This is a genomic window from Mangrovimonas sp. sgz306409 (assembly GCF_059735265.1).
The window spans coordinates 1-115,343 of sequence record NZ_JCAPEU010000007.1 but is presented as its reverse complement, the minus strand read 5'-3'; the positions used below and the strand labels follow the sequence as shown (position 1 = coordinate 115,343).

Annotated in this window: 84 protein-coding genes and 2 pseudogenes (1 of these 86 running past the window's edge); 27 read left to right on the top strand and 59 right to left on the bottom strand. The window is 39.4% G+C overall.

Annotated elements, in window-relative coordinates:
* On the bottom strand, positions 1 to 149 hold the beginning of the coding sequence (locus AC6I5C_RS12715) for a hypothetical protein (protein WP_497905476.1). It extends 295 nt beyond the left edge of the window; the window shows 149 of its 444 coding nt (coding positions 1-149); the start codon lies at positions 147 to 149; the stop codon falls past the left edge of the window.
* Positions 150 to 353: 204 nt separating this feature from the next.
* Here AC6I5C_RS12715 and AC6I5C_RS12710 point away from each other — a divergent pair, with 204 nt between their 5' ends.
* On the top strand, positions 354 to 974 hold the full coding sequence (locus AC6I5C_RS12710) for an L-threonylcarbamoyladenylate synthase (RefSeq protein ID WP_497905475.1): 621 nt from the start codon (positions 354 to 356) through the stop codon (positions 972 to 974).
* 102 nt (positions 975 to 1,076) lie between these two features.
* Here the strand turns inward: AC6I5C_RS12710 and AC6I5C_RS12705 are convergent, their stop codons facing one another.
* From AC6I5C_RS12705 to AC6I5C_RS12685, 5 genes are all read right to left on the bottom strand, one after another.
* Positions 1,077 to 1,250: a hypothetical protein gene (locus tag AC6I5C_RS12705; protein ID WP_171971880.1), complete on the bottom strand. Its 174-nt coding sequence runs from the start codon at positions 1,248 to 1,250 to the stop codon at positions 1,077 to 1,079.
* Between the two features lie 307 nt (positions 1,251 to 1,557).
* On the bottom strand, positions 1,558 to 2,415 hold the full coding sequence (locus tag AC6I5C_RS12700) for an OmpA/MotB family protein (protein WP_497905474.1): 858 nt from the start codon (positions 2,413 to 2,415) through the stop codon (positions 1,558 to 1,560).
* Between the two features lie 509 nt (positions 2,416 to 2,924).
* Positions 2,925 to 3,641 (bottom strand): T9SS type A sorting domain-containing protein, encoded by a 717-nt coding sequence (locus AC6I5C_RS12695; protein ID WP_497905473.1) that lies wholly within the window; start codon positions 3,639 to 3,641, stop codon positions 2,925 to 2,927.
* Positions 3,642 to 3,721: 80 nt separating this feature from the next.
* Entirely contained in the window at positions 3,722 to 4,711 is a 990-nt protein-coding gene (locus AC6I5C_RS12690; protein ID WP_497905472.1) for a glycosyltransferase family 2 protein, read from the bottom strand.
* Positions 4,712 to 4,721: 10 nt separating this feature from the next.
* The gene (locus AC6I5C_RS12685; protein WP_497905471.1) at positions 4,722 to 5,183 is read right to left on the bottom strand and encodes a type I restriction enzyme HsdR N-terminal domain-containing protein; all 462 of its coding nucleotides are present in this window, start codon (positions 5,181 to 5,183) and stop codon (positions 4,722 to 4,724) included.
* A 102-nt stretch (positions 5,184 to 5,285) separates the two neighbouring features.
* On the opposite strand from AC6I5C_RS12685, the gene holA reads away from it, so the two are divergent.
* The 8 genes from holA to AC6I5C_RS12645 all read left to right on the top strand — a co-directional run bounded on the left by holA (position 5,286) and on the right by AC6I5C_RS12645 (position 17,425).
* Positions 5,286 to 6,290 carry a DNA polymerase III subunit delta gene (holA, locus tag AC6I5C_RS12680; protein WP_497905470.1) on the top strand — a complete coding sequence of 335 codons (1,005 nt, stop codon included), beginning with the start codon at positions 5,286 to 5,288 and terminating at the stop codon, positions 6,288 to 6,290.
* 451 nt (positions 6,291 to 6,741) lie between these two features.
* Entirely contained in the window at positions 6,742 to 7,947 is a 1,206-nt protein-coding gene (locus AC6I5C_RS12675; RefSeq protein ID WP_497905469.1) for a T9SS type A sorting domain-containing protein, read from the top strand.
* A gap of 169 nt (positions 7,948 to 8,116) precedes the next feature.
* On the top strand, positions 8,117 to 9,367 hold the full coding sequence (locus tag AC6I5C_RS12670; protein ID WP_497905468.1) for a T9SS type A sorting domain-containing protein: 1,251 nt from the start codon (positions 8,117 to 8,119) through the stop codon (positions 9,365 to 9,367).
* 184 nt (positions 9,368 to 9,551) lie between these two features.
* Complete coding sequence (locus tag AC6I5C_RS12665; RefSeq protein ID WP_497905467.1) at positions 9,552 to 10,793, top strand: LamG-like jellyroll fold domain-containing protein; 1,242 nt, start codon at positions 9,552 to 9,554, stop codon at positions 10,791 to 10,793.
* Positions 10,794 to 10,966: 173 nt separating this feature from the next.
* Positions 10,967 to 12,208 (top strand): T9SS type A sorting domain-containing protein, encoded by a 1,242-nt coding sequence (locus tag AC6I5C_RS12660; protein WP_497905466.1) that lies wholly within the window; start codon positions 10,967 to 10,969, stop codon positions 12,206 to 12,208.
* Between the two features lie 172 nt (positions 12,209 to 12,380).
* On the top strand, positions 12,381 to 14,540 hold the full coding sequence (locus tag AC6I5C_RS12655) for a T9SS type A sorting domain-containing protein (protein ID WP_497905465.1): 2,160 nt from the start codon (positions 12,381 to 12,383) through the stop codon (positions 14,538 to 14,540).
* A gap of 176 nt (positions 14,541 to 14,716) precedes the next feature.
* Positions 14,717 to 15,964: a T9SS type A sorting domain-containing protein gene (locus tag AC6I5C_RS12650; RefSeq protein WP_497905464.1), complete on the top strand. Its 1,248-nt coding sequence runs from the start codon at positions 14,717 to 14,719 to the stop codon at positions 15,962 to 15,964.
* Positions 15,965 to 16,171: 207 nt separating this feature from the next.
* Positions 16,172 to 17,425, top strand: coding sequence for a T9SS type A sorting domain-containing protein (locus AC6I5C_RS12645; RefSeq protein ID WP_497905463.1), 1,254 nt, complete (start codon positions 16,172 to 16,174; stop codon positions 17,423 to 17,425).
* 78 nt (positions 17,426 to 17,503) lie between these two features.
* On the opposite strand, the gene AC6I5C_RS12640 is transcribed toward AC6I5C_RS12645, so the two are convergent.
* The gene (locus AC6I5C_RS12640; protein ID WP_497905462.1) at positions 17,504 to 18,223 is read right to left on the bottom strand and encodes a septal ring lytic transglycosylase RlpA family protein; all 720 of its coding nucleotides are present in this window, start codon (positions 18,221 to 18,223) and stop codon (positions 17,504 to 17,506) included.
* Positions 18,224 to 18,468: 245 nt separating this feature from the next.
* On the opposite strand from AC6I5C_RS12640, the gene AC6I5C_RS12635 reads away from it, so the two are divergent.
* On the top strand, positions 18,469 to 19,716 hold the full coding sequence (locus tag AC6I5C_RS12635) for a T9SS type A sorting domain-containing protein (protein ID WP_497905461.1): 1,248 nt from the start codon (positions 18,469 to 18,471) through the stop codon (positions 19,714 to 19,716).
* A gap of 94 nt (positions 19,717 to 19,810) precedes the next feature.
* Here AC6I5C_RS12635 and AC6I5C_RS12630 read toward each other — a convergent pair whose 3' ends face one another.
* From AC6I5C_RS12630 to uvrA, 9 genes are all read right to left on the bottom strand, one after another.
* Positions 19,811 to 20,287: a hypothetical protein gene (locus tag AC6I5C_RS12630; RefSeq protein WP_497905460.1), complete on the bottom strand. Its 477-nt coding sequence runs from the start codon at positions 20,285 to 20,287 to the stop codon at positions 19,811 to 19,813.
* 13 nt (positions 20,288 to 20,300) lie between these two features.
* Complete coding sequence (locus tag AC6I5C_RS12625; protein ID WP_497905459.1) at positions 20,301 to 20,573, bottom strand: DUF202 domain-containing protein; 273 nt, start codon at positions 20,571 to 20,573, stop codon at positions 20,301 to 20,303.
* Entirely contained in the window at positions 20,570 to 20,953 is a 384-nt protein-coding gene (locus tag AC6I5C_RS12620; protein ID WP_497905458.1) for a DoxX family protein, read from the bottom strand. Before AC6I5C_RS12620 ends, AC6I5C_RS12625 begins: the two co-directional genes overlap by 4 nt.
* Before the next feature lie 8 nt (positions 20,954 to 20,961).
* Complete coding sequence (locus AC6I5C_RS12615; RefSeq protein WP_497905457.1) at positions 20,962 to 22,572, bottom strand: class I SAM-dependent methyltransferase; 1,611 nt, start codon at positions 22,570 to 22,572, stop codon at positions 20,962 to 20,964.
* An 86-nt stretch (positions 22,573 to 22,658) separates the two neighbouring features.
* Positions 22,659 to 25,070 (bottom strand): alpha-ketoacid dehydrogenase subunit alpha/beta, encoded by a 2,412-nt coding sequence (locus tag AC6I5C_RS12610; protein ID WP_497905456.1) that lies wholly within the window; start codon positions 25,068 to 25,070, stop codon positions 22,659 to 22,661.
* 155 nt (positions 25,071 to 25,225) lie between these two features.
* Positions 25,226 to 27,985 carry a gluzincin family metallopeptidase gene (locus AC6I5C_RS12605; protein WP_497905455.1) on the bottom strand — a complete coding sequence of 920 codons (2,760 nt, stop codon included), beginning with the start codon at positions 27,983 to 27,985 and terminating at the stop codon, positions 25,226 to 25,228.
* 313 nt (positions 27,986 to 28,298) lie between these two features.
* Positions 28,299 to 28,985, bottom strand: coding sequence for an LOG family protein (locus tag AC6I5C_RS12600; protein ID WP_053977164.1), 687 nt, complete (start codon positions 28,983 to 28,985; stop codon positions 28,299 to 28,301).
* Positions 28,986 to 29,172: 187 nt separating this feature from the next.
* A complete protein-coding gene (locus tag AC6I5C_RS12595; RefSeq protein WP_123812133.1) occupies positions 29,173 to 29,340 on the bottom strand; it encodes a lmo0937 family membrane protein in 168 nt (55 codons plus the stop codon).
* Between the two features lie 117 nt (positions 29,341 to 29,457).
* Complete coding sequence (uvrA, locus tag AC6I5C_RS12590) at positions 29,458 to 32,289, bottom strand: excinuclease ABC subunit UvrA (protein ID WP_497905454.1); 2,832 nt, start codon at positions 32,287 to 32,289, stop codon at positions 29,458 to 29,460.
* 265 nt (positions 32,290 to 32,554) lie between these two features.
* Here uvrA and AC6I5C_RS12585 point away from each other — a divergent pair, with 265 nt between their 5' ends.
* Positions 32,555 to 33,082 (top strand): DUF8685 domain-containing protein, encoded by a 528-nt coding sequence (locus tag AC6I5C_RS12585; RefSeq protein WP_497905453.1) that lies wholly within the window; start codon positions 32,555 to 32,557, stop codon positions 33,080 to 33,082.
* Between the two features lie 2 nt (positions 33,083 to 33,084).
* Here AC6I5C_RS12585 and AC6I5C_RS12580 read toward each other — a convergent pair whose 3' ends face one another.
* The 3 genes from AC6I5C_RS12580 to AC6I5C_RS12570 all read right to left on the bottom strand — a co-directional run bounded on the left by AC6I5C_RS12580 (position 33,085) and on the right by AC6I5C_RS12570 (position 36,236).
* The gene (locus AC6I5C_RS12580) at positions 33,085 to 33,786 is read right to left on the bottom strand and encodes a hypothetical protein (RefSeq protein ID WP_497905452.1); all 702 of its coding nucleotides are present in this window, start codon (positions 33,784 to 33,786) and stop codon (positions 33,085 to 33,087) included.
* A gap of 156 nt (positions 33,787 to 33,942) precedes the next feature.
* Complete coding sequence (ggt, locus tag AC6I5C_RS12575; protein WP_497905451.1) at positions 33,943 to 35,631, bottom strand: gamma-glutamyltransferase; 1,689 nt, start codon at positions 35,629 to 35,631, stop codon at positions 33,943 to 33,945.
* Positions 35,628 to 36,236: an acyl carrier protein phosphodiesterase gene (locus tag AC6I5C_RS12570; protein ID WP_497905450.1), complete on the bottom strand. Its 609-nt coding sequence runs from the start codon at positions 36,234 to 36,236 to the stop codon at positions 35,628 to 35,630. The genes ggt and AC6I5C_RS12570 overlap by 4 nt, the downstream gene beginning before the upstream one ends.
* Before the next feature lie 89 nt (positions 36,237 to 36,325).
* Here AC6I5C_RS12570 and glmM point away from each other — a divergent pair, with 89 nt between their 5' ends.
* Complete coding sequence (gene glmM, locus AC6I5C_RS12565) at positions 36,326 to 37,714, top strand: phosphoglucosamine mutase (RefSeq protein ID WP_497905449.1); 1,389 nt, start codon at positions 36,326 to 36,328, stop codon at positions 37,712 to 37,714.
* 54 nt (positions 37,715 to 37,768) lie between these two features.
* On the opposite strand, the gene AC6I5C_RS12560 is transcribed toward glmM, so the two are convergent.
* Positions 37,769 to 38,662 carry a lysophospholipid acyltransferase family protein gene (locus AC6I5C_RS12560; RefSeq protein ID WP_497905448.1) on the bottom strand — a complete coding sequence of 298 codons (894 nt, stop codon included), beginning with the start codon at positions 38,660 to 38,662 and terminating at the stop codon, positions 37,769 to 37,771.
* 62 nt (positions 38,663 to 38,724) lie between these two features.
* Here AC6I5C_RS12560 and AC6I5C_RS12555 point away from each other — a divergent pair, with 62 nt between their 5' ends.
* Positions 38,725 to 39,372 (top strand): rhomboid family intramembrane serine protease, encoded by a 648-nt coding sequence (locus tag AC6I5C_RS12555; protein WP_497905447.1) that lies wholly within the window; start codon positions 38,725 to 38,727, stop codon positions 39,370 to 39,372.
* A gap of 58 nt (positions 39,373 to 39,430) precedes the next feature.
* Here AC6I5C_RS12555 and AC6I5C_RS12550 read toward each other — a convergent pair whose 3' ends face one another.
* Entirely contained in the window at positions 39,431 to 40,570 is a 1,140-nt protein-coding gene (locus tag AC6I5C_RS12550) for a redoxin domain-containing protein (RefSeq protein ID WP_497905446.1), read from the bottom strand.
* 143 nt (positions 40,571 to 40,713) lie between these two features.
* Here AC6I5C_RS12550 and mnmE point away from each other — a divergent pair, with 143 nt between their 5' ends.
* From mnmE to AC6I5C_RS12530, 4 genes are all read left to right on the top strand, one after another.
* A complete protein-coding gene (gene mnmE / locus AC6I5C_RS12545; protein WP_497905445.1) occupies positions 40,714 to 42,102 on the top strand; it encodes a tRNA uridine-5-carboxymethylaminomethyl(34) synthesis GTPase MnmE in 1,389 nt (462 codons plus the stop codon).
* Between the two features lie 140 nt (positions 42,103 to 42,242).
* Positions 42,243 to 42,554, top strand: a complete 312-nt coding sequence (locus AC6I5C_RS12540) for a hypothetical protein (protein ID WP_497905444.1) — start codon at positions 42,243 to 42,245, stop codon at positions 42,552 to 42,554.
* A 209-nt stretch (positions 42,555 to 42,763) separates the two neighbouring features.
* Positions 42,764 to 43,801 (top strand): helix-turn-helix domain-containing protein, encoded by a 1,038-nt coding sequence (locus AC6I5C_RS12535; protein ID WP_497905443.1) that lies wholly within the window; start codon positions 42,764 to 42,766, stop codon positions 43,799 to 43,801.
* Between the two features lie 196 nt (positions 43,802 to 43,997).
* Positions 43,998 to 45,674, top strand: a complete 1,677-nt coding sequence (locus AC6I5C_RS12530; RefSeq protein ID WP_497905442.1) for an ArnT family glycosyltransferase — start codon at positions 43,998 to 44,000, stop codon at positions 45,672 to 45,674.
* A 67-nt stretch (positions 45,675 to 45,741) separates the two neighbouring features.
* Here the strand turns inward: AC6I5C_RS12530 and AC6I5C_RS12525 are convergent, their stop codons facing one another.
* From AC6I5C_RS12525 to AC6I5C_RS12385, 29 genes and pseudogenes are all read right to left on the bottom strand, one after another.
* On the bottom strand, positions 45,742 to 47,247 hold the full coding sequence (locus AC6I5C_RS12525; protein ID WP_497905441.1) for an efflux transporter outer membrane subunit: 1,506 nt from the start codon (positions 47,245 to 47,247) through the stop codon (positions 45,742 to 45,744).
* Positions 47,244 to 50,408, bottom strand: coding sequence for an efflux RND transporter permease subunit (locus AC6I5C_RS12520; RefSeq protein WP_497905440.1), 3,165 nt, complete (start codon positions 50,406 to 50,408; stop codon positions 47,244 to 47,246). The genes AC6I5C_RS12525 and AC6I5C_RS12520 overlap by 4 nt, the downstream gene beginning before the upstream one ends.
* Positions 50,409 to 50,419: 11 nt before the next feature.
* On the bottom strand, positions 50,420 to 51,574 hold the full coding sequence (locus AC6I5C_RS12515; protein ID WP_497905439.1) for an efflux RND transporter periplasmic adaptor subunit: 1,155 nt from the start codon (positions 51,572 to 51,574) through the stop codon (positions 50,420 to 50,422).
* A 176-nt stretch (positions 51,575 to 51,750) separates the two neighbouring features.
* The gene (locus AC6I5C_RS12510) at positions 51,751 to 52,368 is read right to left on the bottom strand and encodes a CatB-related O-acetyltransferase (RefSeq protein WP_497905598.1); all 618 of its coding nucleotides are present in this window, start codon (positions 52,366 to 52,368) and stop codon (positions 51,751 to 51,753) included.
* 128 nt (positions 52,369 to 52,496) lie between these two features.
* Complete coding sequence (locus AC6I5C_RS12505; protein WP_497905438.1) at positions 52,497 to 52,838, bottom strand: hypothetical protein; 342 nt, start codon at positions 52,836 to 52,838, stop codon at positions 52,497 to 52,499.
* 18 nt (positions 52,839 to 52,856) lie between these two features.
* Positions 52,857 to 53,345: a hypothetical protein gene (locus tag AC6I5C_RS12500; RefSeq protein WP_497905437.1), complete on the bottom strand. Its 489-nt coding sequence runs from the start codon at positions 53,343 to 53,345 to the stop codon at positions 52,857 to 52,859.
* Between the two features lie 614 nt (positions 53,346 to 53,959).
* Positions 53,960 to 55,360, bottom strand: a complete 1,401-nt coding sequence (locus tag AC6I5C_RS12495; protein ID WP_497905436.1) for an alpha-amylase family glycosyl hydrolase — start codon at positions 55,358 to 55,360, stop codon at positions 53,960 to 53,962.
* 27 nt (positions 55,361 to 55,387) lie between these two features.
* On the bottom strand, positions 55,388 to 57,100 hold the full coding sequence (locus AC6I5C_RS12490) for an amidohydrolase (protein WP_497905435.1): 1,713 nt from the start codon (positions 57,098 to 57,100) through the stop codon (positions 55,388 to 55,390).
* Between the two features lie 86 nt (positions 57,101 to 57,186).
* Complete coding sequence (locus AC6I5C_RS12485) at positions 57,187 to 57,666, bottom strand: hypothetical protein (protein WP_497905434.1); 480 nt, start codon at positions 57,664 to 57,666, stop codon at positions 57,187 to 57,189.
* 62 nt (positions 57,667 to 57,728) lie between these two features.
* Positions 57,729 to 59,012 (bottom strand): APC family permease, encoded by a 1,284-nt coding sequence (locus AC6I5C_RS12480; RefSeq protein ID WP_497905433.1) that lies wholly within the window; start codon positions 59,010 to 59,012, stop codon positions 57,729 to 57,731.
* Positions 59,013 to 59,027: 15 nt separating this feature from the next.
* Entirely contained in the window at positions 59,028 to 59,981 is a 954-nt protein-coding gene (locus tag AC6I5C_RS12475) for a hypothetical protein (RefSeq protein WP_497905432.1), read from the bottom strand.
* Between the two features lie 218 nt (positions 59,982 to 60,199).
* Entirely contained in the window at positions 60,200 to 62,518 is a 2,319-nt protein-coding gene (gene eutB / locus AC6I5C_RS12470; RefSeq protein WP_497905431.1) for an ethanolamine ammonia-lyase subunit EutB, read from the bottom strand.
* Between the two features lie 103 nt (positions 62,519 to 62,621).
* Entirely contained in the window at positions 62,622 to 62,906 is a 285-nt protein-coding gene (locus tag AC6I5C_RS12465; protein ID WP_497905597.1) for a GNAT family N-acetyltransferase, read from the bottom strand.
* 24 nt (positions 62,907 to 62,930) lie between these two features.
* Positions 62,931 to 63,806 (bottom strand): annotated as a pseudogene (locus tag AC6I5C_RS12460) (pirin family protein); the annotation flags it as partial.
* A gap of 28 nt (positions 63,807 to 63,834) precedes the next feature.
* The gene (locus AC6I5C_RS12455; RefSeq protein WP_497905430.1) at positions 63,835 to 64,410 is read right to left on the bottom strand and encodes a TMEM175 family protein; all 576 of its coding nucleotides are present in this window, start codon (positions 64,408 to 64,410) and stop codon (positions 63,835 to 63,837) included.
* A gap of 81 nt (positions 64,411 to 64,491) precedes the next feature.
* Positions 64,492 to 65,067, bottom strand: a complete 576-nt coding sequence (locus AC6I5C_RS12450; RefSeq protein ID WP_497905429.1) for a hypothetical protein — start codon at positions 65,065 to 65,067, stop codon at positions 64,492 to 64,494.
* A gap of 26 nt (positions 65,068 to 65,093) precedes the next feature.
* Positions 65,094 to 65,567: a hypothetical protein gene (locus AC6I5C_RS12445; RefSeq protein WP_497905428.1), complete on the bottom strand. Its 474-nt coding sequence runs from the start codon at positions 65,565 to 65,567 to the stop codon at positions 65,094 to 65,096.
* A gap of 123 nt (positions 65,568 to 65,690) precedes the next feature.
* Complete coding sequence (locus AC6I5C_RS12440) at positions 65,691 to 66,233, bottom strand: hypothetical protein (RefSeq protein WP_497905427.1); 543 nt, start codon at positions 66,231 to 66,233, stop codon at positions 65,691 to 65,693.
* Between the two features lie 33 nt (positions 66,234 to 66,266).
* Positions 66,267 to 68,324 (bottom strand): DUF3857 domain-containing protein, encoded by a 2,058-nt coding sequence (locus AC6I5C_RS12435; RefSeq protein ID WP_497905426.1) that lies wholly within the window; start codon positions 68,322 to 68,324, stop codon positions 66,267 to 66,269.
* On the bottom strand, positions 68,290 to 70,122 hold the full coding sequence (locus AC6I5C_RS12430; protein ID WP_497905425.1) for a transglutaminase-like domain-containing protein: 1,833 nt from the start codon (positions 70,120 to 70,122) through the stop codon (positions 68,290 to 68,292). The genes AC6I5C_RS12435 and AC6I5C_RS12430 overlap by 35 nt, the downstream gene beginning before the upstream one ends.
* Positions 70,123 to 70,337: 215 nt before the next feature.
* Complete coding sequence (locus AC6I5C_RS12425; RefSeq protein ID WP_497905424.1) at positions 70,338 to 71,492, bottom strand: efflux RND transporter periplasmic adaptor subunit; 1,155 nt, start codon at positions 71,490 to 71,492, stop codon at positions 70,338 to 70,340.
* Between the two features lie 13 nt (positions 71,493 to 71,505).
* Positions 71,506 to 75,840 (bottom strand): CusA/CzcA family heavy metal efflux RND transporter, encoded by a 4,335-nt coding sequence (locus tag AC6I5C_RS12420; protein WP_497905423.1) that lies wholly within the window; start codon positions 75,838 to 75,840, stop codon positions 71,506 to 71,508.
* Between the two features lie 284 nt (positions 75,841 to 76,124).
* The gene (locus tag AC6I5C_RS12415) at positions 76,125 to 77,300 is read right to left on the bottom strand and encodes a TlpA family protein disulfide reductase (RefSeq protein WP_497905422.1); all 1,176 of its coding nucleotides are present in this window, start codon (positions 77,298 to 77,300) and stop codon (positions 76,125 to 76,127) included.
* Between the two features lie 130 nt (positions 77,301 to 77,430).
* Positions 77,431 to 78,450, bottom strand: a complete 1,020-nt coding sequence (locus AC6I5C_RS12410) for a TQO small subunit DoxD (protein ID WP_497905596.1) — start codon at positions 78,448 to 78,450, stop codon at positions 77,431 to 77,433.
* 10 nt (positions 78,451 to 78,460) lie between these two features.
* Complete coding sequence (locus tag AC6I5C_RS12405) at positions 78,461 to 78,883, bottom strand: DsrE family protein (RefSeq protein ID WP_497905421.1); 423 nt, start codon at positions 78,881 to 78,883, stop codon at positions 78,461 to 78,463.
* Positions 78,884 to 79,029: 146 nt separating this feature from the next.
* Positions 79,030 to 79,416, bottom strand: coding sequence for a hypothetical protein (locus tag AC6I5C_RS12400; RefSeq protein WP_497905420.1), 387 nt, complete (start codon positions 79,414 to 79,416; stop codon positions 79,030 to 79,032).
* Between the two features lie 163 nt (positions 79,417 to 79,579).
* Complete coding sequence (locus tag AC6I5C_RS12395; protein ID WP_497905419.1) at positions 79,580 to 81,736, bottom strand: S46 family peptidase; 2,157 nt, start codon at positions 81,734 to 81,736, stop codon at positions 79,580 to 79,582.
* A gap of 254 nt (positions 81,737 to 81,990) precedes the next feature.
* The gene (locus AC6I5C_RS12390; RefSeq protein ID WP_497905418.1) at positions 81,991 to 83,037 is read right to left on the bottom strand and encodes a PepSY-associated TM helix domain-containing protein; all 1,047 of its coding nucleotides are present in this window, start codon (positions 83,035 to 83,037) and stop codon (positions 81,991 to 81,993) included.
* A gap of 97 nt (positions 83,038 to 83,134) precedes the next feature.
* On the bottom strand, positions 83,135 to 85,486 hold the full coding sequence (locus AC6I5C_RS12385; RefSeq protein ID WP_497905417.1) for a TonB-dependent receptor: 2,352 nt from the start codon (positions 85,484 to 85,486) through the stop codon (positions 83,135 to 83,137).
* Between the two features lie 370 nt (positions 85,487 to 85,856).
* Here AC6I5C_RS12385 and AC6I5C_RS12380 point away from each other — a divergent pair, with 370 nt between their 5' ends.
* Together AC6I5C_RS12380 and AC6I5C_RS12375 are read left to right on the top strand one after the other, a co-directional pair.
* On the top strand, positions 85,857 to 86,069 hold the full coding sequence (locus AC6I5C_RS12380) for a hypothetical protein (protein ID WP_497905416.1): 213 nt from the start codon (positions 85,857 to 85,859) through the stop codon (positions 86,067 to 86,069).
* Positions 86,070 to 86,089: 20 nt separating this feature from the next.
* A complete protein-coding gene (locus AC6I5C_RS12375; protein WP_497905415.1) occupies positions 86,090 to 87,139 on the top strand; it encodes an amidohydrolase family protein in 1,050 nt (349 codons plus the stop codon).
* Between the two features lie 55 nt (positions 87,140 to 87,194).
* On the opposite strand, the gene AC6I5C_RS12370 is transcribed toward AC6I5C_RS12375, so the two are convergent.
* Complete coding sequence (locus AC6I5C_RS12370; RefSeq protein ID WP_497905595.1) at positions 87,195 to 88,976, bottom strand: ABC transporter ATP-binding protein; 1,782 nt, start codon at positions 88,974 to 88,976, stop codon at positions 87,195 to 87,197.
* A 351-nt stretch (positions 88,977 to 89,327) separates the two neighbouring features.
* Here AC6I5C_RS12370 and meaB point away from each other — a divergent pair, with 351 nt between their 5' ends.
* Both meaB and AC6I5C_RS12360 read left to right on the top strand, forming a co-directional pair.
* On the top strand, positions 89,328 to 90,347 hold the full coding sequence (gene meaB, locus AC6I5C_RS12365) for a methylmalonyl Co-A mutase-associated GTPase MeaB (protein ID WP_497905414.1): 1,020 nt from the start codon (positions 89,328 to 89,330) through the stop codon (positions 90,345 to 90,347).
* A gap of 156 nt (positions 90,348 to 90,503) precedes the next feature.
* On the top strand, positions 90,504 to 92,093 hold the full coding sequence (locus AC6I5C_RS12360; protein WP_076664512.1) for an aspartate:alanine exchanger family transporter: 1,590 nt from the start codon (positions 90,504 to 90,506) through the stop codon (positions 92,091 to 92,093).
* 108 nt (positions 92,094 to 92,201) lie between these two features.
* Here AC6I5C_RS12360 and scpA read toward each other — a convergent pair whose 3' ends face one another.
* The 8 genes from scpA to mce all read right to left on the bottom strand — a co-directional run bounded on the left by scpA (position 92,202) and on the right by mce (position 101,791).
* Positions 92,202 to 94,331: a methylmalonyl-CoA mutase gene (gene scpA, locus AC6I5C_RS12355; RefSeq protein ID WP_497905413.1), complete on the bottom strand. Its 2,130-nt coding sequence runs from the start codon at positions 94,329 to 94,331 to the stop codon at positions 92,202 to 92,204.
* 37 nt (positions 94,332 to 94,368) lie between these two features.
* Positions 94,369 to 96,177 carry a methylmalonyl-CoA mutase family protein gene (locus AC6I5C_RS12350; protein ID WP_497905412.1) on the bottom strand — a complete coding sequence of 603 codons (1,809 nt, stop codon included), beginning with the start codon at positions 96,175 to 96,177 and terminating at the stop codon, positions 94,369 to 94,371.
* A 33-nt stretch (positions 96,178 to 96,210) separates the two neighbouring features.
* The gene (locus AC6I5C_RS12345; protein WP_240472230.1) at positions 96,211 to 97,521 is read right to left on the bottom strand and encodes an acetyl-CoA hydrolase/transferase family protein; all 1,311 of its coding nucleotides are present in this window, start codon (positions 97,519 to 97,521) and stop codon (positions 96,211 to 96,213) included.
* Between the two features lie 47 nt (positions 97,522 to 97,568).
* Positions 97,569 to 98,900 carry a sodium ion-translocating decarboxylase subunit beta gene (locus tag AC6I5C_RS12340; RefSeq protein ID WP_497905411.1) on the bottom strand — a complete coding sequence of 444 codons (1,332 nt, stop codon included), beginning with the start codon at positions 98,898 to 98,900 and terminating at the stop codon, positions 97,569 to 97,571.
* Between the two features lie 69 nt (positions 98,901 to 98,969).
* Entirely contained in the window at positions 98,970 to 99,395 is a 426-nt protein-coding gene (locus AC6I5C_RS12335) for a biotin/lipoyl-containing protein (RefSeq protein WP_076664505.1), read from the bottom strand.
* A gap of 22 nt (positions 99,396 to 99,417) precedes the next feature.
* Positions 99,418 to 99,780 (bottom strand): OadG family protein, encoded by a 363-nt coding sequence (locus AC6I5C_RS12330; protein ID WP_497905410.1) that lies wholly within the window; start codon positions 99,778 to 99,780, stop codon positions 99,418 to 99,420.
* 2 nt (positions 99,781 to 99,782) lie between these two features.
* Positions 99,783 to 101,342 carry an acyl-CoA carboxylase subunit beta gene (locus tag AC6I5C_RS12325; protein ID WP_053977118.1) on the bottom strand — a complete coding sequence of 520 codons (1,560 nt, stop codon included), beginning with the start codon at positions 101,340 to 101,342 and terminating at the stop codon, positions 99,783 to 99,785.
* A 41-nt stretch (positions 101,343 to 101,383) separates the two neighbouring features.
* The gene (mce, locus tag AC6I5C_RS12320) at positions 101,384 to 101,791 is read right to left on the bottom strand and encodes a methylmalonyl-CoA epimerase (protein WP_053977117.1); all 408 of its coding nucleotides are present in this window, start codon (positions 101,789 to 101,791) and stop codon (positions 101,384 to 101,386) included.
* A 495-nt stretch (positions 101,792 to 102,286) separates the two neighbouring features.
* Between mce and AC6I5C_RS12315 the strand changes: the two genes are divergently transcribed.
* The 6 genes and pseudogenes from AC6I5C_RS12315 to AC6I5C_RS12290 form a co-directional block, all read left to right on the top strand.
* Complete coding sequence (locus AC6I5C_RS12315; RefSeq protein ID WP_497905409.1) at positions 102,287 to 104,788, top strand: heavy metal translocating P-type ATPase; 2,502 nt, start codon at positions 102,287 to 102,289, stop codon at positions 104,786 to 104,788.
* A gap of 172 nt (positions 104,789 to 104,960) precedes the next feature.
* Positions 104,961 to 105,407, top strand: coding sequence for a hypothetical protein (locus tag AC6I5C_RS12310; RefSeq protein ID WP_053977115.1), 447 nt, complete (start codon positions 104,961 to 104,963; stop codon positions 105,405 to 105,407).
* Between the two features lie 396 nt (positions 105,408 to 105,803).
* Positions 105,804 to 107,102, top strand: a complete 1,299-nt coding sequence (locus tag AC6I5C_RS12305; RefSeq protein WP_497905408.1) for a beta-helix domain-containing protein — start codon at positions 105,804 to 105,806, stop codon at positions 107,100 to 107,102.
* Between the two features lie 190 nt (positions 107,103 to 107,292).
* On the top strand, positions 107,293 to 108,756 hold the full coding sequence (locus AC6I5C_RS12300; protein ID WP_497905407.1) for a T9SS type B sorting domain-containing protein: 1,464 nt from the start codon (positions 107,293 to 107,295) through the stop codon (positions 108,754 to 108,756).
* Between the two features lies 1 nt (position 108,757).
* On the top strand, positions 108,758 to 111,412 hold the full coding sequence (locus AC6I5C_RS12295; protein ID WP_497905406.1) for a PorP/SprF family type IX secretion system membrane protein: 2,655 nt from the start codon (positions 108,758 to 108,760) through the stop codon (positions 111,410 to 111,412).
* 97 nt (positions 111,413 to 111,509) lie between these two features.
* A pseudogene (locus AC6I5C_RS12290) lies at positions 111,510 to 115,343 on the top strand (T9SS type B sorting domain-containing protein); the annotation flags it as partial.

Below are 115,343 nucleotides of genomic sequence, written 5' to 3'. Positions count from 1 at the left end.
GTGAATGCACTGGGGTCTCCAAGAGGATAGGGGCCGTCCCCTCTGTCATCAGAAAATACAGCAGTAAAGTTTACATTGCCAGTGGTTATGTTACTAGTATCTACTGTAAGATAAATTTTAGTGTCCTTTTTGTCATTATCGGAATTCATATTTCAATTATTTAATGGTTACTTTCATTTTAAGTGCTATTAAATAATGAAATGAGGCAATTATCTGTCTAAAGGAGAGCGATATACATTTAAAGATAGTGATTTTTTTTAAATCACTGATTTTTAATGTTTTAATTGTGTTTTGTGGGAGGGGTCTATTGGGAATATTTAACTACTTTTATAGTGACGTAAGAAACTTGAAAAATGGCCCAGTTTATTAGAATATATGAGGAAAATCCTAACCCAAGAGAGATAGATAAAGTAGTCAAAGTTCTTAAAAATGGCGGGTTGATAATTTATCCTACCGATACAGTTTATGGTTTGGGATGTGATATTATGAATACGAAGGCACTGGAGCGTGTGGCCAAAATAAAAAATGTGAAGCTAGAAAAGGCCAACTTTTCATTTATATGTGAAGATTTGAGCAATTTAAGCGATTATGTGAAGCAAATAGATACCAGTACCTTTAAAATTTTGAAAAGGGCCTTGCCTGGGCCTTATACCTTTATTCTTCCTGGCGCTAAAACACTTCCGTCGGTCTTTAAGAAAAAGAAAACCGTAGGGATTAGGGTGCCTGCCAATAATATTGCTTTGGAAATTGTGAGGCAGTTGGGTAATCCCATCATTTCAACCTCTATTCGTGATGATGATGAGATTTTGGAGTATACCACAGATCCAGAATTGATTCATGAAAAGTGGAATAATTTAGTGGATCTTGTTATAGATGGTGGTTATGGGGATAATGAGGCCTCTACGGTTATAGATTTTTCAGAAGAAGAACCTCTTATTGTTAGAGAGGGAAAAGGGTCTCTTGAAATATTTTAGAATTCTATTGTTGGAGTATGGGCGTGACAAATTGGTTGTACGGTTAATAATTTATCGGACAACTAAGGGCTTTGTTATGTAGAAGAAATACACTGAAAAAGTTCAAAAAACACTGTTCTTATTGAAGCTTTGTGCAGAACCGGACATTTTGTTATAGGTATGTTCTACAATGATAGATTCGGCTTCATGGTACTTTTCAGATTTGATAACATTTAATAACCAATCGAAATGGTTTTTTGAACGTCTTTTAAAACGATATGGTAATGCTTGTTCCATGGGTTAAATAAATTAGAAGCAGGCATTTACAGTTTTAGTTCTTAGAAAAAACAGAGGTAGCTTTGGGTCTTATAAATATAAGTGATGCGAAATTATAAAGTGCTGTTTTTCTTTTAATTACCGATTTTAATCGTTTAATGGATAAAATTTAAATTCCTCGTAAGACAAACTTCACAAAAAGAATGTGTGGAAGGTAATTGTCTGTTTTTGTGAGGTTTAAATTAGTCGTTTTTTCGACTTTATAAAAGAAGATTAACAAAAAAAGCCCACCATGAGGTGGGCTTGTAATTTATAATGTTTTGAAGAATTAACCTTCGTTACTAAGGTTTTTCATTTCTTCCTCGATCATGTCGTAGAACTGATCAATTTTTGGAAGTACAACAATTCTTGTACGTCTGTTTTTAGCTCTGTCTTCAGAAGTATCGTTAGAAGCTAAAGGCACGAATTCGGCACGTCCAGCAGCAATAAGCTGTTGTGGGTTTACGTCTAAGCTTTCCAATACTCTTACCACAGAAGTTGCACGCTTCACACTTAAATCCCAGTTATCCAACAATACCCCTCTTTGGTAAGGTACATTATCTGTATGGGCTTCTACCATAGCTTCAAAGTTTGGCTTGCTGTTGATAACTTTAGCTACTTTAGCCAAAACTTCTTTAGCTCTTGAAGTTACATTGTAGCTTCCACTTTGGAATAACAATTTGTCTGCAATAGAAATAAATACAACTCCTTTTTCAACATTAATTTCAATGTCTGGATCGTTAATACCTACTTCTTTTTTCAAGCTAGATACAATGGCAAGAGTGACACTGTCCTTTTTGGTTAACGCTTCTTGAAGACGCGTGATTTTTAAATCCTTTTCTTTTAGACTTTCCAATGATTTCTCAAGGTTTTCGGCACCTTTTTGGGTTAAGGTTGTCAAATTTCCTTTAGTATCAATCAAGTCTTGGTTGGTTCTGCGCAAGTCGGCAAGTTGTTCTTGCATCCCTTCTAAACGAGCAGTGGCTGCAGCTTTGTCTGAAAGACAGCTGTTTAGTTTTACGGTGGCGCTATTTAATAAGTCCTGAGTTTCTTTGTGTTTGGCTTCAAGAGCTGCATATTCTTTTTTAGATACACAAGATCCAAAAAGCAACATGGCCGAAGCACTCAATAGCATTAGTTTTTTCATAATTGTCCGCGATTATTCGTTGTTAATTTAACGTTCCAAAATTATAGAAAAGAATTTTCGTTTGGGAATAAGTTAACAAAAAGTTTAACAAAATTTATAAACAAAAAATGAAAGCGAAAAAAAAGCCAAACCAGCTTCAAAATATGAAGTGGTCTGGCTAAAAGCAAGGTTGGTTGAGTTGTTACTGCTAAGATTAAACTTTTGTAAAAAATCCCTGCTTCTGTTAAAGGTAAAGGTAACTACATTTAGCTCTATTTTAGTTCAAAATACTACCTGAACCGAAAACCTTTATAACGTTAAATTAATGAGCAAAAAGCACTTATAAATGTGTAACTCACACTTAAAATTGAGACCCGAAACTAAAAATTAAAAAAGGGTTGAAAGTTAAATTAATGTTAATGGGTTAAAAAAGATTGAGTTCGTCCAACTTTTTTAATTATAAGTTCGACTCAAGTCTTTTAGTATCTTTTTTTGAGCTCATTTGTCTTCATCTTTTTAAGAAATTGGTATTACTCTTTTACAAATTGTTTAGTGAAGTTGCCTTTGTCGGTGGTTACTTTTAAAATATAAACACCAGTCGTAAGGTCTTCAATATTAATTTCTGTGTCAGTATTGCTTAATACTAATTGCCCTAAACTATTATAGATTTGTGTAGAAGTTATGCCAGTTACACCTTTGATGTATAAAATAGAAGCAGTAGGATTAGGGTAAATAGATATTTCTTCCATTGATATTTCAGAAGTGCTTAAAGCTTCAGTTGTAACCACTAAGTTGTCAAAAATAATTGGAGTAGTTTGACTTGCAGTTACTGTAAATGAGGTTATGCCAGTCCAGTTCAATTCTACTTCGAGAGCATTGCTTGTAAATTCAACAACAACTGGTGTATTTGTGCCTCCTGTAGGAGTAAATGTATAGATCTCGGGTGGATTACCATTCATTGCTAAAATTGAAATGACATTAACGGCTGTGTCAAAAGTAAATACAACACTATCTGAACTGCTGCTGAAAATACAATTGCCGGATCCTCCATATGTAAGGCCAGACATGGAAATCACGTCTTTTGATGGGTCAGAGTCAAAAAATGTAACTGTTATACCATCTTTGGTTTCACTTAGGGATGTACCTCCTGTTGGAGAAGGGAGCGTTTCCCAATCAAAAGTGGTTTGTCCAATGGCATTCATAGTTCCCAAAGCTGCAACGCAGCCTAAAAGTAAAAGTTTTTTCATGGTTGTTTATTAAAAAATTTAGGACCGTGAAACTAAAAAGTACTTTTGTTTTGGGAGTTAAATGAAGGTTAATGTAGGAATTATCTATATGTTTTTTGCCCCTGAATATAGTATTTCAAAAGTATAGAAGTGCATTTATAGTAGTTCTTTTGCTGGGTAATCTGTTTACGCTGTTTAATTAATTGGGGTAAGTGAGCATAGTAGCTAAAATGCGCTTTTAGGATAGAAAAAATATGTTTGAATTTTAATTCAAACAAAAATTTAAGCGCTGCAATGCCGTCCAAAATCAATCGTGTTAATATTAAAAAGAAAATTGGCCCACTGGCATTTTTGGTAAGTGTATAGAGGCTGTTCCTAAAATTAAGATAGGTTTTTCTTGGGTTGCTGGATTGAAGTGTGGCCCCACCAACATGATAAACAGTGGAAGCACCTATATATTTAGCGGTGTAGCCCAAATTGAAGGCCCTCCAACAAAGATCAATTTCTTCCATATGGGCAAAGAAGGATTCGTCAAAACCGTTTAAAGTGAGGAAGACTTCTTTACGTATAAAGAAACAGGCGCCGGAAGCCCAAAAAATGTCGGTGTTGTCACTGTATTGACCTGTATCGGCTTCAACCGTTTCAAAAATTCGACCACGGCAAAAGGGGTATCCGAATTTATCAATAAAACCTCCTGCAGCCCCTGCGTATTCAAAGTGATCCTTTCGCTTGTAATCTAGAAGTTTTGGCTGTACAATGGCCGTGTTGGGGTTGTTGTCAAACTCATTGATGATTGGAGAAAGCCAATTTGGACTCACTTCAATATCACTATTCAGCAAGCAAAAAATATCAGCGTCTACCTGTTTAAGAGCATCATTATAACCTTTAGCATAGCCACCATTTTCCTGATTTTGAATGATGGTGATTTCTGGATACTTAGCTCTTACAAATGCTACGGAATCATCCGTAGACGCATTATCGGCTACATAGATGTCGGCGCTTTGGGAGTGTGATACCACAGAGGGCAGAAATTGCTCCAAAAGTTGTTTTCCGTTCCAGTTTAAAATGACAATAGCTATACGTGTGTTCACAGAAATGGTTTCAAGGGGTTGAGGGATTGGAATCATAGGAGGGGAGCTCTCTTAAAAAAGTGTAACGCTCCGCTTCAAAATCCATTTGACAATAATAATGATTAATTCCGTTGGTTACCATCAAAAATGAGGCATCCAAGGTTAAATTGTATCTCGCAATTTGGTCGAAGGTAGCTTGGCTTATAGGCACAGAAGGTGCTTTGCACTCCACAATAAGGTGAATGCTTCCGTCTGTATTGAATACCACAATATCGTAGCGTTTCTTCAAGTTGTTTACGGTCAGCTCCTTTTCAACATTAATAAGTGATTTGGGATAGTTTTTCACTTGCATCAGGTAATGCACGCAATGCTGGCGCACCCATTCTTCGGGTTGTAGAATGATGAATTTTTTACGAATCTCATCGAAAATAGAAATTTTATTTTCGCTACTTTTGAAACGGAATGAAAACTTTGGAAAGTTTAGGTTTTGCATGCGCGCTACTTGAATTTTTTCAAAAATACACTACATATAATAAATACCAAATGCCGGCTTTAGTTTTTCAATGGGCATTTGGATACATGAAATTTTACGCTTTTGGACGAGGTTAAACAGATAGTAACAGATATTAGGAACGGAAATTTAAAACCTATCTATTTTTTAATGGGCGAAGAACCTTATTATATAGATAAGATATCCGATTATATTGAAGACAATGTGCTTGCGGAAGAGGAGAAGGGCTTTAACCAAATGGTGTTGTACGGACGTGATATTTCTGTAGATGACATTGTGAGCAATGCCAAGCGTTTCCCAATGATGGCAGAACGCCAGGTGGTGATTGTTAAAGAGGCCCAAGACTTGGCACGGCAAATTGAAAAGTTGGCAGCCTATGCCGAAAATCCTCAGCCTTCAACCGTTTTGGTGCTCAATTATAAGTACAAGAAAATCGATAAGCGTAAAGCACTTTATAAAAGCATTAAAAAGACGGGTGTAGTCTATGAAAGCAAAAAACTTTACGATAACCAAGTAGCTGATTGGATCAGGCGTGTACTTTCTGGGCAGAACTACAGTATTACACCAAAAGCCGCCCAAATGTTGGTGGAGTTTTTAGGAACCGATTTGAGCAAAATCAGTAACGAACTGGATAAACTAAAAATTATTCTTCCCAAGGGTACTGAGATTTCTGCAGAACAGATTGAGGAAAATATTGGAATAAGTAAGGACTACAACAATTTTGAGCTCAGAAAGGCAATAGGGGAACGTAACACTTTAAAGGCTTTTCAGATTGTCAACTATTTTGCCGATAACCCAAAGGACAACCCTATGGTGATGACTGTATCGCTACTGTTCAGTTTCTTTTCCCAGTTATTGCAATTTCACGGATTGAGTGATAAAAATCCAAGAAATGTGGCTTCAGCCTTAAAAATCAACCCTTATTTTGTAAATGAATACACTGTAGCCGCACGCAATTTTCCAATGCGAAAAGTGAGTGCCATTGTAGAAACCTTGCGAGACTTTGACGTAAAGAGCAAAGGGGTTGGGGCTAATTCTATTCCTCAAGGAGATTTGTTAAAAGAGCTGTTGGTGAAAATCTTCAATTAACAACAATTTCACAAAGGTTAATCAAGTGTTAACGGTACACTTATTTTAAAGGTCAGGAAAGGCCTTTTGGTTATCTTTGCAGCGTAGTTTTATAAAATAAATTGAAGATTTTTGAAAGCTGCCATTTGGTTAATGTCAGTTATTTAGAATCATTAGGTTTTTTTATTAAGTTAAGTTTTTAGTTGATTAAACGAATTCAAGTTTTAAGGAAGTAGTTAGCCTTAAAATTTGGCCGCAAAAAGGTGTAACAGCCTTATGCAAATTGTGTTATGTTATGAAAAAAGTCAATCCTTTAGGGTTGGCTTTTTTTTTGTTTTATACCTTGTTGTTATTCTGTTGATGTTTAAGTGTTTATCGTTTTTAAAGGTTAAATTAATGTTAATGCAATGGTTAGATTTAGCGGAGCCTATAGTGTGTGATATTTTTAAGAAACAACTAAAATTTAACAATTATGATGAGAAAACTACACAAAAAAATGTTTTTTACTGTATGTTTCATGGTTTCTGTGTCGACTTTTAATGCGCAAAACGCATTGAACTTTGATAAGGTTAATGATTATATCCAAACACCTTATGCCGGTGTGCTTGGATCAGCTAACAGAACCTTTGAAGCTTGGATTTACGTCCCTTCTTCTTCTCCAGAATCCAATTTGGCAATTTTGGATTATGGATTGAGTCAAACCGGAGGTAGAAATACGTTTGCGGTTGGCGGTGATAGAAGTTTAAAATTTATCGCTGGAGCAGCCAATGTATCTACCGAGGCAGATACAGTACCGTTGGATACTTGGGTTCATGTGGCTTTTGTCAAAAATGGCAATATAGGTTATTTGTATATAAATGGTGATGAAATGGGGTCTGCTTCTGTAACTGCACTGAGTACGCCTTCTAATGGAGATAATCTGAAAATTGGAGAGCGCGTTACAGGTGGCTCTATTTTGTTTCAAGGTAATATTGATGAGGTTAGGATATGGGATATTGCAAGAACCGAAGCGGAAATCCAAGCTACTATGAATACTGAAGTATGTGAAGATGCTGCAGGATTGCAAGCATATTTTAAGTTGGATGAAGGAATTGCCGAAGGAGATAATTCAGGGGTTACCACGGCTGTAGATGCAGCCAATGGGAATAATGGTACCTTAATGGGATTCGATTTGTCCGCAGGAACTGTTTCTAATTATGTCGAAGGTCATGGTTTGGTAACTCAAGAAGATGTTACCCTTACAGCAGCTCAATCAGGAGCGACTTACCAATGGGTGGACTGTGACAATGCCAATACAGCAATTGTTGGTGCTACAGAGCAGGCCTATACACCAGCAGAGGTGGGGAGCTATGCGGTAGAAGTTACTGTAGATGGGTGTACCACGACTTCGGAATGTATTGAGGTGTCTTCATTGGGAGTGGAAGATGTGTTGTTTGCTAACAGTCTTAAATTATACCCTAATCCAACTTCTGGAGATTTAAATGTGAGTTTAAATGGCGTGTACCAAACTGTGGATGCGCAATTGGTATCAATCACAGGAAAAGTGGTAGCAACATACCAATTTAGTAATATCAATGAATTTTCATTAGATCTAAACAATTTCAATACCGGGCTTTATTTCTTAAATCTTAAGGCAGACAATTTAGATGCTGCCACAGTTAAAGTGGTAAAAATGTAATCTTTAGATATATCAATAAAAAAAGCCAGCCTTTCAGGTTGGCTTTTTTGTTTTACTTAGGCTTCAAAGTTAACATAAGTCTTGCCGGTTAATTTAAGGTTAAATGAACTGAATATTTTATGGCTTTTGAAGTACAGTCATAATTTAGTGGCCGTATAAATTAACAATTATGATGAAAAAACTACACAAAAAAATACTTTTGCCTGCATGTTTTGCGGCATCTATGTTAACGGTCAATGCGCAAAATGCTTTGGATTTTAACCCTATTGGTCCAGATGGTACCAACGACTACATAACCACTACAGCGCCTTCCATAGAGGGTGATGCTTCGAGAACGGTTGAAGCATGGATTAATGCTAGTTATTATATCAATCAAAGGTTTATTGTGGGAATGGGGACCATGGATGGAGGAGGTACCCGTTTCTCATTTAAAATAAATCCTGGAGATAATAACATAAGGATTGAAATAGGAGGAGGTGGAGTAACGGGGACCACTGATATAACAGACTCTCAATGGCATCATGTAGCAGTGGTGTATGATAATTCTCTGACTTCCAATAAATATAAATTATATGTGGATGGTGTATTGGATGTTGAAGGAGATTTAGGTACGGCCTTAAATATAGGGAGTAATAATATTGTAATCGGGGCTAGAAATGATCAGACTAATTCGTTTGATGGCAAAATAGCCGATGTACGTATTTGGGATGTTGCTAGAACGGCTTCGGAGATTGCCGATAATAAAGATATGACCCTTTGTGGAGATGAAGAAGGTTTGGTGGCTTATTACCAATTTAACGAAGGAACTGCTGGAGCCGATAATGCAGATATTACTACGGTAACCGATCTTAAAAATGGCTATAATGGGACCTTGCATAATTTTGCTTTAAATAATTCAATTTCCAATTTTGTTGCGGGGCCTACGTTAACAAGTGCTGTTGATAATACAGTGACATTGGATGCCTCTACACTTATGGCTACTGAGACAGGAGCTACCTACCAATGGTTTAACTGTACAGATGGTAATGTTGCTGTAGATGGCGCCACAGAACAATCATTTACTCCAGAAGTATCGGGAACCTATGCGGTTGAGATTACAGATAGTGAAGGATGTACGGTAACATCAACTTGTATGGCAGTAGAGGTTGAGTCATTAGGAATGGAAGATACTTTGTTTGCGAACAGTTTGAAATTGTATCCTAATCCAACTTCAGGAAATGTAAATGTGACGTTGAATGGCGTGTACCAAACTGTGGATGCGCAATTGGTGTCTATTACAGGAAAAGTAGTAGCAACCTACCAATTCAGCAACACCAATGAATTTTCATTAGATCTAAACAAGTTCAATTCGGGGCTTTATTTCTTAAACCTTAAGGCAGACAATTTAGATGCTGCTACTGTTAAAGTGGTAAAGATGTAATTGTGTAATGTGTTTATTTTGAAAAGCCAACCTGAAAAGGTTGGCTTTTTATTTTATTTTTTGTTAGGTTTTTGAAAGTCAATCTGTTATGTTTTTAAAGGTTAAATTAAGGTTAATGGGTGTGTTTGGAGGGAAATTTCTACAGGTCTTAAATAATTTTAAAGACAACTAAAATTTAACAATTATGATGAAAAAACTACACAAAAAAATGCTTTTGCCTGCATGTTTTGCGGCTTCTATGTTAACTGCCAATGCACAGAATGCTTTGGAGTTTGATGGTTCCAATGATTATATAACCACTACGGCACCTTCTATAGAGGGCAATGCTTCGAGAACGGTTGAAGCATGGATTAATGCCTCTTCGGATTCTGGGCAACGATTTATAGTAGGAATGGGGACCATGGATGCAGGGACCCGATTCTCATTTAAAATTAATCCAGGGTCTTCCTATATCAGGGTTGAAATAGGCGGAGGGGGATTAACCGGAAGCGACTACATAACAAACTCTCAATGGCACCATGTAGCCGTAGTATATGACAATTCCTTGACTTCCAATAAATACAAATTATATGTGGATGGTGTGTTGGATACTCAGGGCAATATTGGTAGTAATGATTTAGCCATAGGTAGTAATAATATAGCGATAGGGGCGAGAAATGATTTGGATCCAGCAACATATTTTGATGGGAAAATTGCAGAGGTACGTGTTTGGAATGTTGCGAGAACTGCTACAGAGATTTCCGATAATAAGGATGTGACCCTTTGTGGAAATGAAGATGGTTTGGTGGCCTATTACCAATTCAATGAAGGAACTGCAGGAACCAATAACTCAGACATTACTACAGTGTCCGATCTTAAAAATGGCTACAATGGAACACTGCATAACTTTGCTTTAAGTGGTTCATCATCCAATTATGTTGCAGGACCTACACTTACAGGTTCTGTTGATGATACGGTGACATTGGACGAATCTACGCTAATGGCTACTGCAACAGGAGCTACTTACCAATGGTTTAACTGTGCAGATGGTAATACAGCTGTAGATGGTGCCACAGGACAGTCGTTTACACCAGAAGCCTCAGGAACCTATGCGGTTGAGATTACAGATAGTGAGGGCTGTACTGTAACGTCAACATGTATGGCGGTAGAGGTTGAAGGATTAGGAATTGAAGATGCCTTGTTTGCCAATAGTTTAAAATTGTATCCTAATCCAACTTCAGGAAATGTAAATATGACCTTAAATGGCGTGTACCAAACCGTGGATGCACAATTGGTGTCTATCACAGGAAAAGTGGTAGCACAATATCAATTCAGCAATATCAATGAATTTTCATTAGATCTAAACGATTTCAATTCGGGGCTTTATTTCTTAAACCTTAAGGCAGATCAATTAGATACTGCGACTGTTAAAGTGGTGAAGATGTAATTGTGTAATGTGTTTATTTGGAAAAGCCAACCTGAAAAGGTTGGCTTTTTTTGTTGAAGCTTGAATTATAGTTGGTTGTTGTTTTATGGGGTTAAATTAAGGTTAAAGAGCTGTTTTTACAGGGTATTTCTTAAGGTCTGAAATATTTTTGAGTTCAATTAAATTTAACATTTATGATTAAAAATCTACACAAGAGAATGATTTTGCCTGCATGTTTTGCAGCGACTCTGTTAACAGCTAATGCGCAAACAGGACTGAACTTTGATGGTACAGATGATTATATCCAAACGTCTTATGCAGGTATAATTGGTACGGCTGATAGAACCTTTGAGGCATGGATTTATGTGCCTTCAACTGCGCCGGAATCTAACTTGGCAATTCTGGATTATGGTAATCAAACTCAAAGAAATACATTTGTGGTTGGTGGTGATAGAAATTTGAGATTTATAGGAGGTGGGCTACCGAATACCAATATTGCCTCTGCTGCAGAAACAATTCCTTTGGACACTTGGACGCATGTAGCATTTGTAAAGGATGGTGTGACAGGGTATCTTTATATCAATGGTGTGGAGTCAGGCTCTGGTTCTTTGACAGGTGTAAATACGCCACAGTATGGAGGGGGAATGGTCACTATTGGGCAACGAGTTTTAGGGGGGAGCATTCCATTTAACGGCACTATCGATGATGTTAGAATTTGGAGTGTAGCCAGAAGTGAGGCTGATATTGCTGCCAATATGAATGCTGAGTTTTGCGAATTGCCTACAGGATTGGAAGCCTATTATAAATTAAACGAGGGTATGGCAGGAGCTGATAATACTGATGTGGAAGTTAATGACGTTGTTAATGAAGTAAATCCTTCGGCTTTTAATACATTGCATAATTTTGCTTTAACGGGAGAAGCTTCTAATTATGTGGCTGGACATATAGATAGCGGATTAGATCTTACCGTGGCTACAGATAACAATGTCTTAAGTGCTAACCAAGCTGGTGCCACTTACCAATGGGTAGATGTAGATAATGCAAGTATTGCTATAGAGGGGGCTACTAGTCAAACGTTTTCACCTTCTGAAGATGGTAATTATGCCGTACAAATGACATTGGGAAGTTGTGTTGCACTATCGGAAACAGTTAATTATGTTGGGGGAACTTTAGGATTGGATGATACCTTATTTGCCAATAACCTAAAAGTGTATCCAAACCCAACTATAGGAAATGTAAATGTGACTTTAAATGGCGTGTACCAAACCGTGGATGCACAATTGGTGTCTATCACAGGAAAAGTGGTAGCACAATATCAATTCAGCAATACCAATGAATTTTCATTAGATCTAAACGATTTCAATTCGGGGCTTTATTTCTTAAACCTTAAGGCAGATAATTTAGATGCTGCCACAGTTAAAGTGGTGAAGATGTAATTGTGTAATGTGTTTATTTGGAAAGCCAACCTTTTTAGGTTGGCTTTTTTGTTTCTTTTTAAAAATCAAACTGTTGTGTTTTTTGTAGGTTAAATTAAGGTTAAAGCATGTGTTTGGTCGGTAAATTCTATAGGTCTAAGATAATTTTAAGGACAACTAAAATTTAACAGTTATGATTAAAAAACTACACGGAAAAATGCTTTTACCTGCATTTTTCGCAGCTTCTATGTTAACATCACATGCGCAGACTGGATTGCATTTTGATGGGACTGATGATTATGTTCAAACGTCGTTTGCTGGCGTACTTGGTTCGGCAGACAGAACTTTTGAAGCATGGATCTATGTGCCTTCAACCTCGCCGGAGTCTAATTTAGCAATTTTTGACTATGGTAATGGTACTGTAGGGGCCAGAAATACCTTTGTGGTAGGTGGTGATAAAAGCCTAAAATATCTTGGGGGTGGTTCAAATACTAATATTACTACAGCAGCAGAGACTATTCCTTTGGATATATGGACTCATGTAGCTATTGTTAAGGATGGGGGAACAGGTTATCTCTATATCAATGGTGTGGAGTCAGGCTCAGGTCCTTTGACAGGTATAAATACGCCAACATCTGGAGGGCAAATGGCTACTATTGGACAACGTGTTTTGGGGGGGAGTATCCCGTTTCATGGCTCTATCGATGAGGTCAGAATTTGGAGTGTGGCCAGAAGCGAGGCTGAAATTTCAGAAAATATGAATGCAGAGTTTTGCGAATTGCCTACAGGGCTGGAAGCTTATTATAAGCTGAACGAAGGTGTGGCTGGGGCTGATAATACTGAGATGGAAGTTAATGACGTTATTAATGAAGTAAATCCTTCAGCTTTTAATACATTGCATAATTTTGCTTTAACTGGAGAAGCTTCTAATTATGTGGCTGGAAATATAGATAGCGGTTTGGATCTTACCGTGGCTACAGAAAACAATATCTTAAACGCTAACCAAGCTGGAGCTACTTACCAATGGGTAGATGTAGATAATGATAATACCCCGGTTGATGGAGCTATAGACCAAACCTTCTCACCTTCGGTAGCGGGTAACTATGCGGTAGAAATTACGCTTGGTTCTTGTGTGGAAATGTCTGAAACTGCTAGTTTCGTTGAACCAGGGCCGTCAATAAATACAAAAACAGGGCTTAACTTTGATGGAGTTGATGATTATGTGCAGAGTCCGAGTATTCCCGTTTCAGGTAACAACCCCTGTACGGTAGAGGCTTGGGTACGTACTACTAAAAATTCCTTGCCTACGGGAGATGGAGGAAATGGGCAAAGTGTTATTTGTGATTGGGGAAATCCATCTCCTGCTCAGCGTTTTACTTTAAATCTTTTTTTTAACAACAGTGTGCGACTTGAAGTTGGACAAGGTGGAGTCTCTGGCGTTACTCCTGTAAATGATGGGGAGTGGCATCATGTGGCTGGAGTCTATAACCCGAATGCTTCAGGTGATAAAGTTAAGGTTTATGTAGATGGGGAAGAGGATGCCTCTGGGAATTTTGGTGCTTCTACTCTTTATATTCCAGTATATGGTACTGGGGTTAGATTGGGAAAAAGAGTATTGAATGATAATTTATTTGAAGGTGATATAGATGAGGTTCGTGTTTGGGATTATGCATTAACTGAAGCTGAGCTTCAAAGTAGAATGAACAGAGAGCTTTGTGGCGATGAAGATGGGCTTGCAGCGTATTTTCCACTTGGGGAAGGCGTGGCAGGAACTGACAACGCAGGCATGATAACTACGAATGATATGAGTCCTTCAGGAAATGATGGCGTGTTAAACAATTTTACCTTATCTGGCGATACTTCCAACTGGGGAGGAGGCCGTGATTTGGTATCATTAACAGATGCTACATTAACAGCTAATCATGCTGGGGCAGTTTATCAATGGGTAGACTGTGATAATGACAGTGCCGCAATAGATGGAGCGACTTCTCAAACCTTTATGCCTGATGCCTCAGGTAATTATGCTGTGGAAATTACAGTTGATGGCTGTGTAACCACTTCAGAATGTATGGCTGTGGAAGTAGAAGCCTTGGGAGTTGAGGAGGCTTTTATGAACAATATGAAAGTGTATCCTAATCCAACTTCAGGGAATCTTAATGTGAACTTGAATGGAGTTTATGACACTGTAGAGGCACAATTGGTATCCATCACTGGAAAAGTGGTTGGGCAATATCAGTTCAGTAATACCAATGGGTTTGCTATCGAGTTGAACAACGTCAATTCTGGATTGTATTTCTTAAACCTAAAAGCAGATAACTTGGATGCTGTGATTATTAAGGTTGTAAAAATGTAATTTTTAGTAATGTGTTTAAGTGGAAAAGCCAACCTCTTTAGGTTGGCTTTTTGCTTGTGTATTGAAAATCAATTCGTTATGAATTATAGAGGTTAAATTAAGGTTAAACACATTTATTTTTAAGGTATTTTGTTTTGGTTTTAAATAGTTTGAGGGCAACTAAAACTTTTACGAATATGATTAAAAAACTACACAAAAAAGTGCTTTTATCTGCGTGTTTCGCAGCTTCAATGGTAATTTCTAATGCGCAAACCGGACTCCATTTTGATGGAGTTGATGATTATGTTCAGGGAACAGTTGCTCCTGTTACAGGAACTAACAACAGAACCATTGAAGCGTGGATACGAACTACAAAAAATTCAAATCCATATAATGCATCTACCCAGCCAGATGGGGAGGGGCAAAGTGTGATTTGCGACTGGGGGTATGGCTCACCAAATCATAGCAGATTTACGTTTAATATTTTATGGGGTAATACTTTGCGATTAGAGGTTGCTGGTGGAGGTCTGAATGGCAATACAGCGGTTAATGATGGTGAATGGCATCATGTGGCGGTAACCTATGATCATTCAGCTTCCGAAAAGGTGAAATTGTATGTGGACGGAGTTTTGGATGCTTCGGGCAATATGAATAATAGTGCATATGCCAATACCACTTCTACGGTAAAGTTGAGATTGGGAATGAGAGTTGATGGGGTGAATTTATTTAGAGGAGATATGGATGAAGTACGTGTTTGGGATTATGCCTTGACGGAAGGCGAACTTCAAAGTAGGATGAATATAGAGTTGTGTGGTGATGAAGCCGGTTTGGTGGCTTATTATCCTTTTGGAGAAGGCTCTCCAGGGGAAGACAATACGGGAGTGACTTCTACAAGTGATATGAGTCCAACAGCCGATACAGGAACCTTGAATAACTTTACGCTTACAGGGGAGACTTCCAATTGGGTGGAAGGTCATGGATTGGTATCCTTATCTGAAAGTACCCTTACTGCGGCTCAAACTGGCGCAACATACCAGTGGGTAGATTGTGACAATGATAATACTGCCATTGAAGGTGAAACGTCCCAAACGTTTACGCCTGAAGGCTCAGGAAACTTTGCAGTTGAAATTACGGTTGATGGTTGTACCACTACTTCGGAATGTGTGGAAGTATCTTCCCTAGGAGTGGAAGATGTCTTGTTTGCCAGTAGTTTAAAATTACATCCAAATCCAACCTCAGGAAATGTGAACGTGACTTTGAATGGCGTGTACCAAACTGTGGATGCTCAATTGGTGTCTATCACAGGAAAAGTGGTGGCAACATATCAATTCAGTAACACAAATGAATTTTCCTTAGATCTTAATAATTTCAATTCCGGACTTTATTTCTTAAACCTTAAGGCAGATCATTTAGATGCTGCGACTGTTAAAGTGGTAAAGATGTAATTTTTGTAATGTGTTTATTTCGAAAAGCCAACCTGAAAAGGTTGGCTTTTTTTGTAGGGCCAAGCAGGTTTGTTTATCACATTGAGACTGAAAGGGTCTATGGTTTTTAGAGGGTTAATAGAGGGTTAATAGAGGGTTAATGGGGGATCAATACCCTAGGGGTTTATAATTAGTTTAAGTTATTTTATAGATAAATTAACTCAAATTATGATTAAAAAAAAACACAAAAAATGGTTGTTATCTGCGGGATTTGCAACTGCCATGTTTACAGCTAATGCGCAAACAGCGTTAAATTTCGATGGATTTGGCGATTATATCATCACAGATTTATATGGACCCCAAGGCAATTCTGCCAGAACGGTTGAAGCTTGGGTGGATCATTCTAGTGGTGGTCAGGATATTATTGTAGAATGGGGTGGTGGTGATGTAACTCCTGAGGGAGGACCTCGGTTCACTTTTAAATTTCAAGACAGAAAGTTACAGATAGAAACAGGGGGAGGGGCAAGCAATAGGCTTACAGGTGCCACTTACAACCCTTTGGGATGGCATCATGTTGCGGTAACTTACGATCCTTCTTTAGAGAGCAATCAGTATAAACTTTACTTGGATGGTGAGATAGAAGCTCAAGGGAATTTTACAGGTACAGGAACCAATACCTCCAATGTGGCTCCTATTCAAATTGGGGCTAGGGCCGGAAACCCAGCTGATACAGGCTATAATGGAACTATTGATGATGTGCGAATCTGGAATGTAGCAAGAACCCAAGCAGAAATTCAGGCTAATATGAATAATGAGCTTTGTGAGTACCCAGAATCCTTAATAGCTTACTACAAATTGAACGAAGGCGTACCTGGAGCTGATAACTCAGCTGTTACAACGGTTATAAATGAAGTGTCTCCTTCTGATGTGAATGAACTACACAATTTTGGAATGAGTACTTCTTGGGTATCAAATTATGTGGAAGGAAATATTACACATGATATCGATATAACGATTACTCAAGGGGAAACCTCATTTACAGCTAACCAAGAAGATGCTACATATCAATGGGTAGATGTAGATAATGGTCATGCGCCAATTGAAGGTGCCACCGAGCAAACATTTTTTCCTTCAGAAGAAGGGAATTATGCCGTTGAAATTACTGTTGGAGGATGTGTGGAAATGTCAGTGACCGTTTATTATGAAAATAACTCATTAGGGATAGAGGATGATGTTTTTGTACAAGGTCTGCAATTGTATCCTAACCCAACTTCAGGGGACTTAAATGTTACTTTAAATGGTGTTTACCAAACTGTAGAAGCACAATTGGTGTCTATTACAGGAAAGGTAGTTGGACAATACCAATTCAGCAATACCAATGGCTTCTCACTAGATCTTAATAGTTTCAATTCTGGGGTTTATTTCTTGAATTTAAAAGCGGACCAATTGGAAGGGGTAACCTTAAAAGTTGTTAAAATGTAATTGAGAGAATGTACATTTAACAAAGAAGCCAATGCATAATGCATTGGCTTTATTTTTTAATTGGAATTCCTTTATGATTTAGGAAGTTGTGAGATCTACGATAAAACAATCAGGATACTTTTTTTCAACTTGATCTCTAAAATTTTCCGCTTTACTACGGGTGTTGAATTTTCCCAAAATAAGGGAATAGATTTTTACACCATTAATGGTTTTTACCTGAACGGTAACTTCCTTTTGATAGCTTACTTTTAGGTTGTCGGCCAAACGAATAAGGTTGGCCAGTTCTTGGAAGCTTCCTATCTGAACTCCTATCCAATCTGGTTTTACTCTATCAATGGCTAGTTCGTAAAACTCCGATTCTATGGGGGCTGCTGTTACGGGATTAGGACTTTCTGAAGGGGCTTCAGGAGTAACTGCGATGGTTTCTTCTGTAGTTTGAGTAGACAAATCTCCAGCGTCCAATACTTCAATTACAACATCGGCTACTCCAGCGGCTACAAAATCCAATTTTTCCGCGATAGACTTAGACAGATCAATGATGCGGCCACTTACAAAGGGACCTCTATCGTTTACTTTTACATAGGCCGTTTTGTTGTTGGCAAGGTTGGTTACTTTTAGCATGGTGCCAAAAGGCAAACTTCTGTGGGCAGCTGTAGCATTTTTGTGCGAATAGGGTTCTCCACTTGCAGTTAAGCGTCCTTCAAACTTATCGCCGTAAAACGAGGCTTTACCAGTCTGTACTTGAGCGGAAAGGACAGTAGTGAACATAGCAAGTGCTAACAAAATAATAGGTTTCATGGGGTATTGGGGCATTGATTAGTTAAATAAACTGGCAATATACAGAAAGTTGATAAGAAAATTCAAGCAGAAATTATAAGATTCTCTAAAAGAAACACAATGTATTCAATGGGCGGATATCTTTAAAAGACTACAGTAGCTCTGGCATTGGCAAGCTTCAAGGTTAAATATGGGTTAATCAATTTACGGGAAGTTGGCACTTTTTGGGAATTGGATTTTTTTTGCAAAAAAACACATTACAAATTATGATGAAACAATTACACAAGAAATTTGCGATGTCTGCTTTGGTTGCAGGCTCATTTTTAATATCCAATGCCCAAACCGGAATTCATTTTGATGGTGTGGATGATTATATTCAGGGAACGGTAACTCCTGTTGGAGGGAGTAATCCTAGAACTATTGAGACATGGATTAGAACTACTAAAAATTCAACTGCTTATAATGCTGATACCAATCCAACTGGAGAGGGACAGAGTGTTATTTGCGATTGGGGAAGTACTGCCAATGGAACGCGATTTACATTTAATATTTTACCCAATAATGCTTTAAGACTTGAAAGAGCAGGGGGAGGTGTAAATGCGGTAACTCCTGTAAATGATGGTGAATGGCACCATGTAGCTGTGACCTATCAAAATATTGGAACCAATTTGGGAGCCGTAAAGTTTTATGTTGACGGAAACTTGGATAATGAACTTAATATTGAGGGCTACCTTTATACTTACGAAAATCTGAAACTTAAAATTGGCGAGCGCATAGACGGGGTTAATCGTTTTAGAGGTGATATGGATGAGTTCAGAATATGGAACAGAGTATTGACCCAAGAAGAACTTCAAAGTAGAATGTATACAGAGCTTTGTGGAACCGAGGAAGGCCTGGTAGTGTATTATCCATTTAGTGAAGGAACACCTAACCAAGACAATGCTGGAGTTAGTGAAGCTATTGACGAAAGCCCTACGGCAGATATTGGTACCTTAACCAATTTTGCTTTAACTGGGGACACTTCAAATTGGGTAACTGGTCGTCCTTTAATCGTGTTTGAAGAGGATGTTTTGTACGCTAATCAAGAGGAGGCAACCTATCAGTGGGTGGACTGTGCGAATGGCAATACAGCGATTGAAGGTGCCACTGAGCAAGGTTATGTTGTTGAAGAGTCTGGATCCTATGCTGTAGAAATAACTGTGGCAGGGTGTGTTACGACTTCAGAATGTGTGGAGATAGATTTAGATGCATTAAGCATTGAAGAGAATTTGATGGATGCTTTAAAAGTATTTCCTAATCCAACTTCAGGAAACTTAAATGTTGCTTTAAAGGGTGTTTATCAAACAGTAGAGGCACAATTGGTATCTATTACTGGAAAAGTGGTAGGGCAATATCAATTTAACAATACTAACGAGTTTCAAATTGAATTGAGCCAGTTTAATTCTGGAGTATATTTCTTGAACTTAAAGGCAGACCAATTGGATGCCGTAACAATAAAAGTTGTTAAGATGTAATCGAACGATTACGCCTTTAGTGATGAAGCCAATGCACTTGCATTGGCTTTTTTTGTTTGTGGAATTAAGAATAAAAGAATAATTGGGGTTTGAATCATTCAGATAACGCTTCCAATTCTAAAGTATAGTCGTATTGCAAATCTTCGTGCAACACAGAAATTTTCTTTTTGAGGCTATTGATTTGTCTTTCGAATAGATTGTTTAGAGTAACATTTTCAAATATAGAAGGGCTAAAGTCCTTAAGTTTTTGACAGAAATAGAGAAGTAATTCTACTTCGGTTTCATTTTTAAGGGAATAACGAATATACTTCTGCACGCTTCTTAAAATTTTACGCACACTTTTTTTGATGTAGAAATAGCTGTTGGTATTGATCTGTTCAAATTGGGAGTCCATATCCATTTTTACAGCATCAATGTAGCCTTGTTCGTCATGCGATTCAAATAGCAGGTAGGTAAGTAGCTCCTTGTTCTCCTTTTTAAAACGAGCCAAGCGAAGGCATAGGTTGGTGAGCTCTTCATGGCTTCGGTGCTGCAATTCTTTTTTGATATTGGAAACGGTTTCTGTGTGCATAAATGATGTTTAATCAGGCATTGTAGTGTTTTCTAATCAATCGTCTCACGTAAATTAAACGAACAATGCCAATGGAAAGAATAATGGGGGCAACGGTAATAAGAATGACTCCAAAGGGTTTCATACTGTTGAAAATTTCGATTTTTAAAATGGTGATACCTGTTCCCAAAAACACGATTGCAGTCCTAAAATACGCCAAAAAGGTGCGCTCATTGGCCAGTTTAGTACGCTCAATAGCTAGCCAATCGCGAGTGATTAATTTAGGTTTGGTTTCCGCAGTGTTCATTTTTTTAAACGATTATCCAAAGAGTAACTTCCAGGTCCCATTAAAAATATAGCGATATAAGCAGCAAGATACAACAAGGCTTTTTCTTTATTCCCAATAGGGTCTTGTAAATGGACTACAAAGGCGGCAACTGCCATGGTGATGATTATTGGAATGCTACTCAGTTTGGTTTTTATACCTAAAATTACGGCAATTGGGGCCAAAACTTCGGCTATTAAAGTCAATATTAAGGATGTGGTTGCACCCAAACCTATGGGGTCTGCAAATTCAATGGGTGATGCAAATAGTCTTGGAATTTTAGGAATGCCATGGGTGAGCATTAATCCTGAAAACATAACTCTTAAAATTAATAAGGCAAAATCTGAATGTGGTTTTTTCATATAATGGGCTAGGATGAAACTCCTTTAAATAAATTAATACTTACGGTTGCTAGGTCGCTGTTGGGAAATTTGGAGGCATACTGTGCTACCGGGGCCAATCCTGCCTCTTTCGCCAAGGCTATAAAGATATCAATTTCCAAAATATATTGGTCACTATAGCCATGGGTGGCGTCATAAGCAGTAGCTGGAGTTTTGCCTAGGTTTTTGCTTATCATTTCTGGAGCAATAGTGTGCAATTCTATAATGAGCAGGCCAAACCGCTCCACATAGGGTTTCCAGCGCTGAAAATGTTCTAGGAGCGAATCTTCCACCAAGCTATTTTGAAGACGTTCACCTCTATAGGCGAAAGCACCAGAAGAGATGCTGGTTCTTTGGGTAGGATTTTGTGGCGCTGTCCAAATCCTGTTGTGGTCTAAAAAGGTTCTTACATTCAATAAATCTCCTAAATCGATACCATAATCTTCTTTTAGGTCTTGAGCCAATAAATCAGGTCTGCCCACATCGCCCCAAATCACTTTGGCCCAAATATCGGCAGAAATTAAATTGGCTCTGGTGACTTTCAATGCGGCTTGGTTCAAGTCGGCACCAACCAATAGTAAAGGATGTTCCTCTAGCATTTTTCCCCTTAGGGTTTGGTGTTCGATGACATCGAAAATATGTTGAAGAAAAGCTCCGTTACCACAGCCCATGTCTAAAATTCCTTTTGGTTGCGCATCGATTGGTTTGTTGAACAATTCAATAATCACTTCATCTATGACTTTGAAATAGGTGGAATGGGCGCCACCGCTGCCCCAAACATTCATTTCTCTGTCTACATGCTTTTCCGTTTCGTTTATATTATCGGTTTTTAAGATGAGGGGATTTCCAAAAATAAGCGCTTCTAGATTTATAAAGGTAGGGAGGTAGGACACGGTAACGCCATAAGCAGTGGCTCGCTTGGCAAAAAACAGACCTGTATCAGTAAATTGATAAGTGTTCTTTTTTTTGGTAAACCATCCCAAATAGGCAAAAAAGTCTAGGATCTTTTTAAAACTTTCAGGGTTTCTATGGTATTCTTCTGCAGTAAAGGAGGCTTCCATAAAGTATTTGTGGAACAGCCCGCGAACTCCCATCAATACAATAATAGGGGCTACTATCAAGCCTTCAATATGTTTCAGAATTTGGAATTCTAGACTATCTTCTGGCGGTTGTTTCAATCCAAAATGATTTTCAGAGTTCTTGAAAATATGTTCCAATGCTAAAAAGGCATCCGGACCAATGCGTTCCTCTGGAAATTTCACGGAATAGGATAGGAGTTGAACAGCTTCTTTGTACAATGGGATGAGTTGAAAAGCCTTTTCACTTTGGTCATTAATAGCGTAGTGAATGGTATTGTTCTTTGTGGTTAGTTCTTGGTTTAGCCATCCTTGAGCGCAGAGAATTCGTAGAGCTACATTTAAATAGCCCTCATTGGCCTTGAATTTTATTGTAAGTTGTTCTAGATCTACTTGTTGCTGTTCTAGAATGTAATTGAGTACACCCTTTTCATGCAATACATGGGCTGTGGTAGCTGTAGCAATACCGTCAAGATGCCTAAAAATAGTACTTCTTAACTGCTGTTTGTCATGTTGAGTAAGCATACAAGGAATGTGAGTTCCTTATAAATATAAAAAAACCTTTTAGGAAGTCCTAAAAGGTTTTGTATATAAAGTTGATAATAAATTGCTTATCTCAAACTCGGGAAGTTTGTAGGGTTTGTTTCATGCATCATGTTGTAAACCGCTTCAAAAATGTCTTCGGCAGAAGGTTTTGAGAAATAGTCACCATCTGTACCGTAGGCAGGTCTGTGCTGTTTCGCAGTCAATGTTTGTGGCTGACTGTCTAAATATTGGAATGCATTTTGGGTATTTAAAATTTCATCCAAAATATAAGACGAAGCACCTCCAGGAACATCCTCGTCAATTACCATCAAACGATTGGTTTTTTGAACACTTTTCAGGATGTCGTGGTTCAAATCGAATGGTAACAAAGATTGTACATCAATAACTTCAGCATCGATACCAACTTCCAATAGATCCTTAGCTGTTTGCGCTACGATATTTAAAGTCGATCCGTAAGACACCAAAGTAATATCTGCACCTTCCTTAACGGTTTCCACGACACCAATAGGTGTTTTGAACTCCCCAAGGTTTTCTGGCATTTTTTCTTTAAGTCTGTATCCGTTTAGGCATTCCACAATCAAAGCAGGCTCGTCACTTTCCAACAATGTGTTGTAGAAACCAGCAGCTTTGGTCATGTTGCGAGGTACTAAAACATGCATACCGCGAACCAAATTGATGATACCTCCCATTTGGGAACCAGAGTGCCAAATACCTTCCAGTCTGTGGCCACGGGTTCTAACAATTAATGGCGCTTTTTGTCTACCTGCTGTACGATAGTGTAGCGTAGCCAAATCGTCACTCATAATTTGAAGTGCGTACATTAGGTAGTCCAAATATTGGATTTCGGCAATGGGCCTTAAACCTCTCATGGCCATTCCAATTCCTTGGCCTAAAATGGTAGCTTCTCTAATTCCTGCGTCAGAAATACGAAGGTCACCATATTTTTCCTGTAAGCCTTCCAATCCTTGGTTAACATCTCCAATATTTCCAGAATCTTCACCAAAAATCAAAGTGTTTGGATATTTGTTGAAGATAGCATCGAAGTTATCACGGATCACTACACGACCATCCACTTCAGTTGCATTATCACCATAACTAGGAACAACTTCTTTTACATTTAAAGCCGACTTTTCAGTTTCTGAGTATAGATGTGAACTGTATTTAGGCTGTACCTCTTCAAAGAAGGTGTTGATCCAATTTTGAAGTGCTGTTTTTTCAGCAGTATTTTCTGAAATTACGTAACGCAACGCCTTTCTAGCTACAGAAATAACATCTTTTCGTATAGGTTCTTTTATTTCTGAAAGCTCATTGGCCAATTTATTAATAAATGCCTTGTTGTGGCTAGAATTTGCCAATTGGTTAAGCAAGGTGATAGCTTGCTGCTGTTCTTCTTTTATAGGCTTTAGATAAGCATCCCAAGCCAGATTTTTGATATTTCTAACATCTTTCTTTATGGTCTTTTCTATCTCGCGCAATTCCTCTTCGGTTGCCATATTGTTGGCAAGCATCCATTCGCGCATTTTTGAGATACAATCGTGCTCTGTTTCCCATTCCAAACGGTCTTTACTCTTATAACGCTCATGCGATCCTGAAGTAGAGTGCCCTTGTGGTTGGGTCAATTCCAACACGTGAATCAATACAGGAACGTGCTCTTCTCTGGCGATGCGAGCCGCTTCTTGATACGTTTCAATCAAGGCTACATAATCCCAACCGTTTACTTTTAGGATTTCATAACCATTACCGTTTTCATCTCTTTGGAATCCTTTTAATATCTCGGAAATACTTTCTTTGGTAGTTTGATATTTGGCGTGAACAGAAATACCATATTCGTCATCCCAAACACTAATTACCATAGGCACTTGTAATACACCGGCAGCATTGATGGTTTCAAAAAACAAGCCTTCACTGGTACTGGCATTTCCAATGGTTCCCCAAGCTACTTCATTTCCCTTTACAGAAAAGTTAGTAGTATCAATCCCTTTTACATTTCGGTAGATTTTAGAGGCTTGTGCCAATCCCAGCAATCGTGGCATTTGGCCAGCGGTAGGAGAGATGTCGGCACTGGAGTTCTTTTGTTTGGTCAAGTCTTTCCAATTTCCATTGGCGTCTAAGCTATGGGTGCCAAAGTGACCTCCCATTTGACGTCCGGCGGACATTGGATCGGCTTCAAGGCTAGGATGCGCATATAAACCAGCAAAAAACTGTTGCACGGTCAATTCGCCAATGGCCATCATAAAAGTTTGGTCTCTGTAATAGCCAGATCTAAAGTCTCCATTTTTGAAAGCTTTGGCCCAGGCTAATTGAGGTACTTCCTTTCCGTCTCCAAAAATTCCAAACTTAGCTTTCCCAGTAAGTACTTCTCTTCTTCCTAGCAAACTACACTCTCTACTGGTGACAGCAGTTTTATAATCGTTGATAACTTCTTGTTTAAAATCATCAAAGGTTATGTCTTGTATAGTGGTTGTTTCAGTTTGCATAGTGTCGATTTTATAGTTGTTGCAAATTTAGGTAATCTTTCGAAGCTTTACAACGATGGAATGTGTTATAATTTTGATGATTTGATAAGAAAAATACTCTTTTTTTGTAAAATAATTATAATAATGCAAAAAATAGCATTTTCGCTGAGAAATCGCTAAAACCACCTTCTGCGGAACAGTCCTAGAAGCGCTTTAGGGTCTACCGTAAACTTGAAGCGAATTTTTTGGTCGTATTTCGGTTGGCCGACTTCCCATCCTAAATTGGAATAGATGGGGAAGTAGATTTCAAAATAATCGGTGACCAAATCGAGTTTGATACCCGAATCGTAGACAAATTCGGCATTGTTGTATTTGTTTTTTACCACTCCCATGTCTCCATAGGCCTCAATATAGCGCCAAATGGTGGTACTCAGATTCATGGTTGCCATCCATTGGTTGGCAAATGCCGGATCCAATTTCGATTTAAAACCTCCTTCCGCAATGATAATTTGCTGACTGAAAATCCCCGATTGCTCCGAACGTCCCAAATAATCATAATCAAAAAGGTAGTCCGTCGGTCTATCTAATGCAAAACTAAAATAATCGGAATCATCTGCGTTGTTATTGTAGATAAAAGTTCCGGCAAAGAATCTTAGATTTAATTGGCGGTTGTTTTGGTAAAGCTTTCTGTACTCATAATTCACGGCCAACTTTCCAAATTTATCAGCCAATTGAAAATCGGTATACCATTTGGAATAGTTCACCAAACCTGGGTTAGCGTAGATGTAGCGTATATTGAAAACACCATAATCCGGCGTTTCGGAGGGTACTACTAAAGGATCGTTATAGGTTCTTGAAATATCTACATAGCGCATGTTGACATATTGCGATTGGTTGGATCTAAAGTTCTTGTCATCCCTAAAACTAAAGGTTAGAGAGGGAGTGAAAATAGACACAAAGGCATCTTTAGCAAAGGACGAATAGCTAGAATATAAGCCGTATGTAATGTTGTATAAATCCTGATTTTCCAAATTATGAGTATAGGATACGGATGCGGATCCCGTTAAAATATTGGAATGGGTAGCGTATTTAGGTGAAAACTTATAGTTAAGACGCTTTCGCAATAAGGTTTTGTTGTAGAGTTTGGTACCAAGGGTTAACCCATCGTAAATGTTGCGGTATTCAATAATTGGCATCACGAATACTTGGTTGTAATTAGGATCTTCAATATCCTTGAATAGGCGAATTTGCAAAGGTTTGTTATTAAAAAACCAGCCTTTGGAAGATTTCCAATTGTCTCTTAGGTTGATTTCAGGGATAACTTTATCATAGTTAAGTACCAATTTGTCAATACTGTCTTCTGGAATTTTAATGGTCCTGCTGCCATGAATATTCTCAATCCAAGTTTTGGAAAGCACACTGTCCTCTGCCATAGTAAAAAAGGATACCGGCATCGAGTTATGCCGTTTGTTTTTTATGGTCAGGCTTATCGAATCATTTTCGCGTTTTACATTTTTGATTTTAAAATCAATTTTCTTCCTTGTATTGATGTAGTCTTCAAAGAACCAATCAATGTCTTTGGAGGTGTTTTGTTTCAATAGGGCTTCAAAATCTTTGGAATAAGAAAGCTGTTCATGATGTGCTTCAAAATATTGGCTAATGGTTTGGTCCAAAATTTCAGGTTGGATAAAATCTCCCAAATACTTTAGACCAACTCCTGCTTTATATTTACCTGCAATATTCGCATTGAATTTTAATAGGGAATCTTTGGGCATGGTAAGTGGTTGATCTCTATTGGTACGTGCCATTTGCATGAAAAACAGGTTGTACTGATCGTTGTACTTAAGGTCTGAAGCGTGAAAAGCCCGGATTCCCCAAATGTCTGCCAACATCCCGAGAAATTTCATGTCTGGGTAATACTCTTCAATATATTTCATCAAGAAGTACACTTGCAATCCATCCTTAAACCAATAATCATCCCTTGGATTAAGCAATAAGGTGTTTTCAAGATAATTGTTCAGGGCTGTTTTTAATAATTTCAATTCGTACTGAAATCCATCGGGGAAAGGTCGAATAAAGTTTGGCAACTGGTTGAGTCCGTAAAGCGGATTCTTTTTATACTCGATTTCTGTAAGTAAAAGGCGCTCATGTGGATATGGAATCATGTTCTCACTCATAAAGTTGACAATTTTGTCCACAACCAAGGCTCTTTCATGAGGTTTTAGCCCGCCATCATCAATGTTGGTAACCACCGTGACATTATTGGCTTTTACATATTTGTAATTGGGGAATTTCGTCAGAACAAAATTGGTGTTTACCCTGTTTTTACCATTCAAAATTACGGTTTGTGTAGAGTCTGTTTGTTTTAAAGAAATGGTATTAAGTTCAGAAATCAAGGCATAGTTTCTAGGGTGCACTACTTCCAAGGTTATTTCGGCAGGTGGCGTATAGAAATCATCCAAGTTTTTATTGCTGTAATAATGCCATTCGCCATCATATACGGCTGGTGCCAAATACCAATACTTCAGATTGAAATCCATACCGTCGGAGACCCCATAACCTGTAAAAGTGTTATTAGGAACCAGTAGGTTGTAATGTAATATAATAGTGTAGTTTTCGCCGGGAGGCAAAGGCGTATTCAAGTCTATTTTTAAAACATCCAGATGGTCTTTTATTCTATCGTAAGGCAACTCAACACCCAAGGTGTCCTTTACCGAAGTTACAATGGTATAACCACGTTGGTCGCTTTTGGCAAAGTGGAACTTGTTATTGAATTCTTCCGTAAAACGAGTGGCCAAAGCTGTGTTTTTGGTAGAATAACTATTGTTCCAGTCGTTTAGGTAGATGGTTTTTAAGGTGTCCTTTGAGGTATTCTTCCAAGCAATGTACTGCTTAATTTGAATGGTTTTGTTGGGAACATCGAAAATGGCTTGCATCTCAATTTTGTTTTGAGAAAAAGCGGAGGTGCTAATCAAGAGCACGAGAATGAGTTTGAAATGTATTTTCAATGTGCTAGAACAATCATTAATCGGCTTGCCAAAGGCACAAAACATGACAAAAGGCAAGTTACTTTACTAACGTATTTTTTTTAATTATAGTTTTTTGGAGAGTTACAAAGCGCCCTGCATCCTTCCATATAAAACATAATATTACAAAGTTTTATGTGAAAAGAAAACCTTTAATATCATAGATTTAATGTTGAAACCTGTGGTTTTTGTTATGTTGTTTTGATACAGGGAGTTAAGTGTGTTAGAAATTTGGACTCAAGTTGAATTCTTGGTAGAATTCATCTAGAATATCAATAACTTCTTCCGGGGTGTCCACAATATGAAAAAGGTCTAAATCTTCAGGGCTGATGTTGCCAGCTTCCAAAAGGGTAGATTTGATCCAATCCATGAGGCCGTTCCAAAATTCGCTCACCACCAAAATAATGGGGAAACGCTCAATTTTATGGGTTTGGATAAGGGTGATGGATTCAAACAATTCATCCAAAGTCCCGAAACCTCCGGGCATCACTACAAAGCCCTGCGAGTATTTTACAAACATGACCTTTCGCACGAAGAAATAGTCAAAATCCAAACTCTTATCAGAATCAATATAAGGGTTGTCATGTTGTTCGAACGGTAATTCTATGTTGAGTCCTACCGAAGTGCCTCCGGCAATATGGGCACCTTTGTTCCCGGCTTCCATAATACCAGGGCCACCACCTGTAATGATACCGTAGCCTTGGTTGACAATTTTCTCGGCAATGTTTTCGGCTAGTTTATAGTATTTATGGTCTGGTTTTGTTCGGGCCGATCCAAAGATGGATACACAGGGACCTATAAGGCTTAACTTTTCGTAGCCATTAACAAATTCCCCCATGATTTTAAAAATGGCCCATGAATCATTGGTTTTTATCTCGTTCCATCGTCTGTGATGTTGTTCTCTGGTCATATTTGAAATTTTAAAAAGGTATCAGGGCGTTGTACTCAAAATTCTTAAAACTGCCCTTTTTTAAGGATTTCAAGATACAAATTAAAATTTGGTAAGCATGTTAAATGGGAGTGACTTTACGGTAAAAAAAGAGGCGGAATGAATTCCGCCTTTTCTTAATTTGAAAGTTATTTATATAAAGATGTTTCTATAATGGTTTCCTGCCCGAGATGATGTTGTAAAGAATTGCGATAACGGCAATAACGAGCAAAATATGGATTAAGCTACTGGTTCCAATTCCTTCCACGATCCCGAAAAATCCCAGAATCCAAACAAGGATACAAATAACGGCAACAAGCCAAAGTATACTTCTCATAATAGTTGTGGTTTTGATGTTATGATACTAATATACTAAAGAAATTTCCTAAATAATAGTAAAATGTTGATTTTTACTAGTTTAAATTGTTAAAAACTAATTTTTTATCAAAAAATATTACTCCAATTCTTTCTTAAGAAACCTGGCTGTATGGCTTTTTTTGTTTTTGATAATCTCTTCAGGAGTACCTTCCGCAATAATTTGTCCGCCACCTTTTCCGCCTTCATAACCCACATCGATAATATGGTCCACGGTTTTAATGACATCCAAGTTATGTTCTATAATCAGTACGGTGTTGCCTTTGTCAACCAATTTGTTAAGTACCAGCATCAACACACGGATATCTTCAAAATGCAATCCTGTAGTAGGTTCATCCAAAATGTAGAAGGTGTTACCGGTGTCCCGTTTGCTTAATTCTGTAGCCAGTTTGATGCGTTGGGCTTCCCCTCCAGAAAGCGTGGTACTCTGTTGTCCCAATGTGATGTAGCCCAATCCAACATCCTGAATGGTTTTCAGTTTTTTATGGATTTTAGGAATATGCTCAAAGAAGTCTACAGCTTCATTAATGGTCATGTTCAAGACATCACTAATCGATTTGCCTTTGTAACGAATTTCTAGAGTTTCCCTGTTGAAACGCTTGCCTTGACAGGTTTCACATTCAACGTAAACATCAGGTAAAAAGTTCATTTCAATCACACGAAGTCCACCACCTTGGCAGGTTTCGCATCGGCCACCTTTCACATTAAAGCTAAAACGCCCAGGTTTGTAGCCGCGAATCATGGCTTCCGGCACTTTGGCAAATAAACTACGTATTTCGCTAAAGGTTCCAGTGTAAGTCGCAGGATTACTTCTCGGGGTACGCCCAATAGGGGATTGGTTGATATCGATAACTTTGTCAATATGCTCCAATCCTTTGATGCTTTTGTAAGGCATCGGTTTTTTAACCCCGTTAAAATAATGGGCATTCATAATGGGGTAGAGGGTTTCGTTGATCAAGGTGGATTTTCCACTTCCTGACACCCCCGTAACACCTATCATTTTTCCTAGAGGAAAGGTTACCGATACATTTTTGAGGTTGTTTCCTGTGCAGCCTTTTAATTCGATGGATTTTCCGTTGCCTTTACGGCGCTTTTTAGGAATTTCAATCTGTTTGCAGCCGTTTAGATAATCGGCGGTAAGGGTGTGATGGGTTTTGAGTTCTTCGGGAGTTCCAATACTAATGATTTCCCCTCCGTGTTTTCCTGCTTTCGGACCAATATCGATTACATAATCGGCGCGTTCTATCATGTCCTTATCATGTTCTACCACAATAACAGAATTACCTATATCTCTTAGTGACACCAAGGAATTGATCAATTTTTCGTTGTCACGTTGGTGCAATCCTATACTAGGTTCATCCAAGATATAAAGCACCCCTACCAATTGAGAACCTATTTGTGTGGCCAAGCGAATACGCTGTGCCTCGCCTCCAGAAAGCGATTTTGAGCTGCGGTTTAGGGAAAGGTAATCCAGTCCCACATCCAATAAAAACTGAAGTCGGGCCTTGATTTCCTTGATAATTTCTTCTGAAATTTTAAGCTGCTTGTCACTAAGGTGATTATGTAAATCGGCAAACCATTGGGACAGATCTACAATGTCCTTATGTGCCAAATCGGCAATGCTCAATCCGTTGACCTTGAAGTATAGGGATTCTTTTCTCAGTCGAGACCCTTCACATTCGTCACAAACCACCTTGTCCATGTATTCCTTGGCCCATCTTTTCAAGGAAGTCGAATCGGAATTATGGTACTGACTTTCTATAAATTTAGCAACCCCTTCAAAATCGATTTTGTAATCGCGGGTCACGCCTAATGTTTTACTTTGAATGGAGAATTTTTCATTGCCTCCATAAAGAATCATTTGTTTGGCTTCGTCAGGGATGTCCTTGTAAGGTGTGTTAAGGTCGAAATTGAAGCGTTGTCCAATAACTTCCAATTGTTTGAAAATCCAACTGTTTTTTTGAGGTCCATGAGGAGCTAAAGCGCCATTTTTAATGGAGAGTGTATCGTCTGGAACAATTTTCCTTTCATTGACTTGATACAGTCTGCCAATCCCATTGCACTTTGGACAGGCACCTTTAGGTGAGTTGAATGAAAAGTTGTTGGGTTCTGGATTGGGGTAAGAAATACCAGAAGAAGGACACATTAAATTTCTACTGAAATAACGCGCTTCCTGAGTGTCTTGGTCCAAAATCATCAAGACATCATCACCATGGTACATGGCCGTATTGATAGTTTCTGTTAAGCGTTTATCGTTATCGGCTGAAGCATCAATTTTCAATCGGTCAATGACAATCTCAATATCGTGCGTTTTGTATCGGTCAAGTTTCATGCCTTTTACAAGGTCCTTGATTTCACCATCGGTGCGTACTTTTACAAAGCCTTGTTTGGCAATCTGTTCAAACAACTCGCGGTAGTGTCCTTTTCGCGATCTGATGACAGGCGCCAAAATATTGATGCGTTTGCCTTCGTAACTTTCTGTGATAAGTGCTTTGATTTGCTCATCACTATAGCTCACCATTTTTTCACCAGTGTTGTAGCTATAGGCATCACTAGCCCTGGCAAAAAGCAATCTCAAGAAATCATAGATTTCGGTAATAGTTCCCACGGTGGATCTTGGCGATTTACTGGTGGTTTTTTGCTCTATGGCAATCACAGGGGAAAGGCCGTCGATCTTATCTACATCCGGACGTTCCAAACCTCCCAAGAACTGGCGGGCATAGGCCGAAAAGGTCTCAATATAGCGACGCTGTCCTTCGGCATAAATGGTGTCGAAAGCCAAAGACGACTTTCCACTTCCAGAAAGTCCCGTTATGACTACCAACTGTTCCCTGGGGATGGTAACATCGATGTTTTTTAAATTGTGCACTCGGGCACCCTTAACTTCAATATGTTCTTCAAATGCGCTCATAAAATTGGCAAAGTTGCAAAGGTACAGATTATGAACTGAAAAAGGAAGTATCCCTTATTTTGTATACTGTTAATTATTGTAAAACTGAGGTAGATAAGTTATGTTTTTAAAGCCAATTAAAACAGTGAAAAACTACTGTGTTTAGGTTTAAAACTCTTAGAAAATGCTTCAAAAATTGTTATACTTGTGCTGGTGCATTGTTAATGTGTCAACTGTATTTAAAAATTAATCAAAACCTGTAAAACCAGGTCAAAAAATAAAGCATATGAAATTATTGGGAATAGGGTCTAGGATAGACCATCCAGAATTGGGAAAAGGGGTCGTGACCAACGTAACTTCCAAGCACTATTGGGTGACTTTTATTGAAAATGGATTGGAAACGATTGATTTGGATAGTGAGTTTGAAATCATCGAAGCTATGGAAGATGATGTGGACACCATTAGTTTTGCTGAAGTAGAGAGTAGCTTGGTGCAAATTTTAAAACGTTGGAGCGATGTGACCGAAGTGGTGCCTATTGGTGATAAATGGAAAGGAGGGACCATGATTTTGAAACCAGAAGATAGTTCGTTACAAAGTAAGGAAATCCCTATTGATAGTTTTTTTCATAAAATCACCATGGTGCGTGATCGCTTGCGAGTAATGGAACAAAAGATTAACAGTAGTAATTTGGATGAGGGCGAAAAGATAGATTTACAGCAATACATTACCCGTATTTATGGCAGCTTAACGACCTTTAATGTGTTGTTTAAGTTGAAGAATCATCAGTTCGTTGGTCAGAAATCTGCCAAGTAGGGTTATTTGGTAGCCGTAATATGGTTAAGTTGGATTCCAAATACCAAGAATTTGTGAAAGGTAGGCAATTGGGCCCCACTTTCGGTGGTGGTCCAATCTTTCCATGACATTTCAATGCCTCCAAAAGGAAGTTTGTTGGTCCACATTTTTAAGCTTTTTGGGACGTTGTTGGCCTCTAGCTTCCAAACATAGGATTCTTTGGGGGAATAGGTGGCCATGAGCCCTTTACTGCCATCTTCCAAAGTTACAATACTTCTGGTAACGCCTTCATCAAAAATGGTGTAGGGAGCAACCAACCAAAACGAATCATTTTCAAAATATGAAATAGCGTCTTCCAAAAGGTCATTGCCTGTGTCTCCGTCAACCTGGAAATTATGGACATAGCATTTGCTTTTGCTATAATCGGAAAGATTGAGGTCTACTTTGTAGTCTTTCCAGTAAACCGTACAGCTACCTTCCTTTTTTTTCCATTTGTAATGTCGACGTTTCTTGTGGGTCCACTCAATAAAGTTTGTTTCTTCGTATGCTTCATGATTAAGTGCGTCCAACATATTTTTTGCCATAATATCGGCAGCTTCACTTTGGGACGCTACAGGCAAAGGTTCGCCATATTTAAAGTAGGCGAAACCAAAGAGCAAGAGGCTAGGCAAAGTAAAAAAGATGATGACACCTAAGATTATTTTTAAGGGCTTGCTCAATCGCATACACGTTGGTTTTAATCTTTACTAGAGATTTTAAGGTTTTGAGGCATATCTCGGAATTCCCTACTTAGAAGACTATTTCTGAAGCAGTTTTCTTTTAAATGTAATAGTTTTTTTTGATTGTTTTAAATTAATACGCTCAGCATCCAAATGCATCGATTAATAACCGGCCGCTGTATCGTCTCCTCTATGGTCGGCTCCGCCTTCCAAATTACCGTTGTCAAGGACTAAAATTGCATCAACCCTAGCGGAGATTGGTGGCGCCGTTTCATTGATAGGATAGCCTTGTGCTTCGAGTTGGTTTTTAAGTGTTTCAGGAAATAAATTCACCTCCATTCTAATTTCATCTGGCAACCATTGGTGGTGAAAACGCGGGGCATCTACAGCCTGTTGCATACCCATGCCAAATTCCTCAACGTTTAAAATAGTCTGTAACACCGAAGTAATGATGGTGGAGCCTCCTGGTGTTCCCAACACCATAAACAGTTTTCCATTTTTTTCTATAATGGTTGGAGTCATGGCACTTAACATCCGTTTTTGAGGTGCAATGCTGTTGGCTTCGGCCCCCAAGAGGCCATAGCTGTTGGGAACTCCTGGCTTGCTGCTAAAATCATCCATTTCGTTGTTTAGGAAAAAACCAAGTTCATCCACATAGAGTTTGGAGCCATATGCCCCGTTAAGGGTAGTGGTGACCGATACCGCATTTCCAAAAGCATCTACAATAGAATAATGAGTAGTTTCATTACTACCAAAACCGGCAATAGTACCATAGGAAAGCGCTTCAGATTTGGTGGGAGTTTCAAAAGAGAAATTGGCCATGCGTTCTTTTAAATAGTCGGTATCCAAAAGCGTTTCGGTTGGAATCTCAACAAAATCGGGATCTCCCAAATAAAAACTTCTATCGGCATAGGCTCGTCGTTCGGCTTCAACCAAAACTTGAATGGTTTTTAGGGAATTATGTCCATAAGATTTAAGATCGAAGGGCTCTACCATTTTCATGATTTGTCCCAAACAAATACCGCCGCTGGATGGAGGAGACATGGAGGTAATCTGTAAATCTTTATACCGAAATGTAATGGGATCACGCCACTTGGCTTCGTAAAGCGCTAAATCTTCCATGGTGATGACACCTCCCTTTTCCTGCATAAAATTGACCAAATGTTTTGCTGTTTGGCCTTCGTAGAATTCTTTTTTGCCATTTTGGGCAATGCGTTCCAAAGTTTTGGCGAGGGCTAGATTTTTAATGGTATCTCCAGCTTTAATAGACGATGAAAACAAGATGTCTTTTCCGTTTACAGCTTTAAAAATACTGTCGTAGGTATCGAAGCGTTCTTCTTGGTATTTGGTGACCTTAAATCCTTTTTTTGCCAGCTCAATCACAGGATCCAAAATGTCTTTTACAGGAAGTGAACCAAACTTTTCGTGAGCGGCAAATAGTCCTGCCACGGTGCCGGGTACTCCAACAGCAAAAGCGCCAACCGTACTTTTGTTGGCAATAACATTTCCTAAGGAGTCTAAATACATATCCCTAGAGGCTGCTAAAGGGGCTTTTTCACGAAAATCCAAAGCACCTGTTTCTCCATTGTTCAATCGGTAGACCATAAAGCCGCCACCACCTAAATTTCCTGCATAGGGAAAGGTGACTGCCAAAGCGATTTCGGTAGCCATCATAGCATCGAAGGCATTACCGCCTTTCTTTAGAATGTCTACACCAATTTTGGATGCTTCCTCTCTTGCGGAGACCACCATGACATTTTCGGTAATCAGTCCTTTTGGGGGATTTTTGGAAGCTTTAGTGCAGGAAAATATTGAAATACTAAGGAGTAAGTAGGGCAAAAGGTGTTTCATGGAGAAGGATAGTATTGTTGTTTCAATTGATGGAGCTTATCGATAGAAAAAGCCCTAAGTTCCTCAAAGAACTCAGTGAATTCAGTTTCAAATTCAGTGTAATATAGTTTCAGTTCGTAGGTGGCCGTATGCATCCCGGATTTATGGTTGGTTCGTCTGTTCATACCGTTCAAAACCCGCTGTATACCTTCAATTTTGGCATAGCTCAATAACCAGTTATCAGCAATCATATAGGGAGTTAAATGTTTTATCCTAGAGGTGAGCAATTCTCCATTGTTGGAAAGGCTGTCATAAAAATCATCTACAAAAACGCTCAAAGGCGTATCGGAATATCGAGTCCAATTTCGGGCCAAAAAATGATCATAAAGAATGTCCACAATCACACTGCTGTAGTGGCTGTAATTAGGGTGCAAGCGTTTGGTGCTCTGTCTCACAATGGGGTGCGAGTCTGTAAAGGTGTCGATTTCGCGGTGCAGTAAAATACCAATTTGAATGTCTGTAGGGAAACTTTTGTATTGGGAACCCTTGATACCATCAGCCATAAAATTACCAATGCGGATAAGTTCATCGTCCCCAGAAAGATAGATATGTGCGAGAAAATTCATTAGGGTAATTTACAAATTAGAAGCGATACTTTGCCGATAGTTTTAAGAATTTGAATTGTTATCTTTGCTGAAATCAAGAATACAAACATATGACACTTATAAAATCAATTTCAGGAATTCGTGGTACCATAGGCGGTACAGTCGGTGATAATTTAACACCGATTGACGCCGTAAAATTTGCTTCGGCTTATGGTATTTGGCTCAAACAACAACGTCAAAAAGATCATCATACTGTGGTAGTTGGAAGAGATGCCAGAATTTCGGGAGACATGATTCAAAATTTGGTAATGAACACTTTGGTAGGGCTTGGGATCCATGTGGTGGACTTAGGCTTGTCAACCACCCCAACAGTGGAGGTAGCGGTGCCTTTGGAACATGCTGATGGAGGAATCATCCTTACGGCGAGTCATAACCCAAAACAATGGAATGCCCTAAAATTATTGAATGCCAAAGGAGAATTTTTAAATGGTGCCGAAGGTGCTAAAATTTTGGAAATTGCCGAACAGGACAGCATGACTTTTGCCGATGTGGACAGTTTAGGGTATATCACTAAAAACGATGCCTATATCGACATGCATATCGATGAGGTTTTGAAATTGAATTTGGCGGATGCCAATGCCATTAAGGCAGCTAAATTTAAAGTAGTTGTAGATGGTGTAAATTCAACGGGAGGAATAGCAGTTCCTTTATTGTTGGAGCGTTTGGGCGTGGAAACTGTAAAATTGTATTGTGAGCCTAATGGGCATTTCCCGCACAACCCAGAACCATTAAAAGAACATTTAACCGATCTTTCTGAAGCTGTGGTAAAAGAACATGCCGATTTGGGTATTGTGGTGGATCCAGATGTAGATCGTTTGGCCTTTATGGATGAGAGAGGCGAGATGTTTGGGGAGGAATATACCCTTGTAGCTTGTGCCGATTATGTGTTGGGTAAAACCCCTGGGAATACCGTAAGCAATATGAGTTCTACGCGAGCTTTGAATGATATTACCAAACAACACGGTGGGACCTATGAAGCCAGTGCTGTTGGGGAAGTGAACGTTGTGGAATTGATGAAGCAAAACAATGCTATTATTGGAGGCGAAGGTAATGGCGGCATCATTTACCCTGAACTACATTATGGGAGAGATGCTTTGGTGGGGATTGCTTTGTTCTTGAGTTTGTTGGCAGAAAAGAAACAGTCGGTTAGCGCTTTAAGAGCCTCTTATCCAAACTACTTTATGAGCAAAAAGAAAATAGAGTTGACACCAGAATTGGATGTGGATGCTATTTTGAAAACTATGGCAGAAACGTATTCCAATGAAAAAATCACCACTATTGATGGTGTAAAGATCGACTTTGCCAACTCATGGGTGCATTTAAGAAAAAGTAACACGGAGCCTATCATTAGAATCTATACCGAAGCGCCTTCACAAGAGGAAGCCGATACTTTAGCCGATAGATTTATTGCTGAAATCAAGGCAATTGCAAATAGCTAAAATCTTGTGTTTATATAAAATAAAAAGAGCTCCAATACGGAGCTCTTTTTATTTTTAGGATTGATATTCCTCAGGGACACTGTCTCGGTGTTTCCAACGCTTATGTGTCCACAAGTAGTATTCTGGGGCTTCTTCGATTTGTGCTTCTACCAACTTGAAATAATGGTCGGTAATATCATAATTATCGTATTCTTTTGGGTTTAGGGTAATGGTTTCAAAAGTGGTTTGGTAATACCCACGCTTGAGACGTTTCACCTTGAAGAAAACAACAGCGAGATCTAAACGTTTGGCCAGCATTTCTGCTCCTGTGTGCATAGGGACTTTTATCCCCATAAATTCTCCCCAATGAAAGGCTTTGCTAGGTTTTGGTGTTTGGTCGGCTACAAACCCACAAATAATCTGCTGCTTGTTGGCCTTGGCTTTTAATAATACCGGAATGGTTTCCTTGGTAGTGATGAGATAACTATTGTATTTGGCCCTAATTTCTTTGACCAATTTGTCAAAATATTTATTCTCCAAACGTTTGTAAACGGCATATCCCTTGACATCACAATAGGTTTGCAATACGAAAATCCATTCCCAACTTCCGTAATGGGCACACATTAAAGCAATACTTTTTCCATCGTCCACTGTATTTTGTATCAGGTCTACATTGGTAAAGGTGAAGCGTTTTCTCATTTCTTCCTCAGTAATCGACATCGATTTAAGGGCTTCTACAATCATATCACATAAATGATGGTAAAACTTCTTGGTAATGGTATTGATTTCTTCTTTGGATTTATTGGGGAATACCAAATTGAGATTTTCCTTTACTACTTTTTTACGGTAGCCCACAACGTAGTATAGTAGAACGAAAATACAGTCGGAGAGGGCGTAAAGGAGTCTAAAAGGGAGTTTGGAAATGAACCAGATAATTGGGTAAACCAAAATGTAGACAAGAAATTGCATTTTTTAGTATTAGATTTGCAAGAGCAAATATATGCTATAATATAAATATACCTCTTGAGTTTATGGATTTAAGTTTAGTGACCATCGTTATCATTGCGGCCAATGTAATTGTTTCTTATAAAGGTTTTGGCGATTACGGCTTTTTTGAACGCTATAAATTTAATGTAGGAGGCATCAAGAGGGGAGAGCAAATCAGGATGTTCAGTTCTGGGTTTTTACATGTGGATACTGCCCATTTATTGTTTAATATGCTTACTCTGTACTTTTTTGCCGATGTGGTAATTAGCTATCTGGGAAACCTTCATTTTATCATTATTTATATCAGTAGTTTGATTTTGGGAAGCTTGTTTTCTTTGTTTTTCCACAAGGATGAATATTATTACAGTGCTGTGGGAGCTAGTGGAGCGGTAACCGGTATTTTGTATTCTGCCATTTTGTTGAACCCGGGAATGAGTTTGTATATGTTTTTTATTCCTATTCCAATTCCAGCCTATCTTTTTGGGATTGGGTATCTATTGTATTCTATCTACGGAATGAAAAATAAGGTGGGTAATATTGGTCACGATGCCCATTTTGGTGGTGCAGTTGGAGGCTATCTGGTAACGCTTATTTTGATGCCTTCATTGCTACAGACCAATTTGCCGATGGTGTTACTATTGGCAGTTCCGATTATTATTCTGTATGTCATGCACAAAACAGGAAAATTATAGAACAAAAAAAGTCTTCAATAATGAAGACTTTTTTGTTTGTGTATGTTTTGCAAAGGACTTAATCCAAAAGCTCTGCAATTTTAGCTTCCAAAGCTGGACCTCTCAAGTTCTTGGCAACGATAATTCCATTTTCATCCAAAATGTAGGTAGATGGAATCGATCTGATGTTGTACTGTTGTGCCACTGGATCTTGGAAATACTTTAGGTTAGAAACATGGTTCCAAGTTAAATTGTCAGCTTCAATCGCTTGTAACCAACGGTCTTTTTGACCTTCTTTATCCAAGGACACGCCAATAATTTCTAAACCTTTGTCATGATATTTTTCATAGACCTTAACCACATTTGGGTTTTCTCTACGACAAGGACCACACCAAGATGCCCAAAAATCGATAATGGTAGCTTTACCTCTTAGGTCTTTCAAAGCAACCACATTACCATTGGTATCTGGAGCTGAAAATTCAGGTGCAGGTTTTCCTATTTCCAAATACGCAGTTTTAGCAGCCTCTTGTTCTTTTTGTTTGATTTTTCCGCCAACAACTACACCGTATTCAGAGTTTTTGATGTCAGCATCTAAGCCATTGTAAGCTTCGGTAAGTTTGGCTAAATCACTGTCTCTTCCTTGAATCAAGGATTCAATCAACAACAAAGAGAAGAAGGAAGGTTCTCCTGTTTTTAGGAAGTCGTATGGGTAGGTCTGCATTCTAGTAGTAAGCTCCGAAAGGTCTTTTCTGGCCTTTGCAATGGCAGCGGTATCTTTAGCCTGACTAGCTTTTCTGAAATCGGAAGTGATATTTTGACGCTCCATGGACATGGTTTTCATTGCCTCGTTGTAATCAGAAAATATTTCGTTGGAATGACTTCCGGTTACTTTGGAGGCATGCAGACTGTCCTTGTAAACAGTAGCTTCAAATAGGGCATTCTCCATTAAAATAGGTTTTAAGCCATTTACATTATCAATGGAAAGGAACCATAGTTTTGGAGAGCTGATAGCACCTTCAAATTTAAATTTACCATCCATTACCACGGCTGTATCCTGAGCTACGGGTCTTCCGCGATCGTCCATAGTATTTAGGTAAACCCTAATGCCATTGGTAATACCGTCTGCGGTTCCATCAATTACATAGCCATCGTGTTTCTCTGGCGATTTACATGCCGTAATAAGTAGGGAAAGAGATAATACACTAAGTATTTTTTTCATTGTTATTTATGTTTTTGAGTTGCACAAATATAGGAAGTCTGCCTTTAGAAAGTCAACCCTTTTATGGTGAAACCCTAAAGAAATGGTGTGCAATTGGGCAGAAACAGCAATTTTGCAATACATTTGTTTAAAAATTATCCATCATGTCTCATAATGATACTATAGTGGCTTTGGCCACGCCTTCGGGGAGTGGCGCCATTGCGGTGATCCGTTTATCTGGGCCGGAGGCCATTAATATTGCCTCAGGTGTGTTTCGATCTGTTTCTGGAAAGGAATTATCCAAACAGCGTACCCATACGGTTCATCTTGGTCATATTGTGGACAATGAAAAAGTGGTGGATGAAGCTTTGGTAACCATTTTTAAAAACCCAAACTCCTACACGGGAGAAGATGTTATTGAAGTGTCTTGCCACGGAAGTGTCTACATTCAGCAGGAAATCATCCAATTAATGTTGCGTCGTGGTTGTAGAATGGCCAATGCGGGAGAGTTTACCCTTAGGGCTTTTTTAAATGGTAAACTCGATTTAAGTCAAGCAGAAGCCGTAGCCGATTTAATAGCCAGTGACAACGAAGCGTCGCATCAAGTAGCCATGCAGCAGATGCGGGGTGGGTTTTCTTCGGAAATTGCTAAACTTCGTGAAGAACTGTTGAATTTTGCCTCTTTGATTGAATTGGAATTGGATTTTTCGGAAGAAGATGTAGAGTTTGCTGATAGAAGTCAGTTTAAGGAATTGGTGGAGCGCATTGTGTTTGTATTGAAACGACTAATCGATTCCTTTGCCGTTGGAAATGTGATCAAAAATGGGATTCCTGTAGCGATTGTAGGGGAGCCCAACGTTGGAAAGTCAACTTTGTTGAATGCGCTTTTAAATGAAGAACGCGCCATTGTAAGCGACATTGCTGGAACTACCAGAGACACTATTGAAGATGAAATTTCTATTGGCGGGATTGGTTTTAGGTTTATTGACACAGCTGGAATTCGAGATACGAAAGATGTGGTGGAAAGTATTGGGATTAAAAAGACCTTTGAAAAAATAGAGCAGGCTCAAGTAGTGATTTATTTGTTTGACAGTACGCAGTACCAAGAGCAAAGTGACAAGTTTAAGGTGGAACTTGAAAAAATCAAAAACAAATATCCACAAAAACCGCTGATTATTTTAGCCAATAAGGTGGATAAAATCGATGCCGAACAACAGGCCAAAATGAGAGCTGAAATCCCTGAAATACAAATGTTGTCAGCCAAAACGGGAGAAGGGGTAGAGGATTTGACCAAAAACCTTCTCGATTTGATCAATACAGGAGCGTTGCGAAATAACGAAACCATCGTTACGAATTCACGTCATTACGATGCCCTATTAAAGGCTTTTGAGGAAATCCAAAAGGTAAAATACGGTTTGGAAACAGGCTTGTCAGGTGATTTATTGGCCATTGATATACGCCAGGCCTTATATCACTTTGGAGAAATAACTGGGCAAGTTACCAATGATGAGTTGTTGGGTAATATTTTTGCTAATTTCTGTATCGGAAAGTAATTTTCTTGCCGCTTCAATTCAACATAAATTACTTTTTCTATGGGCAAGGTCCAATATTAAATTTTACTGCTGCCTGTAAACTTAACATTGCCCTTTTGTTAATTCAATGTATTTTTGCCAGCCTAAATTAACTAATCGTTATGAAAACCTTAGATACAGCGCTTTTAAATTTAATTACCTCAAAGATTTGCAATTTCGAAAAAATGGATAATATTGAGTTTTTGAAAGAGGATAGCAGTGAGGATTATCAATGTTTTAAAATGTCGTATTTCACCAACCCGAGTGGTGTTCATGTTTGCCGAGTGGAAGTTAATTTTAAAAAGGAGAAATTTTCTATAGGTGTTGAGGGGGATTCGTTTTTGGGAACCTTCAAGTTTTCTGAATCCAATCCAAATGACAAGGGTGCTGAGGCCTGTACATGCGAGACCGAGGAATTTAGTTTGTTTTGCTAATAATTGAAAGTATAATCATCATATAAAAAGCCGCTTAATTATAATTCGCGGCTTTTTTATTGCTTATTTCCAACGCTCAGTTAGTGGGGAACTATATTTTTGAAATCACATCAAAACTCAATTTTTTAGTTGTGGAGCGTTTTTGATAGCAACTATCCTAGGTTTCCTACTTTGGAATAAAAGGCTATCTTTAATATAAAAAGCAGTTAATGTTAACAACCATCCAAATTATTACCTTGCTCCAAGGAGTATTTTTACTCTTTGTACTTTTTAAAAATAAAGCAAAATATAGAAGAATTACGTTTTGGTTGTTCAGTTTGAGCATTGCTTCTGTACTACTGTTTATCATAGGTGATGACGACAATAATCTCTTTCAGGAACAGGCCAACTGGTTCCTGTTTGATGCTTCACTTTTTATCACATTTTTATTTCTGTTTTTTAGGTATTATAAGTCGGGAAAGGAAGTGTTCGATAGGAGAGACCTGCTCTTTTTTATTCCTAACATGTTGTATTTCGCCATAGAAATAATAGAAAAGCTAGGTCTTGAAGGGCATGTGTTTTTGGAAGTAGCGGAGTTTGTTGTAGAACTCTCTTTTTTAAGCTATTTGGTTTATATCCTATACGACCTTTTTAAGAATAAAAGCAACTATTGGATTCTGTATACGGCCATTCCAATCGTGCTTATTTTAAGTTTGAAATACATCAATGAATTTTTAATGCCCTTGGGAAAGGCACCAATATTCAATTTAAATAATTCTGATTTTAGTAGTTATTTGCTCATTGTCATGGCTTTTTTGTTTTATGTCATTACGTTTTATTTTATCACTTCTCCAAAAGAGTTGTTGCCCACCGAAAAGCAGAAAAAATACAAAACCTCCAATCTTAATGACAAACTTATAGAACAGCATAAAACAGCCCTGATACATGCTATGGAGAAGGATAAACTTTACACAGATCCTAAATTGTCTATTCATAAGCTGTCTGAAGAACTCCAGATTCCTCGTCAATATATTTCAGAAGTACTCAATCTTCATTTGGAGAAAAGTTTTCTGGATTTTATAAATGAATACCGTGTTGAGGAGTTCATAAAAAGGCTTCAAGACGACCAGTATGCTCATCTAACACTCTTGGGCATTGCTAATGAGGTGGGATTTAATTCGAAATCGACCTTCAATGCTACATTCAAGAAAATTAAAGGAATAACCCCTTCGGAATACAAAAACTCCCTTCAGCAAAACGTCCAATAGGTCCAATATAATTAGTCTGGACATCATTTTGGTAATTTCTCTCACAACAACTACGTTATTTGAACAGAGAATAAACGACCAATACCACAAAGGTTGGTGTGAATTTTGACTGTGAAGACAATCACTTTTTAGGAATTGAAATTTTACTGACTAAAATACCTCACAACAATCTTCTTTGGTTTCAATTATCATTTTAATGGACACCATCAAAAAGTTTACACGATCCATAGATATCGTAAACACTAAATTTTTATTGGGAAGCTTGGCAGTGCTTCTATTTGTTTTGCTGTTAACTTCCAGCAAATATCCCTTGGCCGAAACCAGTGAAGCCCGTTATGCCGAAATAAGCCGCGAAATGCTGGTTACCGGCGATTTTTTGCATCCGCAATTGTTGGGGATTTACCACTACCATAAACCGCCAATGACCTATTGGATTACGGTAGCAGGCTATAAACTGTTTGGCGTCAATGAATTTGGAAGCCGTTTTTTTCTGCAAATAGCAGTCATTTGCCAAGTAGTTTTGGTCTTTCTTTTAGGGAAGCTATTGTATAATGATAAACGGGTAGGTGCTCTAAGTGCATTGACCTATCTGGCCTTTCCCATTGTGCTTATTTCCAGTAGAAATTTAACCACCGATGCCTACCTAACAACTTTTATTATGGCTTCGGTTTTCTTTTGGTTGAAGCATTTTAAAACGGGAAATCCCCTTTATTTATATGTTTTTTTTATTGCTATGGCGACTTCTATAGTTACTAAAGGACCAGTATCTCTAATTTTTATTGTCAGCTTTGTAGTCTTGTTTCGCTATTCCCAGAAAGTGGGATTGAAATTGACTTGGAATCATGTTTTAGGGTTCCTTTTATTTCTAATATTAGCTTCAGGGTGGTTTGTATATTTGATACTCGAGGATTCGAAACTTTTGGATTATTTTGTGGTAGACCAATTGGCACATCGCATCAGTTCGGATTCATTCAATAGAGGCAAGCCTTTTTGGTTCTATATTCCTGTTGTATTGGGCTTGTTGTTGCCATGGGTTTTAATACTGATCTTTAGAAATAAAAAAGTTTTGAAGGAATTTGAAATTCAAACTAGTGACAAAGCGCTATTGATGGCCTCGGTTCTGGTTTTTGTGATTTTTTCACTTTTTAAAACTAAGTTGCTGATGTATCTATTGCCCATGTTCTGGATGTTGGCACTACTGATAGGGCATCAACTCACAAGGATTTCTAAACTAAACGTAAAGGTTTTGATGAATGTGGTTTTAGGTATTACCTTACTTGTGGCGTTAGTACCAATTCTGCTAAGTTGGCTCAAACCTAATTTCATTGTGTCTTCTGGAACATTATGGGCATTGGTGTTGTTAGTGATACTACTGGCAAGTATAGTAGCTTATGTTTTTAGAAACGCGCCTCAAACGAAATTGGTATTGCAGTTTATGGTATTTATCATTTCTACACTCGCCATGGCTCAAGTAGTGTTGATGCAAAATCCGCATTTGTCCAATAGTGTCAAGCCCATGTTAGCGAAAATAAATGAATTGGATCAAAGCAGGAATGATAAGGATACCATTTTGGTTTATGATTATTTGTTGTCTTCGGCACCCTTTTATTCCAATCTTAAAACTATTACACTTCATTACGATCATAATACTTCCGAAAGGGATTTGCAATTCCAACACAGCGAGGAGTGGAAAAATGGTTTAGTGGATTTAAAAAATGAAAATGATGTCTTTCGTTTGGCGCCAATGTGTGCCAATGGCAATACGTATATGTTGGTAAGAAGAAAGAAACCAATAGCAGAAGAATTTTCATTTTTAAACAAGTCTTTTTCCCATCATATCGACTATCCCAATTGGATTTTGTATTACAATTAAAGGGGAGGAAGGCCTATTAAAACAGATCATCCCTACAGAAACAATTGTAAATGATATTGCTTCAATATTACTTTTTGTTAGGTGTTTTTAAATCGGTTAGTTGTCCTTTATAGATAAGGGTGTCCCTTCTAACGCTATTGTCTTCTAAATTTAGTTGCTCTTCATAGGCCTTTGCATATGCTTCGCGTTCACTTTCACTAATCCAACCGCCTCCTAAAGCTTTGTAAAGTGTTATGTATGCCAAAAATACCTCTTTATAGGTTTGTGAATATTCCAGTTTGGCTGCAAAGGTTTGCCGTTGATTTTCTATAACTTCCAAATAACTTGTGACTCCTTTGTCATATCTTAAGCTAGAAAGATAGCTGGCACTTTCAGCAGCTTTGTATCGGAACTCTTTTATTTTTAGTTCCTCCTTAAGTGTTTGGACAGTAATCAAGGCATCATCTACTTCCCTAAAGGCATTCAATACCGTATTTTCATAAGCGAATAAAGCCTGCTTAGCACCTTCTCTTTCAATATCAACTCTCCTCTTGTTTTTGCCCCATTCAAAAAGAGGCCCTACAAGACTACCCTGTAAGCCCCATCCCAACCCATTGGAAATGATATTGGACAACTCTGGACTTCCATAACCTAAAACGCCTGTCAAACTTATCGTAGGAAAGCGTAGGGCTTCGGCGACTCCTATTTTGGCATGTTGCGACCAATAGTCATATTGGGAGGCTATGATATCTGGACGCCGCAATAGCAAGTCGGAAGGGAGTCCTGCAGGTAGGGAATCGGGCAGTTTTTTTTCTATGAGTGTGGCGGGGCTGGGTACTGGGCCGGGATAATTCCCTAAAAGTAATTTTAATCGGTGCTCTGTACGGGCAATTTGTCGCTGATAGAGAGGAATGGCCACTTCTGCAGTGGCACTCTGAACTTCAGCTTGATTGACATCCAATAGAGGGATAATGCCCTTTTCGTAGCGCAATTTAATAATGGTCAAGGCGCTATCCCTAACCTTAAAGGTATTTTGGGCAATGACCAATCGGGTACGGTAATCCAACAAATCATAATAGCCGGAGGCTACCTCACTGATCAAACTTAGTTGCGTGGCTCTTTTTGCATAGGCCAGAGACAACAAATTTGCCCGAGCAGATTCATTGCTACGTCTAATACGGCCCCATACATCAATTTCCCAGTTCAGGAATGTTTGAAAAGAATAGTTGCCTGTTACCTCATCAACCGTGACGTATTGAGGGTAATTGGTAGGTGTTAGGTTCCCTGAATAGCCTATGGCCGGTCCAAAATCGGCTTTACTAACGCCTAGTACGGCTCGTGCCTGTTCTATCCTGCTACTGGCAATTAATACATCTCTGTTATTTTCCAAGGCGGCTGTAATCAAGGAGTCTAGGACAGGGTCTTTAAAAAGTTCCCACCAATTTAGATTGATAACCGTATCCTGTTGAACATTAAACCTGAAATCAACAGGTTCGTTAACTTTTGGAGGTGTAAAATTAGGTCCGACGGCACAGGAGTAAATGGCTAAAACCAGCGTAACAAAGAGGCTATATTTTATGAGTTTGTGTGTCATTCCTCTTTATTTTCTATAGATTCCGAAGTCGCCTCTTTCAAGCGTTTTTTCTCATAACCAAATAGTTTGCCTACAAATACAAATAACATGGGATATAGAAAAACACCAACGAAGGTGGCTACAACCATGCCTCCCAATAAGGTCATTCCCATTACTTTTCGTGCTTCAGCTCCAGATCCCGTGGCAATGACCAAAGGGAATATCCCGAAAATAAAGGCAAAGGCCGTCATAAGAATGGGTCTAAAACGTTCTTTGGCTGCCATTATGGCCGCATCATACAAGCTTTTTCCGTTGTGGAATTCTTCCGTAGCAAACTCAACAATAAGAATCGCATTTTTGGCCGCCATACCAATAAGCATGACGAAGGACACTTGAGCAAACACATTGTTTTCAAAAGAAGGGGATAGGAACCTAGCAATGTACAATCCCAGAAATGCTCCAAAAATGGCAAAGGGAGTTCCTGCCAAAACACTAATGGGTAGGGACCAACTTTCGTATTGCGCAGCCAGAATTAGAAAGACGAAAATCATGGAAAGTCCCAATATGGGCAGCAAACCTCCAGAAGCCTTTTTCTCTTGATAGGAAAGTCCGTTCCAGGCATAGCCTACATCGCTGGGTAATACTTCTGCAGCTACTTCCTCTAGAGCGTCCAAAGCTTGCGTGGTACTATAGCCAGCGGCCGCTGCTCCAGAGACCTCAATAGACCTAAACAGGTTGAAGCGATTGGTGTAATCTGGTCCTGAAATATGTTCCATGTCAATGAAGGTCGACATAGGAACCATATCTCCGTTCCTGTTTTTAAGAAAGAAACTATTCAACCCCGATTCATCCTGACGGTACTCAGGTTTGGCCTGTATATAGGTTTTGTAAAGCCTTCCAAATCTGTTGAAATCATTAACGTAAGTACCTCCCATATAGGCGCCAACGGTAGCGTAGATGTCATTTAAAGGGATACCTAGTTTAAGCGCTTTTTCTTTATTGACTTCTAATAAACGTTGGGGTACCGAAGCATTGAAAGGGGTGAAGGCTCTTCCTATTTCAGGGCGTTCCATAGCTTTTTGCGTAAATATATTGGCTTGTTCGGCTAGATATTTTGGAGTGTTGCCTCCTCGGTCCTGTATCATAATGCTGAATCCTGATCCCTTGCCCAAACCGGGAATAGGAGGAGGACCAAAGGCCAAATTGATACTGCCCGGTATTTTTAGGAGCTCTTGATTGATGTTTTCAACAAACGCTTTGGCAGTAATACTCCGTTCATCCCAATCTTTTAGTTTCACGAACATCACCGCAGAATTGTTTAGAAAAGAAGTAGACAGCAAACTGTAGCCTGTTACATTGGTAACATATTGCACGTCTTCTTTGGCTACTAACAAATCTTCTACTTGTCTGGTGATGTCGTTAGTCCGTTGGATGGATGCGGCTGGTGGCAACTGAATATTCACAAAAAAGTAGCCCATGTCTTCTTCAGGGATAAAGCCCATAGGAACCACTTTTGATAAGACTCCCATGCCCACAATTAAAATCCCTATAAATATCAATCCTCTTTTGATCTTACCTGTAACCACATTGGTCACGGACATATAGCCACCGGTAGATTTTTTCATAAACTTATTGAACCCTCCAAATATTTTGCCTAAAACGCCTTTATAAGGCTTGGGTTCTTTTAAGAGTAAACTACAGAGGGCAGGTGATAGAGTTAAGGCGTTTACAGAGGATACAAGCACAGACAAAGCAATGGTAATGGCAAACTGTTGGTAGAGTTTTCCTGTGATACCGGACATACCCGCCACAGGAATAAAAATAGCTACCAATATTAAAGTGGTTGCAATCACGGGACCTGTAACCTTTTTCATGGCATCGATAGTGGCTGCTTTGGGTTGCATGCCCCTTTCAATGTTCACTTGTACCGCTTCCACCACAATAATGGCGTCATCTACCACGATACCAATGGCCAAGACTAAGCCCAACAGCGATAGAACATTAATGGTAAACCCAAGCATTGGAAAGAATATAAAAGCGCCTATAAGCGACACAGGAATCGCAAGACAAGGTATGAGGGTGGCTCGCCAGTCTTGAAGGAATAAAAACACCACAAATATTACCAAGATTAAGGCAATGATTAAGGTTTCAATAATGTCATCAATTCCGGCAGTAATGGCCAAGGTGGTATCCAATGAAATATCGTAGGAGATGCCTTCGGGAAATCGTGTGCTCATAAATGCCATGGCTTCCTTTATGCCATTGGCAACTTCCAAAGCGTTGGATCCTGGCGCTTGGTATATGGCAATCACGGTACAGACTTCTTTGTTCAGTCGTGTAAAGGCGTTGTATTTTTCAATGCCGAGTTCAACCTCTGCAATGTCCTTTATTTTTATTTCGGAGCCATCGGGTTTTTCGCGAACAATGATATTTCCAAATTCTTCTTCGGAATTAAAGCGGGAGGGCATTCTAACGGTATAGGTGAATTCGGTGCCTAGAGGCGCAGGTTCTGCCCCCAATTGGCCTCCTGGTACCAAGACATTTTGTTCATTAATAGCTTTGACAATTTCCGGGACTGTAACTCCCAATTGGGAAAGCCTGTCTGGTTTCACCCAAATCCGCATGGAATAATCTGAGCCAAACACGGTAACATCCCCAACGCCGGGAAGTCTTAACAGTTCGTCCCTAAGATTTATCAACGCATAGTTCCCCAGAAATTCTTGGTCAAAACTGCCATCGGAAGCGAGTGTGACCACCATCATAACATTAGACATGGCCTTTTTGGTGGTAACACCCAATTGCTTGACGGACTCCGGTAATCTGGCCGTAGCCGCGGCAGCTCTGTTTTGAACCAAAACCGCATTCATATCTGGATCTGTTCCCACATCAAACGATACCCTAATGGCCATAGTACCATCATTGGAGTTTGTAGACAGCATATAGAGCATGTTGTCCACCCCATTAATTTGTTGCTCTAGAGGTGTTGCTACCGATTCTTCGATATCTATGGCGTTGGCGCCAGGATATTTGGCTCTCACAACCACTTGTGGCGGACTCAGACTAGGGTATTGTTCAACAGGGAGCCCTGTTAAGGTAATAGCGCCTACCAGCGTAATAATAATGGCAATTACCATTGCTAATACGGGCCGACGTACAAATAAGTTACCCTTTGAATCGGACATAAAATTGGATATTAGTTTTCTACCTTGCTTTGATACTGAACTAATTTGGGGGCAACTTTCATTTTGGATTTTACTTTTTGAACTTCGTCAACCACAATTTGTTCACCGGGCTCAAGTCCTTTTTCAACAATGTAATAATCCTTATAATTTTTAAACACTTCGATATTTCGTATTTGCACAATGCCGTCATTACCCACCACAAACACCATATATTGTCCTTGAATTTCCTGGACGGCCTTTTGAGGAACTAAAATGGAATTCTCCCGCATGTTGACCAAGGCTCTTACCTTAGTGAATTGTCCAGGACGGATAAGTCTATCGGGATTGGGAAATGAGGCTTGAAGCAATATAGAGCCTGTACTAGGGTCGATATTACGGTCTATAAAGTCCAAGTGCCCTTTGTGAGAATGAATAGAGTTGTCGGAAAGAATCAATTCCAAGATTTGCTTGTCCGCCAAAGTTTTGAATTTTTTATCGGTATCGCCTTTTTTTACCAATAAGCGTTTCATAAATGTGAGGTATTCTGCTTCCGAGAGGAAGAACTGCACTCTTATAGTGTCAATATCCGAAACCGTATTTAAGATGATAGGGTTGGGTTGTTTTCCAACATATTCGCCTTCTCGAGCCAACGTTTTTCCAATGACCCCATTTATGGGAGCATAAATTTTACAGTGCCCTAAATTGATGGTTGCAATTTCTAGGGAAGCAAGGGCCGCTTTAAGCTCGGCATCTGCGGCTTCTTTTCTTGCCGTGGCCCCATCCAAATCACTTTTACTAATGGCATTCAAATCGGCCAAAGGTTTAATTCTGTTATAATCGCTATTTGATTTTGCCAGTAGTGTTTTGGCGGAAGACACAGCACTGTTGACTCTGGCAACTTCGGCTTCAAAAACTTGGGAATCGATACTGTAAAGAAGTTCTCCTTTTTCCACCCGATTGCCTTCTTCAAAATGTATGCCTTCCAAAAAGCCGTCCACACGCGCACGGATGGGAATATCTTTGATACCAAATACCTGTCCTACAAAATCCTTGTAAATGGGTACCGTTTCGGTTTTTAGCTGTATCACGCTTATAGGAGCAACCTGTGCGATGGGCTTTTCCGCTTCATGTTTGCAGCCAAAAAGGAGTAGTACTAAAAGAACAATGGAGTAATTGTGGTTAGGCATGTTTTGTACTTTAGTTCCTATAAAAATATGAAAAATCTAAAGAAAAACATTGCGATTTGAAATGTAAATAATTGTTTTTTAATTAGTTGTGTATTTTTTTGTAAGTATTGTGATGTGCTGAAAAGAATAAGGACTTTGCCCTTAGACTGACTGAAAGTCCTTTGAAGGTTGGCTATCTATAATTCATCTATGCTATTGGAGGTTAATTTTTGAATGTTCTGAGTGATTTTTTCTATGTCCCAATGCCACCACTGCAATTCCAAAAGCTTTTTTATGGTGTTTTCGTCAAATCGTTTTCTTATTTCTTTGGCAGGATTGCCACCTACAATAGCGTAAGTTGCCACGTCTTTAACTACTGTGGAATTTGCTCCTATAATAGCGCCGTCCCCAATGGTAACACCCGCCATAATTGTGGCGTTATGCCCAATCCAAACATCGTTTCCAATGATTACATCGCCTTTATAGGGATATGTTTTTCCTTCCATGGCTTTTTCCCAACCATTTCCGAAAATGGCAAAGGGATATGATGAAATTGAATTAGTGAGATGGTTGGCGCCATTCATGATAAAGGATACCCCAGAAGCAATCATGCAGAACTTGCCAATTATTAATTTATCGCCTGTAAAATCAAAAAGGTATTTGACGTTCCTCTCAAAATTGTCAACATTTTCAAAGTCGTCATAATAGGTGTAATCGCCTATAATGATATTCGGATTTTTGATAATGTTCTTTAAAAAGCAAAGTCTATCATAATTTTCAAGGGGAAATTTTAGGTCTTTGTCAGGGCCGTTCATTTTAGTTTCAGTGTTTTGTGGAATTGATAACTTTAAAGATAGGGAAAGGAAAGTAACTTTGGAAGATGCCATGGTTTTCCATTGAGTAAAATTTACAGTAATGCCTATTGCATTTTGAAATAGGTTGGTTATTGTATGCTATCAAAATACATTGTTAGTCTGGCTATGACTGTAATAATCATTGCTATGAAAACGATAGTGATGCCAGAATTGATGATTAACCCTATGATTTTTTGGGGAGTATTAGGTTCTTTAAGTCCTTTCATTGATTTAATAAACCCTATAATTCCAATAATAATTGTTGTTAGTGATAAGATACCAATAATTTCGTCAAAAATTTTAAAATTACTTTCAAGTGAATATTGAATTTTTTGAAATAGAGATGAATAAAGGAATACGTTGATTAATAGCAACAGTCCAATAATACCATATTTAAAGGCACTTTGTGAATATCTATTAAGGTTTTCCATTGGTTGCGAATTGGCCTTTTAATTGTTTGGGGCATCTCCAAATATACGATTGGTAAAATGCCTGTGTTTAATTTTTATATTGAATTTATTAAGAACACTTTTTAGTTCCGAATGCTGGGATTTATTTAGTTCAACTATTAACTCAGAATCATCTATGTTTAAATAGTAAAATTTAATGTCCTCTTTACCCAATGTGACTTGTTGGATGATATGTAAGTCAATGGTTTTTTCTGAATGCTCTAATTTTATGTGTAGTTGGTCGTTTTCAATTTCTATTTCTCCAATTCTGGAAAATATTAGCATATTGACTAAGGGAAAGAAGATAGCAAGGCTAATAAATATATTGGATAGAATTGTTATTAAAAACTCATACCTATTCAGTGTTTCAAAACCATTGGAAGCGGTAAAAACAATGAATGATGCGCAATAAAACAATAGTAAGCTTTTCCATGCCTTATAAATTATGCTCTTCTTCAAATAATTCGTGTTGATTATATCTGCCTTCATATAGTTATAGTTACATAAAACATCCAAAAACAATAATAAGAAAACAAACGGGATATGGGACTAATGGAAAAAGGAATGCTCCAACGATAAGGTTTCAGTTTGTTACAATTTGCTGTGTTCATTCAGGCTTTTGACTTTTCTTAAGAGAAATGCAACGGTTGGCCGTTGGGTTGCTTTAAAAATAAAAAAAGGAAACTAATTTAATCTTGTCGCTGCATGTTTACTTTCCATAAATAGTCTAAATGTCCTTTGAGATTTTTTCTTTGATTAACAAAAAACTAAGAATGATTACAATACTTATACCCATTACTAATAGGCCGTATTTGAATAATCCTGTGATAAAAAATGTAACAAATCCACCATAGCGAAGTTTATTTGATTTTTCAATGAGTTCAGAAATTATGTTGGACCTCTCCAAAATGAAATAACAGACAATACATAATATACTAATCATGTACAGCTTCACAATTTTTATATTTCTTTTATTCATTACTTAATTCTCGATACACTGCAAAGGTTTGTGTTCTTTGGATACTTATTCCGAGCAAAGCGAATTGGCACGACAAAGCTTAAGGCACAGAACACTATTTAGTGTTCTGTGCCATTATTTTGTACTATTTCACAAAAACCTTAAAAGCCCATGGTGCCATTTCAATTTTTGTGTTTTTATTGAGTTCCACAGGTTCATTTGAAATGAAGTCTTTATAGTTCCCGTAATACAAAGATTCCTTAAACTCTAAAGTCCTTTTGTTCTCTGAAAAATTAAAAACGGCAAAAACTTTATCCTTTTCATTTTGCCTAACAAAACTAAAAACTTCACTTTCTGCATTGTTGGGAACTTTTATCATGGTTGTGCCCCATTTGGCATGCCATAAAGCCGTGTTGGTTTTCATTAGCGCAAACAACTTCTTGTATAAATCACCTATATAATGTTCTTGCCATTGAATAGGATCCTTTTCAAAAAATGCCAGTCTTTTTTTGTTTCCAGCTTCCTGTCCGTTATATATCAAGGGCATTCCTTCCCCAACAACAGAAAGTACAATTGCAGCTTCCAAACCGTTCCCAAATTGCTCCCACATGGTGCCTTCCCAAGCATTCTTGTCGTGGTTACTTACAAAGGTCATGCGCATACTATTTTGAGGAAAGGCACATTCGTTCCAAGAATAGTAAATATACAGGCCATTAACATCTGCCTTTCCTGTACAGATCCTATGGACAGTTTCATTCCAGCTCCAAGCATAGGTCATGTCGAAGGCTTTGGCATGTAAATCTCTAAATTCCCATTCGGCCAGCATAAAAACGGGTTTTATGGCATCGAGCTCCTCACGGGCGTTATTCCAGAACTCTACAGGTACAAAGCCAGCCACATCACAACGGTAGCCATCAATATCTGCTTCCTTTACCCAATATTTCAAAGCATTTGTCATGTTTTTCCTAACCTCGGGTTTGTTATAATCGAGGTCAATGATATCATCCCAATCCCACCATGGAGTAGGTCTAAAATCTCCCTTATAATCTTTCTCGTACCAATCGGGGTGCTCTACCACCCAAGTATTATCCCAAGCCGTGTGATTGGCAACCCAATCTAGAATGACATGCATGCCTTGTTTATGGGCATCATCGACAAAGTTTTTTAGGTCCTGTAAATCGCCAAATTCAGGGTTGACGCCGTAATAATCTTTTACCGAGTACGGACTGCCTAAAGTTCCCTTTCTGTTCTTGACGCCAATGGGATGAATGGGCATCAACCAAATAATGTCCACTCCTAGTTCCTTTAAACGGGGCAGTTGCTTTTGAGCCGATTCAAAGGTACCCTCGTCCGTAAACTGTCTTGTGTTTAATTGATAGATTACGGCATTCCTTGACCATTCTGGATGAGTGAGCTTGACGTATTCTTGTGGTTGATACCTGTCTTCAATCTTAGGCTTAACATGCTCTTGCTTGTTTTCTTTTACATTGTTTTGACATGCAATAAGAAATGCTATTAAAAAGAAGTAGTAGACTGTGTTTTTCATATTGATGATTTTAATAGCGGGCAATGGCTATTTTCGTTTATAAACGCTTTTCCCTTCCTTAATAGTTTCCAGAACTTTAATGTCTTTTAACGTCATAGGATCAACCTTCAATGGGTTTTTATCCAAAATCACCAAATCTGCTAAGTTACCTTCACTTAAGGTCCCTTTGATATCATCTTCAAACAATTGATAGGCAGACCAAGATGTGATACATTTCATTGCCTCATAAGGTGTTAAACGTTCATTTTTGCCAATAATGTCTCCACTGCGTGAAACCCTATTTACAGTTGTATGCATGATCATCATTAGATTAGGTAGGGCAACAGGGGCATCGGTATGACTGGTAACATGAACGCCTTTATCCATACAAGTTTTGATTGGGCTAATGCGCATGGCTGCTTCTTCACCTATAATTTGTTTATACCAATCTCCCCAATAAAAAGTGTGCATTGGGAAAAGGGATGCTACAATATCATATTTTTTAAGGCTGTCTATTTGGTTTATCCTAATTAATTGACCATGTATTAGTGTGTTACGTCTGTCATTATTTCCATACTTTTTAACTGCAGGTTCAAGAGCTTTTAAATATTGGTCTAGAGCTGCATCCCCATTACAGTGGATTTGCATTTGCCAATTATTTTTTAGGGACATATCTACGATTCTCGCCACTTCATTATCATCAGGAATGGCAGGGTAACCTCTGTAATCTGCATTCTGTCCATCGGGAGGTAACGTATAGGGCACAGTTCTCCAAGCGGTTCTGCCTTGAGGAGAGCCATCCAACGTTAATTTAATTCCAGCGATTCTATAATGATTTTTATAGTCCTTGCCATACCATTCAGTTGCCATATACTGAGGATACATATAATCGACATAAGAATTGACATCTATCGGCATTTTTCCACGTTTGGCATAATCGGCCAACTGCAGATGGTTTTCCATAGCCCGACCTTCTTGAGCCGTTGTATAGCCATAACTGGTAGCTAATTCAAACCCTTTTTCAATAAAAAAATCACCTAATTCTGAAGAACTTGGTGTTAATACCTTTAACATGGCGGGAATACTCGCTAACTCTTCCATAACCCCATTGGGTTCTTGGCTATTAGGCATTCTTCGTATAATACCGCCAGCGGGGTCCTTGGTATCCTTGGTGATATTCAATAATTCCAACCCTTTAGAGTTTACTACACTGAAATGCCCCGATATGTGACAAGCCATTACAGGCAAATCTGTGGAAACTTGGTCTAAATCTTCCTTGGTTGGAAATCTATGCTCTTGGAGTGCGGCATCATCAAAGCCTAGTCCTACAATCCAACCATTGGTTTTGTCAACTCCATTTTTTTTATACCAGTCTTTTAGTTCCGATATAAGTTCTGGAATGGTATTGCATTTCCCATCTGGCGAAGCCAATAAATTGGCACATACAGCTTGAGAGCCAAAGCTGCTGAAATGGGAGTGGCCATCTATAAAACCTGGAACCAATGTTTTTCCTTCCAAGTCTATCATAGTATGTCCTCTACCTGCCTTAGTCATTGCCTCTGCCGATTCTCCCACATATACAATCTTGCCCCCCCGAACAACAAGCGCTTGGGCATACTCTGGAGCATCGCTTTCCATTGTTATAATATCGCCGTTGTAATACACTGAGGTACCGGTACCATCAATTACGGGAGTTTCTTTTTTACAGGAGGAAAAAAGTACAAGACTTAAAACAAGAGCCCCCAAAATTTTTAATTTCATAATATATAATTTTTACAGCAGGCAATGGTTTTGTTTGATTTCTTTGAGAGGAAAACTCAAAACAATAAAGGGACATGGTGTTGATATTAGTTTATTTGTTTCAATATTTTCATTTGGTTAACTAACTTGTTCAAGCCATCATAAACTTCTTTACAAAATCCAAATTTTGTTTCTTCATTATTTATTTTTAAATCTATTTCATATCCTGTACCACCGGCATATCCGCCACATCCTGAATTCGATTCTTTGGCTTCACTTTCAAAAGCAATAACTAAATCAATCAATCCATAAATAGACCCTGAGAAATGCTCGTTTTCAGATTCTTCATTCGTTGATGAATGATAAAAAAACATTTTCTTGTTCCGTTGTGTTATATAGATTCGACCATAATTTAAATCTACGCATCCTGATAATTGTTTGTATATTATTTCGATTTCTAAGGAATCAGTGTTTTTGAATTTTTGACTGATTATCTCAGGATACGTTTTATCTATCTCAGTTTTATGTTTTGATCCACTACAACTAATTAAAATTATAAGAATAAAAAGTACTGAGTTTAGTTTCATCCAATTTTAAATTAATGTCAAGCCTTTTATAAATATAGTTGTTTTTGTGCTTTATAAAGCTATCAGTTTCTAGACCTCTCAGACCGCTTATACAAATATTCCATCACAAAACAGCCAGCAATAATTCCAAAGGATACCAAAATGCCAAGCAAATTAGTGCGATACTGTTGCTGAATGAGTACCACAAGGGCGGTCATGCACAAAACAAAGCCAATTAAGGGAATGAATTTATTGCTTCCTGTGTCTCCGGCCAATCTGAATCCAACCAGATTAACGATTCCAAAGATTAATAGAAAACCCATACTACCAGCGGTAGAAATGCTTGCCAATTTCAAAACATTTACAAGAATTAAAGTGGCCATAGAAGTAATTAACAATCCAATAGGGTGGTTCCAGAATTTAGCCAAAAAGTGATGCGGTAGTTCATCATCTTCGGCAATTTCATAATTCACCCTACTACCGCCGTAAATCGAGGCATTAATGGCGGAAAAGGTCGAAATCAAGGCTGCTATGGTAATAATAGTAAAGCCTGCTTGCCCCAACATGGGTTTGGCAGCTTCAGCCAATACATAATCCTGTGCATCCGCAATATTTTGGAAAGGTAAGGAGCCCACCGTAACCAAAGCAATGATGACATATAGGACAATCACAAAAAGGACTGAAGTATAATAGGCCCTTGGAATATTGCGGCTGGGATTGACAATATCTGGAGCGGCATTGGCAATCAGTTCAAAACCTTCATAAGCCACAAAAATAACCATCCCTCCCGCAAACAAATGAATAAAGGGTTCCCAATTGGCAACGGCCAATTGTTCGAAATTGGGATTCCCCATTAAACCATAGGCCCCAATACCAATAAACCCGATAAGAATAATCAGTTTAATAACGACGGCATAAGATTCTATTTTACCAACCACAGCAATACTATAATAATTAATGGCCGTAGCCAACACAATAATGCCACTGGCGTAAATATGAAAATCGATGCTTTTATCATGTGTGATTTGCCACAGGTTAGGGGCATAGGCTCCAAAGGCCGAGGCATACAAAGACAACATGATAATATAACTCACCCACAACAGATTATTCATAGCACCACTAAACACCGATTTCCCAAATCCTTGATTGATAAATTTTACGGTGCCGCCACGGTCAGGATAGTGCAAGGAGAGTTTTACGTAAGAGTAGGAGGTAATCAAGGCCAACAGTCCTGCCCATAAAAAGGCAATTGGTGTGCCGCCTTTTGCCAAACTTACGGCTAGTCCCAACACAGCAAAAATGCCGCCACCAACCATACCGCCAATGCCTATGGAAATCGCTTCTTTAAGGCCTATCTTTTTGTTCATATAAACCTTGATTGCTTAATACACTTTAAAGCCTGTATACATTTTGCGTTCTATACAATTGGGAATTTCTGATATCAAGAGGTAATGCCCAGGGTCCAGTTGAACTTTAAAAAAGCCTTTGCTTTTTTCGGGTAAATCTTCAACACCTCCCAGAAAACTTACACCTTTGGGAGCTGGCGTCCTAAAGGCTTTAATGTTGGCCGTGTTTAGCCATTGGCCTAAGGTGGTTACTAAAGAATCATTTTCAAGCTTCACCAGATTAACATCATGCCCCAACATATGCTCGTATTTCTTTTGATCTTCAAAATCTACGGAAAAGGTATAGGATCCTGCTTTAAGCGAATCGACAAACTGAATGCCGCGCTCACTGGATATTGTTATAGGGAGGTCCGCTTTGGGCGGTTCCAGATTATTAGGAGTATTTTGTACTCTTAATTCTTTAAGCATACCCATAAAAGTATGGGCCATACCATCAGGCATTCGGACATAACATTCCATAACATAGGTGCCAGGGCTTAGGTATACCGTAGACTCTGATGAGGTTTGTCCAGATGTTAACCCAACACCTCCGCCCAGTTCTACACGTTGGAACCATTCTGGAATATTCTGAAATGCTTGCATGCCAGCCTCAATATTACCTTGGTCAAAATGCTTGAATGCTGCTAAAAAAGGAGGAATCAACTCTTGTTTAAAGGCTTCGATGCCCAAGCTATCTGGCATTTTTTCTAGAATAAAGAAGTGCGGATCCAATGAATTGTTTTCATATTTAAAAGTGGTCCAACCGTAAGGGATATCATCTACCATTTCAAAGTTCATTCCGGTGGAACTTACAGTTACATAATTTGGGGAATCCATGGAATTTGTACTGTTAACAGGGGACGTATTACGTTTAGGACTGTCTTTACAGGAAGTCAAAATTGCAACAGCGATAAAAAAGGGGGCTAAAAATGTTTTCAAAAGTAATTTCATAATGAATGAATTTTAGATAGAAATACAAAAAAGCTTCTTTAAAGATAATATTTTGTTTTTTAAGGGTGTAGCCGAGAAACTGGAGGGCCTACGTTTATCTGTTTCTAAAATTGACTGCTGAGTTTTGCCTGAAGTTTATGGTCGCTTTAGAAATTAACTTTAAAGTTTCAAATTAGATAGTAGGTTTGGAGTGTTTATTTGAGAAATTACTGGAAATATCAGCCTGTTTTTTGGGTAAGAAATAGGGCATTCAAAATATTCGCCGTATTGGTAATGGCTAATTGTGGGGTGAGTGCTGTATCGGAGATGCCTGAAACCACCTTGGATATATTGTGGTCTACAGAGCCCTTATCTTGCCATACCGAATTTGGGGCAACGGTTAAATAGGCCGAAAAATTATGGTGGCCCGAGCCTGGGCGCTCCCCGATGATATGGACGATACCATGAGGCTTTGGTTCATTGGATGTATTGCCAAACAGAAGTTCTCCACAGGCATATCCGGCACGGACACGACCGTTGGTAATCATGATTGGTTGCTTGCTTAGGCTGTAACCCTGTGATTTCAGTGCTTTGGTCAATCCATCCAAAAAGGGAATCAAATGGCCTTCATCCATCAATGCTCTGGCGTTAAGTCCGTCTGAAATGATGATTTGAATGTCAGGTGCCGTTTCCCAAGTATTTTTTAGGGAGTTAACCTGGTTTATGGCATCGGGGTTTAAAACTTCACCCGATTCTGGATGGTACACGTAATCCTTTCGACTATGGGAGGCCGTAGCAATGGCTAATGATGCAGGAATGCTTTGTACAAACTCGGGTTGCATTTCAGTCCACAGACTTACCTTGGCATCATCATATAAATACTGTACTTGCTTCTCCAATTCAGGCTTTAAATCCCAATAGTTTTTGCCGTAACCCTGAGCAATAGGGACACCGCGGTTTTCTATGCGCGTAATGGCATCTTTACCTTCATTATAAATAACCTCCATAGTTCTAGTGTCGTTCTTGGCTTGTCGGTATTTATAATACACCCAGATAGGATCTCCAAAATGTTTCGTGGGGTGTCCTTCCTTGTCGATAACTTCTAATTTTTTAAAGAAGTCCCACATGGCATCATTCACTTTGTAACCAAAGTCTTCTCTAATTCTGACATGATTATTGAAGGCCGTAGTCAAATAGCTTAACATTGGGTCGTTTTTGGTGGGAAGTGCCATTAAATAGGCTGGATTTGCTGGCATGACCTGTGAAATGCACCAGTCTAAATCCTGTAAATTCACATCCATATGCAGGGTGGAGCAGATGTCCAATCCTATGGTGAGGCCGTGGAGTTTGCCCATCACGGTATCTTCCAGGCAACAGCGCACCAATTGTTCCTTGGTTCTAAACACTTCCGGACCAATAAATCCGGCAACATCATTCACGTGAACCCAAGAGTTGTTATCACCTTTTAAAGCACTGATTTTTTGTTTCAAAACCCTCAAGAAACCATATTTCCGAGATTCATGCATTACCATATCAAAGCCTTCGGCATGGCCGTTGGTGAAATCGGCACCTTGCCCAGTTTCGGCATAAAAGCCAAAATGCCCATCACGAAGGGATGCATACTGCAGCATTTTACCAATAGTGACATCAAAGGTATTATTGGCATTCACCGTGCCGGCAATACTCTGAAACCAGATGCCGGTGCTTCCCGGATGTTGACGTTCCACTTCAGCTTGCACATCTACATGGGATAGCACACAGTTTGGAATGGTAGTTTCCAAACCAAAACTTGAAATGATATCAAACAAAGCTTTTTCAATAGCAGCTACAGATTCGGGTTCACTGGAAACAGGATTGGTGCCCAACACCACATCACCAACCGCATAAGACCAAGCATTAAACACTTGCCATGAAATATCTTCGGTATTATCTGTGGGGGAGTTGGGTTGTACACGGGCGCCCATATACCCCTTACTGCCGATGTTACTGTTGGGCAGCGGATTAAACACCTTGCTTCCAATGGCAATGAGCTCGTCGTTGGACATTAATTTTACCACATAGGCTATGGTGTCACTGCTAAGGCTTGGCATGATGTTTTTAATATCAGCTTCGGTACTGTGTAGCAAAAATTCTTTGAGCTGTTGTAGGGTCCAGGAATCGATCTTGGTGTTGGTAGGGAGTGAGTTTACAATCAAGTTTGATAGTTCATCTTGAAACACATTGTGGTTTGAAAGCTCTTTGATAGCGGTATTACCCAATAATTGTCTGGCATGAATCCTGGATTGTTCATTGGCTGCAGCTATGTTCAGGGTTTGGTCACCTTCCTTAAAGTCGTTTGCGGCCCCTAAAATCTGTTTGTAAAGTGTATTGTCAAAAGTTCCTTTAATCCTGTTGATATATCCAAAAACGTCTTCACCCTTTTGGGGTTGTTCAATGTTAGGGGCTTTTGGGCCAGAAAGAGTCGTTTTAGATTCAGAGGCTAGGATAGGAGAGCCATTCAACAATAAAAGGGAGGCTCCAGTAATACCTGCTTGTTTTAAAAATTCTTGTCTGGTCATAGCGGCACGGAATTTTTAGTGAATAACCAAGATACTGAATTTCAAAGTAATTTCCGAAATAAGACTGGATTGGGATTATTTAAAACCCGTTTGTGCTCAGTTTCTACCTAAAAAGCATCTCATGTAAGCTTTCGTCCTGTTCCATGACCCGTTTGGCATATGGACACAGCGGTAAGATTTTAACTCCTTTGGATTTGGCGTATTCCACACCTTTTAGCACCAATTGTTTGCCGTAGTCCTTGCCTGAAAACTTTTCAAAGGTTTCGGTGTGTTCTATAATGAATTTGTTTTTGCCGGCCCATACATAGGTCATTTCTCCAGCGGGTTGGCCATTCTCCAAAATGGTAAACTTTCCCTTTTTGTCGAGCTCTTCTCTTATAAAGCTCACAACATCCTTTGGTTTATCGTAAATAGGTAGGGGCACAAATTCTGCGTCATCTCCAGGCACTTTTGGAAAGGCTTCCAGATTTTGTTCGCTCCAATTGACTTTTGCTTGCTCCAAAATGTCTTTATCCGAGTTCACAAAATTCCAATGGATAAAACGTTCTTCCGGGAATGAGGTGCCTCCAAAAATGTACACAGTTGTATTGGCTTCCATTTCAAAAGCACATAAGGTACTGTCTTTGGCAATTAAAATTTGCTTTGGACCATATTGGTGACCATCACTTTTAATGCCCCCTTCCAAGATATAAAGGGCCGATTCCCCATAGAGATCTTTGCCAATGGATACCATTTGTTCGTTGCCGCTTTTTAACTCTAAAAAGTACAGGGCACTGTGAACCGGTACAGGTGATGTTTTGCCAAAGGCTTCGCCTGCAATAAGCTTGATTTGAATACTATTGTCTTCCCAAGAGGGGATGTCGGAGGCCTCAATATGGTGAAAAGACGGTTCCGATTGTTCCAAATCTTTAGGAAGCCCTACCCAAATTTGAAGTCCGTGGAGTGTTTTGTCAGTGGTTCTCAAATATTCAGGTGTTCTTTCGGAATGGACCACGCCTTTACCGGCGGTCATCCAATTAACCGCCCCAGGCTGTATTTCCATGGCCGTTCCCAAACTGTCTCTATGAAAAATAGCGCCCTCAAACAAATAGGTAAGGGTAGACAAGCCTATATGCGGGTGTGGTGGTACATCCAAATTTTGATAGTCCTTAAGTTCAGCTGGTCCCATATGGTCAATAAACACGAAAGGACCAACCGCCCGTTTTTGGCGAAAGGGCAAAAGCCTACCAACTAGAAAATTGCCGATATCGGCAGCGCGTTCTTCTATAATCAATTGAATGTTGGACATGGTAGAGTGAGTTTAAAGAATTAGTTTTTCAGTTTTGAAGGGTGTTTTCTATCCGCTTATCAGGGATGATCCACATAATGGCCACTATAATGTAGCATAGAATGCCTATAGCAGGAATAAAAAAAGAAGCTACCACGCCTACAAGGTACAAAGCAAGGGAAGCGTATTCTTTCTTGTTTCCGGAAAGGGCCTTGCCAATTTTGGAAGTTTTACCTTCAAATTTAATCGCTGCTTTTTCCAAAACTAAAAAGGCAATGGCAGCCAACAGGAGGTTCATACCATAAAGAGCAACGGGGTAGGTGTCAAAATGGTTTTCACCCATCCATCCCGTAGTAAAAGGCACCAAGGACAAACTGAACAATAAAAATAAATTAGACCACAGAACACTGCCGTTTACTTTTTCCATAGCCTGAAATAAATGGTGGTGGTTGTTCCAATACACGCCCAAATAGATAAAACTAAGCACATACGACATGAATTTGGGAAGTACGGGTTTTAGGGCCTCCCAACTGGAACCTTCCGGGACTTGCATTTCCAAAACCATAATGGTAATGACGATGGCCAGAACACCATCGCTAAAGGCTTCTAATCTGTTGGTAGTCATGGATGTATTTTTAGTGTTGGATTGATTAAGGTAAATTACACCAAAAATGCGTGATGGACAAGAGGAAAGTTTTTGGCAGATTTAGAGTTTTTTTATCATAAAATCATCAATCCAGAAGCTGCCGGGTTGGAGCAAGTTCAATTGCACCCGTAGCCATTGCTCCTTGGGAACGTTAACTTCATAAGAAAACTGTTGCCAATTCTCAATTTGGGAGTCGGTATCAATAAAGGAAATCATGTTGCCTGTTTTTGCAGAGACACCACCAGCGCTCAACTTAAATCTAGTCCCTCGGTTACGGATCCAAAAACTTATTTGATACTTAGCTGGACCTTCATATTTTCCAATATCAAAAAACTCATTGGTAAACCCAGGGGAATTCCAACCGCCATGGGCTCTGCAGGAGGTAATATCGAACTTTAGGGATTGCTTACCTTCTTTATAGATGATGGTGTCCAATACAATTTTGAAATCGGCATTGGGAACTGTGTTGGGGGTATACAATAACCAATTTACAGGTATGCTGTTTTTGGAAACCTCAAAGCTGCCATTGAGTCCCGCAGAGGGATCTGTAACCTTTTCACTCAATTGTCGGCATGAAGTCAATAATATGTTGAATAAAACAAGGAATGTTAAACAGGATCTTGTATATCGCTTCATGATGTGGGTATTAGAAGAATGAGGTGTTATTCAATTAACTTTTCACCGTATTCTAGATAATGGTTGATGGCTTTTTCCCAGCCTTTCATGGTTTTCTCAAAGGCCTTGTCAAGCTCAGTAGCAATCCATTTATTTTTACTGTCTTTAAGCCCTGTGTACTCATAAGTAATGTTTGCCGTAGTGCTACCATTGTGATTATTTTCCAGGACAATATAGATTCTTACCACTTCTTCCTTGGGTGTAATTCTAACAAATTCTACCTTATGATGCTCGGGGTCATGTTGGGTAACATACCAAATCGTTGGCTCTTTGCCGTGATGGGGTGTTGAAAATACGCAGCCTTTTTCAACAAGTCCTGACTTGGAAAAAATCATGGTGTAATCCCAACCGTCAATCCAATCCTTTTCCCTAACAGGGCACAATAGGGGAAATACCTCATCTGGAGTTCCATTGTTGATTTGTTGATAGGATTTTGTTGCTTGAATTCCTTGAAAAGCCATGGTTTTGCTTTTTAATAATGCCTAGTTGTAGGCTCTATGTACGATAGTTTGGGAAGGAAAAATGCTAAGATAAAGGTAAGGAATTTTGAAGAAGTATGTTGTTAGCAGGAGAGAAGCTAGTTGTTATTGGCAGTTGGACTGCAGTATTTTGTTTTTCCACTGAATCCAATATTCCTGAAGGCCTTCTGGAGTGGTTTTTAAATCGCTTATCTGTAATTCATGTCCTTCCATGAGGGCTTTAGAGAGTTCTTGCTTTCTTTTGGCTAAGGCGGGCGTATGATTCCAACCTCCAACATGGTCAAAGGAGGTATAGGCGTCGCAGGCTTCTTTTACGGTTACAAATGGAATAGATAAAGAATACACAACTTGGCCAGTTCCCATGCCCTCCGTACTCATTTGTATGTTTGAAAAATCTACCTTACTGTAATGCTCATTTTTATAAAGCTCTTTTAATTTATCACCTACGGCAGCCGACATTTTGTTGGAAAATTGATGGGCAACATCAGAGCCGTTGATAAATTCAGGACCAGTATAAGTACCCGTGCAACCTTTTTCGGAACATTGTATGTTCGAGTTTTGATTTGCATAGGAGTTAAGATTTGTATCTGTTTTCAGACCTGTGAAAATACAAATGCTTAGAAGTAGACTGGAGATGAATTGATTCATGATTAGAAGTTTAGGAATAGATTGAAGGAAGCCCTATGAAGTGCTTTGTTTTTTTAGTTTAATGATTAAGCGTTTATTCATAAACTCGTTTACTAATTCATTAACCTCTTCTAATTTGTCGTGTTCCTCTTTGGGGATTAGATCCTTTGTTATTTTATATATGGATTGTATGGAAAGTTTATTAGCCGCAACTAATTTTATATCATAATAATAAGCGGCCACATCATTTTTCAAATTTATTTTTTTGGAATCCCCCAATAATTCTATGTTGCAGGGGAAATCTAATAAAATCATTATGTCTGTTGAATAACTGTAATCGAGGTAGTAATTCAAATCGATAGAAGTATCATCATTTTCAATTAGGTTATGTTGGATGAATTTTCCAAGTGAAATACTCACAATACTATCATTTAAAAATTGAACCCCATCTTTTACTGTGCCCTTGGCATTCAATGTATAGGCAAAAGGTTTTTTTCCTTTCAATTCTGTGGAGATAATACTATCTATATGTATACCTGTTTCAGTTCCTTCAAATTCGTTTAATGTAGAATAGAAATTATTTAATTGTTTGTCTTGCTCCAAGAGGCTGAAAAAGCTTCTTAAATCGGTAAACAAACCTCCAGTTGCTGAAAACCTATAGCTAAAGTCAGATGTTTTTTGTTCAGGGTCAAGGTTTCCATAGTAGATTTGTTTTATTTGATTGTGATTTGCGCTCATACCGGGCAAGGTAATAGTGCCAATAGAGACAGAGTCTACTTCTGCAAGCTTTAGGTCCAAACCAATAAATTTGTCCTTTTGTTTAATTTTTTTTGGCAAATAGGGCTTGGCGGCAATGGCCAATGTATTGTAAAGGGAGGTAGGGATTTCATTTATTTGATATTTGTAATGAACCTCATGGGGATACAATAGGTTAATGCCTCCATTACCATTGTCGTATGCAAAGAAAATGTGGTCGTATTCCCCCTTTCTAATATAATAGGGGTCAATGGCACCAGCGCGTTTGCTTCTTGCAAATATTGCAGAATATTCAATTTTCAAGTCTTCTAGAATTTGTCTATAGAGTCTTGTTATGCCCATAGTGTTAAAGCGTTGCTCCTTCAAGAAATAGCCGTTCGATTTAAATACCTCTACAGGGTCTACGGGTTCCATAGTAATATTGTTTAAAATATCTTGATGAAGTAAACCGAACTTGTGATATTTCGTACTGTCCTTAGCCTCTCCAATGACTCTTCTTTTCCATGTTCTGTAGTAGGAAGATTTTTCAGTGTCCAAAGCCATGGGTTGAGACATTACGTTGAATTCTTCATTGTATACATCTTTCCAGGTTCTTTCTTTGGTATCTTCTTTTTCTATTGAATAATAAACATAAGGTAATTCACAAGTGGTACATGTGTTGGGATTATTGGGGATTCCAACAACTTTTTCCATTTTAAAGACACAATAAATCAATGTGTCATTGGTAACTACTTGGGGTTCTGGAAAATTGTTATAGCGCTTATAATGCACTAGCAATTCAGGGTTGGTTCTTACAGTATATTCGGAGTTATGGTTTGGAATGTGGTTGTAGAGGTCTACAAAATCCATCATTTCATAACTTTTTAGATGTTTAGTGTAAGTATAGGAGGTTACAATGGTGTCACCAGGTTCTACTCCTGGTATAGGATAATTGATAGGGCCGAATTTATGCTTTTTGGAACTTTTCTTAAAGACAAGACTAGAATCTAAGGCAACTATGGTCCCATCGGCTTTATGTGTTTTTACTTGAATGGTCTTTAGGTGATTGCTTGTGTATTCATCCAGATTTAAAAATGCAAACTGTTCAACACCTTTAGTGGTATTGATGACTAATTTATTACTAATTGAAACATGTCTTAAATATCCTGACAAGTATTTGGAATAGCTCATATCGGTATATGTATACAGATAATAAGCGTCTGAATTTTTGCAGTCGTTTAAAAATGATTCATTGGGAATGCTATCCTTTATATTTTTAGGATAGCTATTATTGGCCAATAGATAACCATGGCAAGCCAAAAAGCTCCAAATAAGGAAGTATTTATAAAGGTTTATTTGTGATGATAATGGGCTCATTTGTAATTTTTTTGAACGAATTAAGAATGTCATTTACGATATCTAAGTTTTCATTGTTGGCAAAAATGTGATTAAATAAAAAGTTATATTGACACTCAATAATACCTTCTTCTGGAGTGCTTATTTTTAAGTGAAATGAAACACCATTCTCGGAGAGTGAATGTTCAATTGGAGTAAAGTGTTGGAATGGGGCGTCCATTCTGATTTTTAGGTTCACCACTTTTTGGAAGGGGCTTCCAAGATGGGTACCTTCCAACAATGAATTCCTATTTTCGGTTTCGAAGAGTCGGGGTAAAAAGTCCAAGAATAAATATTTGTGTTCCCCGTCAACAATAATTTTGTCTTTTATGGTCAAGGTACCTTCGGCCTGAATTTGTTGTGTATTATCAGTTACACTGAAATCGGAAATCAAAGGAGTGGTAAAAAGGGATTCGTAATGTTGTTTTCCTTGAGTTTCAATATCTGATATGTTAGCGTCATAAAACACCCTTTTCAAAAAGTTACCTGAAATGCCTTCATAGTTCACATGGAACTTCCCTTTTAATTGCTTCCCACTAGGGTTGTTCATCAAATCAACTTCGTAGCTTACGATGTTTTCTTGCGCCGAAAAGCCGTCGACCTTATAAAATTCACCTCCATTATTATTCATTATGAAGATTGATCTGTCTTGAAGGCTTTCCACGGGAGTTCCCGGTTCATGAATGGGGTCTGTTGGGTCTAACAATATGGTTTTTCCGTCTAGATAGGCAATGCAGATAACATGGTTGGCAGAACTTAACGAAGGGAAGTCACAATCAGTAATATGATGATAGGTGGAAGCCAGAGCGATGGTGCTATGGATGCCTTTCAGTTTCAATATTTCGCAAAGGAAATTAGACAGGTCCTTACAATCGCCCTGCTTGGTTTCATAAACCTCATTTACGTGTGTAGGGATAAAGGCGCCCATGCCTATTTCAATTGCCACATATTTAAAATTTGTCTTTACGTAATGATATAAAATTTCTGTAATCTCATTTGGATTGGTAGTATCTTTAGTCAATTCATTGATTTTTTGGATTACTACCGGTTTAAGGCCTCTTCTCCCTGCTGTATTTTTCAAATACCAATCGTTCATATATTTCCTTTCGTTGTTCTTGTATGAGGCCGGGATTAATATGGTCCTCATCAATGGAGCTTCCATATCTTTATAAATCCCAAAATCCATAAACGGGTCAGGGGCTACCTTATAGGGAGTTGTTTCAATGGTCCATTTGGTTGCATCATTGTTTTGTATGGAATCAAAAGAAAAATAATTTAGTTTGTCTTTGTAAACTATGTTGTTTGCAAATTCAAAAGATTTTGGAACAGTTATTTCATATTTTAAAGTATCTATGTCGTCATAAGTGAAAAAACTGAACTTAGATAAATACATAAGTTCTCTCCCTTTTATTTGGTAGGTGAGTTTGGCATCTGTTTCTTTTGGGATTGAAACAGACTTAACTTTTGTACTGGTTATAAAATCTAGATCCAAATTTTCCTCTACAATATATTGGTGTTTTTCAGCTTTGTACTTTTTCCCTTTTTTTGTAGAAACCTCAATATTGGATATATTTTCCAATTCGGTATCATAAAAAATAGGGTAGAATATATCCTGGTCACTTTTATTAAATATGACACTAATTTCTTTTATATAAGAGCTATCCCCTTGAACAGTGATAAGTTCCTGTTTGGTGATAATGTCAAGATTTTGTGAAAACCCTTTTATGGAAAGAAGGAAAATGAAGGCTAGAAGGGTTGGTGTTATGTAGGTTTTGTTCATGTAAAAAAGGAACTATCTTTTTTGTTGTTTACAATAAAAAGATAGTCAATTCGGTTTGGTTGATAATTTATGTAACCAATATAATAAAACTTAAGTATTTTCCGAAAGGTCTTGTTGAAAACAAACTAAAACAAATAGGCAGCTAAGGTGTGCTTTCCTAATTATAGAGGGTTTGAGTAGACGAACTAAAGGCTTTTCAGTTGTTTTTTACCACCTTACTCCGTTATCAAATTAAAAGCTCCTTTCACCAAAAATTCCGTATTGGGATCAAATGCATCGGCATTCAGTAATTGGGTATAGCCATTATAAGTGTTTCCAATGCTTACAGGGGTCTTTTTAAAGATCGTGTCATTCTCTTTAACCAGCACAAAATAGTCTTTATCAATATTGGAAATGGCATCCGATGGTAATGCTGGATATTTTGAGGAAGCCGTCACAATTTCCCCTTCTATATACATGCCTGGAGCAAACAGTTTGGCGTCTTCGGGATTGTTTAAATCTCCATGGATATCAATGGTTCGTTCCTTTTCATTTATGGCTCTATTGATGAGGTGTACGCTTCCTTTATAGATTTGCTTATTGTCATTTTGAAGCCGTATGTTGATCGGTTGCCCCATTTTTACCTTTGGAAGATCTTTTTCGAAGATTTTCAATTCTATATGAAGCTCGTCCGTATTGGTAACAGTCATGGCCACATCACTTGGGTTGAGGTACATGCCTTTACTAGCTTCTATGGAAGTAATATATCCCGACAGAGGGGAAGGGACTGCAATCACCGAACGCATATTGGCTCCCGACAAGGTGTTGGGGTCTATATGCATTAAGGATAACTGTTTTTGGAGTGCTTGGAATTGGGCCAAGGTCACCTCATAATCCGATTCAGCCTTTAAAAAACTCTTCTGCGAGGTTACATTGTCGGCCATCAAGGCTTTTTGCCGTTCATAATCCGATTTTAAATAGGCCAAACGCCCCTTGGCTTCCAAAAAGTTCTGCTGTATTTGAATGTATTCGGGGTTTTCAATGGTAAACAAAGTTTGTCCCTTTTTTACATAGTCTCCGGGTAGCAGGCTGATGTTTTTTACATAGCCTGCAAAGTAGGCACTCACGTCGGCCTGGTTTTCTGGAGGTACAGCAAAGCTTCCGTTGGCCTTAATTGTGGTGTGGAATTCCTGTGTACTGATTTTTCCAAGTTCCATTTGTCCCAATTGGAACTGCTGTGCTGTTAAGGTAATGAGGTTAGGATCCTGAGTCTCCGAAGTGGTTTTATCGATTGAATCTTTAGATTTAGAACCACATGAGGTGACGCTCACTCCCATGAGCATACTAAAACTTATGAAGAGGAAGGTTCTGAGTATATGTAGAATAGTCATGTTCATCATGAGGCTAAAAGGTTAAAAAGTTGATTTCTAAAACAGTCGTGTTGTAATGTGAAAGATTTTCCAGATAGTTGATTTCTATCGTTTTGGAACTTTCCAAAATCTGAACGTATTGCAGGAAGTCTATTTCACCATTTTTAAAGGCTTTGGTGGCGGTTCTGGTCAATTCTTCAGAGAGTTGTGCCCCAGTGGTTTCATAATACTTCACAGCCTCTTCATACTTTTTCAAATCAGTTAACAGACTTTTGTATTTGGCGGTCAATTGACGCTTGTAGTCTTCAAATTCATCACTAACAATAAGGGTTTCGGTTTTTGCGGCATCAATTTTGGCCTTGTTGGCTCCAAACCATAGAGGAACAGAAATACCGGCTTGAAATCCGTTATAACGTTTGGCATTATCGCCATTGTTGGTACCTTGAAATACCGATATGTGCAAATCGGGGAGTAGACGTTGTCTTTCCAATGAAAGACTATAATTACTCAATTCCTCTACCGAATTGAAATATTGAATGCCGGGGTAGGCTTCCATGTCAAGTTCCTGCAGTTCCAACCTTGGCAATTTGATGTCCTCTACCGTAAAAACAGAATCTGTTTGCATCCATTGCTGCAATGAAGTATAGGCTTTATGGATGTCTTCTTGGGTTTGTGAACGTGAAATGGCAATTTCTTTTTGTTTGGCTTCGGCGGTAAGTTTTTCCAATAGATTGGTTTCGCCTACCTCATATCTTCGAGTGGCGGCCATTGAAAATTGCCCATATAAACTATCTAAAAAGGTATAGCGTTTCAGGACATTGTTGAGGTACACCACGTGGTAATACGCTTTTTGAACCTCTTTGGTTACGTTTCTCTGATGAATGAGATACTGTTGCGAGCTTATAAGTGCTTTTTGTTTGGCTACCTTTCGCTGTGCACCATAAATAGTAGGGAATTGTAAAGATTGGTTGATTCCAAAAACATTTAAGGGCTCTCCATTTTCAGCAATATTGTTTTCGTCGTAATGGTAATATATCTCTGGTTGATCCAAATCGAAGGCACTGCCAACCAAGCTTTGTGATTGCTCTGTTTTCTTTGCATAGGCTTGAAGGCCTTTGTTGTTTTCTAAAGCATAGGTAACGGCCTCATCAACGGTAATAGTGTGTTGCTGGGCCTCAGCAATAACTGGGATGCATAGAAGAAAAAGGAGCAGGGTTGGTTTCAATGGATAATGCTTTTTAGGTTTGGATGAGGAAGGTTTTCTGTCGAATATGGAGTAAAGTACGGGAAGCACTATCAAGGTTAAAGCTGTAGCGGTAATTAATCCTCCAACCACAACGGTTGCTAAAGGGCGTTGTACTTCGGCACCTGCCGAGGTTGAAATGGCCATGGGCAAAAAGCCTAAAGCTGCCGCCGCCGCAGTCAATAATACAGGGCGTAACCGGTTTTTGGTCCCTAGAAGAATCCGTTCCTTGATGTCGCTCACCCCATGAGCTTTCAGTTCTTTAAACTCTTCAATAAGTACAATCCCGTTGAGGACGGCTATCCCAAAAAGCGCTATAAAACCAACCCCTGCGGAAATACTAAAAGGCAACTCCCGAATATAAAGTAGCATCACACCTCCAATGGCAGAAAGTGGAATGGCACTATAGATCATCAGGGCTTCTTTCATGGAGCTAAAAGCAAAGTAGAGCAGTACAAAAATGAGGGCCAAAGCTATGGGCACTGCAATTTTCAATCGGTTTGAAGCTGTACGAAGGTTTTCAAACTGTCCACCGTAGCTTATGGAATAGCCTGTTGGAATGCTAATGTCCCGCTCAATGATATCCTGAACATCCTTGACCACCGATTCTAAATCACGATTCCTCACATTTACCCCAACCACAATACGTCGTTTGGTATCGTCTCTAGAAATTTTTGCAGGACCTTTGGTGTATGTTATGGAAGCAAATTCGCTTAAAGGAACCCGCTGTCCGTTGGGCAAGGATACCGATGCGGTTTCTATATGTTCAATATCCTTTCTGTGGCTTGGTTCATAGCGAAGGACTAAATCAAATTGCTTTTCGCCTTCAAAAACGGTGCCTGCGCGCATTCCTGCAAAGCCCATCGTGATGATATTGTTTAAATCTTCAATGTTCAAACCGTATTTAGCTATTTTTCTACGATCGAAACTCACGGTCATTTGTGGTAGTCCAACCGTTTTTTCTACGGTGATATCGGCGGCACCTTCTACATTTTTGATGGCCTTTTCTATTTCCATAGCTTTAGAATAGAGCACGTCCAAATCTTCCCCAAAAATCTTAATGGCCAAATCGGCACGTACCCCTGTAATTAATTCGTTGAAGCGCATTTCTATGGGTTGGGTAAACTCAAAATCGACCCCGGCAATTTCGGAAAGGGCTTCTTTGAATTTGTCGGCCAATTCATCTTTGCTCGATGCCGATACCCATTCTTTTTTTGGTTTTAGTTTGATGATGACATCACTTTCTTCCATAGACATGGGGTCTGTAGGCACTTCAGCAGCGCCTATTCTGCTCACCACTTGTTCTACTTCGGGGAATGTTTTCAAAATACGTTCCATACGCGTGGTGGTGGCAATGGTTTGGCTTAAGGAAGTGCCCGTTTTTAGGACGGGTTGAATGACAAAATCCCCTTCGTCAAGAGTGGGGACAAATTCGCCTCCCATTCGGTTGAATAAAAATACAGTGAACAACAACAAACTAATGGCAAGTCCTAAAACGGTTTTTTTGTGTTGCAAGGCCCAATTGATGGTAGGAGTGTATTTGCTTTCCAAAAAGGCAATTAGTCTTGAAGAAACGGTGCGTTTTTCGTTATTGGAAGGTTTTAGAAATAGTGACGCCATTACAGGGATATAGGTGAAACATAGCAGCATAGCTCCTATCAAGGCGAAACAAAACACGAGAGCCATAGGTCGGAACATTTTCCCCTCTACATTTACCAAGGACAGAATGGGGATAAACACGATAATGATGATCAATTGCCCAAATACGGCGGAGTTCATCATTTTGGTGGCACCGTTGTAGGTGATTTTGTCCATTAATTGTTGCCGTTCTGGTTTTGGAAGGACTAATAGGTTGCTTCGGTCGCTGGTTATTTTAAATGCGATAAATTCTACAATGATGACGGCCCCGTCAATGATGATTCCAAAATCAATGGCACCAAGGCTCATGAGGTTGGCATCCACTCCAAAAATGTACATTAAGGAAAGCGCAAACAGCAAACTTAAAGGAATTACAGAGGCGACCACCAAACCAGATCGAAGGTTGCCCAAAAGCAGTACCACCACAAAAATGACAATCAAACACCCCAATATAAGATTTTCCGCAATGGTAAAGGTGGTTTTGCCAATAAGCTCGCTACGTTCCAAAAACGGATTTATATAAATACCGTGGGGCAGGGAAGGTTGTATGGCGGCCACGCGTTCCTTTACAGCTTCAATCACGGCGTTGGAATTCGCATCTTTAAGCATCATGACCTGTCCCAATACTTTTTCTCCTTCACCGTTTCCTGTAATGGCGCCAAAGCGGTTGGCATATCCAAAGCCTACCGAAGCCACATCTTTTATGTAAACCGGAATATCGTTTGTTTTAGAGACTACAATATTTTCAATATCCTGAATGGAATTTATCAAACCTTCCCCGCGGATAAAATAGGTTTGGTTGGTTTTTTCTATATACCCACCTCCGGCAATATTGTTGTTTTGTTCCAAGGCATCATAAACTTCAAAGATGGAAATGCCCATGGCACGGAGTTGCTCGGGGTTGATGCTAACTTCATAGGTTTTTAAATGACCTCCCCAAGTGTTGACTTCTACCACACCCGGTATTCCGGAGAGCTGACGTTTTACCACCCAATCCTGTATAGTTCGGAGATCGGACAAGGAGTATTGGTCCTTATATTTTGGATCAACGTCAATGATATATTGGTAGATTTCACCCAAACCAGTAGATACGGGACCCATAAAAGGTGACCCAAAGCCAGCTGGGATTTTCTCTTCGGCACTTTTAATTTTCTCGGCAATAAGCTGGCGTGGAAGATAGGTGCCCAAAGCATCTTCAAATACCACGGTAACAACAGACAGTCCAAATTTGGATACCGAACGGATTTCCTTAACACCGGGAAGATTGGCCATTTCCAATTCTACAGGATAGGTCAAAAATTTCTCCACATCTTCTGTAGCCAAGTTTCTGGAAGTGGTAATGACTTGCACCTGATTGTTAGTGACATCTGGAACGGCACCAATAGGGATGTGGGTCAAGGAATATAGTCCAAACCCAATAATTCCAAAGGTAAATAGCAGTATGATGAGCTTGTGGTGGATACTGTATTGGATAATGCGTTCTAGCATCTGTGCTGGTTTAGTTAAAAGCCCTTAAATAGAGATCATCGAGAAAAAGTAATAGAGGTATTTAAGGATCTTTTTGAAATTTTACTCAAAAAAATTAACTGTACTAATGTAAGAAATTTTGCTAAGCACTTATGTATCAAAAGATACTGAGAAGTAATTTGGAATGCTTATTAATTATGATGAGAAATAGAAGATTGCTGCATTCCAAATTGAGAGCAAATTTGTTGCAGAAATAGACGAAAAGAAAAATGGGGCAATTCGATTTATTGTAAAGAGATATGTTTCTATTTGAAATGTTCTTCTACGAAAGTTTTTAGGGCCTCGCCATGCAAGTTTTTGGCAATCACCACCCCGTTTTCATCCAAGATAAAATTGGCAGGAATGGTCTGCACACGAATATGTTTTAAGAAATCAGCATTGTCTCCCTGTAAATCTGATACTTGTAGCCAACGGTCCGCACCATCAAGTTTTGAAGCAGCTTGCCATGTGGCTGCATGACTTTCCAAGGCATAGGCAATAATTTGTAAACCATCGTCATGATAAGTATCCCAAAAGGGTGCCAAAACTTCTCGGTTTTCCTTTCGGCATGGGGCACACCAAGAAGCCCAAAGGTCAATAATGGTGAGCTTACTACCTAAATGTTCTCTTAGCTTAATTGTGTCCTTTGTTAAAGTAGGGAGTGTTGCATCTGGAAATACATCGCCTATTAAAACGGGTAAATTAGCAGCATCACTAGCTTTACAAAGTTGCTGGGTCCAAATATGTTCAGCTTGAGTTTGACTCCATTTTGCACATTGGCGCACCAAAAATTCAGGGACACGCTCATAATCATTTTCCGGACTTACCCAGCGTAGGGCTACCACGGCAGGCAGAAAGTACTTGGTGGTATCGGCAAAGTTCATTAACTCGGTTTGGTATTCCAAGATGGCGTGTTCTTTTTCCAACAATTCACTGCCATCTTCAACCTGCCATTCCTTTCCTGCTAGGTAGTTTTGGTAAGCTTGGTATTTTAGGTCTCTTAGATTTAGGAGTTCTCTATTGGCCCCGGAAGAGTTTACTATTTGAAAGCTCTTTTGAAACTTCTCCCATTCCGCAGAAATTTTTAAAGGTTCTCCAGTTTGCCATACTATGGGCATATAGTTCGCACTTTCTTGAGCTTCAGTTTCCAAATAATTCGGGGATTTTCCAGTAGGTTGTACGGCCAATTCCAATAATCTCTCCGTAGTTGATAAAGGCATATTTCGGAACTCAAAACTTCCATCATCCTTGATGGTTGCAGAATCGATAACTTTAGAAAAATAGGGAGCTCCCAAATCTTGTAAATTTTCAGGTTCCAGAAGGTAGATTTTGGAACCTTTTTGCTCAGCTCCAGTTATTACTCCTGAAATGTCGGCAGGCGATTGGCAAGCTACAATAGTTAAAGCGGTGTATGCAAATAGGATGGAGTGTTTTAGGCTCATGAGTTGTTGGGATTGTTTTGCACAACAAATCTAAGATTTTTGGTTTGTTGTATAGCCATTTGTAAGTGGATAATTGGGATCAAAAATCAAAACGGTTTAGCCAATCTGCCAAACCGTTCTGAATTTAGGATTAAGGTTTTCGTAGATCATAGGTCCAAAAAGCACCGCTGATATCGGTTAGTTTTAGGGTATAGTGACCTTTTGGTAAATTTGCTAAGTCTGTATTGGCTAGCTGCAATTTAGCTTTGGCTCCCAATGGGATAACCAAACTATGTTTACCAGGCTTTATTTTGGCAATATAATAATTGTCAATAGAGGTTTCTGGCAATAAAGCCAAGGCTTCCTGCGAGTACTCTACAACGGCATTGTTTTCTGCATCTAACAAGTCTATACCTATGAGCCATGATCCATACACATCAACCCCTTCGGTTCTAAAAACTTCAAAAGACAAGATTTCCTTATCCAGTGAACCATTGCTAATTTCTAATTTGGGTTTTACGGATTTATTGTGCAAAGGTCCCCATAAGCCCCCATGGAATACTTGATTGGTCATTAAGGTAATCCCTAAAATGCACAGAGAACCTATCAATACAAATTTTGGAAATAGACGGTCTTTAATAGGTAAAGCTCCAGATCCCAACCAAGTAAACCATGATTTTTTGGTGAGAGAGAAGTTATGTTTCCTAAAATAGTTGTCCAACGAATATTGACCGCTTCCGGTAAGGAATAGAAGAAAACCAGCGGCAATGCCCAGTACACCAATTTGCCATTCATCCAAGCAGGTAGTGCCTATCCAACCAGATCCCAAAAGAATGCCCATAGCCAAACCAAAGACTCCAATACTCATGAGTCGGGTGAACAGTCCCAGTAAAATAAACAAGCCTACAATGCCTTCAATGATGGTGAAAATGACCATGTTTAGCCAAAGCACATCAGGGTTCTCAAGCAAATATTGAATAATGGGTTTGATGCCTAGGGCATGGGGTAAAAAGTGATTGAATTTCTCACCGATATAACCGGCTACTTCAGGGTCTAGTTTGTCTGCTAAAATGGTGCGCCTCCAAAAGGCCGAAAAATAAGTCCAACCTACGACTAATCTCAGTGCTAGGGACAAAAGTCCCGCGTCATTTTTTATTTGGGTGTTTTGCATGTTGTGGGCCTTAAATGGTGAGCGTATTAAATCCTTGTTTGCTAAGTTGAAATCCGTATAGAATACCGTTTTCAACCACTGTGATGTTTTTGGGTAACTGTTTCTTGTCTACATTGAATTTTTTCATGGAAATACCACAAATAAAAACTTTGACATTCTGGGATTTGGCGTCCTTCAAAAGCTTTTCAAATTCAGTGTTGTTTGGAATGTCGCTTACTGTTTTTCCACAAAGGATGACATAGAAATCACCATATGCTTTGCCATCTTCTTTTTCAAGATCATTGGCTGTTATCAGTACGGGATTGAGTTGTTGGATATTTTTGGAAAGGATTAAATAATTATTCTTTTCGGGGTAGAAATCTTGTGCAAATAAGCTGTTGCTGCCTATTGACAAGAGACATATAAAGGCAATATAAAAAAGTTTATGTTTCATGACTTTCTAAGTTTTGATTGTATTAAAAAGGGGAGTACCCATAGTTGGGATTCCTGTTATGTTCAATATATCCTGAGAGTACCGGGTATAAAGAGACATCGTACCAAAGAATTTCCTTGGTAACCTAAATTAAAAACGAAGAGAACTTAGAGGTAGTTTTTAAAGTTGCGGTATAGAATATACAGCGGAACTGAAGTTCCCAAAGGGGCTTTGGTTTCTGAAGAAACGAAGACTTTATTGTCGGTTTCCGAAGCCCAAAGCTTTGGGGAAAAAGATACCATTCCAGCGTTAGCCAATCTATCCTTAGCAGTCTTTTCTTTTGAAGACGACAGTATCGTTTTGGCAATCTCAAAGTCACTGCAAGTACTTTTACCAAGAGTAGATTTACTCTTATTGGAAGCTTCTGTGGTGGCTATGCCAAACTCGCTTTGAATATAATTGCGAACCTTACAGGGAGAGAGCAACAGCAAAAGCATAAGCCCCAAAACAGGGAGGATATGACCAATAGATTTGATGTTGCTTTTGTTTTCCATGTGTCAAAACTAACAAAAGAAAGCCAACGAAAGGCTATGGTGATTCTTAATAAATGTTAAAGTAATGGAGACCTATGAAAATGAAAGATGTGTATATCAAAAAAAACCGAGAGCACATGCTCTCGGTTTTTTATATAAATGTTTCCTATTTCAACGAAGTAATCTAGCTTTGGTTGTCGGTAGCTATGATTGTTAACTCATCGATGATGTTTGACGCATTGGAGTAAGTCTCTATTAACCAAAGCAGGTACCTAACATCTACATTGATGGTACGTTGCAAATCCTTATCAAAAATAACATCACCGGCCATTGCTTCAATGTTGCCATCAAAAGCCAAACCAATTAACTCTCCCTTGCCATTCAGTACTGGCGATCCAGAATTACCACCAGTAATATCATTGTCTGTTAAGAAATTTATAGGAAGTTGCCCCTGACTGTTGGCGTATCGCCCGTAATTTTTCTTTTCGAACATCTCAAGCATTTTTGCAGGCAAATCAAACTCTTCATCATTAGGCTTGTATTTGTTTACCATACCTTCTAGGGTCGTGTAATTGTTGATGCTGGCATCGTTTCTTGAATCCTTTGGCAAAGCTCTTACTTTTCCATAGGTCAAACGAAGGGTAGAGTTGGCATCTGGATAGCTAATTTTGCTCAAACCAGATTTGCGCAAACCGTCAACTAGCAATCTGAAGGATGCTTGATAGTCGTTTAAAGGTTTTACAAGATGCTCTGGTTGCTCTCTATACTTGGTCAATAGGGCTTCAGAAAGGATATAGAGTGGGTCATTGGCCAATAATTCGGCATTAGGGTAATCCAAGAAGGCCAATGCGCCTTCTTTTGTTGTAAACATACTTAATTGGAAACAAGCATTGACATAGGTGTCTAGGTTGTCCTCGGCCTTTACATTGGCAATAACTTCTGGCAATTGGTAATTGGATTTTGAAGCATACAATTTGAGTTGCTCAGCCAATATTTCCTTTTCAAGTGGCAAATAGTGGTCTTTGTACAAAGCTTCAATATAGGCTTTGATTTTTGGAGACAATTCTGCACGTTTGGCCTCATTTGACGAGATGTAGGTTTCAAAAATTTGACCTATTTGATATGGTAAATTAGAAAATGTGCTGGAGCGTAAAATAACTCTTAGGTAGTTGTCGTGTTTCGCCTTGTCATTCGTTAAACTGTAATAGTTATTGATATTGGAAACAACATTTCCATAGGTGTCTTTATTGGCAGATTTGTTGGCCCATTTGTTGAACTTGCTTTCGGTTTTACGCTTGGTTTCGGCAGTTTTATGAGCCGTTAGGGCGTCAATCATGCCTTGACGGTTTTTCCAATAATTCGCAATAACGGCATATTTGGAGGCGTACATTAAGTTGATGGACTCGTCTTGGTCCATATACTTTTTCATAACATCCATGCTTAATTTAGAGCCTTCCACCCAAGCAGGGTAAGCGTAATTAACGTTTTGCTCGATCCCTTCGGCTGGCATCCAACGGTTGGTTCTTCCTGGATAGCCCAAAATCATGGCGAAATCATTTTCTTCCACACCATCAATATTCACTGGTAAATGATGTTTGGCCTTTAAGGGAACATTGTTGGTTGCATATTCTGCAGGCTGTCCATTGGCATCTCCATAGACTCTGAAAAGTGAGAAGTCTGCTGTGTGGCGTGGCCATTCCCAGTTATCGGTGTCACCACCATATTTTCCTAAGCTCTTAGGTGGCGTTCCAACCAATCTTACGTCGGTATAATCTTCATATACAAAATAGTAATACTCGTTTCCTTGAAAGAAGGAACGTACAGAAACTTTATATTTACCGTTCTCGCTATTTTCCTGTTCAATTTTTGCAATCTCTTGATTGATGATGGCTTCGCGCTCTATTTCAGTCATTGAAGCATTTACTTTAGACAAAATGCGTTCAGACACATCGTCCATTCTCACAAAGAATCTTACATATAATTGTTCTGGTTTTAATTCTTCATTTAAAGACTTGGCCCAAAACCCATTTTTAAGGTGGTTTTGCTCTGCAGAAGAAAGCTCGGCAATAGCATCATAGCCACAGTGGTGATTGGTAAGTAAAAGCCCGTTTTCGGAAATAATACTGGCCGTACATCCACCATTGAACTGAACAATGGCATCCTTTAAGCTTTGGTTATTAATACTGTAGATTTCCTCTGGAGTCAATTGAAGTCCCATTTTTTGCATATCGCGATGGTTGAGGCGTTCGATATGCATCAAAAACCACATGCCTTCATTGGCAAATAGGGAAACTGGTAATGAAATCCAGAAAACAAGGATTAACAGACAAATTTTCTTCATTTTTATTTTGTATTTAGTTTAATAATAAGTGTCCTTAAGACTAGAAATTAATTTTATGCATCTAAGTCCTCTGAACAAGGCGCAAAAATAGGGGTAATATTTTGATTCAGGCCGTACTTTGTGTAATCATTAACGCTTGGCAAATTGGTGTTTGTAAAGCGGTTTTTAAGTGCGATTCAACTCATTCAAAGTATTCGAAATTTTCTCCAGAGTTTAATACGTTGCGGTTAAAATACTGAATCCGTTTACGTGGCTCATTTTTTCGATTTTTTGCGCTTCTGCTTCCAAATGATAAATCCGGTGACGGATAGAAAAGGCCCTGAAATACCTATAAAACAGTAAAGAAGTTTAATGAAAAGTCCTCCATATTGCCCGAAGTGTAAAGGAGATACCATACTGTCCAAACGGGTGAGGAGAGAGGCTTCCGATACTTTGCTAACTGAAGAAATTTCTCCGGTATTACTGTCTATAAGGATCTTGTTGAAATATTTGCTGTAATAAAAAGGATCGGAATCAAAAGTACCATTTACAGTGATTGGCGCTTCTTTTGTTTTAGGTAAACGCAAATACGAAGGAGTGAAATCAGGGTAGTTATCCGTGATGGTTTTTAAACTCTCTTCAATAGAAATAGTCACTTGCGGTGGTTCTGGAAGTTTGGGCGTCTGTAACGCCGATCTAGATACTTTAAAAGCCAAAACGGTTCCTGTAATCACCAATACTAAATTGAACAACAAAGCCCAAACGCCTACATATCGGTGTAAAGCTGAATAGAAATTACGACTGTGGGAGCGTTTTATCTTCACTTTAAACAGCAAGGTTTTAACCAAGACCTTACGGTATAAGATAAGCCCCGTGATTAAGGACAAGAAAAAGAGAACCCCGATAATAAATACCAAAATTCGGCCATATACTCCGGCATGAAAGGAATAGTGCAATTTCAAAATCCATTTGGCAACGGTTGTATTGGCATCAATGTTGGCAATAATGGTTCCGCTTTCGGGATGTACAAACACAAAACGTCTGGCATCGGGCAATCGCAAATTAAATAGAATGGATTCCCCAGGTCGAAAATGCACAATTCTGGTTTCCCATTCTGGAAATTGGCTTTGCACGGTATGAATGGCCAGATCCAAGTTTAGTGTGCTTTCAGAGCTAACCTCAGCTCTATAGGCTCTAAAAGTAATATCATCTATGTCTTCATTAAAGGCCAAAATTGCACCGGTAAGTCCTATTACCAATAGAAAAAGTCCAGAGATCAACCCTAGATACGAATGATATTTTAAAAGGCGTCTGTTATTCACGTTTCAATTAAAGTGCAAACATTGGGATAAAATGGCTCATAACAAAAAAACATCCTGCAAATATATTACAGGATGTTTTAATGAGATAGGGAGTGGTTTAAAGTTTCACGGTAAGTGATACATTAAAACGGGCTCCGTTGGCTTTTATATAATCATTATTACGTGCTGCAAATTGTGACAACAAGTTATAGTAATCTTCATTAAGAAGGTTTTCAATTCCTAAACCAATAGTTGTAGATGGCGACATCTGGTAGCTAGTGCTTAGGTTGACTAGGTTGAAACTAGAGATAGGACCTTGTCCGTATGAATAATCACCATTCTCGTTAGCCTGGAAATGATCTCTGCTTCCAGAGTAGATGTAAGAGATTCTGGCATTAAAGGCATTGCTCAAGTTATAACCTAGATATAGCACACCTTTCACCGGAGGAATACGGTCACTGTTCATGTAAGTGTCGTAGTTGTCGTTGTTTTCTACATCCAATTTACCTTCGGTATAGGAGAAGGATCCTCCTAAGTTGAAATGTTGGGATAACTTGGTGTCGGCAGCGACTTCAAATCCGTACACACGTTCTGGCTGACGGTCAATTTCGAAAATACCGCTTGGTAATTCAGTATAAGTGGCTCCAAATTTTGAAGTACTGATAAAATACGCGCCACTAAAATTGGTTTGTCCTATACGGCTATTGAAACCAATTTCGTAGTTGTTGGCAATCACCGCATCTGAATTGATTTGGCTTACGGTACTTTCTGTAGCCGAACGCAACGTACGTCCTAAATCGGCAATAGAGAAACTTTGGGAGAAGCTCACAAACGGTTTGAATGCAGCCAACTTGTTGTAACGTAATCCTACGTTAAAAGTCGTGGCATTATAGTCCAAATCGCCACCATCAACAGCAACACCACCACTACTAGGCGTCGTTGCTCCAGCTGCATAGCGGGTTAAGGTTACGTAATCTGGAATGTGGATGCCAATGTTCTCAAAACGGATACCTGCTTTAAACACAAAATCCTTGTAAAGTGTTTTCAACTGTGCATAAGGCGCAAGGTTGGTCATGTCGGTTTCTGGTACCCATGGTCTGCCGTCTATCAATTCTTGGGCAGTTACATCGTTCAACAAGTCCAATCCGTATAAAACGTTTCCAGATACCTCACCAAATTGGTAAGTAGTATTGAAATTGAAACGCGCTCCCATTTTGGTAGAGATGATAGACGATTGCCCGCCATCAAATCCTAAATTAGGATCGTAGAAACTTGTAGTATATCCGTAAACAGTTCTAAAATCCTGAGCGTACAAGTTCAGTTTGAAATCGGTGTTCTTAAAGATGTTTGTGAAATCATAGGTCAACTGTGCATTGTGGTTGTAACGGTTTCCTTGGTCTACAGCCAAATCTTCTCCCAATACTCCAATAGAAGGGGTTACCCCATATTCTCCAACCTGCGCAACATAGTCAGAATTTTGGTTGCTGCTGAAGTAGTTGTACATTAATTCCACCTTGTGGTTGTCTGCAATTTGATAGTTCAATTTTCCAAACAAACTGTATTGATCGGTTTCTCCAATTCCGTAATACGGAGAAATAACTTCCCCGTCCGCATCGCGGAAGACACCTGTTTGTCTGAAGGTTCCGTTGACTACATAGCCCAACTTATCCAAATTTCCAGAGAAAGTTTGGGAAATGTTCGCGCCTACAGTTTTTTCAATGGTTTTTAAGGCTCCAGTGCTTCCAATCATGGTAGTGCTTTCAAAAGGCTTGGCCGCATCTGTTTTCTTTGTAATATAGTTGACAATACCACCATCGGCACCGTTTCCATAAATGGCAGTAGCCCCTTTAATTACCTCAATACGTTCAATGGTATTTGGGTCTATGGTATTGATATCTCTACTTCCGTTACGCAATGGAGTAGACTGTGGGATTCCGTCAATCAAAATCAACATTTTTCTACCTCTCAAGGTTTGCCCTGTATTACTGGTTTGGTTGGTGCTTAAGGAAATTCCTGGAATCTCCAACAATACGTCAGCAATATTGGTACTGGTTTGTTGGTAGCTTTCAATTTCTTTGGAAGAAAGCACAGAAACAGAAGAGGGTACTTCATCCAAAGTTTCGCGAACTCGGTTGGAAGTAATCACCACTTCGTTTAAAGCTTCTAAATCGGTTTGTAAGGTGAAGTTGATCTCTAAGCTTTCGTTGGCTTTTAAGTCAATTTGCTGAGTTGCCTTAATGTAGCCTACTGCTGAAAATACAAGCGTATATTGGCCTGCTTCAAGCTGCTCCAAACGGTAGCTTCCTTGGTCATTGGCCATGGTGCCTTTAGAGGTTCCCTTTAAGCTTATGGTAGCATAAGGGACAGGTTGGTTGTTTTCATCGGAAATGGTTCCGTAAATGGAAGCGTTTTGGGCATAAAGGCCGAAAACACTCAAAAAAAACATACAAAAAAGTAGATGTTTCATCATTGTATTTATTTAGACTTATTATAAATGACTGCAAAAATAGGATTTTATTCAGTCTAAAAAGCATAAAAAAGTGACTTTGTAAGTGGAAAGTTTTAGTTGGGTAAAAGTGAAAGACTTATAAAGGGAAATTACAAGAAGGGATTGGGCTACTCATTCAAAGTATCCGAAATTTTTTACAGATTTAAGCTTTTCACTGTCGTTTGAAAGATGTAATGTTAAGTAATGGTATTCATTTTAACATGTATTTGCTTAATTTACTAAGAATGGGTAATTTTATAAAGAGCTGATTATTAGTGTTTTTTTTGCGGCTGAGCTACTTATTTAGAAACAGCCGTAATGTATTGTGTAATTTTATAAACATCTAGTAGTCATGAGTTCACTTCACTTTATTCGTTTTTATTTTGTTATTAATTTTTGTTTGTCACTTAGTGTTGCGGCGCAGGAGCCAACACTTATTTTAGAAAATGCTCGTGTAATTATTGGAAACGGTACAGTGCTAGAGAAAGGTACGGTAGTTGTGTCTGGTGATCGGATTCTTTCTGTGCTAAGCAACCAATTATATCCTCGTCAGCAAATCGTATAGATGCTTCAGGAAAAACAATAATGCCGGGTTTAATAGATGCGCATGTGCATTTGCCAATACCAATGGTTAAAGATATAGATTCTTTTAATGTGTTCATTTCGGACAGCCTACCACATGTTTTGAAAGAATTCCTTAGGCATGGCATTACCACGGTTAGATCGACTGGGGATTCTTGGCCTTATATTGGTGAGGTAAGAGATCAAATTAATCAAGGAAAATTGGAGGGGCCACGTATTATTAGCAGTGGACCAGTACTAACATATAAGGAAGGACATCCAGCCACTACAGTCTGTAAAGACAATCCATTATGCCGAAAATTAGTAACCCGTGAGCTAAGTAGTCCAGAAGAGGCCAAATCAGTGGTAAAGCAATTGGCTGAAGAGGGGGTTGATTTCATAAAGTTTGTTTCCGATAGCCTTATTTATCCGGTCTCTCTTTCTAATGACATAGAAGAAGCTGTCATTCAACAAGCTCATAAGGAGCGTATTCATGCGGAGGCTCATATTGCAGAGGTGTCATTTGTAGAAAGGGCAATAAATAATGGACTTGATGGTTTGGTACATCCTCCAAAGATGCCAATTTCAGCAGACACTGCTGGAGAAATAGGAACGCTTTTAGCTCGGCATCATGTTCCGTATACAACAACTATTACTGGTTATATCTTCTTTAGTTCACCTAGTGAAGAGGCGTTTAAAACAGAAGGTGTAAGAAAAAGAGAGGAGGCTATATCCCGTTTTAGACAGATGAATGCCATGGGGGCGAAAATGCTTGTAGGTACTGATTGGTTTTACCCTCTTACTAAAGTTAGCCCTAATTTGGGACCAGGAGCTATGACATATACTGAAATAGAACATTTAGTTGGTGGAGGGTTTTCGGAAGTAGAAGTTATTAAAGCAGCAACAATTAGTTCAGCCGAAGCCTTAGGGCTCGTTGAGAAAATTGGGAGTCTTGAAACAGGTAAGCAGGCTGACATCCTTATTGTTGATGGTAATCCTTTGGAGAATATCGAAGCTCTTAAGGAAACAGTGTACGTAATAAAAGACGGAAAAGTGGTGTTTTCACAATTGTAGTTTGGATAATCTTTTAGATCAGGAAAAGAGAAGATAATCCTCAAAATTATGGAGTCTACTCATTCAAAGTATCCGAAATTTTTTCCAGATTTAAGCTGTTGGCAGCAGCCTGAAAAATCTCGTAATAGGTAGATTGGTTTTTGTAAAGCTCATCGTGTGTGCCTTGTTCAATAACCCGACCATGGTCTAAAACAATCACGTTTTCGGCATCGATAATCTGTGAAATGCTATGGGAAATAATAATCACCGTACGCCCTTGTTTAATGGCATCCAAACTCTTTTTGATTTGCTCTGTAGCCACCGCGTCCAAACTGGCCGTTGGTTCGTCTAAAAAGATAATCGGCGGATTTTTTAAAAACAATCTTGCTATGGAAATACGTTGTTGCTGCCCTCCAGATAGTAACTTGGCTTTGGAGGCATACCCATTGGGCAAAGCCATAATGTCGTTATGGATATAAGCTTTTTTTGCCGCCAATTCCACGTCTTCCTGTGTGGCTTCATTATCGCCATAAAGAATGTTTTCACTTATGGAACCATTAAAAATATGGTTTTTCTGAAGTACTAAACCTATGTGTTTCCGTAGCCAATCGGTGTTGTACTCCTGTAAATCAACCCCATCCAAAGTAATGTTACCTTGGGTAGGTTGGTAAAACTTGTCCAAAAGGTTCACCACCGTACTTTTTCCAGCACCGCTCAATCCTACCAAAGCGGTTATTTTATTGGCCGGAATGTCCATGGATACATCGTGTAGGGCCTTGGTGCCATTGGGATATTCAAAATCTACATGACTTAGTTGGATGTTGCCCACAATGCTTTCGGGTATATAGTTGCCAGTGGTTTCCTGTTCTTCATCAGCATCCAGAATATTAAAAAAGGCTTCGGAATAGATTAAGGCATCGTTCACTTCGTCATAAATCATATGCAGTCTACGTATGGGTGCGGAGACATTGTTGAACAACATGATATGAAACATAATCATCCCAATGCTCATAGTACCGTTAAGCACAAAGTAGGCCGTTAGAATAATGATAAGCACCACGCCAAATTGTTCCAAAAAGGTTTTTAAACTGTCGAACAGAAACCCAATTTGATGGGTTCTCATTTGGTTTTCGGTAATCTCGTATTGGATCTTTTCATGCTTGTCTGCCTCCAAATCTTCCCTTGTAAAGGATTTTATCACCGAAATAGAGTCTATAATACTGATAGTCACATTGCTTTTGGTCTCCCGATAATGCCGCATACGGCGTCTAAAACCACTCAGTTTATGGGCCTGAATAACGCTTACCCAATAGTAAATGGGAATGATGGCCAAACTCACCATACCAATCCAAAAATTGGCCGTAAACATGGCAATCAAGGCAATTAAGGCATTGGCAAATAATGGAAGGATATCGATAAAGAAATTTCTAACCAAGCGGGTAAGACTGCTAATCCCCAAATCTATTCTGGCCTGTAGTTTTCCGCTTTCATTTTCGGAGGAAGTGTAAAAGGCCATACGATAGGAAAGGATGCGTTCCACCACTGTTTGGGAGAAATCACGAGAAATGTAAATACGGAGTTTTTCACCAAAAAATTTCTGTCCGTACTGCACAGCGGCATAAATCAATTCTTTACCCAATAAAATGGCACTGATTACAAATAACAAATGCATACCCTTTTTTAAAGGTTCATGCTGCTCCACCAAAACGGTAACCTCATCTACGGTATAGCGCAAAATATAGGCATTTACCTGTGCCATCACCGATCCAATCAGCGTAAGGACCAAAGTAGCCAATACCAAGATGCGATACGGTTTTACAAAGGCCCAAATCTCTCTAAAAAGCTCAGTGATGCTCATAGTGCGTTCGGGCTTTTCTATGTGTGTTTGTGGTTGTGGCATTTATAAAGTGGATGGTCCTGGTATAAGTTTACAGAAAGATACTAAATAATAGTATTTCAATTGGTTATGTTTTTGATTTTGTTTTTTTTTACCATTTGAAGTACTGTAAGCTAAGCTCATTTTATTCAGCATTTAGGGATAGAATGTTCTTAAAAATTTTAAAGGGCGTCCTAAGTTCATTCTAAGGGATAGTTAAGGTCATACTGTTATAAAATTCAAACCGAATTAATAGCACAATGTGCTTAATTATGGATGGATGTCATATTATAAATAAACTTCACTTCTTATTTTTGTAGTAACATTATTACTATGAAACACTACAAACCAAAAAATAGACTGTCTGCCCAAGCCTACATTGATGGGGTGCTAAAAGGAGACCGTATGGTGTTATCGCGCGCCATTACGGTTATTGAAAGTAATCTGGAAAGTGATAAAGTACTGGCTAAGGAAATCATTCAAAGTATTTTGCCTGCTTCCGGTAACTCCATGCGTATTGGGGTAACAGGCGTTCCCGGAGTGGGGAAAAGTACCTTTATTGAAGCGTTTGGGAAATACCTCATCGCTCAAGGTCATAAGGTGGCTATTCTGTCTATCGATCCTAGTAGCCAACGTTCCAAAGGGAGTATTCTTGGGGATAAAACCCGTATGGAAGAGCTTAGTGGGATGGAAGCCGCATACATCCGCCCTTCAGCCTCAGGGGAAACCCTTGGAGGGGTGGCCAATAAAACAGCCGAAAGTATGTTGCTTTGTGAAGCTGCTGGTTACGATATTATTTTAATTGAAACGGTAGGGGTAGGCCAATCCGAAACGGCTGTTCATGGTATGACCGATTTCTTTTTGTTGCTCATGTTGGCCGGTGCCGGTGATGAATTGCAGGGGATTAAAAAAGGGATCATGGAAATGGCCGATATGGTAGTCATCAACAAAGCCGATGGGGATAATGTCAAACAGAGCGATAGGGCAAGGTTGCAATATCAAAATGCATTGCACTTGTTTCCGCCTTCAGAATCGGGGTGGACTCCAACAGTTACGAAGGCTTCCGCTTTGCACAATACGGGCATTGCAACCATTTGGGAAAATATCTTGAGTTATAAGGAACTGGTTGTTGGCAATGGCTATTTTGTTGAAAATAGAAATCAGCAAAGAATACAGTGGATGTACGATACCATTAATGAAGAGCTAAAACAACTGTTCTATGGTTCTGAAACCATTGCAAAACAATTGCCAAAATTGGAAGCCCAAATCATGGCCTCTCAAATTTCTCCTGTAAAGGCCGCTGAAGATATGATTGCCAAGTTTAAGGAGGTGTTGAGTTTCGAGACGAACTAAATTGTTTGAAAAAGCGGAATTTTAAATTAACGAAACGCTTTATTGGGATGTAGACTTTCAGTAAATTTACTTGCCCATTCGTGTCAAAGTAGATAGGATTGGGAAATTGCCTTTTTTGAAATACCTTACTTTTATTGTGGAATTTAACTAACACCAATGGATTTTTTGCACACTTCGTATCTCGCCTTTTTTTTAATCATCTGTTTAGGATTTGTCATCGGAAACATTAAAATAAAGGGGATCTCTTTAGATATTTCAGCAATAATTTTTGTGGCCCTATTGTTTGGGCATTTTGGTGTATCCTTGCCGGATATTCTGCAGAAAATTGGTTTGATATTGTTTATTTATACCATTGGGCTACAGGCGGGGCCGGGTTTTTTCGATTCCTTTAAGGAACAGGGTAAAAACCTTGTGATACTGTCGGCTTTGGTGATCATTTCCGCAGCATTGATTACCTACCTTGCCATGGTTTTGTTGCATATAGAAAAACCCATTGCCATTGGGCTGATGTCTGGGGCTCTAACCAGTACGCCTGGGTTGGCAACAGCTATAGACGTCACAAAGTCGCCATTGGCCTCCATAGGTTATGGTATAGCTTATCCCTTTGGAGTGATAGGGGTGATTTTATTTGTAAAACTGTATCCTAAGGTGTTTAAAATAAGTTTGAAAAAGGAAGAGGAGGATTATGAAGAAAAAGTACATGGCCACTATGAAGCCATTCTAAGAAGTACTTTTATGGTAGAGAATGAAGGCGCGATTGGGAAAACCATTGCTGAGTTACGAGTACGTTCCATGACCAAAGGGGTGATTTCTAGGGTACAGCACGATGGGCATGCATTTATTCCACAAAAAGATACGGTGTTGCACAAAGGGGATTACATTAGAGTAGTGGGGAGCGAGGAGGCTCTAAGACGTGTAGAACTGCTTATTGGTCCACCGGCCAATGTTGAAATTGAATTGGGAAGGGAATACGTGGTACAGTCTTATTTAATGACCAAGACCGAATTGGTAAACAAATCCTTGGGAGAGCTCAATCTGAGAGATAATTTTAACGCAACCATCACACGTATTAGAAGAAGTGGTATCGATTTATCTCCAAATTCAACACTTAGATTGCAAATAGGGGACAAATTGATGATTTCAAGTGAAAAGGAAAGTGTACCCCAAATTTCTGAATTGATTGGAGATAACAAAAGTAAACTGTCCGACACCAATTTCTTCCCTTTGGCCTTAGGGATTGTGATTGGGATTTTGGTAGGCGAAGTTTCCATTTCCTTCGGAGATAGTTTTAGCTTTAATTTGGGCTTAACTGGAGGGGTATTGATTGTCGCCATGATTCTCGGCCGATTGGGGAAAACTGGCCCGATTTTATGGGTTATGAGTGGTAACTCCAACCAGTTGTTGCGTCAATTTGGACTGATGTTATTCTTGGCCGTGGTAGGGACCAAGGCAGGAGCAACCCTCGTGGACACTTATTCGCAATACGGTATTAAACTGTTTCTTATTGGTGGCGTTATTACCTTTTTGCCTATGTTTTTGGCGGCTGTAATAGCTAAACTCTTCTTCAAAATAAACACACTTACGTTATTGGGAACCCTTACCGGTTCTATGACTAGTACACCTGGCTTAGCTGCTGTGGATAGTATGACTTCTACAGATGCCCCTTCGGTGGCCTATGCTACGGTATATCCAATTGCCATGGTGCTACTGATTATCTGTACCCAAATCCTGGGGTTACTTTTCTAGAGCAAAGAGCATATTACTTCATAAATCTTTAGTAGGCATAAATAAAAAGCTCCAAGATGTAAAACCTTGGAGCCTTCTAAAGAACAAATCTAACAATAAAATGGGCTATTAATCGAGTGCTAAATATTTGTCCATAATTGTGATGGCAGACTTCGCAATCACGGTTCCAGGACCAAATACAGCAGCTACTTTACGGTCTAATAAGTATTGGTAATCTTGTTCAGGGATCACACCTCCGGCAAAGACCAAAATATCAGGTCTTCCTAAGCGTTCCAATTCATTTATCAACTGTGGGATGAGGGTTTTATGTCCAGCGGCCAAACTAGAGGCTCCCACAAAGTGCACATCGTTTTCTATGGCTTGTTTGGCTACTTCCTCTGGGGTTTGGAACAAAGGTCCCATATCCACATCAAAGCCAAGATCGGCAAAACTGGAAGCGACTACCTTAGCGCCTCTATCATGGCCATCTTGTCCCATTTTGGCAATCATGACTCTTGGTCTGCGTCCTTCAATTTCAGCAAACTTATCTGCCAATTGTTGGGCTTCCTCAAAGGTATAATCATCTTTCACCTCTTTTCTGTAGACCCCACTGATAAGCCTGGTGTCTGCTTTGTGGCGTCCAAAGTGAGCTTCCAAAGCATCGGAGATTTCTCCCAAAGTGGCAAAGTTTTCGGCGGCATCCACGGCTAATTCAAGCAGATTGCCCTTGCCTGTTTCGGCACAATGTGAAAGTGCTTTTAGTTTAGTGTCCACTACAGCTTGGTCTCTGTTAGCTTTAAGGCTGTTCAAACGTTCGATTTGAGACGTTCTCACTGCGGAATTATCCACTTCCAAGATTTCAATATCCGATTTCTCGTCGGTTTGGTATTTGTTTACACCTACTAAGATATCCTGACCAGAATCCAATCTGGCTTGTTTTCTAGCAGCGGCTTCTTCAATTCGCATTTTAGGTACGCCAGTTTCAATAGCTTTAGCCATACCGCCCAATTCTTCAACTTCTTCTATTAGTTTCCACGCTTTTTTAGCGATCTCTTGGGTTAGGTATTCTACATAATAAGAACCTGCCCATGGATCTACCGCTTTGGTGATTTGGGTTTCCTCTTGAATGTAAATTTGGGTGTTTCGTGCAATCCTTGCCGAAAAATCGGTTGGAAGGGCAATCGCCTCATCCAAAGCATTGGTGTGTAAGGATTGTGTGCCTCCCAAACCAGCAGCCATGGCTTCAATACAAGTTCTGGCTACATTGTTGAACGGATCCTGTTCACTCAAGCTCCATCCGGAAGTTTGGCTATGGGTACGCAATGCCATGGACTTCGGATTTTTTGGGTTGAACTGTTTAATGATTTTTGCCCAAAGCATACGTGCCGCACGCATTTTGGCAATTTCCATAAAATGGTTCATTCCTACAGCCCAAAAGAAGGAAAGTCGTGGTGCAAATTCATCGATTTTTAGGCCTGCGGCCAATCCTGTTCTAATGTATTCTAAACCGTCGGCCAAGGTGTAGGCCAATTCAATATCTGCCGTGGCACCTGCTTCCTGCATGTGATACCCACTAATGGAAATGGAATTGAACTTTGGCATGTGTTGGGTAGTGTATTCAAAAATATCCCCGATAATCTTCATGGAAGGTAACGGCGGATAAATGTAGGTGTTACGTACCATAAACTCTTTGAGGATGTCATTTTGAATGGTACCGCTCAGTTGATCCAAAGCCACGCCTTGTTTTTTGGCAGCTGCAATATAAAAGGCCATAATGGGCAGTACGGCACCGTTCATGGTCATGGAAACCGACATTTTATCCAAAGGAATCTGGTCGAATAAAATTTCCATATCCAAAATGGAATCGATGGCAACACCTGCCTTTCCAACATCACCGGTTACCCTTGGGTGATCGGAATCGTAGCCTCTGTGTGTAGCCAAATCAAAGGCTACCGATAGTCCTTTTTGCCCAGCAGCTAAATTTCTTCTGTAAAAGGCATTGGATTCTTCCGCCGTGGAGAAACCCGCATATTGGCGAATAGTCCATGGACGTAAGGCATACATGGCACTATAAGGCCCTCTGGTAAAAGGAGGTAAACCAGCCACAAAATTTAAATGTTCGGCTTGGTCTATGTCGTTTTTAGTAAAATGAGTTTTCACAGGGATGCCTTCAGGGGTATTCCAAACAGCTTTTTTGCCTGTAGCTTTGGGTGCCTGTGTGTTATGGTCTAAACTTAGAGTTGAAAAATCTCGTTTCATAAGTCATTGTTTTTGTGAGTCAATGGTCTTTCACAGGTTAGTGTGCAACTAGGCCATTTAGTTTATGTTGTATCCCCGAAATAGTTTGAATAACATCCGATTTGATATGGATGCAATCATCCAATCCTGCCTCTTTTAGGGAATCTATTAGTGCTACGGGATTTCCGGCCAGTAACAGAATTTTATCTTTGTTAAGGGATCTAAAGGCTCTTACAAAGTCTAGAGCATCCGTTTCGTAATCCTGGTCGGAGCTACAAATTACCACGACATCTGAGTTGGAAGCAGCACTGCTTTCGGCGGCTTCTTGAGCTGAAGTATAGCTTTTCTCCTGCCAAACCTCAAAACCTGAAACTCCTAAAAAGTCATATGAAAAAGCAGCTCTTGCTTTTCTCATGGTGAGATTTCCGAAACTGCTAAGCTCTACGATAGGACGTTTTTTAGTGGTCTCTACAAGTTCTTCAGTAGTTCTTCTAAGTGCTTCAATTTCCAACGTAGCGCGACGAGGTGTCAACAATTTGCTGGATTGGGAACTTCCTTCGGATAAGATATTGGAAGGAATACGCTCCATTAGGTTAGGGTATTTGTTAACCCCCACCATGGCCAAACGACGCTGACTTAAAAGGGTAAGTTTTCTTTGACGGATTTCAGCGATTTGCTGTTGGATATATTCGCTTTCAAAAGCTTCGTAGAAACCACCTTTAGCTTCTACTTCTTTAAATAAAGCCAGTGATTTATCGGCTATTTTGGAGCTGACATCTTCTATGTAATAGGAACCGTCCACAGGATTGGCCACTTTTCCGAAGTAAGATTCCTCTCTTAAAATCGTAGAGATATTGCCGGCAATTCTATTTGAAAACGCTGAGGTTTCCTTAAACTCCTTGTCAAACGGATTGATAACAACGCCATCTACATTGCCCAATAGCGCCGACATGGCTTCTGTGGTGGCACGTAACAGGTTGGTGTAGGGATCTGTGACCGATTTGCTCCAAACGGAAGTTTTAGCTGTTAAACTATGGCTGTATTCAGTCAGGCCATAAGTTTTGGCAATGGCTGCCAAAAGGCTATTGAAAGCTCTAAATTTCCCGATTTCAACAAAATACTCCGAACTTATTCCTAGTTGCACATGAAGATTGTTGAACAAAGCTTCAAGATTGCCTTCATTTTCCAAGCAGCTTTCGATAAGATAAACCAATGCATTTAAAGTAAAAGCTACTTCTTGTACTTGATTGCTTCCGGAATCCAAAAATGCGGTACCTGAAATGCTCAGCGTTTTATAATTAGGATAAGCATTGCTTAGCTCCACCAAACGATTGAGGCTTTCCAATTTGGATTGGGAAAGGTTTCCTGTGGTAACATATTCGGTAATCAGATTCAGATCTATAAACCCTTTTAGGTTTTCTGGAGCGATTAAATGATTGTTGGCATAGGAAAAGAAATTGGCTGCAAATTGCAAGAGTCCATCTTCCAGTTGGAAGGATACACTAATGGAATTAAGGTCAATATCTTTTAGCAGTTGGACTACGGAAACTTCAGTTTTCACATCAAAAATCAATCCTGTAATGCCTTCCGTAATGGCCTTTAAAGCTTGAGTGTTGGCTTCTGATGCAGAGTTAACGTTGATATGTCTGTAGTTTACAAATGAAGCGGCATTTTCCCCTGTATTCGTCAGGGGAGTAATGGCATCTTCAGGCGTGTAAAGAGGAGGGAGTGTAATATCGTTTAAATTTCGCCAAACCAACTGTTTGTCAAAATTGCCTCCTTTTAAGTCGATGTTCACCTTTTCCAACCATTCCTCTTTGGTAACGGGCGCAAAGTTGGAAAAGAGTGTGTTATTTTGAGTGTTCATACGTTTGTTTTTATGTTGAACTTTGCTAGGCACTTATCTTCCGAATCGTTCAAAAATGGCTTTGTCCAATTCTTCTCTATGGTCTGGGTGCGCAATGTTTCTGAGTGCTTCGGCACGTTTTTTCAAGGTTTTACCAAATAATTCGGCAACCCCAAATTCGGTAACTACATATCTAGCATGGGCTCTGGTTGTCACAACTCCGGCACCTGGTTTTAAAATAGGCGCAATTTTAGACACGCCTTTCAAAGTGGTCGAGGTCATGGCAATGATAGGTTTACCTCCTTTTGATAGGGCAGCTCCACGCATAAAGTCCATTTGGCCTCCTACACCTGAGAACATTCTGGTTCCTATGGAATCGGCACATACTTGGCCTGTAATATCTATTTCAATCGCCGAGTTGATTGCAGTCACTTTTGGGTTTTGACGAATGACTGCCGTATCGTTAACATAGGCGATATCGCGCATTTCAATTTCGGCATTGTCATCCATAAAGTCATAAAGACGCTGGGTTCCCATGGCAAAACCGGACACTATTTTATGAGGATTGATTTTTTTGTTGGACCCATTGATCACCCCTTTTTCAACCAAGCTTACAATACCATCGGAGAACATTTCGGTGTGGATCCCAAGGTTTTTATGGTTGGTCAAATAGGAGAGTACAGCGTTAGGAATGCCTCCTATTCCCATTTGTAAGGTAGCGCCATCTTCGATAATTTCTGCAATGTTTTTTCCGATGGTAGCTTCTTCTTTCGTAGGTGGGGCCAATTGCATTTCGTAGATAGGTTCGTCTACTTCTACACAGGCTGTAAAGTTGCTAATGTGTACAATACCATCACCAAACGTACGTGGCATTCTGGAGTTGATTTGGGCAATGACAGTTTTGCCTGTTTCTATGGCAGACACAATAATGTCTACAGAAACTCCCAAAGAACAGAAGCCGTGTTTGTCTGGTGGGGATACGTTCACTAAAACCACATTCAATTCCATATAGCCCTCTCTAAAAAGACTAGGGATATCACTTAAAAAAATAGGAATATAATCTGCGGTATCGCCAATGCTTCTGCGGATGTTGCCACCAATAAAGAAGGCGCTTGTATGAAAATTATCTCTCAATTTCGGATCGACATAACCACATTCCCCTTCGGTATGTAGGTGTACAATTTCTACGTCTCTTAACTCAGGTCCCCTTGCAACCAAAGCTCTTACCAAGGTTTGAGGGGTTGCCGAAGCACCTTGAATGAGTACGGTATCTCCAGATTTTACCAATTTTACAGCTTCTTCTGCAGTCATCACATTTGGTACACTAGATACTTTTGGTGGATTCATTACATTTGCTAAACTCATAACAATAGTATTTTAGATTGTTGCTTGTATTTTTTATTATTCAGTGTTTAAGCTAAAAAGCTCAGTAGGATACCTGCTGCAATGGCCGATCCTATAACACCCGCAACATTTGGTGCCATAGCGTGCATGAGCAAATAGTTGGTAGGGTCTGCCTTCAGACCTTCGGCATGTACAACCCGAGCGCTATCTGGAACTGCAGATACTCCCGAAGCTCCAATTAGTGGGTTTATTTTCTCGTCTCCCTTAAGGAAAACGTTCATTAGTTTTGCAAATAATAGTCCTCCCATAGTGGCAATTACGAAAGAAATGGCTCCCAATCCGAAGATCAGCATCGAGTCTTTGGTAATAAAGATGTCTGCTTGGGTGGATGCTCCTACGGTAACTCCCAAAAGAATGGTTACAATATCGATAAGTTTGGTTCTTGCAGTTTCTGCCAAACGTTCGGTACGTCCTGATTCTTTCAATAAGTTTCCAAAGAACAGCATTCCTAAAAGGGGTAAAGCACTAGGTGAAATAAAGGTGGTTAACAACAAGGCAGCCACAGGAAAGATCATTTTTTCCTTTTGGGATACCGCTCTTGGTGGTTTCATTTTAATCAGGCGTTCCTTTTTGGTAGTCAACAACTTCATGATTGGCGGCTGGATTACCGGCACCAATGCCATATAAGAGTAGGCGGCAATGGCGATAGGGCCAATCAGGTTTTTCACGGTTGTACCATCGGGAAGGATGTTGATGCCATTGGCCAATTTAGAGGATAGGAAGATGGCGGTAGGACCATCGGCTCCTCCAATAATGCCTATGGCGCCGGCTTCAGGCAGGTTAAATCCAAGATAAAGGGCTCCTAAGAACGTCCCGAATACACCAATTTGCGCTGCGGCTCCCAACAACATTAGTTTAGGGTTGGCAATGAGCGAAGAGAAATCGGTCATCGCTCCAATTCCCAGGAATATCAAAGGCGGATAAATTCCCTTGACCACACCAAAGTAGAGGTAGTTTAAAACAGAACCTGTTTCATAAATACCGGTTTGGTTCCCTATTACAAAGGGGATGTTTCCTATAATGACGCCCGTTCCTATGGGAATCAATAAGAGAGGCTCGTAATCAAATTTGATACCTAGGTAGATAAAGACAATCCCTATGATAATCATGATGATGTGGCCGGATTGGGCGTTGGCAAAACCTGTATAGGCATAAAATTGCTTAATGCCATCTACAGCTTCCGTTATGAAGTTCTCGTCATCACTTGAGGTATTTGTGTTTGTGTTAAGTGCGGCTACTTCGGTGGTGGTTACATTGGTATTGCTTGTGGTGAGACCTAGGACTGGTTTTATAAAAAGCAACATTGATATAACTCCAAATATTACTGCTAGTTTTTTCATTTTCTCTAGTTTTTGGGCTTGTTAAAGCACTTTTGTGCTCCGTGAATTCCTAAGAAAACATGGCGGGTTTTATTCTATTTCTATCAAGGCATCACCTTGCAATACTTGTTTGCCAACGGTAACGTGAATGGCCGTAACCACTCCCGATTTGTCGGCCATGATGTTGTTTTCCATTTTCATGGCTTCCAAGACTAAAAGCGGATCGTTTTCTTTAACTTGATCACCTACCTTAACATTTAAAGCCAAAATAACGCCCGGAATTGGAGCTGAAATAGCCCGTTTGTTGGAAGAAGCAGGATTGACTACTTTAGGTTTTTCTGTATTGGCAGAGGAAGATCTTCTGGCCAAAACAGGGGTTTTTTGTTTTTTGATTTCCTGTTCCAGTTCTACACAGTAGCTGGTACCATTTACCTCTAGGTTGATGGTATTGTCCTCGTGAGACAAGATTTTAACCTTGTAACTGTTTTTGTTTATGTTGAATGTGAAATTTTTCATGATGTAAGCTGTCTATTGATTCTTAAAATCGATTATTGTAGGCTCCGTAAATTTTTGAACTCCAAGGGGAATACATTTTGCGGGCCTGCTTAATGGTTAATACCGCATTTTCGTTATCATGTTGTTCATCTAGATACAAATGGATTCCCATGGAAATGGCTGCGGCAACTTCACCTGTAAATTCATTTCCTGGTACCTTGCACGTGATTTCTTTGTTAGTGGTTTTTGGTCCTGGTTTTAATCCGTTGTAAAATTTTAGGATTAAAGGCAAACCGTACTTGAAAAATACCGTCAAGGTTAGAAGACCCGAAAACACGATTAACAATCCCGTTAGAAGGATTACATAACCTTCGTCTATATTGCTTATGGATAATGATATACTCATGATTACAATGGGATATTTGAGTGTTTTTTAGGAGGATTTACCTCTTTTTTGTTGGCTAGTAGTTCCAATCCTCTAATGATTCTGAAGCGGGTATTTCTAGGTTCTATGACATCGTCGATAAAGCCGTATTTGGCAGCCACGTATGGGTTGGCAAATTTGGTAGTGTATTCATTTTCTTTTTCTTCAATGTAGTTCAGCTTTTCATCGGCATCTGTAATCTTTCTAATGTTGGAGCCTTCCAACACTTCTACCGCACCTTTGGCACCCATTACAGCAATTTCGGCTGTTGGCCATGCGTAATTCAAATCGCCTCGTAGTTGTTTACAGCTCATCACGTCATGGGCTCCACCATACGATTTTCTTAAAGTGATGGTGACTTTAGGCACGGTGGCTTCTCCATAGGCAAAGAGTAGTTTGGCGCCATGCAAGATGATTCCGGAATATTCCTGTCCGGTTCCAGGTAAAAATCCCGGAACGTCAACTAAGGTTACTAGAGGAATATTGAAGGAGTCACAAAAACGAACAAATCTGGCTGCTTTTCTAGAGGATTCACAATCTAGAACCCCAGCGTAAAATTTTGGTTGGTTAGCTACAATCCCAACGGAATGCCCATTGAAACGGGCAAAACCTACGACAATGTTTTTGGCGTAGTTGGAGTGCACTTCCAAAAATTCGCCATTATCGGTGATAACCGAAATCACATCCAGAATATCATAAGGTTGGTTTGGGTTTTCAGGAATAATGGTATTGAGTACGTCATCCAATCTATCAATAGGATCTGAAGTAGCAATGGTTGGTGGCTCTTCAAGATTATTGGAAGGAAGGTAACTTAATAGTTTTCTGATGAGCATTAAGTTCTCTTCATCATTTTCAGCCAAAAAGTGGGAAACCCCAGATTTGGTAGAGTGGATGGTAGCACCTCCCAATTGTTCTGTGGTAACATCTTCACCAGTTACCGATTTAACCACTTTAGGTCCCGTAACGAACATATAACTGGTTTGATCGGTCATAATGGTGAAATCGGTGAGGGCAGGAGAGTATACGGCTCCTCCAGCGCAAGGCCCCAAGATGGATGAGATTTGGGGAATAAGTCCAGAGGCCATAATGTTTCTTTGGAAAATTTCAGCATAACCTGCCAGAGAGCGTACACCTTCCTGTATACGAGCCCCACCACTATCATTTAGTCCTATAACGGGCACCCCAATTTTCATGGCCATATCCATGATTTTACAAATTTTCAACGCATAGGTTTCTGAAAGCGAACCGCCAAAAACCGTGAAGTCTTGGGAGAACACATACACAATGCGGCCGTCGATGGTACCGTGACCGGTTACCACTCCGTCCGATAGGTAGCGTTCCTTGTCCAGGCCAAAGGATTTGGTCCTATGGGTAACGAACATATCAAATTCTTCAAAGCTATTTTCATCCAAAAGGATTTCAATACGCTCGCGAGCAGTTAGTTTTCCTTTAGCGTGTTGCGAATCGATGCGTTTTTCTCCGCCTCCTAATCGGGCTTCAGCGCGTTTGGCGATGAGCTCATTTATTTTATCTTGATTTGCCATGGGGGTGTTTTTTGTTACCGTCTATATAGTTTTGTTGGTACTTATTTTGAACAAAGTTCAGTTAGGACTCCTAAAGTAGATTTTGGGTGAAGGAAGCCTATGTTCAGGCCTTCGGCTCCTTTGCGGGATTGTTGGTCTATTAATTGAACGCCTTTGTCTCCTGCCAATTGCAACGCTTCGGTGGCGTCGTTTACGGCGAAAGCGATATGGTGAATGCCCGGCCCTTTTTTGGCAATGAATTTTCCAATAGGTCCATCTGGGGAAGTACTCTCTAATAATTCGATTTTGGTTTGGCTAGTACCGACCAAAAAAAAGGCTGTCTTCACTTTTTGATCGACAACCTCTTCTATGGCATAGCACTTCATTCCTAAAATCTGTTCATAATATTTGATGGCTTCTTCTAGGTTTTCAACAGCAATTCCAATATGCTCAATGTGCGAAATATCCATGATTCATAGTTTATGTTATAATTCCGTTTGGTACATCAAAGCTATTGTAGGATTCCATTTTATATTATGATATATATCATGTAATAGGCGATTTTTTAGGGAAATAGTTAACGAAAACGTAATAGTTGACAACTTTTTACCTGTTTTAAAATATAATTTTTTGCTTTTTATGGTCTGAATGACCAAAACCAAAGTGTTTTGTGTTTAATGTAGGGGCAGATTTCTAGTTTTTCGATGCTTTCAAAGGGTATCATAAATGGTTTGCCACTTTGTATATAGCATCCCTATAGCTGCCCCATAGCAACCCTATGGATACCCTATGGGAACCTTATGGAATAATTGATGCAGAAAAGTAGCAAAAGGCGAAGATAAAGTGAGTGTGAAAAGCTTCTAACGTCCCAAAAAGATGTAGTACCTTTATACTCAATTTGGGAATTTTCTTTTGAAGTTGGCCTTCGTGAAATTCCTTACACTATTCAATATAATATATTACGTATGGTTCATACCTATCATATACATGGCATGTCCTGCAATGGTTGCAGAAAACATGTGGAAGACACCTTGTCTAAAGTAGCAAATGTTTCTAATGTCAATGTGAATTTGGAAGCAGCTGAGGCCACCATTGAAATGACTTCGCACATTCCCATTGAAACTTTTCAAGAAGCCCTAAAGGCAGATGGCGGACGTTATAGTATACACATGCCTGGAGAAACACAGCCTAAGCCGGCAAAAAAAGAAGCACTTCCTAAAGGACAGGGAACAGGAGTGTTTTATTGCCCGATGCACTGTGAAGGCGATAAAACCTACGACAAACCTGGCGATTGTCCTGTTTGTGGAATGGATTTAGTAGAAGAGCAAAACTTGGCTGCAGTGGCATCTCAGCAGTGGACTTGCCCAATGCATCCTGAAGTTGTTAAAGATGAAGCAGGTGATTGCCCTATTTGTGGAATGGATCTAGTACCTGTAAAACCACAACTGTCTGCCGAAGAGCAGACTTATAAAAAGCTTTTAAAAAAGTTTTGGTTGGCGGTAGTCTTTACACTTCCTATTTTCTTGATAGCGATGAGCGATATGTGGCATAATAATCCCTTGAACGCTATAATGTCTCAAAAATATTGGAATTGGGTGCAGTTTGTACTGTCATTGCCAGTAGTGTTTTATGCGGCTTGGATGTTTTTTGAACGAGCCTATAGGAGTATCAAAACCTGGAACTTGAATATGTTTACCTTAATAGGTATCGGTGCAGGGGTTGCTTGGGTGTTTAGTGTGGCCGGTTTGTTAGTGCCAAATGTATTTCCAGAGCAGTTCAAAACAGACTCAGGAGCAGTACATGTGTATTTTGAAGCCACTACCGTGATATTGACTTTGGTATTGTTGGGGCAATTACTGGAAGCAAAAGCGCATAGTAAAACCAATTCTGCCGTTAAGGAGTTGTTGAAATTGGCACCTAACAAGGCTATAAAAGTTGTGGATGGAGAAGAAATGGAGGTAAGCATTGATAAAATTGTCCTTGGAGATTTACTGAAGGTGAAGCCCGGTGATAAAATTCCAGTGGATGGGGAAATCGTACAGGGAGAATCGGCTGTAGACGAATCGATGATTACCGGGGAGCCTATCCCAGTAAATAAAATGGAAGGCGACAAGGTGAATAGTGGGACTATTAATGGTAACCAAGTTTTCATCATGAAAGCCGAAAAGGTGGGGAGCGATACACTTTTGTCGCAAATTGTACAAATGGTAAATGAAGCCAGTAGAAGTAAGGCGCCAATCCAAAAATTGGCCGACCGTATTTCGGCATATTTTGTTCCTATAGTGGTTTTGGTATCCATCATCACCTTTATAATTTGGGTGGTTTGGGGACCTGAGCCTGCCTATGTATATGCATTAATCAATGCAATTGCGGTTTTGATCATTGCGTGTCCCTGTGCTTTGGGATTGGCAACACCCATGTCCGTAATGGTGGGGGTGGGCAAAGGAGCTCAAAATGGGGTGCTCATAAAAAATGCCCAAGCATTGGAAACCATGGACAAGGTAGACACCTTAATAATAGATAAAACAGGAACCATTACTGAAGGGAAGCCAACCGTAGAAAAAATAGAAGCTTTTGAAAATGGAACTGGCGACCATAATTTGTTGGTGCAATATGTGGCATCTCTTAATAGCAATAGTGGACACCCTTTGGCAGAAGCTATTGTAAAGCATGCTAAAAGCCAAAACATAAAGGTTTTGGAAGTAGATAAATTTGAATCCTTGACAGGAAAAGGTGTTCAGGGAACCGTAAATGGAACAGCTGTGGCTTTAGGGAATTTGAAATTGATGGAGGAAATAGGTGCAACCATCACTCCTGAAATGGATCGAGAAGTTCAAACTTTTCAAGAGCAGGGAAAAACAGTGTCCTATTTGGCTATGGATGCAAAAGTGAAAGGCTATGTGGTGATTGGCGATAAAATAAAGGATACTAGTGCTAAAGCGATTAAGGAGCTTCAGGATTTGGGAATAGAAGTACTAATGCTTACGGGGGATAATGAGAAAACGGCCCATGCCGTAGCATCGGAGCTTAATGGTATTCATTTTAAGGCAGGGTTGATGCCAGAGGATAAACTGAAGGAAGTAGCGCAGTTGCAAAGTCAAGGAAAGATAGTTGCTGTGGCGGGAGACGGTATCAATGATGCGCCAGCCTTGGCCAAAAGTGATGTGGGGATTGCTATGGGCACGGGCACCGATGTGGCTATTGAAAGTGCCATGATTACTTTGGTGAAAGGTGATTTGCAAAGTATTGTCAAGGCAAAAAATCTCAGTCATGCCGTCATGAAAAATATCAAACAAAATTTATTCTTCGCGCTTATTTATAATACCATTGGAGTCCCTGTTGCGGCAGGAGTCCTCTATCCGTTTTTTGGGGTGTTGTTGTCGCCTATGTTGGCCGCCCTGGCTATGAGTTTTAGTTCGGTATCGGTAATTGCCAACGCTCTTAGGTTGCGACGTACGGTTATTTAAATGTTAAGGGTTTTAGGTTTTATTGTTGATTGTTAGAGAAATAGAGCTGTGGTGGGCACTACAGAGCTTCTAAGTGAATATTATGTAAAATTTATGAAAAAAATCGATGAAACGCTTGTTTTTTACGTTTAATTGCATAAATTTGCTACAGTTAACGCCTTAAATCTAAACTATGAAAACTAAATTTACCCTATTAAGTATTGTTTTTATACTTGTTACGGGCATTGGTTTTGCCCAAAAGAATAAAGAGGAGTCTCCTAGTATTATTAGCGGTAAGGTCTCTATTGCAAAGTACCATGACAGAGATCAGTTGGAGCATATGCAAAAAGGAGAGTTGTTGGAGCTCTATAAGGAGCGAATTGAAGTTATCGTAAAAATCTTGCCTAATATTGCTTTTGCTACCAAGCCTGGTATTACAATGGCGTCTATGGGAATTCCTGAGACAAAGGATAACAAAAAAGCCCTGGAGGATAATATTGAAGCTTCCAAGGACTATTTTGAAAGTACCATCGAATTTCAAAAACGTATTTTACCTTATTCAGATAAATCTAATTTAATCATGGCTATTCTTTTTTATGAGGAAACATTAAAATCGTTACATACGTACGACGATTTTTAATAGTTCATAAAACGAATAGTGTATAAGGTATGCTATCAAAACTCAAAAAGAAACCCCAATATGATGATGGGGTTTTTTTCCGAGTTGGAGAAGCAGTAGTTAAAAAAGTCATTACAATATCATAATATAAAGTGTACCCCTGCTTTTAAAATTGAGAAGTAATTTTGTAACGACCAAATAAGTTAAGATTGAAATTTCTTAAAGTATTAAAGAAATTCTGTAATGTATTGAAAGTAAGATGATTCTTTCCTTATAATTATTAAAAGTAGGCTTTAGACTACAATTATATTGAAAAGATGTATTTGAACGACTTTTTTTGTATTTCGTAGAATTTGTTTATACTTTTGATGTATCAACAGTTAGAAGACCCTTAATCTATTAATAATTACATTACTTATGAAAAACTTTACTCAGACTCTATGTTTGTTTCTTTTGGCTGCGGTTAATCTGTTTGCCCAACAGGAGAAAGGAATCATAGGAACCACAAACTGGTTAAACAACTGGACCGAATTTAGACCCAACCATGTAGACTATGGTGAACCAACTCAAATCTTGAGTGGGAATATTTCACAAGACACTAAGCTTTACAAAAAGGATACCTATTTATTATTAGGTAGCGTGTTTGTAACAGAAGGAGCCACACTTACAATTGAACCAGGAACTGTAATCCTTGGAGATTTTAAAACCAACGGAACTTTGGTAGTAAGTAAAGGTTCTAAAATTGTTGCTGACGGAATGGAAACCGACCCGATTATTTTTTCTTCCAATAGAAGTGTGAAGAAAGAAGGTGACTGGGGAGGGGTGTTCATTCTTGGAGATGCGCCAATCAATAAATTTGGAAACGGATCTTCTGTGAATTACGGATTACGCCCTACTTCTTTTGAGTATATCAACTATGGAGGAGAGAATATAGAATCCGATTCTGGAATTTTTAGATATGTAAGAATTGAATTTGCGGGAAGACGTACCAAGGAATTTGGTTTCTTCAACGGATTGACACTTGCGGGTGTTGGAAATAAAACCGTTGTTGAAAATGTAATGGTTAGCTATTGTGAAGGAAATTCATTCAGCGTGATTGGAGGAGAATTCAATATGACACAGATGGTGTCTTTCAGAAGTAGCAGCGATGACTACAAATTTAACTACGGTGCACAATGTCATATTACCAATTCATTGGCTATCCGTTCGCCATATGTATCTGGAGCCGACGGCTCTAGATGTATGTATGTTGCTTCTTATGAAGATAAGAATGAAGTAGACCTTACCAAAAAAGGAACGGTAGTAAAAGCTGAAAACTTAACTTTGGTAAATGTTAGCGACAATTTAGCTTCCGATATCGAAGTAGGTTTGGTTAAAGAGGCCCTGTACATTGCACAACATGCATCGTTGGAAATGAGCAAGAGTGTCATCTCTGGTTTTAATCCAGCGGTAATTCTTGACGACCACATTACTATCAATAATAAGAACTTAGACCGTATCAAGTTCAGTGAAATGTATTTCAACAACTGCAACGGAAATATTTTCACCGAACACAATTCCAATAATGAAGATTTGGAAAACTGGTACGGAAACCGCGCGTTTTTTAACGTATACTCTAAAGGAAGTGACTCTGAAACGTTTATCGATTTAGCCAATTCAAAACGTCCTGACTTTAGATTGCGTATCAACAAAATTTATGCTTCCAATGCCGACTAGGCATTGGAAGATTTCCTAAGATGATTTTATAGGAGATACAATAGGGTGTGCTAATATTTCAAAACTACAGGAGATATAAGCAAACCCTTTTAGACCCTAAATCGGATTGATAAAACTGAAATCACGATATGACATTCTTGACCTTTAAGGTCTAAGAATTTGAGAATGAATAATTGCTAAATGTAATTGAATGCAAAAAACTACTATCTTAAACAGACTTACTTTGCTATCTGGTTTCTGTATTTGGTTGTTCGTGCAACAAACAAATGCCCAGTTGGTCATTGGTACGCCTAACTTAGGATTTAGTCAGGCTTGTGCCAGTGAGTCGTTCAATACATATAATGTAACATTCGTGTTTTCTCCAGAAGCTATATTGGAAGCTTCCAACCAATTCATCATCGAAATGTCTGATCCCGAAGGGGATTTTTCAACTCCTACAACAATATTCACTTCACAGCCAGGAGCTGTTACTGTGTCACCGGCAACTTTAAGTTTTTCATTGCCGACCACTACAGCTGGAGAAGGGTATAAGCTGAGAATAAAAAGTACAGCTCCTGTTGCTACAAGTGCAAAATCTACAGCCTTTGCGGCCTATTATAAAATTCAGGATAGCCCTTTTTCAATTAATAACTTGGTGTCCACTGGCGCATTTTGTTCTGGTGGAAGCTATTTGTTAACTATTGATAATCCTGGAACGGGAGAAAATGATTCTCCTTTAAATTATCCATCCCTAACCTTTAATTGGTTTAAGGAAACAGGACCTACTACGGCGGTTTTCATTTCACAGGGAACAACCTTGTCGGTTAATCAGGAAGGAACCTATTTTGCTGAAACCAATTATGGAACCTGTACTTCCAACTCGTTCTCAAATAGAGTAACTATTAGTGAAGTGTCCGCAGGTGAGGCCGATGCTACCATTGCTTCAAGTTTGGGAAATCCGTTTTGTCCAGATCAAGGAATGACCACTTTGGCAACCATAGGTGGTGTAAGCTACCAATGGTATAAGGATGGTGCTGCCATTTCTGGAGCAACAGAGCAAACCTATCAAACTAATGAATCTGGATTTTATTCAGTAGAAGTTGATTTGGGAAGTTGTGAAACCTCCGGTTCTATTGATTTAATCAGTGAGAGTTTTGAAAGCGAAATTAATGTTCCTGCGGAAAATCAATTGGAAGAGGGAGACTATTTATGGGTAGAAGTAACTACAACGGCTAACAACCCTATTTATGAATGGTATTTTAATGGCAGTTTGATTCCTGAGGCTACAGAAGCTAGTTATGAAGCATATGACTACGGTTCCTATAAAGTTGTGATTACAGAAACCACAGGATGTGAGACTTCACAAGAATTCACCTTTGTAATTGGAGAACCTATCGATCCCTTCCCGGAAGTAGGGAACATCCCTAATCTTATCAGCCCTAACGGCGACGGTATCAATGATACTTGGGTAATTCCACAGCAATATGTGAGTGGTTCCAATACCGAAATTGTGATTATGGATAGCCGTGGTAAAGTAGTGCATCAAACTAATAATTATATGAACAATTGGCCTGAAAACCAATTGGGAGTTAGCAGTGTAAATCAAGTATTTTATTATATCATAACTAGTCCTGGACAAGACTCTAAAAAAGGTTCTATAACCGTTGTAAAGTAACATGAAAGCGTACCTTTTGGCCATAGTACTACTAATCTGTTCCGTACAGATGACCTATTCTCAAGAAGAGGATGGGGTAGTATCGTTTGCTATACCGGTACGTAATTCTTTGCGTTTCAATAGATATGTGTTAAATCCAACTTTCAGTTTTGTAAGGGAACAACACAAATATCTTAGTTTCAATAATAAAAGGGAATGGGTGCAGTTTGAAGATGCCCCACAAACCTATTTAGGAAGTTTTTCCGGTAGGTTTAAGGAAAACATTGGAATGGGAATTGGACTGTTCCAACAAAATTATGGAGTCCTGACTACTTTTGGCGGACTTTTGAACTTCGCTTACAACGCACAGTTAAATCGTGAAAACAATCTTACGTTCGGATTGAATGTTGGCGCTTATAAAAGTGGTGTGAATAATGGAAATGTTGTGACTAATTATGACGATCCTTCATTGAACAACATTCCTTCCAATTTTTTACTGACCATAAACCCTGGAATCAATTATGGTACAGGCTTTTTCGATTTTGGACTAGCGTTGACCAATTTGGTGCTTTATAATGTCAATGCTTCTCAGCTTATCAAGGACATTCCAGATCAGGGAATACAAGGACATGTTATGTATACAGGTTATATGGACAGCCGAGGTTTCTTCGATCAAAGTAGATTCCAAGCTTTGGTAAGATCGGAGTTCAGATCAGATGAAACCATTGTATCAGGTTTGGCTATGTTAATGGTGCCTAAAGGTATTTGGGGACAAGTGGGATACAATACCTTATATGGAGCGTCTGCAGGAGTGGGATTGAACATCACCTCGCAAATTGCCATTGAATATAATTTTGAAAAGGCTGTTGGTGAGTTCACCGATTTTGGTCCTTCACATGAAATTACTCTTGCCTACAGATTTAATAATACAGAACGTTTTTATTATAGTAGAGAAGACAAGGTGAGTGCCATTGTCTTCCCTGAAAAGAGAAGAAAACCTGCTTCCAAAAAGTCTAAACAACAGGCAGAAGCCAATAGAAAAGCGGCTATTGCTCGTAGAGAAGAAGCAAAGGCTAAGGCTGAGGAGGATGCTAAATTAGCAGCAGAAGCTAAAGCATTGGCAGATGCCGAAGCAGCAAAATTGGCAGCGGAGGCTGAAGAGACACGTTTGGCAAAAGAAGCCGAAAACAGGGCATTGGCTGAAGAGCAAGCTAGATTAGCAGAGGAAGCGGCAGCTAAAGAAAAGGCTGAGGAGAATGCAAGATTGGCTGCAGAAGCTGAAGCTCAACGATTGGAAGAGGAAGAACGTGCTAAGGCCGTTGCGGAAGCTAAGGCAAAAATTGCAGCGGAGAAGAAAGCAAAAGCAGCAGAAGAAGCTCGCTTGGCTGCTGAGGCTGCAGCAATAGCAAAAGCTAATGAGGAAGCTAGGTTGGCTGCCGAAGCAAGAGCTAAAGCACAAGCTGAGGAACAAGCAAGATTGGAATCTGAAGCAAAAGCTAAGGCTCAAGCCGAGGAAGAAGCAAGGGGAGCTGCTGAAGCTGCAGTAAAAGAAAAAGCAGCAGAGGAAGCTCGATTGGCCGCTGAAGCAAAAGCTAAGGCTGAGGCAGAAGAGCAAGCAAGATTGGAAGCAGAAGCATTGGCCAAAGCTCAAGCCGAAGAGGAGGCACGATTGGCTGCAGAGGCTGAAGCTAAAGCAAAAGCTGAAGAAGAGGCCAGATTGGCTGCTGAAGCAGAAGCTGCAAGATTGGCGGAGGAAGCTAAAGCTAAGGAAGTGGTATCCGACAAGCAAAAGGCTATGGAGGCCACAGACGATTTGGCCAAGTCTATGAATGAAATTACGAAGTTGACCGAAACGGATAGTACGGCACAAGTAGACTTAATCACGAGATATAAGGAAGCCATCGCGATAAAGAATCAGGATCTTAAGGATTTGAAAGAGGAAAATGATTTGGGTGATCAAGGAATTGTAGTAGCTCCAAAACCATTTAAGAGTATCTCTGCCGAAAACAGAGCCATCGAAGCCTTGAAGGCAGATATCGATCAAATCATCGATACCCGCACCCAGCGTATTGAAGAATTGGAAGAGCTATATGAACAAAGACTTCAGTTTGCGCCAATAGAAAATGATCCTGTAATGCTGTATTACAAGAAAACTATTAAGCGATTAAAGTCTGAACAATTGAAAGCCATGGATACCAAAGCAAGTTTAACCACGACTTTGGAAGGCATCAACAGAGCTACCGAAATAGAAAGAAAACGTAGAATCAAACGTGCAGCCTATGACAATGAAGATGACCGATACATGCGCGATAGGTTGGCATTGAAAAATATCAAGCAAAGTACGCCATTGAGATCGGCGCCATTAAAAACGGAAGAATTCAATTTTGGAGAAGACCTTGGAGGAAATATCCAAATTGTGAAAAATGTTAAGAATGTAGAAAGTGGTTATTACATGATTTTGGCGGTACACAATGATGTTGCCAAAAGAGATGATTTCTTAACAAAAGTGGTGTCGTCTGGAAGAACCGATGTGGATTTCTTCTTTGACGTAAATACCAGTAAATATTACATCTATTACCAAAAATTTGATGCTATCGAACAGGCTAATGAAGCGATGAAATCAAAAGGTAATAGACCATATAATCAGAAGCTGTCAATAATTAAAATAGAGAATTAAGTATTTAAAAATTAGAAAATTGAATTAATAGTAGTAATGGCAAGCCCGTTTTCTGCAATGCCCCTTGGAGGAAATAGGATTTAAAAACAGAAACACCATGAAAACGCCTACTTATTATAGACCTTACCTTTTAGGTTTATTTCTGTTACTGATGAGCTTTGGTACAATGGCCCAAACCTATGAGCCATTTACCATTCGAGAGAATCTGGAAGTAAAAGGTAGTATGTTGGTTATAGGGAACAACATTCTTGGAGAAGATAATTTGCCAGGAAATGACAATTCCGTAGATAACCAAGATGTGGACATGCAGTATATCGATATCGATTCCGATGCTTCCACTTTTAGCTCCAGTAGTGCCGATATAGTATTGCCACCTCAAGAAGATGGAAGTGAAACTACTTGTTATTCGGTGGCATATGCCGCATTGTACTGGGGAGCCATGCTTCAAAGTGGTGATAGATCCGAAATCAACCAAATTAAATTCAAAACTCCGGAAGGCACTTCATATGTAGATATTACCGGAGAGCTCATTTACGACGCCATTGTCGAGCCGATTATTTCAGAAGATGACGAGCCAGGAAATACACCATATGCCTGTTATGCCGAGGTAACGGATATTTTAAACGATTTAACAGACATTGAAGGAACTTACACTGTTGCCAATGTGACTTCAAGTGAAGGATTCAATTTTTCGACGGGACTGTCTGCAGGATGGACCCTTTTTGTGATTTATGAGGATCCTAGCCTACACATGAAATCCTTCACAACCTTTGACGGTTTCAGTCATATTTATGATGACCATTACGAAGAAATTCCAGTAGATGGTTTTACAACCCCTCCGGCAGGGCATATCGATTTACAGTTCGCCTATGCCGTTTTGGATGGTGATAAAAATAAAAGAGCAACCAAACTTGAAATCAACAATAAAGAGGTAACCACACCGTTAAGACCTGCCAATAAGTTCTTTGGGTCGGTTATTGAAAATACCAATGGGGTTTCGTACCCAAGAAATCCTTCCGGGACAAATACCTTGGGATATGATACTGGGTTCTTGGAAATTATTAATTCAGAACCGGAATTTATTGGTTATAGCGAAACGTCGGCCTCCTTTACATTACAGGTGGCCCAAGGACAGGCAGATCCTTTGTTTTCGTTTTTCAGTGCCTTTGCAGTAGATATTATTTCGCCAGAAATAGAGTTAGTGAAAATTGTAGAAGATGAATTTGGGAATGAAATAAATGGAGACGATGTTATTTTAGGTCAAAACCTGTTCTACGAAATAAGCTATCAAAACATAGGAAACGAAGATATTACCAATTTTACGTTAACCGATATCCTTCCTGAAAATATTGTTTTTGATCCAGCTACAGATATTGATTTGACCAACTCAGGAGGTGCAACATTGTTGTCTTACGATCCTGTAACACGTACTATTGTGTTTGACATTCCTGATGAATCTGTAGAGTTTGGAGATCCTGTGTTTGTGATTCGTTTAGCGGTACAGGTAGTTCCAAATTGTTACGATTTAAGTCAGGCTTGTTCCAATGAAATCGTAAATCAGGCGTTTGCAACTTATACTGGAGCAATTAGCTCCATTACTGTGGAAGACCAACCAAGTTACGTATCTGTAGAATGTAATAGCTTTCCACAACCAACCAACTTTTTGGTGGATATTTCTAATTGTGATTATGAAAGAGAAGAAGTGCTGTGTGGCGGAAGTGTTGAATTAACTGCAGCCGATGGTTATGAATCCTACTCTTGGTCAACCAGCCCAACTGGTTCACCGGTTATAGGAACAACACAGACCATTACGGTAACCGAAACAGGAACCTACTATGTAAACAATACTGCTCCGGCAACTTGTTTGTCAATAGAAGAAGAGGTAACAGTGGTGTTGTACGGATCAACCCAAACAAATCCAGTGATTCCTTATGCAGATGAAGTAGTCATCTGTCCAAACGATGGAAAAGAACTGCCGAATATCTTTTTATGTGGGGCTAACGATTCACGTGATATTTTAACTGGAATTAGTGATGCTGCTTCTATAATCTGGGAGAAATTGGATGAGTCTAGCTGTGAGGCAGTGGCAACGCCAGATTGTGCCAACGAAAATGATGCCTGTACTTGGAACCAAGTAGGAACAGGTCCAGATTTTATGGCTAACACCTCAGGACAATTCAGGTTGGTAATCAACTATCCAGGGGGGTGTTACAGTATTTTTTACTTCAATGTATATCAAAATTTATTGAATCCTACAGCAACAGCTCAGGACATCATTTGTGAAACACCTGGTCAAATTACCGTAGGAGGTGTACCTTCGGGGTATGAATACAGTATTGATGGTGTGAATTACCAATCTAGTAATGTCTTTACGGTGAATTCCCCAGGATATTATACCATTTACATCCAACAAACAGGAGTAGATACCAACCCTTGTATTTTCGAGACACCGAGTGTACATGTGATGGAAAGAGAGTTTTCTGTGGTTAGTAACATTACCCAACCAGAATGTTATGGTGACTTCGGAAGTGTGCATTTAGCAGTTAATGAAGCCTTACCGCAATATTACTATAGCCTTTACCAAGGAGGAACTTTTGTAGATGGCGTTGGACCTATCATGGCGAGCGATTATGAATTTGCCTCATTAAACCCAGGAGTATATACGGTTAATGTAAGTACTGATGATGGATGTTTGCATACAGAAGAAATTGAAATTGTAGATCCGCCAATGATTGAGGTGTCTGCAGCCTTAACAACACCGCTTACCTGTACGGATGGGGTGATTACAGTTTATGCTTCTGGAGGAACGCCTCCATATTATTATTTTGCGGATAGTGATACGGATTTCCAATCATCTCCAGAAATTGTAGTATCCACACCTGGATTATATGAAATTACGGTGATGGATGCCAATAACTGTACGGCAACCACGACTATAAATGTGGAAGCTATCCCAGCACCGGAATATATTATTTCTCAGACGAATATTACTTGTATAAGTTCTGGAGATACGGGAACCATAACTATTGAAGTTGTAGATGCCAATGGAAATGCATTACAGTTCAGCATCGATGGTGGATTGACTTTTGTAAGCTCACCAGTATTCACGGGTCTTTCAGAAGGGGACTACGAAGTTGTTCTTCAATATACCCTGGGAAGTTCGGTGTGTCTGACGGAACCACAGACGGTGACCATCACGGCCAACGACCCAATCGTGGGCGTAGCCGAGTTGACGGCACCCTATACCTGTACCAGTACCGGGACTATCACGGTAAATAACGTTTCCGGTGGCGTAGCCCCATACAGCTATAGCCTTGACGGAGTGACCTTCCAATCGGGCAGTACCTTTACGGGACTGACCGCTGGCACCTACACGGTGACCATTCAAGATTCCACAGGATGTACCTATATCACAGCTCCAATCGTTATAGAACCTTTGGATCCTCCAACAGATGTAGAGTTTACCAGCACGCCTGTGACCTGTCCGTCGAACACGGCTACAATTACAGTTGCTACGGTAACGGGGGGCACTGGAGCCCTGGAGTACCAGATCATCGCACCGGCCTCCGCAGCAACGGCTTACCAGGCCTCGAACGAATTTGCCGGACTTGAGCCGGGCACCTATACCTTCCAGGTGAAGGATGCCAACGACTGTACCTATACGGAAACCTATACCATCGATCCGCTTCCGGCGCTTACCATGGGAGCTGTCCTTGTAAAGGACCTTGACTGTACTATATCTCCGGATGCCATCATCGAAGGGACCATAGGCGGAGGGACCCCACCATATACCTATGCGGTATCGATTGGCGGAGCTGCCTACAGTGCATTGGGCGCTACGGGAGCGACTTTCACCTATACTACGGCAACATCCGGGACCTACCAGTTCCAGGTAACAGATGCCAGTGGGTGTACGGCAGAAACGGGCGTG

Coding starts and splice junctions, on each gene's coding strand:
- AC6I5C_RS12400 (WP_497905420.1), bottom strand. CDS start 79,416: ATGGAAAACAAAAGCAACATCAAATCTATTGGTCATATCCTCCCTGTT.
- AC6I5C_RS12430 (WP_497905425.1), bottom strand. CDS start 70,122: ATGAACAAAACCTACATAACACCAACCCTTCTAGCCTTCATTTTCCTT.
- AC6I5C_RS12630 (WP_497905460.1), bottom strand. CDS start 20,287: ATGCACACAGAAACCGTTTCCAATATCAAAAAAGAATTGCAGCACCGA.
- AC6I5C_RS12475 (WP_497905432.1), bottom strand. CDS start 59,981: ATGAAATTACTTTTGAAAACATTTTTAGCCCCCTTTTTTATCGCTGTT.
- AC6I5C_RS12620 (WP_497905458.1), bottom strand. CDS start 20,953: ATGAAAAAACCACATTCAGATTTTGCCTTATTAATTTTAAGAGTTATG.
- AC6I5C_RS12670 (WP_497905468.1), top strand. CDS start 8,117: ATGATGAAAAAACTACACAAAAAAATACTTTTGCCTGCATGTTTTGCG.
- AC6I5C_RS12695 (WP_497905473.1), bottom strand. CDS start 3,641: ATGAAAAAACTTTTACTTTTAGGCTGCGTTGCAGCTTTGGGAACTATG.
- AC6I5C_RS12610 (WP_497905456.1), bottom strand. CDS start 25,070: ATGCAAACTGAAACAACCACTATACAAGACATAACCTTTGATGATTTT.
- AC6I5C_RS12455 (WP_497905430.1), bottom strand. CDS start 64,410: ATGACTACCAACAGATTAGAAGCCTTTAGCGATGGTGTTCTGGCCATC.
- AC6I5C_RS12505 (WP_497905438.1), bottom strand. CDS start 52,838: ATGGAAAACCTTAATAGATATTCACAAAGTGCCTTTAAATATGGTATT.
- AC6I5C_RS12405 (WP_497905421.1), bottom strand. CDS start 78,883: ATGAAACATAAACTTTTTTATATTGCCTTTATATGTCTCTTGTCAATA.
- AC6I5C_RS12685 (WP_497905471.1), bottom strand. CDS start 5,183: ATGCAAAACCTAAACTTTCCAAAGTTTTCATTCCGTTTCAAAAGTAGC.
- AC6I5C_RS12710 (WP_497905475.1), top strand. CDS start 354: ATGGCCCAGTTTATTAGAATATATGAGGAAAATCCTAACCCAAGAGAG.
- AC6I5C_RS12300 (WP_497905407.1), top strand. CDS start 107,293: ATGCAAAAAACTACTATCTTAAACAGACTTACTTTGCTATCTGGTTTC.
- meaB (WP_497905414.1), top strand. CDS start 89,328: ATGAAACACTACAAACCAAAAAATAGACTGTCTGCCCAAGCCTACATT.
- AC6I5C_RS12580 (WP_497905452.1), bottom strand. CDS start 33,786: ATGCGATTGAGCAAGCCCTTAAAAATAATCTTAGGTGTCATCATCTTT.
- AC6I5C_RS12335 (WP_076664505.1), bottom strand. CDS start 99,395: ATGAAAAATTTCACATTCAACATAAACAAAAACAGTTACAAGGTTAAA.
- AC6I5C_RS12350 (WP_497905412.1), bottom strand. CDS start 96,177: ATGAACACTCAAAATAACACACTCTTTTCCAACTTTGCGCCCGTTACC.
- AC6I5C_RS12485 (WP_497905434.1), bottom strand. CDS start 57,666: ATGAAACTAAACTCAGTACTTTTTATTCTTATAATTTTAATTAGTTGT.
- AC6I5C_RS12615 (WP_497905457.1), bottom strand. CDS start 22,572: ATGCTTACTCAACATGACAAACAGCAGTTAAGAAGTACTATTTTTAGG.
- AC6I5C_RS12415 (WP_497905422.1), bottom strand. CDS start 77,300: ATGAGCCTAAAACACTCCATCCTATTTGCATACACCGCTTTAACTATT.
- AC6I5C_RS12340 (WP_497905411.1), bottom strand. CDS start 98,900: ATGAAAAAACTAGCAGTAATATTTGGAGTTATATCAATGTTGCTTTTT.
- AC6I5C_RS12555 (WP_497905447.1), top strand. CDS start 38,725: ATGGATTTAAGTTTAGTGACCATCGTTATCATTGCGGCCAATGTAATT.
- AC6I5C_RS12650 (WP_497905464.1), top strand. CDS start 14,717: ATGATTAAAAAACTACACAAAAAAGTGCTTTTATCTGCGTGTTTCGCA.
- AC6I5C_RS12495 (WP_497905436.1), bottom strand. CDS start 55,360: ATGAAAAACACAGTCTACTACTTCTTTTTAATAGCATTTCTTATTGCA.
- AC6I5C_RS12645 (WP_497905463.1), top strand. CDS start 16,172: ATGATTAAAAAAAAACACAAAAAATGGTTGTTATCTGCGGGATTTGCA.
- AC6I5C_RS12550 (WP_497905446.1), bottom strand. CDS start 40,570: ATGAAAAAAATACTTAGTGTATTATCTCTTTCCCTACTTATTACGGCA.
- AC6I5C_RS12535 (WP_497905443.1), top strand. CDS start 42,764: ATGTTAACAACCATCCAAATTATTACCTTGCTCCAAGGAGTATTTTTA.
- glmM (WP_497905449.1), top strand. CDS start 36,326: ATGACACTTATAAAATCAATTTCAGGAATTCGTGGTACCATAGGCGGT.
- AC6I5C_RS12605 (WP_497905455.1), bottom strand. CDS start 27,985: ATGCAAGCCATTTTCGATGTTCCCAACAAAACCATTCAAATTAAGCAG.
- AC6I5C_RS12520 (WP_497905440.1), bottom strand. CDS start 50,408: ATGTCCGATTCAAAGGGTAACTTATTTGTACGTCGGCCCGTATTAGCA.
- AC6I5C_RS12435 (WP_497905426.1), bottom strand. CDS start 68,324: ATGAGCCCATTATCATCACAAATAAACCTTTATAAATACTTCCTTATT.
- AC6I5C_RS12360 (WP_076664512.1), top strand. CDS start 90,504: ATGGATTTTTTGCACACTTCGTATCTCGCCTTTTTTTTAATCATCTGT.
- AC6I5C_RS12410 (WP_497905596.1), bottom strand. CDS start 78,450: ATGCAAAACACCCAAATAAAAAATGACGCGGGACTTTTGTCCCTAGCA.
- AC6I5C_RS12380 (WP_497905416.1), top strand. CDS start 85,857: ATGAGTTCACTTCACTTTATTCGTTTTTATTTTGTTATTAATTTTTGT.
- AC6I5C_RS12440 (WP_497905427.1), bottom strand. CDS start 66,233: ATGAATCAATTCATCTCCAGTCTACTTCTAAGCATTTGTATTTTCACA.
- AC6I5C_RS12660 (WP_497905466.1), top strand. CDS start 10,967: ATGATTAAAAATCTACACAAGAGAATGATTTTGCCTGCATGTTTTGCA.
- AC6I5C_RS12425 (WP_497905424.1), bottom strand. CDS start 71,492: ATGACTATTCTACATATACTCAGAACCTTCCTCTTCATAAGTTTTAGT.
- AC6I5C_RS12315 (WP_497905409.1), top strand. CDS start 102,287: ATGGTTCATACCTATCATATACATGGCATGTCCTGCAATGGTTGCAGA.
- eutB (WP_497905431.1), bottom strand. CDS start 62,518: ATGACCAGACAAGAATTTTTAAAACAAGCAGGTATTACTGGAGCCTCC.
- AC6I5C_RS12375 (WP_497905415.1), top strand. CDS start 86,090: ATGCCGGGTTTAATAGATGCGCATGTGCATTTGCCAATACCAATGGTT.
- AC6I5C_RS12310 (WP_053977115.1), top strand. CDS start 104,961: ATGAAAACTAAATTTACCCTATTAAGTATTGTTTTTATACTTGTTACG.
- AC6I5C_RS12345 (WP_240472230.1), bottom strand. CDS start 97,521: ATGAGTTTAGCAAATGTAATGAATCCACCAAAAGTATCTAGTGTACCA.
- AC6I5C_RS12500 (WP_497905437.1), bottom strand. CDS start 53,345: ATGAAGGCAGATATAATCAACACGAATTATTTGAAGAAGAGCATAATT.
- AC6I5C_RS12420 (WP_497905423.1), bottom strand. CDS start 75,840: ATGCTAGAACGCATTATCCAATACAGTATCCACCACAAGCTCATCATA.
- AC6I5C_RS12540 (WP_497905444.1), top strand. CDS start 42,243: ATGAAAACCTTAGATACAGCGCTTTTAAATTTAATTACCTCAAAGATT.
- AC6I5C_RS12600 (WP_053977164.1), bottom strand. CDS start 28,985: ATGACCAGAGAACAACATCACAGACGATGGAACGAGATAAAAACCAAT.
- AC6I5C_RS12700 (WP_497905474.1), bottom strand. CDS start 2,415: ATGAAAAAACTAATGCTATTGAGTGCTTCGGCCATGTTGCTTTTTGGA.
- AC6I5C_RS12560 (WP_497905448.1), bottom strand. CDS start 38,662: ATGCAATTTCTTGTCTACATTTTGGTTTACCCAATTATCTGGTTCATT.
- AC6I5C_RS12640 (WP_497905462.1), bottom strand. CDS start 18,223: ATGAAACCTATTATTTTGTTAGCACTTGCTATGTTCACTACTGTCCTT.
- AC6I5C_RS12385 (WP_497905417.1), bottom strand. CDS start 85,486: ATGATGAAACATCTACTTTTTTGTATGTTTTTTTTGAGTGTTTTCGGC.
- AC6I5C_RS12395 (WP_497905419.1), bottom strand. CDS start 81,736: ATGAAGAAAATTTGTCTGTTAATCCTTGTTTTCTGGATTTCATTACCA.
- AC6I5C_RS12480 (WP_497905433.1), bottom strand. CDS start 59,012: ATGAACAAAAAGATAGGCCTTAAAGAAGCGATTTCCATAGGCATTGGC.
- AC6I5C_RS12530 (WP_497905442.1), top strand. CDS start 43,998: ATGGACACCATCAAAAAGTTTACACGATCCATAGATATCGTAAACACT.
- AC6I5C_RS12665 (WP_497905467.1), top strand. CDS start 9,552: ATGATGAAAAAACTACACAAAAAAATGCTTTTGCCTGCATGTTTTGCG.
- AC6I5C_RS12675 (WP_497905469.1), top strand. CDS start 6,742: ATGATGAGAAAACTACACAAAAAAATGTTTTTTACTGTATGTTTCATG.
- mce (WP_053977117.1), bottom strand. CDS start 101,791: ATGGATATTTCGCACATTGAGCATATTGGAATTGCTGTTGAAAACCTA.
- ggt (WP_497905451.1), bottom strand. CDS start 35,631: ATGAAACACCTTTTGCCCTACTTACTCCTTAGTATTTCAATATTTTCC.
- AC6I5C_RS12655 (WP_497905465.1), top strand. CDS start 12,381: ATGATTAAAAAACTACACGGAAAAATGCTTTTACCTGCATTTTTCGCA.
- AC6I5C_RS12330 (WP_497905410.1), bottom strand. CDS start 99,780: ATGAGTATATCATTATCCATAAGCAATATAGACGAAGGTTATGTAATC.
- AC6I5C_RS12625 (WP_497905459.1), bottom strand. CDS start 20,573: ATGAACACTGCGGAAACCAAACCTAAATTAATCACTCGCGATTGGCTA.
- AC6I5C_RS12510 (WP_497905598.1), bottom strand. CDS start 52,368: ATGAACGGCCCTGACAAAGACCTAAAATTTCCCCTTGAAAATTATGAT.
- AC6I5C_RS12525 (WP_497905441.1), bottom strand. CDS start 47,247: ATGACACACAAACTCATAAAATATAGCCTCTTTGTTACGCTGGTTTTA.
- AC6I5C_RS12295 (WP_497905406.1), top strand. CDS start 108,758: ATGAAAGCGTACCTTTTGGCCATAGTACTACTAATCTGTTCCGTACAG.
- AC6I5C_RS12585 (WP_497905453.1), top strand. CDS start 32,555: ATGAAATTATTGGGAATAGGGTCTAGGATAGACCATCCAGAATTGGGA.
- AC6I5C_RS12370 (WP_497905595.1), bottom strand. CDS start 88,976: ATGAGCATCACTGAGCTTTTTAGAGAGATTTGGGCCTTTGTAAAACCG.
- AC6I5C_RS12515 (WP_497905439.1), bottom strand. CDS start 51,574: ATGCCTAACCACAATTACTCCATTGTTCTTTTAGTACTACTCCTTTTT.
- AC6I5C_RS12305 (WP_497905408.1), top strand. CDS start 105,804: ATGAAAAACTTTACTCAGACTCTATGTTTGTTTCTTTTGGCTGCGGTT.
- AC6I5C_RS12445 (WP_497905428.1), bottom strand. CDS start 65,567: ATGGCTTTTCAAGGAATTCAAGCAACAAAATCCTATCAACAAATCAAC.
- AC6I5C_RS12595 (WP_123812133.1), bottom strand. CDS start 29,340: ATGAGAAGTATACTTTGGCTTGTTGCCGTTATTTGTATCCTTGTTTGG.
- AC6I5C_RS12490 (WP_497905435.1), bottom strand. CDS start 57,100: ATGAAATTAAAAATTTTGGGGGCTCTTGTTTTAAGTCTTGTACTTTTT.
- mnmE (WP_497905445.1), top strand. CDS start 40,714: ATGTCTCATAATGATACTATAGTGGCTTTGGCCACGCCTTCGGGGAGT.
- AC6I5C_RS12570 (WP_497905450.1), bottom strand. CDS start 36,236: ATGAATTTTCTCGCACATATCTATCTTTCTGGGGACGATGAACTTATC.
- AC6I5C_RS12705 (WP_171971880.1), bottom strand. CDS start 1,250: ATGGAACAAGCATTACCATATCGTTTTAAAAGACGTTCAAAAAACCAT.
- AC6I5C_RS12450 (WP_497905429.1), bottom strand. CDS start 65,067: ATGAAGCGATATACAAGATCCTGTTTAACATTCCTTGTTTTATTCAAC.
- scpA (WP_497905413.1), bottom strand. CDS start 94,331: ATGAAACGAGATTTTTCAACTCTAAGTTTAGACCATAACACACAGGCA.
- AC6I5C_RS12325 (WP_053977118.1), bottom strand. CDS start 101,342: ATGGCAAATCAAGATAAAATAAATGAGCTCATCGCCAAACGCGCTGAA.
- AC6I5C_RS12635 (WP_497905461.1), top strand. CDS start 18,469: ATGATGAAACAATTACACAAGAAATTTGCGATGTCTGCTTTGGTTGCA.
- uvrA (WP_497905454.1), bottom strand. CDS start 32,289: ATGAGCGCATTTGAAGAACATATTGAAGTTAAGGGTGCCCGAGTGCAC.